Below are 110,535 nucleotides of genomic sequence, written 5' to 3' on the forward strand. Positions count from 1 at the left end.
CCCCCACCCCGGGCCGCGCCCCGGGGGGGGTGGGGCGGGGGGCCGCTACAATCTGGGGGGCGCCCCCCCCCGCAATCCCGCTTAACCCCTCTGGCGTGCCATTCCGGGCGCGGCGGGCCGCCCCCACGCCGACGGCGGAGGACTGGACGAAGCTCTCGACAGTCTGGAAGGCCGAACTCGAGCGGCGCATCGACCGGCTGACACGCCTGCGCGACCATATGAGCGACTGCATCGGCTGCGGCTGCCTCTCGGTGAAGAGCTGCCCGCTGCACAATCCCTGGGATCGGCTCTCGGAGCAGGGGCCCGGCCCGCGTCTGCTCGATCCGGATTGAGAGGGCGGCGCGTCATTCTCGGGCGAAGCGTAGCGCAGACCCGAGAATCTCATTCAGGATAGGGCGCCCTTTCGTCCTGAGATGCTCGGGACGAGCCCGAGCATGACGCTATCCGCCTCGCCTCAGTTCGCCTGGTGCAGCTCCGCCAGCGGGAACTTGGCGACATCGGCCAGCAGCTCGGCGAAGCCCTTGGCCTGGAAAGCCGCCGTCGCCTTGCCCTTCTCGGCGGTGGCGAGGCTGGCATCGCCTGCCGCGCCGGAGGGGTTCACGTCCTGCGCCATCCAGGCATGGGCATGCAGGCCGGTCGGGCGCAGCCAGGCGTATTCGCCCTGCATCTTGATGGTCGACGGCTCGAATCGCCCGGCCTTGCTCATGTCGACGAGGTCCGGCCGGAAATGCAGCATCAGCGAGGTCTCGATGTCGCCAGCATGGATGCCGTGATTGGCGTCGAGATCGGCATAAAGGCCCTGCGGCAGGCCGAAGGCGCGCCAGGCGGTCGTTACGGCCAGCATGCCGTGGCGCACGCGCAATTCGCGCGAAACGACCTTCATCGGGTCGATATTGCCGCCATGCGAGGTCACGATCACCAGCTTGCGCAGCCCGGCGCGCAGCACGCTCTCGCCGATATCGATCCAGCTCTGCGTCGCGCTCTCCCAGGACAGGGTGAGCGTGCCGGGCGAGTGCAGATGCTCGTTCGACTTGCAGATGGCGAGCGTTGGCAGCACCAGCACGTCGAGCCCGGCAGGGACCAGCGGCATCGCCTCTGCCAGCATCGCGTTCATGATCGTGGTGTCGACCGAGACCGGCAGATGCGGGCCATGCTGCTCGATTGCCGCCAGCGGCAGCACCGCGACGGTCGTGTCGGGCGAAAGCCCCTGGAAATCGGTGGTCTTCAGGTCGCCCCAGAAGCGCGCGGTCATTGTCTCAGGTCCTTGTATCGGTCGGTCGTGACAGGCGGTTGATGTCGTCGCTTTCGAGAACGCGCTTCGGTGCGCCCTGGCGGGCCACCGTCAGCATCGCCCTGGCGAGTGTCTCGCTCGACGTGAAATAGCGCGGCAGCAGACGCTCGAACACGGGCAGCACGGGCGTGATGACATCGTAGAGGATACGATAGAGCCGCGTCCGTGACCTGACGCCATGCGTCGGCCGGATCACGGCGGGGCGGATGATATAGACGCCCTTGAACGGCATGCGCAGCAGGGCGTTCTCGGTCCTGCCCTTGACGCGCGCCCACATGATCCGGCCGCTTTCGCTGCTGTCGGCGCCGGCCGCGGAAATGTGGACGAAGGTCATCGCCGGATTGAGCCGGGCGAGAACCTGCGCGGCCGCGAGCGGAATATCATGGGTGATCTGGCTGTAATCGGCCTCGCTCATGCCGGCCGAGGCGATGCCGAGGCAGAAGAAGCAGGCGTCGAAGCCGGAGAGCTCGCCTTCGATCGCCGAATAGTCGCCAAGGTCGGGATGAACGATCTCGCGCAGCTTCGCGTGCTCCTGACCGGTCGCGCTTCGCCCGATCGTGACGACCTCGCTCACCTCCGGATCGAGCAGGCATTCGCGCAGGACGCTTTGCCCGACCATGCCGGTGGCGCCGAAGATCAGCGCCCGCACAGCAGGCCGCCTTCCGAGAGGGCGCGCGCCGTCATTCCGCCGCCTGCGCCGCGTCGGCCTGCCAGTCCAGCAGCTTGCCGGGATTCATCAGGCCGAGCGGGTCGGCAAGGCGCTTGAATTCCGGCTGCGGCGCGTCGGTGCGCTTCCAGCCGGCATTGTTCAGCACCCAGGTATGCGGGTTCGAGGCCTGGATGCCGGCCTCTTCGGCCTGGCGCATGATCTCGGTCAGCCGCTCGGGCGTGGTGAAGCGCACCAGCGGCAGGCTGGAATGGTAGACACGGCCCTGGCGGCGCTGGAACTCGATATGGAACAGCACGTCGTCGCGGAAATGGGCCTCGGCCCAGTCGAGCAGATCGAGATTGCGGCCGGGCGGGAAGCGCAGCTGCAGATAGGTGATCGTCGGATCGACCTTGAGCGCATGAAGCGTGGTGTGGTTCCAGGTGTATTCGTAGAGCGGGCCGGGCGCACCCTTCTCGCGATGCTCGCCGAAAGCGGCGGCGCGCGCTTCGGCCGCGTTCCGGGAGTAGGTGACCGTGCCATCCATCCCCGCGATCAGCCGGTCGAGCTCGTCGGCCTGCGGCTCCGAGACCATCAGGATGGCGAAGGCCTTGTTCTCGCCGAGCCAAGGCGCGAGCCGGCGCAAATAGGGCGCGATGCGCGGATCGTGGATGCTGACCAGCTTCTTGGCGATGCCGTCGCATTCGGTGAAGGCCTGGCCGAAGGCGGCGGCCTGTTTCAGCGTGTCGAAGGTCGCGATGCGCTCGGCCCAGGCATGGGCGGGCGCGAGCGGCACCTCGACCTCGGTGATGATGCCGTTGACGCCATAGGCGTGCATCACCTTGAGGATCTCCTTGCCACGCAGCTCGATCAGCCGCGGCTCGGGCTCGACCGTCATCACCTCGACGGCGATCACGGCGCCGAGATTGTCGATCTGGCCCCAGGTGCAGGAGCCCGCGCCGGCCGCCCCGCCGGCGACGAAGCCGCCGAGCGTCGCCTGCGCCCGGGTCGAGGGATGCATGCGCAGTTCCTGGCCGAGCGGCGCCAGCGCCTTGTCGATGTCGAGCATGTTCGCGCCGGCCTCGAACCGGCCCGCGCCGAGCGTGGTCGCGACGACGCGGTTGAGGCGGGTCAGGTTCAGGAGCACGCCGCCCTCGAGAGGCACGGCCTGGCCGTAATTGCCGGTGCCGCCGCCGCGAACCGTCAGGGGGATCTGGTGGCGCGCGCAGGCGGCGGCGACGCGCCGGACCTCGTCCTTGTTCTTCGGCAGGATGACGAGCTCCGCTTGCTTGCCGTCGAGATCGGGCTTGAGGACCGGCGAGAACCAGAAGAAGTCGCGGCTATGCATGCGCAGCGAGGGCGCATCGTCATAGATCGTCAGGTCGGCGAGTTCGGCGCGCAGCGCGGCGAGGGCAGGGCGGGTCATGGCGTCACCAGATGCGGCGGCAGAGGGCAGGCCTCCACCTTAGCCCGGCGGGCCGGCGGCGGAAGCGTTTCCCCTGCATGCCGTGGCAGGGCTGCGAGCGCAACCTCTGCTGTGGATTGAGGCATTTGCCCAATCTCTGTGCGTAAGCGCGCTTTGGCGCATTTCCAGCGGGCCGTCGCGCATGGCATATAAGTTGCTCACCCGCGGTCGAAGCCAGTGCCCGGGTGGCGCGCCGAAATCTCGCGGAGGTTCGATTACGATGACGATGAAATACCGCGTGAGCCGCCGCGCCGCGCTCGGCCTGATCGGTGGCTCCGCCGCCTCGGCCCTGATCCCAATGCCTGGTGCCAGGGTCAACGCGCAGACGCTCGATAAGGTCAGCTACCAGACCAACTGGCGCGCCCAGGGCGAGCATGGCGGCTTCTATCTCGCGCTCGCCAACGGCATCTACAAGAAATACGGCATCGACGCCGATATCCGCATGGGCGGCCCGCAGCAGAACCCGTCCCAGCTCCTGCTCGGCGGGCGCGTCGACATGATCATGTCGAATTCCTTCGAGGCGATCCGCTATGCGCAGGAGGGCCTGCCCTTCATCTGCATCGCCTCGATCTTCCAGAAGGACCCGCAGGTCCTGATCTCGCATCCCGGCCAGGGCAACGACACGCTCGCCGCGCTCAAGGGCAAGCCGATCCTGGTCGGCGCCGGCGGGCGCACCAGCTTCTGGCCCTTCCTGAAGGCGAAGTTCGGCTTCGTCGACGAGCAGGTCAGGCCCTACACCTTCAACATGGCGCCGTTCCTGGCCGACAAGACGATCTCGCAGCAGGGCTTCCTGTCGTCGGAGCCCTTCGCGATCCAGAAGGCGGGCGTCAACCCGGTGGTGCATCTCCTCGCCGATGCCGGCTTCGCCAATTACAACACCACGATCAACATCTCGAAGAAGATGGTCGACGAGAAGAAGGACGTGGTGCAGCGCTTCGTCACCGCGACCCTTGAGGGCTGGGCCGAATACATGAAGGGCGGGCCCAGTGTCGAGGCCGCCAACAAGCTGATCCTCAAGGACAATCCCGACATGGATGCCGAGAAGATCGCCTATGCCGTCAAGGTCATGAACGAGCACGGCATCGTGCTCTCGGGCGATGCGCTGACGCTCGGCATCGGCGCGATGACCGATGCGCGCTGGGCCGAATTCTACAAGCAGATGACGGAGGCCGGCGTTTTCCCGGCTGGCATCGACATCAAGAAGGCCTATAGCCTCGAATTCATCAACAAGGGCGTCGGCAAGGCGTAAAGCTCGTCATGCTCGGGCCTGTCCCGAGCATCTCTTGCCGGAGATTCTCGGGTCTGCGCTGCGCTCCGCCCGAGAATGACGGCGTTTCAGAACGGATCATCAGGCTTTGGACACAGCCTATCTGAGCAGACCCCATGTCGAAGGCAGCGGCGCCAGGCCGCTGGTTTCGATCCGGCATGTTTCGAAGCAGTTCGCCAACGGCACGCTCGCCGTCCGCGACGTCAATCTCGACCTGGGCACGGGCGAGTTCATCAGCCTGCTCGGCCCTTCGGGCTGCGGCAAGTCGACCCTGCTGCGCATGATCGCGGGCCTCGGCGCGCCCTCGACGGGCACGATCGACTGGCCGACGACGAGCCATGACGCCTCCGGCAAGCCGGAGCGCGATCTCGGCTTCGTCTTCCAGGATCCGACGCTGATGCCCTGGGCCAATGCGCTGGCCAACGTCATGATGCCGCTGATCCTCAAGCATGTGCCGAAGCGCGAAGCCGAGGAACGCGCCGCCGAGATGCTGGCGCTGGTCGGGCTGAAGGGCTTCGAGACATCCTATCCGCGCGAGCTTTCGGGCGGCATGAAGATGCGGGTCTCGATCGCCCGCGCGCTGGTGATGCGGCCGAAGATCCTGCTGATGGACGAGCCCTTCGCGGCGCTGGACGAGATCACCCGCCACCGCCTGAACGACGATTTGCTCGAGCTCTGGTGGAAGACGAAATTCACCGCCGTCTTCGTCACCCATTCGGTCTTCGAGTCGGTCTATCTCTCGAAGCGCATCGTCGTCATGGCGGCCCGGCCCGGGCGCGTCATGGCCGATCTCGATGTCGACGCGCCCTATCCACGGGACGAGCTGTTCCGCACCTCCTCGGATTACGCCCATCTCTGCCGCGTCGTCTCCGGCAAGCTCAAGGAGGCGATCGGCTCATGAGCGCGCCATCCCTGGACACCACGCTGCCACAGGTGCCGCATGACGGCACCGATGCCGAGGCGCGGCCGGTCTTTGCGACCGAGCCGCGCATCCTCGGCCTGCCGTCGAGCGCCTGGCCGCGCATCCTGGCGCCGATTGCCGTCGGCCTGTTTGCACTGGCGCTCTGGGAAGGGCTGGTCCGCTGGTATGCGATCCCGCCCTATATCCTGCCCGGCCCCCTCCTGATCGGCCAGACGTTGGTCGCCGACTGGGGGACCTTGTCCGGTTCGCTCTGGATCACCTTGCGCATCACCTTCATGGCGCTGTTCGCCGCGGTCGTCGTCGGCGTGACCCTGGCGGTGCTCTTCACCCAGTCGAAATGGCTGGAGATGTCGCTATTGCCCTATGCAGTGGTGCTGCAGGTCACGCCGATCGTTGCGATCGCGCCGCTGATCATCATCTGGGCCGGCGACATCAATCTCTCGCTCCTGATCTGCGCCTGGATCGTCGCCTTTTTCCCGATCCTCTCGAACACGATCCTCGGGCTGAACTCGGCCGACCACAACCTGATCAATTTCTTCCAGCTCTACGGCGCGACGCGCTGGCAGACGATGCGCTATCTCAAGCTGCCGGCGGCGCTGCCCTATTTCCTGGCGGGCTTGAAGATTTCGGGCGGCCTGGCGCTGATCGGCGCGGTCGTGGCCGAGTTCGTCGCCGGCACCGGCGGCAGCGAGTCGGGCCTCGCCTACCGCATCCTCGAGGCCGGCTACCAGCTCAAGATTCCGCGCGTCTTCGCGGCGCTGATCATGATCTCCCTGTCGGGTATCGCGATCTTCCTGGCGACGAGCTGGATCTCGCATCTGCTGCTGCGGCGCTGGCATGAGAGCGCGCTGAAGCGGGAGAATTGAAAGCGTCATGCTCGGGCTTGACCCGAGCATGACGGAAACAAGCCCTTCCTTCATGAGATTCTCGGGTCAAGCCCGAGAATGACGGGTTAGTCGGAGAAACCATCATGAGCGCTGCTCCGGACCGTATGACGAAAGCCGCCCAGCCCTCGCGCTACGACATTGCGGGCTTCAAGGCCGAGATCGTCGGCATCCCGGTGATCGACGAGGCGCAGGTGGTGCGCAAGCGCTCGCGCGACTTCTTCTGGTACTCGCCGATTCTCAACGCCGAGCTCGCCAACAAATCGGCCGACATCATCGTCAGCCCGCGCGACGAGGCTGAAATCGTGCGGGTCGCTGCCGCCTGCGCCAGGCGGCGCATCCCGCTCACCGTGCGCGCGGCCGGGACCGGGAATTACGGCCAGGCCGTGCCCCTCGAAGGCGGCGTGCTCCTCGACATCACCGCGCTGACCGCGATCGAATGGCAGAAGCCGGGTGCGATCCGGGTCCAGGCCGGCGCCAGGCTCCTCGATATCGACATGGCGACGCGGCCTTCGGGCTACGAGCTGCGCATGCATCCCTCGACCAAGCGCTCGGCCACGGTCGGCGGCTTCGTCGCCGTCGGCTCGGTCACCTATGGCGGCCTGCGCGAGCCCGGCAACATCCTGGCGGCCCGCGTCGTCACGGTGGAAGAAGAGCCGCGTATCCTCGAACTGCGCGACGATGCCGCCCAGAAGGTCAACCGCGCCTATGGCACGACCGGCATCATCACGGCGCTCGAGATGCCGCTGGCGCCGGCCTGGCCCTGGATCGACGTCATCGTCGCCTTCGACGACTACATGGACGCCTTCCAGGCCGGCTACGAGGTCGCGCTGGCGGACGGCATCGTCAAGAAGCTGGTGACGCCGGTCTCATGGCCGATCCCGTCCTATTTCGGCGCGCTGAAGCAGCATTGCCCGCAAGGCAAATGCATCCTGATCTGCATGATCGCGGAAGCCTCGCTCGGACCCTTCAAGGCGATCATCGGGTCGCGTGGGCAGGTGACCTACGAGGCGCCGTCCGAGGAGGGGCCGGGCACCGTGCCGCTCTACGAATACACCTGGAACCACACGACCCTGCAATGGCTGAAGAGCGACCGCTCGATCACCTATCTGCAATGCCTATTCCCCCATGACCGGCTGGTCGAAAGTGCCCGCGAGATGATCGCGCGCTTTCCCGGCGAGGTTTTGGCGCATCACGAGTTCATCCGCTTCGGCGGCCGCGTCACCGCGAGCGCCCTGCCGATCCTGCGCTACACGACGCCGGAGCGGCTGAACGAGATCATCGCTCTGCACGAGGAGGCGGGCGTGATGATCGCGAACCCGCATGTCGTCTCGCTCGAGGCCGGCAGCCGGCACAAGCGGGCCGACGCCGACCAACTCGGCTTCAAGCACGAGGTCGATCCCCATGGCCTGATGAACCCCGGCAAGATGGCGAGCTTCTCGCCGAACCCGCGCTGATCAGGCGAAATAGGCGAGCTTCTCGCTTGCCGGCAGGGCATCGATCGCCCGCAGCTCCACTTCCGAGGTCGCCGGGGGGGCAGGGTGGCTCTGCACGGACGGCTTGGAACTGCTCTCGCCGGCTTCGGCGAAGACCAGGTCCTCCTCGATGATCTGAACCGTGCCCAGCCGCCGCTGGCTGGACGGCCTGCCTCGGACACGAGAGGACGTGTCCAGGGTCGAGTGCGGCTTGTCGTCGATCTCGACGATCTCGATATCGTCATAGTTCGACAGCGGGGCCGCCTCGGGCAGGTTGAACGCCTTGCTCGACGCCCGCGGCGCAGGGGCGCCGGCCGTCTCGCGTGCCGTCCCGGTGAAGGCGCGCAAGCTGCTGTCCAGCATCGCAATGGTGTCGGCGATCTTGCTGATCTGGTGCGCGGTGCCCTCGACCACCGCGGTCGCGGCATAGATCTCGGTCGAGCGGCGATCGAGCAGGTCGCACAATTCGTCGCCGGCCCCGCTCTCGCGCAGACTCCAGGCGGCTTCCTGGATGCTTTCCGTCGCGCTCAGAATGCCGCCGGCGGCATTTTCGATCCGGGCGGCAAGATGCGATGAGGGTTCGCTCGCCTTGCCGCTGATCCGCTCCAGATCCGTCCGCAGATCGGCGATGAGGGCAATCGCCTCGCGCAGGTCGGGGCCGCTCGCCGGCTGCGACGCCGGCTGCCCAATGGCACGCTGCAGCTTGGTGATGGCGGCGAGCACCTTCGTCGTGTCGGCCTGCCGGTTGCGCTTGGCGTGCTCGGCCATGAACCAGCGCCCGCGCGCCGTTTCCATGACGGCCGCGGCGATGGCCTCGTAGTCGCCCTCGCTCAGGGGGGTCAGCGAACGTGCGTCGCTCATGGCGAACCTGCTCTTGGGGACCGGTCGAAGTCACTTTCGCCGGTCGTGATGCTCCATCGGGAATCGTGCCGTGATATTGCTTAAGGAATTGCTGCTGACGCCGCCTGGACCTGCGTCGTCGCCGCTCGGGCAGCCGGCGGCCGTGCCGGGCCCGCGATGCTTGCCAAGCGCACGCCGTGCGGCGATACAGGTTCGGGGGTAAACTTGGCCGGACGCTGTCGCGCCGGGGCTGGTCGCTGACCTGACCAGGGCTGCTCGGGGGACATCAGGGAGACCATGGCGAGCCTCGACACCGCCGAGCCCCAGGCTGTCTTTCGCGACGATGCAGGCGTGCTCGCGATCGCGCTTGCCGGCTCGTGGAGCGCCGAATGCGCGCCGCGCATCGAGGCGCTGATCGAGGAGATCGGCGAGCGGATCAAGCAGGCCTCGCGCGCCACGCTCGACCTCTCGGCCGTCGCGCGGCTCGACACGCTCGGCGCCTATGTCCTCAACCGCCTCAAGACCGAGCGCGAGGAGGAGGGGGCGGCCGTCGAGATCGTCAGCCGGCAGCCGGAGCATGCCGTGCTCCTCGCCGAGGTCAACATACACGACACCGAGGTGGCGCCTCCGGTCCAGCATTTCGGCATCGTCAGCGTCCTGGTCAATATCGGGCGCGCGGTCGTGCGTTTCGGACGCGACATGGTCGGCGGCGCGATGTTCCTCGGCGAAGTGATCGTCGGCTCCGCCGGCGTCGTGCTCGGGCCGCGCAAGTTCCGCGGGCCTTCGCTGGTCAACCAGATCGAGCTCATCGCCTTCAATGGCGCGCCGATCATCATGCTGATCTCGTTCCTGGTCGGCTGCATCGTCGCCCAGCAGGGCATTTTCCAGCTGCAGCAGTTCGGCGCCACGCCCTTCGTCGTCAACCTGACCGGCATCCTGATCCTGCGCGAGCTCTCGGTCCTGCTGACCTCGATCATGATCGCCGGCCGCTCCGGCTCGGCCTTCACCGCCGAGATCGGCTCGATGAAGATGCGCGAGGAAATCGATGCGCTCCGGGTGATGGGGCTGGACCCGATCGAGGTCCTGGTCGTGCCGCGCATCCTGGCGCTGATCATTTCCCTGCCGATCCTGACCTTCATCTCCTCGATGTCGGGCCTGACCGGCGCGGCCCTGGTGACCTGGCTCTATGGCGGCATCGGGGTCGACACCTTTCTGGCGCGCCTGCAATCGGTGATCACCTGGCAGCATTTCGCGGTGGGCCTGATCAAGGCGCCGTTCATGGCCTTCGTCATCGGCCTGATCGCCTCGATCGAGGGGCTCGCGGTCAAGGGCTCGGCCGAATCGCTGGGCCGTCAGGTCACCGCGTCGGTAGTGAAGGCGATCTTCATGGTGATCGTGGTGGACGGGCTATTCGCCATGTTCTTTGCATCCATCCAGTTCTGAGGGCGGTAAGCTGAGCATGAGCGCAGACCGGGCCGAGGGGCCGAAGCATCCGCAGCCGGATGGCGGCGCGGGCCGGCCTGAGCGAGAGCAGGCCGAGCCGGAGGCCGTGATCCGCGTGCGCGATCTCAAGGTCGCTTTCGGTGACAAGGTGATCATGGACGGCCTCGATCTCGATGTGATGCGCGGCGAGATCCTCGGTTTCGTCGGCGGATCGGGAACGGGCAAATCGGTCCTGACCCGCACGATCCTCGGCCTGGTGCGCAAGCGTCGCGGCACGATCGAAGTGCTCGGCGAGAATGTCGACGACCTGACCGGCGCCGACAGGCGCAAGCTCGAGCGCCGCTTCGGCGTGATGTTCCAGCACGGCGCGCTGTTCTCGGCGCTCAGCGTCAAGCAGAACATCCAGGTGCCGATGCGGGAATATCTCAAGCTCTCGCCGAAGCTGCTCGACGAAATGGCGATGCTGAAGCTCGAAATGGTTGGCCTGAAGCCGGATGCGGCGAACAAGGCGCCCTCCGAATTGTCCGGCGGCATGATCAAGCGGGCGGCGCTGGCGCGCGCGCTCGCGCTCGACCCCGAGATCGTCTTCCTCGACGAGCCGACCTCGGGGCTCGATCCGATCGGCGCCGCCGAGTTCGACGAGCTGATCATGACCCTGAAGCAGACTCTGGGCCTCACCGTCTTCATGGTGACCCATGACCTGGACAGCCTATATTTCGCCTGTGACAGAATAGCCGCCCTGGCGGATAAACGGGTCATAGCGGTCGGCACGCTTGCGACGATGCTGGCCTCCGACCATCCCTGGTTGAAAGCCTATTTCGGCGGCGAGCGCGCCCGCGCCCGCCTGCCTGCCGACGGGACAGGCCATTGAAACCCGTCCGGTCCGTTCCGCCCAATCGGCGAAACCAAGCGTCACATGGCGAGTTTGGAGCGTTGATGTTGCCTGAAAGCTGCTTCGCCCCCGCCGGAATCTTGGTTTAACGTCAAGACAATGGAATCGCGCGCCAACTATGCACTGGTCGGCCTGTTCACGCTTGCGGTCCTCGCGGCGATGTTCGGCTTCGTGTACTGGTTCAACAGCGGCCTCGCCGGCCGCCGGCAGGACGTGCGCGTCGTCTTCAGTGGCACGGTCACGGGGCTCGGGCGCGGCTCGAGCGTACTGTTCAACGGTTTGCGGGTCGGCGAGGTCACGCGGATCGAATTGCAGCCGGACGACCCGCGCCGGATCTACGCCGTCATCCAGGTCGACAACACGACGCCGCTGCGGGTCGATACTAGGGCCCGCATCGAGGCGCAGGGCCTTGCCGGCGTGGTCGCGGTGCAGCTTCTCGGCGGCGATCCGGCTTCGCCGGTCCTGACCGCCCAGCCCGGCCAGTCGATGCCGACGATCATCGCCGAGCGCTCGGAGTTCCAGGACATTCTCGAGACTGTCCGGACCATCGCCAAGCGCGCCGAAGACGTGCTCGGCAGCGTCGAGGGCCTGGTCAAGGAGAATGCCGAGCCGATCAGCAATACCGTCAGGAACATCGAAAAATTCTCCGCCGCGCTCGGTAACAACTCGGACGGGGTCGACAAGTTGATGGCGAGCTTCGGCCAGATCGCCGAGACGGTCGCGCCCCTGTCCCAGAAGCTCGGCACCCTGAGCGAGGAACTGACCGAGGTCGTCAAATCGGTCGATCAGAAGAAGGTCGCCAATATCGTCGACAACGTCGACAAGTTCACCGCGGCGCTCGGCGGCTCCAGCGGCGATGTCGGCAAGGCGGTGAAGGACATCGCCTCGATCACCGAGAAGCTGAACAAGGCGGCCGACCAGGTCGAGGGCGTGCTGAAGGCCGCGCAATCCTTCCTGAACTCCGAGGACGGGCAGGGCGCTCTCGTCGAGGTCGGCAATGCGGCGAAATCGATTCGCGTCCTCGCCGACAATCTCGACAAGCGCACCGCCGAGATCACGACCGGCATCAACCGCTTCACCGGCCCGGGGCTGAGGGATATCGAGGCGCTGGCAACGGATGGCCGCAGGACCCTGACCGACCTGAACCGGACCCTGCGCAGCCTGGAGCGCAATCCGCAGCAATTCATCTTCGGCGGCAAGCCGCCGCTTCCTCAATATGGCGGATCGCGCTGACATGACGCTGCCTTTCCTCGCCGCGCGTCTGCGTCGGCCCAAACCTGGCGTCACAGCCCTGTTGCTGGCTGTTTGCCTGCCGCTCGCCGCTTGCGGGGGCGGCCCGACGCCGACGACCTATGACCTCTCGGCGCCGCGCGATTTCGGCCGCACGGGCGGCGGCCCGCCGATGGTGGTGGCCGAGCCGACGACGGTGCAGACGCTCGATTCCGACCGCGTGATCGTCAAGGATTCGGCGGGTGCCCTGTCATTCCTCGGCGGGGCGCAATGGGCCGATCGCGTGCCCAAGCTGGTCCAGACGCGCCTCGTCCAGACCTTCGAGAACGGTGGGCGGCTCGCGTCGGTCTCGCGCCCGGGCGAGCGGATCGTGCCCGACCTGCAGCTCAACACCGATATCCGCAGCTTCAACATCGATGTGGCCTCCGGCAGCGCCGTGGTCGAGATCACGGCTAAGCTCGTCGGCGACAAGACCGGCCGCATCCAGCGCGCCCGCCTCTTCTCGGCGCGCGTACCGGCTGGTGCGGTCGATGGCGGCGCGGCGGCGCAGGCGCTCGACAAGGCCCTGTCGCAGGTGCTGATCCAGATCGTGCGCTGGACCGGGCACGGCTGACATCCATCGCGCGACGCCGCCTGCGGTGAGGCGGGCAGGCGTTTTGAGCCGGGCTGCTGGACGATGGTCCGGCACCCTGCATAATGGCTCATGCGCTTCACCAAGTGGGATTATCTGGCCTTTCCGCTGCTCGCCGCGATCCTGATCGGCGTGGGCTACGGCGCCTTGCGCCTGGTCGGATTCTTCGGCCTCGGGGTCCTGGGGCTGGTGATCGCTTTCGTCACGGTGCGGATGGATCTGGAGCGTGACGGGGCAAGCTCCGAGCCGGATGTCCTTGCCCAGCAGTTCAAGGCTAGGGACCGCATGTCGCGCGCCGAGAGAGCCGGGATGCATGCCGACTACGCGGCGCGCTTGCGCCCGCTTTTCGTCGCCCAGGTCATCGCGGCCGGGTTCATCATCCTCGGCTTCGGCTTCCATTTCCTGCTTTGAAGCGCTCTTCGCGCATGGCGGAGAGGGCGTCGCAGGTCCGCCTGATTGCCCGCCCCAACGAAAAAGGCCGCCCTTCCGGGCGGCCTTTTTCTTCATTGGGGTGATCAGCGCTTACTCGAAGCGCCCGCTGGCATGGGCCAGCATGGTGTAGACCTTGCCGGTCTCGGAGGTGAGATAGGTCTTGGCGACCATCGAATCGCGGTCGTCCTTGGCCGCCTCGCCGAGCAGGCGCTCGAACTCGTCGATATAGCGGTCGACCGTCTCCTTGAACTCCGCGTCGCGGCGATATTTGCGCCGGATCTCGTCGAAGGTCTGCTGGCCCTGCAGCGTGTAGAGCCGGCGCGTGAAGACGTTGCGCTCGCCGCGCTTGTAGCGGTCCCACAATTCGACGGCGGCGTCATGGTCGATCATGCGGGCGATATCGACCGACAGCGAGTCGAGTTTCTCGATCGAATGGGCGGTCGGCTTGCTGGTCTCCGGCGCGCGCTCCTCGCGCGAGGCGCGGTTCAGCAGGTCGGAGAGCCAGCCGGCCTTGGCCGGCGGGGCCTCTGCCGGTGCCGTGCGGCGCTGCGCCTCCGGAGCGGGGGCCGGACGCACCGGCGCGGCTTTCACCTCGGCGGCGGGCTCGGGTTTAGCAGGCTCGGGAGACGCATCGATCGAGGGCCGCAGCAACGGCTCGGCGATCGTAACCGCGCGCGCCTGGGTGGCGGGCGCGGAATAGGCGGGCGCTGCAGGCGCGGCCGAAACCGCGCGGCGGGTCTCGGTGCCGCCGGCAACGTCGCTGTTGCGGCCGGAGCGCGTGACGATCTCGGTCAGCTCGTTGAGCGCCTTGATCTGGTCGGCCACGACGCGCCGCATCGCCGCCGTCGATTCCTGCGTTTCGCGCGGGAGATCGAGCACGCCGCGCTTCAATTCGGCGCGGGTCGATTCCAGCTCGCGCTGGATCTCGGAGGAGATGGTGCGCATGTCCTGCGCCGCGCCCTGGAAGCGTTCCGTGACCTTGGCGAGCTCGTTCCCGACCTCGTTGGTGACTTGCTCATAGGCCGAGCGCAGCGCGTGAGCGGTGCGCTCGCGCTCCTTGCCGGTGGTGGCGCGGATCAGCTCGAACTGCTGCGTGATCGCGCCGGTGGTGGCTTCTGCCGAATCGGTCAGCACGCCGCCGATCTGGCGCGCGCGCGCCTCGGCGCCGCTGAGCGATTCGTCGATCAGGGCCGCGAAGGAGCGGGTGATCGATTCGATGTCGTCGGTCTTGCCGGCGATCAGCCCATGCAGCTCGTCGAGCGAGTCCTTGCGCTCGGCGAGCGCCTTGCCGACGCGCGCCTCGACCTGCTCGAGCCGCGAGGCGACAGCGTGGAGCGCCGCCGTGCTGGCCTGCGTGGCTTCGCTGAGCGAAGCGCCCTGGCCATCGAGCTGGCCCACCAGCGCGGTGGTCTGGCGCAACGTCCCCTCGGAGAAGGCCTTCAGCTCCTCGACCTGCGCGGAGACCTGCTGCGAGGCGCTCTTCGTCTCGTCCATCACCGTGGCGAGCACGCTCTGGAGCTCGTGGACGCGGGTCGACAGCCCGCTCTCGATCGAGGCGAGGTTCTTGTTGGCGCCGCTGACGATCTGTTGCATCAGCTTGTTGGCCTCGCCGAGGCGTCCCAGCATACCGCCGAGCTCGCCGCGAAGCTGCTCGTTGGTGTTGACCAGCGCATCGACGGATTGGCGCGTACCGGCCTCGAGCGTCTCGCGCAGGCCGGACGAAGACGTGTCCAGTGCGGTTGTGATCTCCGAGCCACGCTCGCGCAGCCCGGCGATGATCGAGGAACCGCGATCCTCGATCGCGCTCACCACCGACTCGCCCACGCTTGCGACTTCGCTCGCGATCGCCGCTCCGCGCTGGCCCAGCGCCGCGATCATGCCGCCGCCCCGGTCGTCGAACAGGGCGCGCAGCTCCTCGGCGCGTGCGCCGAGCGAGGCGGAGATCTCTTCCGACTTGCCGTGCAGCGTGTCGGCGATCTGCTGGCCGCGTGTATCGAGCGTGCCGGAGACGGTGTCGAGCCGGTTGACCACGCGCTCCTCGAAGCGCGCGACGCTCTGGTCGAGCGTGTCTGCGATTTGCAGCGCCCGCCCGCCCAGCGTGGCGTTGATGGTGTCCGCCTTCTCGCTGAGCGTGCGCGTGAGCGACTCGCTCTTGGAGGTGACGACCTCGCCGATTTCGTCGGCCTTGGCTGCCAGCGCGCGGGTGACCTCGCGCCCGCCCTCCGCCAGCACACGGGCGATATCGACCGTGCGTTCGACCAGGGCTTCGTTGAGAGCCGTGGCGCGCGAGCCGAGATTGCCGTCGATGCGGGCGATCAGGCCGTCCAGCGAGGTGGCGATCTCGGCGCTCTTGGCGCCCGAGCGCTCCTCGAAGACCTTGATCTGGCCTTCCATTGCGGCAGCGGCTTCCTGCGTCCGCGCAGCCAGGATCTCGGCCGCCTCGGCCGCACGCTGCCCGACCTTGTCGGCCAGGGCCTGGCCGTCTTCCGTCAGCAGCTTCTCGACCTGGCCGAGGCGCATGGCGACGGCGTCGGTGAAGCTGCGCGAGTCGTCCGAGAGCTTGGTCACGAGCGAGCCGCCTTGCCGGACCACGATCTCCTCGAAGGCGTCGAGGCGGAGCCCGAGGGCGGCCTCGATATTGCGCCCCTGCGTGTCGAACAGGCTGGTGAAGGCAACGAGCCGCTCGCCGAGGCTGCTCTCGATGCCGCGCCCCTGCGTGTCGAACAGGTGCGTGAAGGCCGCGAGGCGCTCGTCGAGGCTGCCCTCGATACCGCGTCCCTGCGTATCGAACAGATGGGTGAGGGCGGCGAGGCGCTCGTTGAGGCTGATCTCGATGCCGCGACCCTGTGTGTCGAACAGGTGGGTGAGGGCGGCGAGGCGCTCATTGAGGCTGGTCTCGATGCCACGCCCTTGCGTGTCGAACAGATGGGCGAGGGCGGCGAGGCGCTCGTTGAGATTGGTCTCGATGCCGCGGCCCTGATTCTCGAACAGGTCGGCGAAGGAGGACAGGCGCGCTGCGAGCGTCCCGTCGATCTGCCGGCCCTGATTGTCGAAGAGCTGGTTCAGGGCGTCATGGCGGCTGGCCAGGGCTTCGTTCAGCGCCTGGGCACGGCTCTCGACCGAGCGCAGCATCGATTCGGCATTGGCCGACAGCGCCTCGTTGACGCGGCCGCCCTGCTGGGTCAGCGCGAGCACGATCTCCTTGCCGGTTCCGGCGAGCAGCGTGCGCGCCTCCTCGGCATGGATGGTGAAGGTGTCGTGCAGGCCTTGCGTCGCCTCGGTGACGCGCTCCGCGACATGGCGGCCATCGACATTGATGGTCTCGGTCAGCGTGCGCGTCGCCTCGGTCATCCGCCTTGCCAGGTCCTCGCTCTGCTCGCCGAGCAGGGTGTGGACCTCGCGGCCGGTGCTGACGAGATCGCGGATCATCGTCTCGCGCTGTTCGCCGAGCAGCGTGCCGACCTCCTGGCTCGCCCCGGTCAGACGCGTGATGAAGCCGCTCTGCTGCTGCTCCAGCGCCTCGCGGGCGCCGTCCACGCTCTCGTTGACCCGGGCGGCAAGGAGGTTGCCTTGTTCGCCGAGCTTGGCATGCAGGCTCTCGCCGGTGTCGGCGAGCTGTGCGATCAGCGCCCCGCCGCGCTCGGCCAGCAGCCCATGCACGGAGCGGCCGACATCGGCGACGCGCGTGACCAGGGCCTGGCTCTGGCCGCTCAGCAGATCCTGCATCTCGAGGCCCGCCTGCGAGACCTTCACTGTCATGGAGCCGGCCTGCTCCTCGAGCAGGGCGCTCACCTTGGTACCGGTCTCGGACAGGCTGCCGACGAGCGACTCGCGCTGCTCGCTGATCAGGTTCTCGACCTCCTGGCCGGCGAGCCCGAGGCGCGCGACCAGCGTGTCGCTTTGCGCGCCGATCAAGGTCTGGACCTCGCGACCGGTCTGGCCGAGGCGGGTCACCAGCGTGTCGCCCTGCTGGCCGATCACGCCCTCGACTTCCTTGCCGGCGAGCGAGACGCGCGAGACCAGCTTCTCGGACTGCTGGTCGAGCAGGCCGTGCACGATCTCGCCGGTCTCGGAGAGGCGGGTCACCAGGCTGCCGCCCTGTTCGGTGAACAGGCCGTGGATGCTGGTGCCGACTTCGGTGATCCGCGTGGTCAGCTCGTCGCCGTGGCGGTTGACCGCATCGCCGAGGGATTTCCCGGCTTCGTCGACGCGCAGCACGATCGCGTCGCCGCGCTCGCGCAGCACGTCCTCGACCGTCCGCGTCGCCTCGCTCAGGCGGTTGACCAGGCTCTCGCCCTGGGTGTCGATGAGGCCATGCACGTTGTTGCCGACCTCGAGCAGGCGCGAGGCGATGATCTCATGCTGGCGGTTGAGCAGGCCATGGACGCCGCGGCCGACCTCGGCGAGCCGGGTGGTGACGCTTTCGCCCTCGCTGGAGAGCGAGCTGCGCAGGGTCTCGCCGGTCTCGGCGAGGCGCTGGGTCAGGCTTTCGCTCTGGCCGTCGAGGAGATCGACCAGCGTGCGGCCGCTCTGCTCGAAGCGCTCGGCGACGCTGGTGCCGCGCGCGGAGATTTCCTGAGCCAGGCCTTCGCCCGTCTGCCTCAGGGTCTCGTTGACGGTCTCGACGCGGGTCGCCAGCGTGTCGACGACCTGCGAGCCGGTCTCGCTGATCGCTTTGGTGACGTCGCGCGCGCTCGTCGTCAGCCCGTCGGTCAGGGCAGCACCCGTGCGTTCGAGCGAGGAGGCGATCTCCTGGGCCCGACCGTCGAGCATCGTCGAGAGATTGTCGCTGGCGCCCGAGAGCCGTTCGCTGACCTCGCTGGAGGTGACCTGCAGGCGCTCGACCAGCTCGTTCCCGCGTCCGCTGATCTCGTCGACCATGCGCTCGCCGGCGCGGCCGAGCGCGATGGTGATCTGGTCGCCCTTCTCGCCGAGCGAGCCCGTGACACGGTCTCCCGCTTGCGACACGGCCTCGGCAATCGCACGGCTGGCGCTTTCCAGGTCCTTCGACAGGCTCTCATGGGCGCCGCTGATCGCGAATTTCACACGTTCGGCATTGCCGACCACCGATTCACGCTGCGTGACGAGTTCGTCGATGAGCGAGCGCAGCCGGATCTCGTTATCGGCATAGGCGCGTTCGAGCGTCGCGATCTCGCCGCGCACGATCGTCTCGAGTTCGCCGGCGCGCGCCACGGCGCGCTCGATGCCGTCGCCCATGGCGGCGACCTCGCGGCGGATGGTCTGGCTCAGCGAGAGCACGGAATCGGCGCCGACCACCTCGGGTTCGGCCAGCCGCAGCGCGACCTCGGTCATGGCGCGCGAAACGAGCCGCATTTCCTGGGTGCGGCGATAAAGCGCCGCGAGCACGAAGAAGAAGACGACGGGCGCGCCGATGGCGAGGGTGAGCAGGGCCCACTCGCCCGGACCGAACGCAGCCATCCCCTCGGGCAGGCCGTTATTGAACGAGCCGAAGCGGCTGACGAGCACGAAGGCGGCTCCGCCAAGCCAGGCCAGCGAGGCCAGGGCGGCGATCCAATAGGGGCGCGACGAGGGGCGCGCCGAGAAGGCATGGACGAGCGAGCTCGAGTCGCGCCGGTCGTCATTGGCGACGCGGCTGGTGTCGGGCGCGATCGCCGCACGCGGCGTAGCCGGCTGCGCCGCGGGAGCGGCTTCCTGCCTCGGCACCGCCTCGACGCGCGGCAGGTCGAGCTTGAGATCGCTCTCGGCCGCTGAAGGCAGCTTTGGTTCCGGTGCCGGATCAGAGTCGGCGGAAGGCTTGGACTGGTCGAGCCGCAGAGCCTCCTCGATGGCGGACATCGCCGCTTCCGTCGGATCCTGGAGCTTGTTCTGCCGGGTCATGATTGCCGCCTCGCCACGCTACTTCGACGGGCGCCGCCGTCGCGTTCCTCGTTCTGCGGGGCGCCGCCTCTGGCGCTCGGCATCAGGAGGGACAATGCGCCCATCATTTACCACTTGGAAGGGTAGTGGAGCGTTCCTGTGATTGAAACCCATTTGAGGCCTCGATTCACAAACGTCGTTAACGCCTCGTTCACCATGATAGCGCTTGTTAGAGCGTGCCGAGAGCTGCGTTTCGGCTCGTCTATGTTCGTGTTCCCGAGTTCTCCCATGCCCCAAACCGCCATCGATCTTGCTCATCTTGCCCGCCAGACCGGGGGAGATCACGAACTCGAACGCGAGCTGCTCGCGCTTTTCGCGCAGCAATGCGTTCGTCATCTGCGCACCATTCATGCCGGCAGCGATGCCCGGACCCGGATGGATGCGGCCCATACGCTGAAGGGCGCCGCCCAGGCCATCGGAGCCTGGACCGTGGCCGAGGCCGCCGATGCGATGGAGCGCCAGCTGGCCACGAGCGATATCGGCCGCACGGAACATGCGATGGACGCGCTGACGCTCGCCGCCGCCGAGGCGCGGGCGGCGATCTCGCGCTTCGATTGCGCGGCCTGAAGGGCCGACACGCGGCGAAGACCCTTTCCACGGGACCTGGAAATGCTCTAAGCGGTGCCGGCCCATCGGCCGACAGGCCCGCCGGAGTTCATGATGCCGAAGATCACCTATATCGATGCCCAGGGCGAAAGCCGTACCGTGGAGGCCGAGACCGGCTCGACGGTGATGGAGACGGCCGTGCGCAACGCCATTCCCGGGATCGAGGCCGAGTGCGGCGGCGCCTGCGCCTGCGCGACATGTCATGTCTATGTCGATGACGCCTGGGCCGAGAAGACCGGGCATGCCGAGTCGATGGAGGAGGACATGCTCGACTTCGCCTTCGACGTCCGTCCGACCTCGCGGCTGTCCTGCCAGATCAGGGTCCGGGACGATCTCGATGGGCTGATCGTGCGCACCCCCGCCCGGCAGGGCTGAGCGGCAGTCTCCCTGCAGCCTTATTCGGCGGCAGCCGGCAGAGCCGGCGCCATCACCGTCTCGTGGCCCGGCGCCGGATGGCGCGGCACCAGGAAGGCCAGCGTCAGCGAGACTGTGGCCACTCCCGCGCCGATATAGAAGACGATGGCGGGATCGCGGATCCAGAGCAGCCCGAAGGTCACCGGCAGGAACACCGCCGCGATGTGGTTGATCGTGAAGGCGACGGCCGAGGTCGGCGCGATATCGGCCGGATCGGCGATCTTCTGGAAATAGGTGCGCTGCGCCAGCATCAGCGTGAAGAAGACGCCGTCGACAATGAAGAGCGCACCGGCGATATAGACGCCCCAGCCTGCGAAATGGCCGTGGCTCGCCAGCGCGTAGCCGACGAAGACGGCGATCAGCGAGATGTTCTCGAGCTGGATCGTCGCGCGTTCGCCGATCCGCCCGACGAGATGGCCCAGCATCGGCCCGACGAAGGTGTTGATGCCATAGGTCGCGAGCAGCAGCGTCGCGGTCGCCGAGACGTCGTAGCCGAAGCGCTCGACCAGCAGGAAGCCGCCGAAGGCCATGAAGATCTGCCGGCGCGCACCGGACATGAAGGTCATTGCGTAGTAGAGCCAGTAGCGCTTGCGCAGCACGAAACCCTTGTTCTGCGGCACGGCGCCCTGGAAGCGCGGGAAGGCCAGCCAGGTCGCGATCGTCAGGCCGATCGTGACCAGTCCGGCGACCAGGAAGACGGCAATGTAGCCGGGCTGGAACATGCGCCAGATCAGCGCGATCGTGCCGAAGGCGAGGAGCTGCGCCGCCGCCGACGCGCCCGCGATCCTGCCGAGCAGCCGCGGGGCTTCCGCCTTGGGCAGGAGCTGGAGCTGCAGCGACTGCTGCGCCGTCTCGTAATAGTGGAAGCCGAGCGACATGATCGTCGTGGTGATCAGGAGCCCGCCCAGGCTCGGATAATAGCCGGTGATCGCGACGCCGACGCCGAGCGCGATCAGGCTGAAATAGGCCAGGATCTGCTCGCGCATGAACCAGAACAGGATGATCGCGGTGAAGGCCAGGAAGCCCGGGATCTCCCGGACCGACTGCAGGATGCCGATATCCTGACCCGTGAAGCCGGCCGCCTCCTTGGCGAAATTGTTGAGTAGCGCGCTCCAGCTCGCGAAACCGAGCCAGTTGACGAAGGCCAGCATCATCAGGAACGCGGCAGGCGAATGCAGCAGCGCCCTCGAGGAGCGTGGTGCAGGCGAGGCTTCGGTCATGGGATTACCGCACAGGAGGAACGGGCTCGAAGCCGCCACGGACTTCACAACGCTGGTTCCGTGCGGCGATACTCTTAGGCGAGGCTCCGGCTGCGTCAATTCCGACCGGTCATGGCGACCATGCAAAAGCTCGGTCCGCGGCGGGCCGTGATATGATGAGGCGGCGAAGACAGGTCTGACGACGCCGACAACCGGGAGGACGCGATGTACAAATCGATTCTGGTACCCGTCGATCTGGCCGAGGCCGATCTCGCGACCCCCGCCATCACCGCGGCGGTCTCCTTCGCGGAGGCGTCCGGCGGCACCATCCGGCTGGTCTATGTCCGCTCCCTGGTGCCGATCACCTATATGGAATTCGTGCCGGCCGATTTCGACACGGAGCAGCAGAGCGAGGCCGAGGCCAAGCTCGCCGCGATCGCCGCCGCCATCACCCTGCCGCCGGAGCGCGTCTCGGCCAAGGTCCTGGTCGGCTCGGTCCATGGCGAGGTGCTGGCGGAGGCGGATGCGAGCGGCACCGATCTGATCGTGATCGGCTCGCATGAGCCGGGCATGCTCGCCTATGTCATCGGCTCCAATGCCTCGACCATCGTGCGCCGGGCCAAGTGCTCGGTTCTGGTGGTGCGCTAACCTGGCGCGACGGCGGGGCCGCGCGGCACCAGATCGTCCGGAACCTCGCCGGTCCGCAGATCGCGTGGCCGGTTGAGCTTGATCATCGGCCCGACCTGCCAGATCGACGCCGCGGCCAGCAGGATGCCGAGCCAGCCGGCCGAACTCGCGCCTTGAGTGAAGGCCCGCAACGTGAACAGCACCAGCATCACCAGCGACAATCCGCTGACGATCGTCAGCGTCAGCCAGAGCCAGTTCGATTTCCCTGCCAGGAAGCGGGCGCGGGGATTGGCGCGCGCGATCGCCGCCGAGAGCGCCTCGACGAAGGCGCGGTAGCCGGCGTCGTTGCGCTCCATGTCGGTGAGCGAACGCCAGGACAGGTTGCCGAAGGTGACGCTCTTGCCGTTGCTCAGCCTGAGCTGCGTCTTGAAGCCCTTCGACGAGATATTGCTCGGCGCATAGAGGAAGCGCACCTGCTCGACCGCGCCGAGCTTCACCCGGTCGACCTTGCGCGTGCTGTCGATCTCGAGCTCGTCGCCGTCGATCCGGTAGGCGATCTCGAAGCCGACCGGCTTGGGGCGCTGGCGCCAGGAGGGTGGTGGGGCTTCATCTTCGGTTTGCATGGTCGTGAGCTTTAGCGGCTGGCCTTCGCGTTGTCTTCGTCGTCATGCCCGGTCGCTTCACATTGTCCCGGCGGACGCGCCGACGCGTCGTGAGTGCCGAGGGATGGAGGAGAGGTGTCCGGGCGCATCGAATTCGAGCGTCTTCTATCGTGCACGATAAGGAATACTTAGCGCGCTGGCGCTACACGTAGTGTTGTGGAACCGGCGATGCTTCGAGCCGGCGCGCGCGGAGGCCGACATGGCAAGCATCTCGGGGTTGGCGAAAGACCTGCCGGGCACGTCGCCGAAGATCGCGTCGGCCACATCCGGCGCCGCGACGGATAAGGAAGCGGGTTCGAAGCCGGTCAAAGCCGATGCCGCCGCCATGGGGTCGGCGGTGATCGTCGAACTTTCGGCACAGGCCAAGGCGTTCGCGGCCGGCACCGTCGCCCCGCAACTGTTCAAGACCCTGGACGAGGACATTCAGGAGCGGACCGACATTCTCGCGGGCAAGTTCGACGACTTCCTGAAACGGGCCGGAATCCCGGCCGACGAGGCGATATCGCTGAAGGTGGACAAGTTCGGCCGGGTCACGGCCGACGGCCTCTACAAGAAGAAGGTCGAGGAGTATTTCGCCGACAATCCGGATTCCAAGGAGCTGAGGGCGATCGTCGAATTCCACGCCATGCGGGCGACGCAGCTGGCGCTGGAGGCACTCGCCAAGGAGAAGAGGGCGGCCCGCAACGACGACGAGGCCGAACAGGCGAACACGCGCTTCCTGACGCGCGCGAACGACATTCAGCGGCTGGACGGACGGGTCACGCTGCAGGGCGGCAAGCTGACGACCGGCGCCCAGGACTACATCACCAGCCTGAAGAAGCCGGCGAACGCGGACGATGTCATGGCTCGCGAGCAGGCGCTCGATCGGCTGGCCGCGTTCTCGTAGAGGCGCTGCGATTCGCAGCTTATACGCGGCCTCGAAGTGGCGGCTCTCACCGCGCCAGCACCTTCATCGCACCGTCGAGCCCGTCCAGCGTCAGCGGGAACATCCGGCCGTTCATCAGGCCACCGATCTGGCGGATCGACTGGGTGTAGCTCCAGAGATGCTGCTGCACGGGGTTGAGCCAGACCGATTTCTGAAAGCGCTCGGTCAGCCGCCGCATCCAGACCTCGCCCGGCTCCTCGTTCCAGTGCTCGACCGAGCCGCCCGGCATCGCGACCTCGTAGGGGCTCATCGACGCGTCGCCGACGAAGACGACGCGATAATCCGCCGGATAGGTCCGCAGGATGTCCCAGGTCGGGATCACCTGATCGTGCCGGCGGAGGTTCTCGCGCCAGACCCGCTCATAGGGGCAGTTGTGGAAGTAGAAATGCTCGAAATGCTTGAACTCGGCCCGCGCCGCCGAGAACAGCTCCTCGGCCAGCTCGACATGCCAGTCCATCGAGCCGCCGACATCGAGGAACAGCAGGACCTTGACGGCGTTGCGCCGCTCCGGCCGGAGCTGCACGTCGAGATAGCCATGCTTGGCGGTTTCCGAGATCGTGTTGTCGAGATCGAGCTCTTCGGCCGCGCCGGTCCGGGCGAAGCGGCGCAGGCGGCGTAGCGCGATGCGCAGATTGCGCACGCCGAGCTCGCGCGTGTCGTCGAAATCCTTGAACTCGCGCTGGTCCCAGACTTTCACCGCGTGGAAATTGCGGTTCTTGTCCTGGCCGATGCGCACGCCTTCGGGATTGTAGCCATTGGCGCCATAGGGCGAGGTGCCGGCGGTGCCGATCCATTTCGAGCCGCCCTGGTGCCGGCCCTTCTGCTCCTCCAGGCGCTGCTTCAGCGTCTCCCAGAGCTTGTCCCAGCCCATCGCCTCGATCTGGCGCTTTTCCTCTTCGGTCAGGAATTTTTCCGCGAGCCTGCGCAGCCATTCCTCGGGAATGGCTGCCTGCTCGATGGCCTGGCCAAGCGTCTCCATGCCCTTGAAGACCTGGGCGAAGACCTGATCGAACCTGTCGAGATGGCGCTCGTCCTTCACCAGGCAGGTGCGGGCGAGATAATAGAACTCGTCGACCCGGTGGTCCGCGAGATCGGCCTCGACGCCTTCGAGCAGCGCCAGATATTCCCGCAGCGTGACGGGAACCTTGGCGGCGCGCAGGTCGGTGAAAAGGCGAAGGAACATCGCCCCACTGTGCGGAAGCCGGGAGCGGGGTCAAGCAGCACGGCCCCGAGGGGCGGTGCTGCCTGGGAATTCACCGGACATATGGCCCACACCCCGAGGAGCCGCACTACGGCGTCGCAAAGGGTGTTTCAGAGATGCTGGAGCATCCTTCGAGACGCCATCCCGGTGGAATGGCTCCTCAGGATGAGGGCGCGGATGGCCGGGGGCGTTGCCTGAGGATCAGGCCACGGCGTCGGCGAGGTCCTTGGTGACCTTGAACTTGACGACGGTCTTGGCCGGGACCTTGATCATGGCGCCGGTCGAGGGGTTGCGGGCTTCGCGGGCGTCGCGCTTGGCCGCGGCCAGCTTGCCGACGCCGCCGAGCGTGACGTCGCCGCCGGATTTCAGCGTCTTCGCCACGACGGCGGCGAGCGAGCCGAGAATGGCGGAGACGTCGGCCTTGGTCTTGCCGGTCTCTTCGGCGATGGCGGCGATCAGTTCGTTCTTGGTCATGAAAACTCTCCTGAAGAACGGTGTTGGGTAGGCGTCGCTGGGGCGGATGTAAAGCTTGGCGGCCCCCGCGAATCGGCGACGGTCGCCACTCCACCCTAAGCGAAACTGCCACTTGGCACGGCTGGCGTCCAAAAACACGGCACCGGCCCTAGATACGCACAGCATTTCGCTTCGTTCCCGCCCGTATGGCGTTAAAAACAGCATGACGATGGCTGCATTGGCGGGCGATTGACAAATCCGGCGCTATTATTTCAAGCTTAAAATAATAAGGCGGGATACGGGGGACGCGATGAAGGTCGTCATCGTCGGAGGCGGAATCGGCGGTTTGACGCTTGCGCTCATGCTGCATGCGCGCGGCATCACCGCCACCGTCTACGAGCAATCCGGCGAGATTCGCGAGGTCGGCGTCGGCATCAACACCTTGCCGCATGCGATCGGCGAACTGGCCGAGCTCGGCCTGCTGCCGGCGCTCGATGCCGTCGCCATCCGCACGCGCGAACTGATCTACATGAACCGCTTCGGCCAGACTGTCTGGCGCGAGCCGCGCGGCCTGCATGCCGGGGCGCCGGTGCCGCAATTCTCGATCCATCGCGGGCGGCTGCAGGGCGTGATCCGCGATGCCGTGGTCGCGCGGCTCGGGCAGGACGCATTGCGCACCGGCCGGCGCCTGCAAGGGTTCCTGCAGGACGAGGGCGGCGTCACCGCGCATTTCGCCGATTCCCGACGCGGCGAAGCCGGCGAGACGGCGCGCGCCGACATCCTGATCGCGGCCGACGGCATCCACTCGACGGTGCGGGGACATTACTTTCCGGACCAGGGTCCGCCACACTGGAACGGCGTCCAGATGTGGCGCGGCGCCTGCGACTGGCCCGCCTTCCTCGACGGCGAAAGCATGATCATCGCTGGCGGCATGGCCGGCAAGCTCGTGCTCTATCCGATTGCGCCGGGGAGCAAACCCGATACGCGCCTGACCAACTGGGTCGTCAACATCCGCACCGGCGATCCGGCGAAGCCGCCGCCGAAAGAGGCGTGGTCGAAGCCGGGGCGGCTCGAGGACGTGCTGCCCCATGCGCGGCGCTTCTCGGTGCCGGGCGTCGACATTCTCGCCCTGATCCAGGCCTCGCCCGGCTTCTGGGACTATCCGATGTGCGATCGCGATCCGCTGCCGCGCTGGACCCATGGCCGCGTCACCCTGCTCGGCGACGCGGCGCATCCGATGTATCCGGTCGGCTCCAACGGCGCCTCGCAGGCGATCCTGGATGCTCGCGCGCTTGCCGATGCGCTGGTGCGGGCCGAGCATCCGCGCCAGGCGCTCGCCGCCTATGAGGCGTTGCGCCTGCCGGCGACGGCGCAGATCGTGGCGCTGAACCGGGTCGGCGGGCCGGAGCGGGTCATCGACGCCATCGAGGCGCTCGCCCCCAACGGCTTCGACGATGTCGAGCGGGTGATGAGCTATGCGAGGCGCGAGGCGATCGTGAAATCCTATGCCGGCACTGCCGGTTTCGCCCCGGAACAATTGGCCAAGCGTTAGCGCGCGGTCGGCTTGGCTCGGACCAGCGGAGCGATGCGATCGATCCGGTTGGTCCAGATTCCGGGGATAGGCCGTGCCAGAGCGGCAAGGTCCTCGGCGCGGTCGATGCCGGTCGAGCCCTCGCCACCGACGAGCGGGCCAGCGACGATCACGCTGCTGCCGGCCTTGCGCATCCGTTCTGTGAAGCGCTGCGGCCAACCCCATATCCAAGCTGTGTAATTCGACGGGATCAGCAGCAGTTGTTGCTCGCAGGAGCGCGGGGCGATTCCGATCCAGCCGAGCGCCAGGTGGTGCAGAAGGCAGCGCTTCTCGGCCTCCTTGGACATCGTCAGGAGCGAGGGCACACGCGCTCGCAGCGCGGCGATCGGTTGGTCCCCTCCATAGACCATCAGGCGTGCCAGTTGCTCGGGCGCGAGCTTCAGCAAGCGCGCCGCGAGCGCCTCGCCCTCGCGCGGGTCGTTGCTCTTGATGTGGATCAGGAAGCGCCGATCCGGGAAGCGGGCCAGCACCTCGTCCAGCGTAGGCATCAGCCCGGTGCCGCGCCCGCGGAACGGGTAGGTGGCGCCGCCATCGGCGGTGTAGCCATGGCCGATGTCGAGCGCCTTGAGCTCGGCCAGGCTCCTCTCGCGCGTGACGCCCGTGCCGTTCGTCCGGCAGTCGAGCGTCCAGTCGTGGAACACCGCGAAATGGCCGTCGCTCGTGGGGTGGATGTCGAACTCGACGATGTCGGCGCCGGCGGCGAAGGCCGCCTCGATGGCTGGAAGCGTGTTCTCGAGATAGGGATGCTCGGGCGGATTGATCCGCGCCGCGGTGCAGGTCGTGTCGGTCACGCCGTCGGGCGGATAGGTCTGGGCAAGGCCGCGATGCGCAAGCAGGACGGGACGCCCGCCCTGCGGCTCGCCGAAGATGGCGCTGTTGTTTACGAAGGCGATGCCGGCCAGGGCGGCGATCAGCAGTAGAGCGTAACGGGCGAATCGCAGCATCACCAACCTCCGGCTGCGCCCATATCGGCGGCGGAAACTGGCAAATTTTCGACCTGGTCCTGCGTCCCGGCCTGCGGCCCCGAACTGGCGCCGCGTTCGCCGGGCAGAGTCTCACGCCCCGTCGGGCGGGGGCGGCAGGAAGTCGATCTCGTATTTCGCCGCGAGCGCCACGACCTCGGCCGGGTTCTGCTCGGGCATCGAATGGATCGCCCAGAACAGATCGTAGAGCCGGCCGGTGGGCGCGACCCAGAACAGGCATTTCACCGTCGCGTCGCTTTTGTTGAACAGGCCGTGCGGGACATTGCGCGGCAGGCGGATCAGGTCGCCGGCGGTCGCATGCGATTCCGCGCCGTCGAGCACGAGGTCGAGCCGGCCCTCGAGCATGTAGATGAACTCGTCCTGGGTCGGGTGGATATGCGGCGGCACGAAGGTGCCGGGCGGGAAGACCGCGTGCCAGGAGAAGCTGTCCTCGCTCAGCATCTTCGGCACATAGGTCTGGCCGAGAATGCTCCATGAGATCGCGTCGAGGCCTTCATTGGCCCTGGTCACGCCGGCGGTGAGAGGCTTCATGGCTGGTTCCTTCTAGAGATGCAGGAAGCGATCCTTGACCGCATTGTCGCTGCGCAATTCGTCGCTCGAGCCGCGCCAGACGACGCGGCCCTTTTCGAGGACGATATGACGATCGGCGATCTTCGCCAGCGCATCGACATTCTTATCGATGACGAGGATCGATTCGCCCTCGGCCTTCAACGCCGCGAGGCAGGACCAGATCTCCTGGCGGATGATCGGCGCCAGCCCTTCCGTCGCCTCGTCGAGAATGACGAGCCTGGGATTGGTCATCAATGCCCGGCCGATCGCCAGCATCTGCTGCTCGCCGCCCGAGAGCTGGTTGCCGCGATTGCCGCGCCGTTCCTTCAGGCGCGGCAGGAAGGCGTAGATCCGGTCGAGATCCCAGCGCTTCTTGCCGAAGCGGCTCGCCGCCGTCGCGATCAGGTTCTCCTCGACGCTGAGCGTCGGGAAGATCTGCCGACCCTCGGGGACGAGGCCGATGCCGGCCTGCGCGGTCTTGAAGGGCGGGGCGCCGGTCAGGTCGCGGCCGGACACGGTGATCCGCCCGGCCTTGACGGGGATCAGCCCCATGATGGCGCGGATCGTCGTGGTCTTGCCCATGCCGTTGCGGCCGAGCAAGGTCACGACCTCGCCTTCGCCGACCGAGAAATCGACGCCGAACAGGATCTGCGCCTCGCCATAGCCGGCATCGAGCTTCTCGACGACGAGCATCGTTTCAGCCCTCCTCGCCGAGATAGGCTTCGCGCACGGCCGGATCGGCTCGGACGGATGCCGGGTCGCCCGTGGCGATGACGCGGCCATAGACGAGCACGCTGACCTTGTCGGCGAGCGCGAACACCGCCTCCATGTCATGCTCGACGAGCAGCATGGCGTAGCGCCCCTTCAGGCTCCTGAGCAGGCCGATCAGGCGCTCGCCTTCCTCGCGGCCGACGCCGGCGAGCGGCTCGTCGAGCAGGATCGCCGCCGGCTCCAGCGTCAGCGCCATCGCGATCTCGAGCGCGCGCTTCTCGCCATGCGAGAGCCGGCCGGCCTGGACATGCGCGCGATCGGTCAGGCCCACCGCTTCGAGCGCGGCCCAGGCCGGGCCGTTCAGGCGCTCGTCGCGGGCGGCGTTGCGGAAGAGGGCGAGCGGGTGCGTCGCGCGCGCCTGTACGCTCAGCGCCACGTTCTCCAGCACCGAGAGCGAGGCGATGGTCGAGGTGATCTGGAAGGTCCGCGCCAGCCCGGCCCGGGCGCGCTTCTCCGGCGTCAGCGCGGTGATGTCCGTCCCGCGGAACTGGATGGCGCCGCTGTCAGGGCGCAGCATCCCGGAAATCTGATGGACCAGCGTGGTCTTGCCGGCGCCGTTCGGACCGATCAGCGCATGGAGCTCGCCGGGCGCGACGGCGAGGCTGACCCCGTCCGTCACCTTCAAGGCGCCGAAGGCCTTGCCGAGGCGGTCGAGCGCGAGAACCGGCTCAGTCATCGCGGCCCCCACGGAGCTTGCCGAGGATGCCGACGATGCCGCCACGCGTGAACAGCACGAAGAGCACGATCAACGGCCCGAAGATCGCCTTCCAGTGCTCGGTGTAGCTGGCCAGCACGTCCTCCGCGAAGAGGAAGGCGAGCGCGCCGATGATGGCGCCGTGCAGGGAACCGACGCCGCCGAGCACGACCATGAAGATCAGCTCGCCCGAACGCTGCCAGGACATGAAGGCCGGGCTGACGAATTCGGTGTGGTTGGCGAGGAAGAAGCCGGAGAGCCCGGCGATGACGCCGCTGATGACATAGGCGATCAGGCGCACGCGCCCGACATCGTAGCCAGTGACCGTCACGCGCGTCGGGTTCTCGCGCGCGGCACGCAGCACGCGGCCGAAACGCGAGGCGACGATCGTGCCGACCAGCCAGTAGCAGCCGGCGAGGGCGCCCAGCACGATGTAGTAGAAGCCCGTCCGGTTGGCGAAGAGATCGAACCCGGCGACGGTGCTGCGCTGATAGAGCGTCAGCCCGTCATCGCCGCCATAGGCCGAGAGCGCCTGCGCCAGGAAGAACCCCATCTGGCCGAAGGCCAGCGTGATCATGATGAAGGCGACGCCGCGGGTGCGCAGCGAGACCGCTCCGGTGACGGCCGCGAACAATCCGCTGGCGACGGCGATTACCGGGAGGATCAGGAGCGCCTCCGCCTGGCCCTCGGTGATCATGATGCCGGTGACATAGGCCCCGATGCCGATGAAGACGGCGTGGCCGAAGGAGACCAGGCCGCCGATCCCGAGAATGAGGTCGAGCGAGAGCGCGGCGATGGCGAAGATCAGCGCCCGCGTCACCAGCGTGAGCCAGTGCGCGGGCAGGCCGAGCGCGACGGCAAGGGGGAGCAGCGCCAGCAAGGCGAAGAGCGCGAGCGCAATGATCGGGCGACGCTTCGGCAGCGGCGTCGCGACCGCGGGCGTCTCGGCAATGGCGTCCACCGCGCTCATGTCCGGCCCTTGGCAGGCAGCAGCCCCTCGGGCCGCACGAACAGCACGATCGCCATCACCAGATAGATCAGCATCGAGGACAGCGCCGCGCCGGTGGCGCGGGCCGACGGCGCGCTCATGAACAGCCGCAGCAGGTCGTTCATGAAGGAGCGGCCGAGCGTGTCGACCAGTCCGACGATCAGCGCTCCGACGAAGGCGCCGCGGATCGAGCCGATGCCGCCGACGACGATGACGACAAAGGCGAGGATCAGCACGGTGTCGCCCATGCCCGGCTCGACCGAGAGGATCGGCGCCGCCATCGCGCCGGCAAAGCCGGCGAGCATCGTCCCGAAGGCGAAGACGACCATGAAGAGCTTGCGGATATCGACGCCGAGCGCCGAGACCATCGGCGCATTCGAGGCGCCGGCGCGCAGCAGCATGCCGGTGCGCGTCTTCTCGACGATGAACCAGAGCAGGCCGCCGACGGCCAGGCCGGCGCCGATCAGCGCGAAGCGATAGACCGGATAGAGGATGCCATCCATCAGCCTGACCGAGCCGGACAGGAACTCCGGAATCGGGACCGAGAGGGGAGCCGCGCCCCAGACGATCTTGACGCCCTGGTTCAGCAAAAGGATCAGCCCGAACGTGGCCAGGACCTGATCGAGATGGTCGCGCTCGTAGAGATGGCGGAAGACCAGGAACTCGAGCGCGAGCCCCAGCACCAGGGCGGCGATCAAGGCGAGCACCAGCCCCAGCACGAAGCTGCCGGTCAGCCCGACGAAGGTGACCGCCAGATAGGCCCCGAGCATGTACTGCACGCCATGGGCCAGGTTGATGAAGTCCATCACGCCGAAGACGAGCGTCAGCCCCGCGGCGACCAGGAACAGCAGCACGCCGAGCTGGAGCCCGTTCAGGATCTGGACGATGAGGAGGCTCGTGGTCATGAAATACCGCCCGTCATGCTCGGGCTTGACCCGAGCATCTCAGGAAAGAGATTCTCGGGTCTGCGCTACGCTTCGCCCGAGAATGACGACATTCGTCACTTCAGCGCGCAATCCTTCGCGTGCGGGTCGGCGTAGTCGGTGAACACCTTCTGCGCGATCTCGGTCTGGAACTTGCCGTCCGCACGCTTGGCGACCTTGACCAGGTAGAAATCCTGGATCGGGTAGCCATTGGTGTTGAACTTGAACTTGCCGCGCAGCGAGGTGAAATCCGCCTTCTTCAGCGCGGCGCGCAGCTTGTCCTTGTCGCCGGTGCCGCCGGCCGCTTTCACGGCCGAGTCGATCAGCAGCGCGGCGTCATAGGCCTGCTGGGCATAGGAGCCCGGCACGATCTTGTAGGCCGCCTCATAGGCCGTCACGAAGGCCTTGGTCTGCGGGTTGTCCATGTTCGGCGCCCAGGTCATGCCGCCGAACATGCCGACCGCGGCGTCCTGTTGCGCCGGCAGGGTCGATTCATCGACCGTGAAGGCGGAGAGGAAAGGGATCTTGCCGTTCAGCCCGGCCTGCGACCATTGCTTGACGAAATTCACGCCCAGGCCGCCGGGCAGGAAGGCGAACACCACATCGGGCTTGGTCGAGGCGATCTTGGCGAGCTCGGCCGAGAAATCCAGCGAGGTCAGCGGCGCATAGACCTCGTCGATGATCTCGCCCTTGAAGTAGTTCTTGAAGCCGGCGAGCGAATCCTTACCGGCCTGATAGTTCGGCGCGATGATGAAGGCCTTCTTGAAGCCCTGGTCCTGCGCGTATTTGCCGAGGACCTCGTGGACCTGGTCGTTCTGATAGGAGGTCACGAAGAAATTCTGGTTGCAGGCCTTTCCGGCCATGGTCGAGGGGCCGGCATTCGGGCTGATCAGGAACGCTCCCGAATCGAGCACCGGCTTGGCGATGGCGCCGAGGATGTTCGAGAACACCGGGCCGACCACGAAATCGACCTTGCCGCCCTCGACGAAGCTGCGGACCTTGCTCACAGCGACATCGGGCTTGAGCTCATCGTCGATCACGGTGATCTGCACCGGCACGCCGCCGAGCTTGCCGCCGTTCTTGTCGACCGCGAGCTGGAAACCGTCACGGACCTGCTGGCCGAGCGCGGCCGCCGGCCCGGTCAGGACGGCGACGACGCCGATCTTGATCGGCTCCTGCGCCTGGGCGGCACTGGCGAGCGCGAGCAGGCCGGCACTAAGCGACAATGCGAATTTCAGTTTCATGTCGGATGTCCTCCCGGACGTTCAAGAGAGCCGCCTGGCCGGCGGAGATCCCCATCTCCGGTCAGCCTTCGTCACATATTGTTTCAAGCTTAAAATATCTGCAAGAGGTGTGCGACAGGGAATTTTCCGAGCCGTGCCCTCGTCATTCTCGGGCGAAGCGCAGCGCAGACCCGAGAATCTCGATGAGGAGATGCTCGGGTCGAGCCCGAGCATGACGCCCGCGGCGGCCGGTTTACGCCTGCACGCCGTCGACATACCAGTCCATCTTGGCGAGCATCTCGTCGGGCGCTGTCTCGCCGGCCTTGAGGCGCAAGGTGCCCTTCTGGTCCTTGAGTTCGCCGGTGAAGGGATGGAGCGTGCCGGCGACGATGCCCTTCTGCACCTCGTCGGCCGCAGCGCGCGCTGCCGGCGTCACGGCGTCGTTATAGGGCGCGAGCTTGACCATGCCGTCCTTGATGCCGCCCCAGACGTCGCCGGTCTTCCAGCTGCCGTCCATGACCTCCTTGACGCGCTTGATGTAGTAGCCGGACCAGTCGTCGACGATCGCCGAGAGATGGGCCTTGGGCGCGAAAGCCTTCATGTCGGAGGCCTGGCCGAAGGCATAGACGCCGCGCTGCTCGGCCGCCTGCAGGGCCGCGGGGCTGTCGGTGTGCTGGCTGATCACGTCGCAGCCCTGGTCGATCAGCGCCTTGGCGGCATCGGCCTCCTTGGCGGGGTCGTACCAGGTCGAGGCCCAGATCACCTTGGTCTTGAAGTTCGGGTTCACCTTGCGGGCCGCGAGCGTGAAGGCGTTGATGCCCATCACCACCTCGGGGATCGGGAAGGAGGCGATATAGCCGGCCTGGCCGCTCTTCGACATGTGCCCGGCAATGGTGCCGATCACGGCCCGGCCCTCATAGAAGCGGGCATTGTAGGTCGCGAGGTTCTCGCTGCGCTGGTAGCCGGTGGCGTGCTCGAATTTCAGCTTCGGGAACTGCTTGGCGACCTGCACGGTCGGGTTCATGAAGCCGAAGGAGGTGGTGAAGATCAGCTGGTTGCCGCCCTGGGCGAGCTGGCGGATGGCGCGGACGGCATCGGGCCCCTCGGCGACGTTCTCGATGAAGCTCGTCTTGATCTTGTCGCCATATTCCTTCTCGAGCGCCTTGCGGCCCTGGTCATGCGTCCAGCTCCAGCCATGGTCGCCGACCGGCCCGACATAGATGAAGCCGACGCCGAGCGGCGCCTGGGCGGAGGCGCCGCGCCCGACGAGCGGGAGGGTCGAGGCAGCGCCTGCGCCGGCGAGCAGCGTGCGGCGGGTGATGAGCGGCGACATGGTTGGTCTCCCCATTATGGTGGCGGCGTCAGGACGCCGAGAAAGGCTTGCCGAGGCAGGCCGGCGCATCGAGCCGGCCGGTCTTTCGTCCTAGCGACATCATGGTCAGAACCGCAATCGTCGCAAGGTAGGGGGCCATCGCCAGGACCTCGGGCGCGAGCCAGGCGATGCCGGCCGCCTTGGCCTGCAGCTCGAAGGTCATCACCGCGCCGAAGAGATAGGCGCCGAGCAGGAGCCGCCCCGGTTTCCAGGCGGAGAAGACGACGAGCGCGAGCGCGATCCAGCCGCGCCCGGCGGTGAGCCGGTCGGCCCACATCGGCGTCAGGGCCAGCGAGAAATAGGCGCCCCCCAGCCCGGCGAGCGCGCCGCCGAAGGCGATCGCGCCATAGCGGATGGCGATGACGGGATAACCGATCGCGTAGGCCGAGACGTCGTTCTCGCCGACGGCGCGCAGGATCAGGCCGGCGCGGGTCCGGCGCAGGAAGACGCCGACGGCGACGACGAGCGCGAGCGAGAGATAGACGACGATGTCGTGGCCGAAGATCGCGCGCAGCCAGGGATGCTCCGAAAGCGCCGCCGGAAACACCGGTCCCAGCCGCACGATCGTGCGCCCGACGAAGCCGGCGCCGACCAGCGAGGAGGCGCCGATGCCGAAGATCGTCAGCGCCAGCCCGGTCGCGACCTGGTTCGCGGTCAGGCTGAGGGTCAGCACGGCGAAGATCATGGCCGTCGCGACGCCCGCCGCCATGGCTGCGACGAGGCCGAGACCGGTGCTGCCGGTGCTGAAGGCGACGGCGAAGCCGGCGACCGCGCCGGTCAGCATCATGCCCTCGACGCCGAGATTGAGCACGCCCGACTTCTCGACCACGAGCTCGCCGAGCGCTGCGAGCAGGATCGGCGTCGACGCCGCGACGAGGGTCATCAGGATCGAGACGAGGATCGTGTCGCTCATGGTGGGAGCCCTCCCTTCTCCCCTTGCGGGAGAAGGTGGCCGCGCAGCGGCCGGATGAGGGGTCGCGCCAGCGTTTCCGATTGGCATTCAATCTGGTTGAGTGGAAGCGTCGCGCGACCCCTCACCCCAACCCTCTCCCGCAAGGGGAGAGGGGGAGAGTCGCGCGACCCGAGCATTACTGGCATCACGCTCATGCCGGCCTCGCCCTCAGCACCAGCCGGTAGCGCACCAGCACATCGGTCGCGAGCAGGAAGAACAGCAGCATCGCCTGGAACATGCCGGTCGCCGCCTGCGGCAGCCTGACCGTCGTCTGGGCGATCTCGCCGCCGACATAGGTCGTCGCCAGAACGATGCCGCCGAGCACGATTCCGAGCGGGTTCAGCCGGCCGAGGAAAGCGACGATGATGGCGGTGAAGCCGTAGCCGACCGGGAATTGCGGCGTGAGCTGGGTGAAAGGTCCCGCCGCCTCGAACAGGCCGGCGAGCCCTGCGAGCCCGCCGCTGGTCAGGAGCGTGATCCAGGTCGTGCGGTCGGCGCTGAAGCCGCCATGGCGCGCCGCCGCCGGCGCGAGCCCGACGACCTTCACCGCATAGCCGGCAGTCGTCTTCTCCATGACGAGCCAGGCGATGACGGCAATGAGGAGCGCGAGCGGGATGCCGAGATGGACGAGCGTCTCCGGGATCACGATCGGCAAGCTCTGGTCGGCCGTGAACATCCGAGTCTGCGGAAAGTTGAAGCCGTCGGGGTCCTTCCACGGGCCGCGCACCAGGTAATACAGGACCTGGACCGCGACATAGGTCAGCATCAGGCTGGTCAGGATCTCGCTGACCTGGAGCCTGACCCGCAGCAGCGCCGGCAGCGCCGCCCAGGTCATGCCGCCCAAAATGCCGGCCAGGGCCATGGCGGGCAGGATCCACCAGCCGCTCATCTCGTAGGTCGCGAGCGCGACGCCGGTCCCGGCGATCGCTCCCATGATGTATTGCCCCTCCGCGCCGATGTTCCAGACATTGGCGCGGAAGCCGATGGCGAGGCCGAGCGCGATCATCACCAGCGGCGCCGCCTTGACGCCGAGATCGGGCCAGCGCTGCGGCTCGAGCAGCGGCACGAGGAAGAAGTCGAAGACGGCGGTGAGCCCGTCATAACCCATGGCGGTGAAGACGAGCGTGCCCGTGGCCATGGTCAGCGCGATGGCGATCAGCGGGCTCAGATAGATGAGGGCCGTGCTCGGCTCGCGGCGGCGGCGCCATTCAAGCACGGGCGTGGGCTCCGCTCGGCTCTCCGGCGCCATGGACGCCGCCCATCATCAGGCCGATCTCGTCGAGCCCGAGCTCGGCGACCGGCCTGGGTTCGGACAGCCGCCCCTCGTTGATGACGCAGAGCCGGTCGGCGAGCTCGCGCAATTCGTCGAGATCCTGCGAGATCACGACGACGGCCGAGCCCTTGGCGGCGAGATCGACCAGCGCCTGCCGGATCGCCGCCGCCGCGCCGGCATCGACCCCCCAGGTCGGTTGCGAGATGACGAGGACGCCGGGCTCCTGTCCGATCTCCCGGCCCATGATGAACTTTTGCAGATTGCCGCCCGAGAGCGAGCGGGCCGGCGCGGCCGGACCGGTCGTGCGCACGTCGAAACGGCCGATCACCGCTTGCGCGAAGCGCTTGACGGCTCCGGGGCGGATGAAGCCGCCGGGCGCCAGCGGCAGGCGATGGCGCGCCGTCAGGATCGTATTCTCGGCCAGCGAGAAATCCGGCACCGCGGCATGCCCGTTGCGCTCTTCCGGCACGCAGGCGAGCCCGGCGCCGCGGCGCTCTCCGGCCCCCTCATTGCCCATCGGCCTGTCGTCGAGCAGAATCGCGCGGGCATCATTGGTGAGACGCTCTCCCGAGAGCGCGCCGAGCAGCTCGGCCTGGCCGTTGCCCGCGACCCCGGCGATCCCGAGGATCTCGCCGGACCGTGCCGCGAAGCTGATCTCGCGCAACGACGTTCCGAACGGCGGCTCTCCGGGCAGCGAGAGGTTCGACACCACGAGCCGGGGCTTGCCGGCCTTGCTCGCATGCGCGCCCTCGATCTGGCGCAGTTCGGCGCCGATCATCAGCTCCGCCATGCGCCGTGTCGTCTCAGTGCGCGGATCGCAGGTCGCCACCACGCGCCCGCCGCGCAGGATCGTCGCCGTGTCGCACAAGGCTTTGATCTCATGGAGCTTGTGGCTGATGTAGAGGATCGAGCAGCCCTGCGCCGCGATCTGCCGCAAGGTCTCAAACAGGCGCTCGACCTCCTGTGGCGTCAGCACCGAGGTCGGCTCGTCCATGATCAGGAGTTTCGGCTTCTGCAGCAGGCAGCGGACGATCTCGATACGCTGACGCTCGCCGACCGAGAGCGTGTAGACTTCGCGTTCCGGATCGAGCGGCAGCGAGTAGCTCTCCAGCACGGCGGCGACGCGCGCCTTGAGCTCATCACGGTCGACCGCCTCGTCGAGGCCGAGCGCGATGTTCTCGATCACCGTCATCGCCTCGAACAGCGAGAAATGCTGGAACACCATGCCGATGCCGAGGCGCCGCGCCGCCTTCGGCGAGGGAATCGCGACCGCTGCGCCGTCCCAGGCGATCGTGCCGGCATCGGCCTGCTGGACGCCATAGATGATCTTGACCAGCGTCGACTTGCCGGCGCCGTTCTCGCCGAGCAGCGCGTGGATCTCGCCGGGCCTTACGTCGAGGCTGATCGCGTCATTGGCCTTCACGCCTGGAAAGCTCTTGGAGATCTGCGACAGCGCGAGGCGCGGCGGCGCATCCGTCCTGTCACGCGGCGGTGCCGTCATCCCCAGCCCTTTTCCCCTGATCGCCTTCGGCCCCGTTCGGACGCCTGCTTATGCGCAAGCAAGCAGCGCACCAGCTCTGCCGCCGTCAAGGCGGCGATGACCTCCGGGCGCTTGTCATCCACATCGTTGCCGCCGATCGGGCAGGTGAGGCGCGCCAGTGCCGTGCTGGCAGGATGGCGGCGGCGGAAGCTGGCGGCGAAGCGGGCGCGCTTGGTCGCCGAGCCGATCATGCCGACATAGGCGGCATCGCCGCGCAGCAGGGCCGCTTCCGTCAGGCGGTAGTCGAGCGCGTGGCTATGGGTGAGGATGATGAAGCCCGCGCCGGCAGGCGCAGCGGCGATGGCCACCTCTGGATCATCGAACCGCAGGGGGGCGATCTCGGCGGGCAGGTCGGGGACCGGGTCGTCTCGGTCATCGACCAGGGTGACGGCGAGAGGCAGGGGAGCCAGCGTCCGCGCCAGCGCCCGGCCGGTATGCCCGGCGCCGAAGATCAGCACGGCGGGTCGCAGTGCGCGCCTCGCAACCTCGTCCGCCTGCAGGGCCTCGGCATGCGCGGGTGTTGCGCGTTCCAGCGTCACGCTCACCCGGCCGCCGCAGCACTGGCCCATTTGCGGACCGAGCGGAATGTCCAGCTTTCGCGCGGTCTCGCCGCCGGCCAGCATCTCGCGGGCGATGTCGAGGCAGTGGAATTCGAGCTGTCCGCCGCCGATCGTGCCGGCGCTGCGGAGGGTGGTGACGATCATCGTCGCGCCGGCCTCGCGTGGCGTCGAGCCCTCGGCGGTCGCGATGCGGACGAGGATCGCGCCTTCAGAGAGATGAGCCTGGAGGAAGGCGGAGAGCGAGGTCATGGACCGGCCTCCGCCAGAGCCCGCATCCTGTCCACCGCATCGAGCACGCGCTCCGGCGTCGCCGGCGTGTCGAGCCGGGGGCAGAAGCGATGGTCGGCCACGCTCGCCACCGCGTCTGACAAAGCGTGCAGCACGCTGATCGCCAGCATCAGCGGCGGCTCGCCCACGGCCTTGGAGCGGTGGATGGTCGGCTCGCGATTGGGCGCGTTCTCCAGGAGGTCGACATTGAAGATGCGCGGCCGGTCCGAGGCGACCGGGATCTTGTAGGTCGAGGGCGCATGGGTCTTCAGTCGGCCCTTCTCGTCCCACCAGAGCTCCTCGGTGGTGAGCCAGCCCATGCCCTGGACGAAGCCGCCCTCGATCTGGCCCCTGTCGATCGCCGGGTTCAGCGAGGTGCCGCAATCATGCAGGATATCGACCCGCTCGACCTTGTATTCGCCGGTCAGCGTGTCGATCGCCACCTCCGCCGCCGCCGCGCCATAGGCGAAGTAATAGAACGGGTGGCCGCGCCCGGCCTTGCGGTCCCAATGGATTTTTGGCGTGGCATAGAAACCGGTGGCGGAGAGCTGGACGCGGGCCATGTAGGCGGCCTGCACCAACTCGCGGAAACCGATCTCGCGCGCCCCGATCCGTACGCGCCCCGGCAGGAAGGCGATGGCGTCGGGCCGCTCCTCCCAATGCCGCGCGGCGAACGCCGTCAGCCGCGCCTTGATCGTCTCGCAGGCGTCGAGCGCCGCCATGCCGTTCAGGTCCGAGCCGGAGGAGGCGGCGGTCGCCGAGGTGTTCGGCACCTTGCCGGTCGTCGTCGCGGTGATCTTGACCTCGTCGAGCCCGATGCCGAAGGCCTGCGCCACCACTTGCGCCACCTTCACATAGAGGCCCTGGCCCATCTCGGTGCCGCCATGGTTCAGCGCGACCGTGCCGTCGGTATAGACATGCACCAGGCCCCCGGCCTGATTGTACCAGGTCGCGGTGAAGGAGATGCCGAACTTGACCGGCGTCAGCGCGATGCCGCGTTTGACCACGGGGCTCGTCCGGTTGGCCTCGCGGATCGCCGCCCGCCGCGCGCGGTAGTCGCAGCGCCGTTCCAGCTCGGCGATGACCTCTCCCGCGATATTGTCCTCGACCGGCTGGTGATAGGGCGTGACGTCGCGGCCGGCCCCGCCATAGAGATTGCGCCTGCGCACCTCCAGCGGATCGAGCCCGGTCGCGAAGGCGACCTCCTCGATGAAGCGCTCGGCCCCGACCATGCCCTGTGGCCCGCCGAAGCCGCGAAAGGCGGTGTTCGAGACCGTATGCGTGCGCAGCGGTTCCGAGCGGACGCGCACCGCCGGGTAGAAATAGCAATTGTCCATGTGGAACAGCGCACGGTCGGTGACCGGGCCGGAGAGGTCGGCGTTCCAGCCGCAGCGTGCGGCATAGACGGTGTCGACTGCGAGGATATGCCCCTCGTCGTCGAAGCCGATCTCATAATCGCACACGAAATCATGGCGCTTGCCGGTGATCACCATGTCGTCGTCGCGATCGGGCCTGAGCTTCACCGGCCGTTTCAGTTTGCGGGCGGCGAGCGCGGCGACGCAGGCGAAGAGGTTGGCCTGCGTCTCCTTGCCGCCGAAGCCGCCGCCCATGCGCCGCACCTCGACGGTGACCGCATGCGAGCCGACGCCGAGCACCTGCGCCACCATGTGCTGCACTTCGCTCGGGTGCTGGGTCGAGGACAGCACCAGCATGTCCTCGTCCTCGCCGGGGGCGGCGAGCGCGATCTGGCCTTCGAGGTAGAAATGGTCCTGCCCGCCGATCTCGACCGAGCCCTTGAGCCGGCGCGGGCTCGCGGCGAGCGCGTCAGCGACATCACCGCGTTCGAGCTTGAGCGGATCGGTGACGAGATCGCCGCCGGCGGCGCGGGCCGCGGCGACATCGAGGAGCGGGGTCGCCTCGTCATAGCTTGCCTTGGCGAGCGCAGCGGCGCGCCTCGCCTGGTCCCGCGTCTCGGCGACGACGGCGAAGAGCGGCTGACCGTGATGCAGGATCGCTTGCGTTGCGAAGACCGGCTCGTCATGGCGATGCGTCGAGGAGATGTCGTTGGCGCCCGGGATATCCTCCGTCGTCAGCACGCAGAGCACGCCGGGTGCAGCGCGCACGGCCGAGAGATCGAGCGAGAGCAGCCGCCCATGCGCGATCTCCGAAAGTCCGAGATAGGCATGGGCGAGGCCGGCCGGCTCGGCGATGTCGTCGATATAAAGCGCTTCGCCCGCGACATGTTTCGCAGCGGAATCATGGCCGCTCGCCCGGCCGAGCGGCCCCGTCACCGCTTCCGCGTCCAGGCGTTTGCGCGCGTCAGCCATGGGCGGCCTCCGCGAGCAGGCCGGCGACGCGGGTCTCGACATGCGGTTGGCTCGTCTCGATCCAGAACCGGCGCAGCAGGTTGCCGGCGACCTTGAGCCGGTATCCGGCCGAGGCGCGCATGTCGGTCAGCGGCGTGAAATCCTGGGGCAGGGCGGCGATGGCTGCCGCCAGGGCGGCATCGTCCCATGTCCGTCCGAGCAGCGCGGCCTCGGCCGCCGCCGCCCGCTTCGGGATGCCGGCCATGCCGCCATAGGCGAGGCGCGCCTCGCTGATCAGGCCCGCCTCGTCCCGGCGCAGCAGGAACGCGCCGCAGACCGCGGAGATGTCCTCGTCGAAGCGCTTCGAGATTTTTGAGACGCGGAACAGGGCTTCCGCCGGCGGCTTCGGCACCAGCACGGCCTCGACGAATTCGCCGGGCTTCCGATCCTGCTTGCGATAGTCGAGGAAGAAGCTTTCGAGAGGGATTTCCCTGCGCGCGAGTTCCGTCATCGCGAGCGGAGCGAAGCGATCCAGGGGGCGTGCGTGAGACCCCTGGATTGCTTCGTCGCTGCGCTCCTCGCAATGACGGGGAGGCGCCGATGCCAGCACCAGCGTCGCCCCTAACGCGATCAGTGCCGGCGGCAGGTCGCCGATCGGCGAGCCATTGGCGATATTGCCACCGACCGTGCCGGCATTGCGGACCTGCTCGCCGCCGAAGCGGCGCATCAATTCGTCGAGCTGCGGCGAAAGCGACGCCAGAGCGTCGCGGGCATCGGCCAGGTTGACCATCGCGCCGATGCGCAGATGGTCGCCTTTGTTGGCGATGGCGCGCAGCGCGTCCATTCGGCCCAACGAGATCACCGTCGCCGGCTGCTGCATCGCCTTGGTGATCCAGAGCCCGACATCGGTGGCGCCGGCGACCAGCACGACCTGCGGATGGGCGGCGACGAGATCCGCGAGGGCATCGACGCTCGCGGGCGCGAAGTAGCGGCGTGGGCCTTCGGTGAGCGCCAGGGTTTCGCCGTCCGCAAGCGCTTCCAGTCGCTTCGCCACGGACGGCGCCGCGAGCGCGAAGCGGTCCCGGCTCCGCTCGGCACTGTCGTAAAGGCGCTGCGCCGCCTTGATGATCGGCTCGTAGCCGGTGCAGCGGCAAAGATTGCCGGCGAGCGCGTCCTCGATGCGCCCGACATCCGGTGCCGCCTCGTTCAGCCAGAGCGCGAAGAGCGACATCACGAAGCCCGGCGTGCAAAAGCCGCATTGCGAGCCGTGACAGTCGACCAGCGCCTGCTGGACGGGGTGCAGTTGCCCCTCGGCGCTCCTGAGATGCTCGACGGTCAGCAGATGGCAGCCGTCGAGCGTCGGCAGGAAGCGGATGCAGGCATTGATCGCCTCGTAGCGCAGCCGGCCGGCGTCGAGCCGCCCGATCACGACGGTGCAGGCGCCGCAATCGCCCTCGGCGCAACCCTCCTTCGTGCCGGTGCGGCGGCGTTCGAGGCGCAGCCAGTCGAGCACTGTCCGCGTCGGGTCGCAGGACGCGATCTCGACCAGGTCGTCGCCGAAGAGAAAGCGCAGCGTCTCACGCATGGCGGCACGGCCGCTCGCAAACCAGGTTCATGCCCGCAGATTAGGCACGATCGCCGCTTGGCCGAAAGCTTTGATTTGGTGCAGATATGACCTGAATTTGAGCCGGAGCGCAGCCTGTGAACGAAGACAAGTCCCTTCGCGCCTTGCGGGGCCGCCTGCTCTGGTTCGTTGATGATCCGGAGGTCGCGGGCGAGGCGGCGCATCGCTATGTCGCGGACGGCGTGGTCGTCATCACCGGGGGCCTCGTCACGGCGGTCGGCGGGGCTTCGGAGTTGCTGCCGACGCTGCCGCCCGGAACCGAAATCATCGATCACCGCCCGCATCTGATCATGCCGGGCTTCATCGACGCCCATATCCACATGCCGCAGACCCAGGTGATCGCCTCCTATGGCGCGCAGCTGATGGAATGGCTCAACAAATACACCTTCGTCGAGGAGCAGAAGCTGGCGCAGCAGGGCCACCCGGAGATGCTGACACGCTTCCTGCTCGACGAGCTTTTGGCGAGCGGCACCACCACGGCCGCCGTCTATTGCTCCGTCCATCGCCAGTCGGCGGAGGCCTTCTTCGCCGAGTCGGAGCGCAGGAACACCCGCATGATCGCCGGCAAGGTCATGATGGACCGCAACGCCCCGGCGGCGCTGACCGACACGGCCGAGAGCGGCTATGCCGACAGCAAGGCGCTGATCGAGCGCTGGCACGGCAAGGGCCGCCAGCTCTACGCGATCACGCCGCGTTTCGCCGTGACCTCGACGCCGGAGCAGCTGCGCCTCTCCGGCCAGCTCGCCGCCGAGCATCCCGACTGTTTCGTCCAGACCCATATCAACGAGAACCAGGCCGAGATCGCCTTCGCGCGCGAGCTCTACCCGGATTCCGACGACTATACCGGCATCTACCAGGATTTCGGGCTGCTCGGCCGCAAGAGCCTGATGGGCCATTGCATCCACAACACCAAGCATGAATGGCGTGCCTTTGCCGAGACGGGCGCGGTCGCGGTGTTCTGCCCGACCTCGAACCTCTTCCTCGGCTCCGGCCTGTTCGACTGGGCCCGCGCGCGGCGTGAGGGCGTGCGCGTCGCGGTCGCCACCGATATCGGCGGCGGCACCTCCTATTCGATGCTGCGGACCATGGCCGAGGCCTACAAGATCCTGCAATTGCAGGGGCAGTCGCTCTCGGCCTTCGCCGCGCTGCACGCGATCACGCTGGGCAATGCCGTCGCGCTCGGGCTCGACCATCTCATCGGCTCGCTGGAGCCGGGCAGGGAGGCGGACGTCGTGGTGCTCGATCCCGCCGCCACGCGGGGTATGGCGCATCGCCTGGAGACGGCGCGCGATCTCTCGGAAGAGCTCTTCGTGCTCGTCACGCTGGGCGACGAGCGCAATATCGTGGCGACCTATGTCGCAGGAGCGCGCGCAGGGAGGCCGGAAGGCGGCGCCTAGCTCCATCCGTCATGGTCGGGCTTGTCCCGACCATCCACGTCTTCGCTGATGCAGAACCGTGGCCAAGGCGTGGATGCTCGCCACAAGGGCGAGCATGACGCTGCAGGTCCGAAACGGCCGCGGTCTCAGCCCAGAACGCCGCCCTTCCTGGCGTGATCGAGATAGATCTCGCGCAGCCGGAGCGCCGTCGGGCCCGGTGCGCCGTTATGGATGGTGTGGCCATCGATCGCGACCACCGGCATCACGAAGCTGGTGGCAGAGGTGATGAAGGCCTCCTCGGCGTCGAGCGCCTCCTCCAGCGTGAAGGTCCTCTCCTCGAAGCCGAAGCCGGATTCCTCCAGGAAAGCCAGCACGGCCTTCCGGGTGATCCCGGGCAGCACCTTGTTCGAGAGCGGGCGCGAGATCAGCGTCTTGCCCTTGACAATCCAGGCGGTGGACGAGGCGCCCTCGGTGACGACGCCGTCCTCGACCATCCAGGCCTCCTGCGCGCCGCTCTCGGCGGCGAACTGCTTGGCCAGGACAGGGGCGAGCAGGTTGACGCTCTTGATGTCGCGCCGTGCCCAGCGCAGGTCAGGGCAGGAGACGACCTTGATGCCGGCCTTCGCGGCGGGCGCGTTGCTCATGCTGCGCGCCTGCGAGAACATCACCAGCGTCGGAGCGAGGTCCTTGGGGAAGGCGAAGTCGCGGTCGGCCGCGCCGCGCGAGACCTGGAGGTAGATGCTGCCTTCATCGATGCCGTTGCGCTTGATCAGCTCCTCGTGGATCGCGATCAGCTCGGCGCGCGACCAGGGCAAAGCGAGCCTGATCTCGCCGCAGGAACGCTCGAGCCGGGCGAGATGCGCGTCGCAATCGACCAGCTTGCCGCCTAGCACTGCCGAAACCTCGTAGATGCCGTCGCCGAAGATGAAGCCGCGGTCGAAGATCGAGACCTTCGCCTCGTCCTCGGGCAGATAGTCACCATTCACATAGACAATGCGGCTCATCGGCGTCGGTCTCTTGGTTGAGGGCAGACGGAGGGAAGCGGCATTGGTAGCCGAGGCCGGACCGTGAGGCGAGTGCCAAAGCCGGCTTGCGGATCGGCGCCGGGCGCAACACTGTCGGCGCAGACGCGCAGGGAATCGCCGTGAGCGCCAGACCGGACCGCATGCCGCCGCCGCGCTAATCCGGCAGGCGTCGGGACCGGCCTTCAGCCCTTGACCGAGGCGGCGAGCAGCCGCCGGGTATAGTCTCGCGGGGCGCGGAGAAGATCGCCTCGGTCGGCCCGCGCTCGATGACGCGCCCGTCCTTCATCACCATGAGCGTGTCGGCCATGGCGCGCACCACCGCGAGGTCGTGGCTGATGAAGAGATAGGACAGGCCGTGCCGGGCCTGCAGGTCCTTCAGCAGCGCGACGATGCTCTTTTGCACCGTGCGGTCGAGCGCCGAGGTCGGTTCGTCGAGCACGACGAGGGCGGGGTGCAGGATCATGGCGCGCGCAATCGCGATGCGCTGGCGCTGGCCGCCGGAGAACTCGTGCGGGTAGCGGTTGCGCAGGGCAGGGTCGAGCGAGACCTCCTCCAGCGCCCGGGCTGCGCGCAGATCGCGCTCGGCGCGCGTGAGCTGCGGTGCATGGACCAGCAGCCCCTCGCTGACAATCTCTCCGATGGTGAGCCGCGGCGAGAGCGAGCCGAACGGGTCCTGGAAAACGGCCTGCAGGCTCCTGCGCAGTGGGCGCATCTGCGCGCGGTCGAGCGGCGCGAGCGCCCTGTCCTCGAAGCGGATCTGCCCGCTCGCGGGCACGAGCTTCAGCACCGCCTTGCCGAGCGTCGACTTGCCGGAGCCGGATTCGCCGACGATGCCGATGGTCTGGCCGCGCCGAAGTGTCAGGTCGACGCCGTCGCAGGCATGGAGTAGCTCCGTCTTGCGCCTGAACAAGCCGCGGCCGAGCTCGTAGCTGACGCGCAGATCGCGCGCCTCGAGCAGGATCGGCGCATCCGTTGCGGGAGGCTCCTTCCGCCCGGCCGGCTCGGCTGCGAGCAGCAGGCGGGTATAGGGATGGGCCGGCGCGGCCAGGATTGTCCTTGCCTCGCCGCTCTCGACCACCTCGCCCGCCTTCATGACATAGAGGCGCTCGGCATATTTCCGCACCAGCCCGAGATCATGGCTGATCAGGATCACCGCCATGCCGAGGCGCGATCGGAGCTCGGCGATCAGCGCCAGGATCTCGGCCTCGATGGTGACGTCGAGCGCCGTCGTCGGCTCGTCGGCGATGAGGATGTCGGGATCATTGGCAAGCGCCATCGCGATCATCACGCGCTGGCGCTGTCCGCCCGAGAGCTCATGCGGATAGGCGTCGAGCCGCTCTTGCGGCCGGGTGATCCGCACCAGCCGGAGCAATTCGAGGGCGCGCGCCCTCGCGGCCTTGCGCGAAAGGCCCTGATGCCGGCGCAGCGGCGCGGCAAGTTGGGCGCCGATCCGGAACAGCGGATCGAGCGATGTCATCGGCTCCTGGAAGATCATCGCGAGCTTGCTGCCGCGATAGGCATTGAGGGCGGCGGGCGTCAGCCCGAGCAGTTCCGTGCCGCGATAGCGGACCGAGCCCGTCGCCTCGCCATTGGCGGCGAGCAGGCCCATCGCCGCCATGACGCTCTGGCTCTTGCCGGAGCCGGATTCGCCGACGATGGCCACGAACTCACCCGGCTTGACGTCGAGATCGACGCCGCGCACGGCTTCGACCGGGCCGTCATTGGTGCGGAAACGGACCGTGAGGTCGCGAATGGCAAGGATGGGTGCTGCGTCCTCCATCTCAGCGGTCCCGCGGGTCGAGCGCATCGCGCAGGCCGTCGCCGAGGAAGTTGAGCGCGAACAGCGCCGTGACCAGGAAGGCGGCGGGAAAGACCAGGAGCCAGGACGCGCTCTCGATCGAGCGCGCGCCATCCGAGATCAGCACGCCCCAGCTCGTCATCGGCTCCTGCACGCCGAGCCCGAGAAAGGATAGGAAGCTCTCCAGCAGGATGATCTTCGGCACCAGCAAAGTGACATAGACGACGACCGGCCCGAGCAGGTTGGGGATGACGTGGCGCTTCAGGATACCGCCGGTCGAGACGCCGAGCGCCTCTGCCGCCAGCACATATTCCTGCCGCTTGATCGAGAGCGTCTGGCCGCGAACGATCCGGGCCATGTCGAGCCACTCGATCGCGCCGACGGCAAGGAAGACCAGGACGAAGTTCCGGCCGAAGAAGACCACGAGCAGGATGACGAAGAAAATGAAAGGCAGCGAATAGAGCACGTCGACGATGCGCATCATCAGCATGTCGATGCGCCCGCCGAGATAGCCGGCCGCCGCGCCATAGCCGACGCCGATGACGAGCGCGACGCTGGTGGCGAGCAGGCCGATGGCGAGCGAGACACGGCCGGCGACCAGCGTGCGCGTGAGCAGGTCGCGGCCGTTGGCGTCGGTGCCGAACCAGAAATGCAGCCGCTTGATAGGGACCTCGAGGGTGAGCTTGCGGCCGTCCTGCTCGCTTGCCGCGACCCTTGCTCTGCCGAACTGGTCCGAGCGTTCGAAATAGACCAGGAGGCGCTGATCGATCGGGCGCTGCGCGGTCAGCGTCAGGCGAACGCTGTCGCGGCCGGCCGCGATCTCGCTCGCCGTGGCGCGAATGCGCGAGGCGATGCGCTGCACGGCGCCGGGGATCGCCTCGGCTTTGGGGTGGCTTTCCAGGCTCGCGGGAGTGCGGACATGGTCCTGGTAGACCCGGTCATAGGGATGGCCCGTCAGGGCGGGGCCGATCAGACAGGCGAGCGCGATCAGGATCAGCACGATCAGGCTCGCCACAGCGGCTCGGTTGCGCAGCAGGCGGATGCGCGCATCCTGCCAGAGCGAACGCCCGTCGACGGGCAGCGTTGCGAGGGCGGGTCCGCTCATCGGCTCAATCCAGCCTGACGCGCGGATCGAGCAGCGCGTAGAGCAGATCGACGATCAGGTTGAAGACCAGCACGAAGATCGCGACGACGACGACCGTGCCCATCACCAGCGTGTAGTCCCGGTTGAGTGCGCCTTCGACGAAATAGCGGCCGATGCCGGGAATGGCGAAAATGGTCTCGACCACGACCGAGCCGGTCAGCAGGGCAGCCGCGGCCGGCCCGAGATAGGAGACGACGGGCAGGGCCGCACCGCGCAGCGCATGCAGCGCGATGGTCGGCCCGGAAAGGCCTTGCGCCCGCAAGGTCCGGATATGGTTGGCGCGCAGGGTCTCGATCATCGCGGCGCGCGTCAGCCGCGCGATCACCGCGATCTGCGGCAGCGCCAGCGTCAGGATCGGCAGGATGGTGTTGCGGGCCGCCCCGCCATTCCAGCCGCCGACCGGCAGCCAGGCCAGCGTCAGCCCGAAGACGATCTGCAGCACCGGCGCGACGACGAAATTGGGAATGGTGATGCCGGCGGTGGCGAAGCCCATGACCGCATGGTCGGCGCCCTGGTTCTGGCGAAAGGCGGCGAGCGTCCCGAGCGGGCCGCCGATCAGGAGCGCGAGCGCTAGCGCCAATCCCCCCAGCCGAATCGAGACCGGCAGGCCCTGCGCGAAAAGCTCGGCGATCGAGAAATCGCGAAAATAGAAGGAGGGCCCCAAATCGCCACGGGCCAGGGCGCCGAGATAGGTGAGATATTGCTCGAGCAGCGGCCGATCGAGCTGGTAGATCCGCCGCAGGTTCTCCATCACCTTGGCTTCGAGCGGCTGCTCCAGGTCGAACGGCCCGCCCGGCGCGACGCGCATCAGGAAGAACGAAATCGTCACGATCACCAGCAGGGTCGGGATCGCGATGGCGATGCGGCGCAGGATGAAGGGGAGCATGCGATTCTCTCACCCTCGCGCGTCATCCCGGGCGACCGAAGGGCGACCCGGGATCCATCGTAGGGCGATGCACTCTACGATGGATCCCGGCACTCCGCTTCGCTCCGGCCGGGATGACGGCGCGGTGATCGTTACGACCTCAGGCTCATGAACCGGCTCGGCAGGGCGCCGCGCAGGTTCTGCTGGAAGCCGACGAGCTTGGGCGAGACCAGATTCTTCGACGAGTAGTACATCAGCGGGATCCAGGGCACCTCGGCTGCGAGGATGGCATCGGCTTCGCGCAGGATCGCGGCGCGCCTGGCGAGGTCGATCTCGTCGGCCGCCTGCCGCATCAGGGTATCGAAGGTCGGGTTGTTGTACTTGCCGGAATTGAAGCCGGTATTGTCGCTCTGGAACAGGAACAGGAAATTCTGCGGATCAGAATAGTCGCCGATCCAGCCATAGCGGGCGACATCGAAATCGCCGCCGTCGCGCAAATGGGCGAAATGCGTCTTGCCGTCGGTGTTGATGAAGCTGGTCTCGACGCCGATCGCCTTCCACTGCTCGGCGACGGCGATCACCGTGCGCCGGTTGTTGTCGGTGGTGTTGTAGCGCAGCTGCAGATTCAGCGGCGTGCCCGGCCCGAAGCCGGCCTCGGCCATCAGCTGCCTGGCCCTGTCCTCGCGGTCGAGCGGCGAGGCGTTCTTGAAATCGGCCTCGGCCGCGCTGCCGTAATTGCCGATATTGGGCGGCACGACGCCATAGGCCGGCAGCATGGTGCCGCTCCAGATCTCCTCGGCGATGAACTCGCGGTCGATCACCATCGAGAGCGCCTGGCGGACGCGGATGTCGTCGAACGGCTTCTTGGCCGAGTTGATGATCAGGAAATAGGTGCCGAGATAGGGCGCGACCTTGACCTGGTTGCCGAGCTTTTCGCGCAGCTGCTTGATCTGGTCGGCCGGGATGTCGGTCGTCATGTGCAGCTCGCCGGCCTGGAAGCGGCGGGCGGCAGCGGCGAGATCGGACGAGGGATAGTAGAGGATCGTGCCGATCTGGACATTGGCCGCGTCGTGGAAGGCCTTGTTCTTCTCCAGCTTGATATGAGAGTTCGGCACGAACTCCTTGAGCACATAGGCGCCGTTCGAGACCCAGTTCTCGGGCTTGACGAAGTCCTTGCCGAATTTCTCCACGGAGGCCGGATGGACCGGCAGGCCGGTCTGATGCGTCAGCAATTCGAGGAAATAAGGGGTCGGACGCTCGAGCTTGACCTCGAGCGTGCTGTCGTCGAGCGCCGAGACGCCCAAGTCCGAGAGCTTGGCGTTCTCGTCGCGCTTGTTGATCTTCTCGGCGTTCAGGATCGGGTAGAGGATGTTGGCATATTTCGCGCCGGTCTCGGGATTGACCATGCGGCGCAGCGAAAAGACGAAATCGGACGCCCTGACCGGATCGCCGTTCGACCATCTGGCGTTGCTGCGCAGCTTGAAGAGATAGGTTTTGCCGTCGTCGCTCGTCGCCCAGCTCTCGGCGACACCCGGCACCACGGTGCCGTTGATATGATGGATCACCAGCCCTTCGCAGAGATCGCGCAGCAGATGCGCCTCGGAGACCGTCGAGGTCTTGTGCGCGTCGAGCGTCTCGGGGTCGGAATCGTTGCCGCGGTGGAAGATGACCTCGGCCGGAGCCGCTCTTGCCGGCGAGAACGCCAGAGCCGCGGCAAGGCTGAAGGTTGCGTCGCGTCGCGTGATCCTGACCATGACGAAACTCCCCTAAGGGCAGGTAATCCTGCCTGTTCCTGACATGATCAGGGGAGTAGAGCGCGCTGCTTGCCAGATGCCAAGGTCGAAAAAAGCAGCATAGACAGGTTAGTGGAGAAATGCGGGAGCGGCCGCCGTCGGGCTTCTGTCATAAGCCGGGTTGCTAGGCCGGCAGCGCCGCAGCCCGCTCCTGCGCCTCGACGACCGCCACCGCCGTCATGTTGACCACACCGCGCGCCGTCACCGAGCCGGTCAGGATATGCGCGGGCTTGGCCGCGCCGATCAGGATCGGGCCGACCGGCAAGGCGTCGGACAGGACCTTGGCGAACTGGTAGGCGATGTTGGCGGCGTCGAGATTCGGGAAGATCAGGACATTGGCGACGCCCTTCAGATGCGAGGAGGGCAGCACCCGCTCGCGCACCATCTCGACGAGCGCGGTATCGGCTTCCATCTCGCCGTCGCATTCGAGGTCCGGCGCGCGCTCGCGGATCAGGCAGACCGCCTTGCGCATCTTGAGCGAGGAGGGCGTGTCGGCCGCGCCGAAATCCGAATGCGAGAGCAGGGCGATCTTGGGCGTGATGCCGAAGCGGGCGACATGGCTCGCCGCCAGCACCGTCATGTCGGCGATCTCCTCGGCGCTGGGATCGTGCTTCACATGGGTGTCGGCGAGGAAGAAGGCGCCCTTGTTGGTGATGATCAGCGTCATCGCCGAAAGGTCGCGCACGCCGGGCTCCAGCCCGATGATGTCCTTGATGTGCCGTAGCCGCGACAGGAACCGCCCTTCGAGCCCGGTGATCATGGCGTCGGCCTCGCCGCGCGCGAGCGCAAGCGCCGCGATCACCGTGTTGTTGGTGCGCACCAGCGAGCGCGCGGCCTCCGGTGTGATGCCGCGCCGCCCCGCGATGTCGAGATAGGTCTGGACATAGTCGCGATAGCGCGGATCGTCCTCGGGATTGATCAGCTCGCAATCGATGCCGGGCCGGATCGTCAGGCCGAAGCGCTTGACCCGGGTCTCGATCACGCTCGGCCGGCCGATCAGGATCGGGACCGCCATGCCTTCCTCGAGCGCGACCTGCGCGGCGCGCAGCACGCGCTCGTCCTCGCCCTCGGCATAGATCACGCGTTTCGGGTCGGCTTTCGCCTGCGCGAAGAGCGGCTTCATGATGAAGCCGGAGCGGAAGACGAAGCGCGACAGGTTCTCGCGATAGGCCTCGATGTCTTCCAGGGGCTTGCGCGCCACGCCGGTTTCCATCGCGGCCTGCGCGACGGCGGGTGCGATCCGCAGGATCAGCCGCGGGTCGAAGGGGTTGGGGATCAGCGAGGTCGCGCCAAAGGTCTGCGCCTCGCCGCCATAGGCGCGCGCCGCGATGTCCGAGGTCGCCTCGCGGGCCAGCGCCGCGATGGCGCGCACCGCGGCGAGTTTCATCGCCTCGTTGATCGTCGTCGCCTGCACGTCGAGCGCGCCGCGGAAGATATAGGGGAAGCACAGGACGTTGTTGACCTGGTTCGGGTAGTCCGAGCGCCCGGTGCAGATCATCGCGTCCGGCCGCGCCGCCAACGCGTCCTCGGGCGTGATCTCCGGATTGGGATTGGCGAGCGCCAGGATCAGCGGGCTCGCCGCCATGCGCTTGGCCATCTCGGGCTTCAGCACGCCGGCGGCGGAGAGGCCGAGGAAGACGTCGGCCTTGTCGATCACGTCGTTCAGGGTGCGCGCGTCGGTCTCCTGGGCATAGACCTCCTTCCAGCGGTCCATCAGGGTGTTGCGGCCCTTGTGGACGACGCCCTCGAGGTCGGTCACCCAGATGTTCTGCCGCTTGGCGCCGATCTCGACCAGCAGGTTGAGGCAGGCGAGCGCCGCGGCGCCCGCGCCGGAGACGACGATCTTGACCTCGCCGATCTGCTTTCCGGCGAGGTCGAGCCCGTTCAGGATCGCCGCGCTGACGATGATCGCGGTGCCGTGCTGGTCGTCATGGAAGACCGGGATGTTCATCCGGGCCTTGAGCTGCTCCTCGATCTCGAAGCATTCCGGACCCTTGATGTCCTCGAGATTGATGCCGCCGAAGGTCGGTTCGAGCGCGGCGACGACCTCGACGAATTTCTCGATGTTCTTCTGCTCGACCTCGATGTCGAAACAGTCGATGCCGGCGAATTTCTTGAAGAGGACGGCCTTGCCTTCCATCACCGGCTTGGAGGCGAGCGGGCCGATATCGCCGAGGCCGAGCACCGCCGTGCCGTTGGTGACGACGGCGACGAGGTTCTGGCGCGAGGTCAGCTCGGCGGCTTCCGCCGGATCGTCGACGATCGCCTCGCAGGCCGCAGCGACGCCTGGCGAATAGGCGAGCGCGAGATCGCGCTGGTTGCCGAGCGGCTTGGTCGCCTGGATCTCGAGCTTACCGGGGCGGGGCTGGCGGTGATAGACGAGCGCGCCCGAGCGAAGGTCCGTCGACAAGGTGCTCTTCATCGTCCTGCGTTCCCCAACCCGCGGCGCATCGCCAAACTCTGTCGAGGTCGCGCGGAAACGCGGAGCCGTCAAGCGCGCTTGCGGCAACAATCATTCGACGGGAACGACAAGATCGCGGCCGGTACCATGTTTACAGCCGCCGAGGAGACGAAGAGTCGCATCAACGTCGGCGGACAGCGCCATGAAAAGATTCAGGACTTCGGCCTGAATCGATACATGAAGAAGGCGGCAGGCTCGACGGAAGAGCTGACCACTCGCCGTGGCCGGCTATGCTCAGAAAGCCTTGAAGGTGATGATCGTGTGGGTGTCGGCGATCTCCGGGATCGACTGCACCTTCTGCGCGACGAAATGGCCGATATCGACATCCGCCGCGACATGGAACTTGGCCAGGATGTCGTAATTGCCCGCCGTCGAGTAGATTTCCGAGGCGATCTCGCGGTCGGCGAGTTCGCTGGCGACCTCGTAGGTCTTGCCGAGCTTGCATTTGATCTCGACGAAGAAGGTCTGCATCGCGCGCTCCGAAAATCCGGCCCCTATGGGAAATTCTGCCCTCTGGATAGAGCGTCGCGCCGGAAGATCAAGCGCCTGCGAGTTCGGCGAGCCGCGTCGTCATGGCGCTGTCGGGGTCGGCAAGGCCGGCGATCACCGTGAAATGGTTCGCGCCGGCGATCTCCTCATAGCGTGTCCGGACGCCTTCCAGGCCCCAGACATCGGTGAGGCGGCGGCTCTGCTTGAGATATTCCTCGCTCTCGCCGCCGCCGACGACGGCGTCCATGCTGAGGCGCGACGGCGCCGGCCAGAACAGCGGGCTTTCCCGCTCGGCCCCCGCCAGATCGAGCTTCAGGGCCTGGTTGAGGCTGGTTTCGGTCAAAGGCTTCAGATTGTAGAGGCCCGAGATGCCATAGGCGGCCGGGACGAGCTGGTCCGGCAGGTCGGAATCGACATTCTTCCAGTCGGTGGCGAGCAGGCAGGCCGCGAGCTGCCCGCCGGCCGAATGCCCGGCCGCGACCACCGGCAGGTTGAAGCTCCGCCAGATCTCCGCTGCGGCCTGCTGCAGTTCCCAGACGATGTGACCCACCTCGACCTGCGGGCAAAGATCATAGCCCACCACCGCGACCGGCAGGCCGCGGCCGTTCAGCCCGCGCGCCATATGCGAGAAGAAGGACGGGTCGAGCGCCTGCCAGTAACCGCCATGGATGAAGAGCACAACGGCGTTGCCCCGGATCGAATCCGGCTTGAACAGGTCGTAATATTGCCGCTCGCTCGGGCCGTAGGACAGGCCGAGCTGGTTGAGCGAAGAAGTGCGATAGGCGGCGGCGTCGGCCTGCCAGCCGGCGATGATGCCGGGATGCTCCGGCACGCGGGCGCGGTTGTTGTATTCCTTCTCGTAGTCCGGTGACATGGCTGGTTCGGTTCTCGCGCTCGGCACCTGCGGAGGCTTCCATCGCAGGCTCCGGCAGTTTGCGCCATGGCTTTTGACAGGTCGAGCGGCAAACGCCACAAGGCGTCGCGCCGTTGCGCGCTCGTCTGGAGGCCGTCATGGAAAACCCTGTTCTCGCCGAGGTCACGCGTGGCGGCACGGTTGAGTCGCGTCATCGCGGCGCGGCGATCGTGGTCGATGCCGATGGTGGCACCGTGCTGTCGCTGGGCGATGTCGAGCGCCCCGTCTTTCCGCGTTCCGCCGTCAAGGCGCTCCAGGCTCTGCCGCTGTTCGAGAGCGGCGCTGCCGACCGTTACGGGCTGAGCGAGCCCGAGATCGCGCTCGCCGTCGCGTCGCATTCCGGCGAGCCGGCCCATGCCGAGACATCGCTCGCCATGCTGAAGAAAGCCGGGCGCGACGCCGGCTGCCTCGAATGCGGCGCGCATTGGCCGATGAACGAGGCCGCCGCGCGCGCCATGGCCAAGGCCGGCCAGGAGCCCAGCGCCCTCAACAACAATTGCTCGGGCAAGCATGCCGGCTTCGTCTGCCTTGCCTGCGGGCTCGACGAGGATCCGGCGGGCTACGTCAAGGCCGCTCATGCCGTGCAGAAGGCGGTGCGGGGCGCGCTCGAGGAGGTCACGGGCGCGGCGCATTCCACCGATCTCATGGGCACCGACGGCTGCTCGATTCCGACCTATGCGGTGCCGCTCTCCGCGCTTGCGCGCGGCTTCGCCCGCTTCGGCAGCGGGCAGGGCCTCGGCCCGGCGCGTGCCGCCGCCGCCGCCCGCATTCGCAAGGCCGTCGCCGCCCATCCCTTCATGGTCGCCGGCACGGGCCGGTTCGACACGCGGGCGATGGAACTGCTGCGCGCGCGCCTCTTCATCAAGACCGGGGCGGAGGGCGTCTATTGCGGTGCGCTGCCCGAGCTTGGCCTCGGCATCGCGCTCAAATGCGACGATGGCGCTGGCCGGGCGGCGGAGGTCGTGATGGCCGCGCTGATCGCACGCTTCCTGCCGATGAGCGATGCGGAAGCGGCCGGCTTTGCGCCGATGCGCGAGAGCGTCCTGAAAAACTGGAACGGCATCGAGGTCGGCCGCGTCCAGGCGGCGCAGGCGTAGGGCTGCGCTTGACGCCGCAGCGGCTTCGGCGCGAGGCTTGCCGCCCGCCTCCGGTTCCGCGTGATGCCGCCCTCCTCAGAAGCAGCCAGCCGTCCCGCTGCAGGCCGCGCCGGCGCTTTTGGCCGGGACCTGCTCGCAGGGCTGACGCTCGCCGCGATCACGATTCCCGAGCAGATGGCGACGGCCCGCCTCGGCGGTTTCGAGCCGCAGGTCGGCTTCTACGCTTTCGTCGCGGCGACGCTGGGCTTTGCCCTGTTCGGTGCGAGCCGCGTCCTCACCGCCGGCGCCGACTCGACGATCACGCCGATCTTCGTCAGCGGCCTCGCCGCACTGGCCGCCAGCGGAACGATCCCGGCCGGCGCAGCCGCCTTGCTCGCGCTCCTGGTCGGCGTGGTGCTGCTCGTCGCCGGTCTGCTGCGGCTCGGCTGGATCGCCGACCTGCTGTCGGTGCCGGTGCTGAGTGGGTTCCTCGCCGGCATCTCGGTGCATATCGCCGTGTCGCAGCTTCCGGGTCTGCTCGGCATTCCCGGCGGCGGCCCTCACATCGCCGGGCAGATCGCCGCGCTCTGGCACGGCCTTGGCGGCGTCAACGCGATCTCGGCGACCATCGGCATCGCGACGCTCGCGACCATGCTCCTTTGCGAGCGCTTCGCCCCGCGCTTGCCGGGGGCGCTGCTCGTGCTTGTGGCAGCGACGGCCGCGGTGGCGCTGTTCGGGCTCGAGGCACGCGGCGTCGCCGTGCTCGGCGCATTGCCCTCCGGACTGCCGAGCCTGCGTCTCCCGCCATTCGACTGGTCGGATATTCGTGGCCTCGTCCCGCTTGCGCTCATCGTTGCGCTGGTCGTGATGATGCAGACGGCGACGGTGAGTCGCTCCTTCCGGGATCCCGATGGCGGCGAGCCGAGGATCGGCCGCGATTTCCTCGGTCTCGGCGCGGCGAATCTGCTTGCCGGTCTCGCCGGCTCATTCCCGGTCAATGCCAGCCCGCCGCGAACGGCCGTGGTGGCCGAGAGCGGCGGCAGTTCGCAACTCGTCGCCCTGACGGCGGCGCTGGTCGTGCTGGCGCTCGCGGTCGCGGGGGGCTCGTTGCTCGCGCAGGTCCCGGCGGCGGCATTGGCCGGCATCCTGCTCTTCGTGGCGCAGCGCATCTTCCGACTCGACGTCATGCGCCGCATCGCTGGCCAGTCTCCGACGGAATTCGCGCTGGTGGTGCTCACCGCCATCGCGATCATCTGGCTGCCGGTCGAGACCGGCGTCGGCATCGGCATCGGTTTATCGCTGCTGCACGGCGTCTGGATGACGACGCGCAGCGAGCCGCTGGAATTGCTGCGCATTCCTGGCACGACGATCTGGTGGCCGCCGGAGCCAGGCCATTCGGGTGAAAAAGTCGCGGGCGTGCTCGTGGTCTCCTTCCCGGCGCCCTTGCTCTTCGCCAACGCCGAGAGCTTCCGGCGCAGCATCGTGGCGCTGCTCGCAGCCCGCCGGCCGGCCCTGCTCGTGCTCGATGCCGGCGGCATCGCCGCCATCGACTATACCGCCGCCCAGGCGCTGCTGGCTGTGGTCGAGGCTTGCCGGGAGCGAGACAGCGCCTTCGCCATCGCCCGCGTCGAATCCGTGCGCGCCTTCGAGGCCCTGGAGCGCTTCGGCGTGACCGCCGAGATCGGCGCAAGCCATGTCTTCCACAGCGTCGAGCAGGCGGTCATGGCGTTGGCGCCACGGGCTGAAAAGGAGGCGTCATGAGCTATTCCATCGAACCTCGCTTGCATCCGGTTGCGATCGCCGATCTCAGGCCGACGCAGATCACCGTCGGCATGCGCGAGGTTGAGACCAAACGGGCCCGCTGGCGCGATGAGCGCGGCGGCAAGGGCGCCGATTTCCTCGGCCGACATGCCGTGCCGGTCGTGGCTGGTCCGAAGAACAGGCTCTATCTGATCGATCACCATCACCTCGCCCTCGCCTTGCATCTGGAGGGCGAGGAATCCGTGCTGACCACGCAGGTCGCCGATCTGTCGCGGCTCGACCGGCACGAGTTCCGGACCTTTCTCGACAATCGCGGCTGGATGCATCCTTTCGATGCCGAGGGGCGGCGCTGCGGCTATGACGAGATCCCGCGCCGGGTTACGGGGCTCGTCGACGATCCTTATCGCTCGCTCGCGGGTGCGCTCAGGCTCGCTGGCGGCTACGCCAAGAACGAAACGCCGTTCAGCGAATTCCTCTGGGCGAATTTCCTGCGCCGCCGCATCAAGCGCGCGGCGATCGAGCGCTCCTTCGGCAAGGCGCTGGAGCGGGCCCTGCTGCTGGCGCGACAGCCGGAGGCCGATCACCTGCCGGGCTGGTGCGGGCCTTGCGATTGAGGTTTCTCAATTGGCGCGAAAGGCGCGCTAGCTGACTGCGTTGTTGTCCACCCGGATGCCTGCGGCCCGCTTGTCGGCCCCTCGCGTCAGGTCGCCGGTGACGGGTTTGCCGTATTCCGTGCCGACGACCGCGCCCAGCCTCGCCTCCGAGATCACGTTGTTGGCGATCAGGGCAGTACGCTCCTTCGGCACGAGCGAGATCCCGATCCCGATCCCGGTCTTGCGCACCATGTTGCCGGTCGCGACGAGGTTGCGCATGCCCCAGGACCAGCCGAGCGAGATACCGATCTCGCTGGCGTTCTCGATGACGTTTCCGGTCACCGTCGCCTCGGCCTCGACATGCACGCCGACGCCGCCGACCGGCTCCTTGCCCTTCGGCGCAAGACCTTTCTGGGCGTTGCGGATGATGTTGTTGGCGAAGACCGACAGCCGGCCGCCATGGTCGAGATTGGTGATGTTGGCGCCCTGTGCGCAATCCTCGACCAGGTTGTTGCTGATGATCGCGCCCTCGAAGGCGAATTCCGAGTAGAGCGCGACCTCGCCGCAGCGCCGGCCCTGATTGCCGATGATCTGCACGCCGGAGCCGGAATTGTTGCGGATGAAGGTCAGCGCGCAATCGCGCAGCGTGTTGCCCTCGATGATGACGCCGCCGGCACGGTAGAGGCTGATGCCGTTGCCATTGGGCCCGTCGCCGCCGGCATCCGAGCGGATGCGGTTGATCCGGTTGCCGCGCACCAGCGATTGGTCGTCGCCGGCCTGGCTGCGCCAGATCTGGATGCCGTTATTGCCGCAATCCTCGACCTGGTTGCCCTCGATCGAGAGCCCGCGCGAATCGAGCGAGAACAGCGCGGAATCCTGCATGCTGCGGAAACGGTTGCCCTGGATGCGCCCGGCCGTGCGGTTCAGTGTCAGGCCGACCGATCCGGCATTGGCGAAGTCGCAGTCGCTCAGGCTGAGATCGGCGACCTCGTCCGCCGCCAGGAGGCCTGCGCGCTGGCCGAGGCGGATGTCGAGCCCGTCGAGGCCGAGGCCGACAAGGGCGGCGCGCTTGATCCGCCGCACAACCAGGAGCGGGCCGGCCTGCGCGGCGATGAACTGCGTCGCGCCCGGCACCCCGATCAGGCGGGCGCCTTCCGGCAGCACGACACTGGAAATGCGGTAGCGGCCGGGAGCAATGAGGAGCGGCGCGTCACGCTTCGACGCTTCGAGCAACGCGTTCTGCAGGACCCGCGACTGATCCTCGGCCGAGCCGGCGCGCAAACCGAAATGGCTTGCCTCCAGCCCCCATTGGCCAAGCGGTGTCGCCGCGTCCGCCCTCGGTCTGGATTGCGCGAGGGCAGGGCCGACGGCGAGTGCGCCTGTGCCAAAAAGGGTCGCAGCCAGCAGGGAGCGCCGGGAAAGAGCCATGAGGACCTCCGTGGCCGCGCAGAGCTACAAGCGGCATGCCGCCTGGAATGTCGCGTTCCGGGACGTCAGCGGCCGGCCCGGGCCATCATGCGGCCGATCTCGGCCAAGGCGGCGCCGAGCGATGCGGCATCCGGGCGAAAGGCCGGGACGCGGCCGGCTGGCTTGCGCCCGGCAGCTGGCCGGAGCCACGGCACATGCACGAAGAGAACCGGCACCTTCTCCCGGCTGTCGGCCGCCAGCGCCACCGCGTAGCAGGCATCGCAAAGATAGCGCCCGGCGCTGGGCGAGAGACGCGAGCGCAGCCGCCTCCGTTTCAGGATCGCGAGCGCACCTTCGGCATTTGTGGTTGTCCGGGCGGGCAGGGCTCGTGAGGCGGAGGCCCGACCTGCAGTCCCGCCCGTCGCGTCGGGATGGAGCTGGCTGGAGCGGCCGCGCGCGAAGAGCTCGACCCTGACGAAGCGCGCCCGCGCCGCCAGCCCCAGCATCAGGATCGCCCTCGGCTTCCTGTCGGCCAGGAATGCACGCAAGGCCGGCAGCCCGCCGGAATAGCTAGTCTCGAGAACGAGAGCTTGCGCGTCGAGACCGCCCCGGCGCAGGCGCCTCGCGATCTCTCGCGCCAGAATGGTGGTCGGATTGACCCTGACATGCGGGAAGGGGCCGAAGCCGGTGACGAGGATGTCCATTCGGCCGCGTTCCCCGATCACAGGCCGAGCGCCTTCGCGATCTCGTCGGCGGCCAGGGTCGGGCTGAGTTCGCCGGCGCCCACGGCCGCCTCGAGCATCGGTGTCCGCGCCTTCAGCGCCGGGTCGTGGCGGAGCCTGGCCTGGAGCCGGTCTTCCACCATCGCCCACATCCATTTCACGTCCTGCCTGCGGCGCTTCTCGGCGATCAGGCCCTTGGCGCCGAGCCGGGCGCGATGATCCTCGACCTTCGACCACATCGCGTCGAGTCCGTCGCCCGTCAGCCCCGATATGGTCACGACCGGCGTCGACCAGAGCGAGGAGCTCGGCGCAAGGATGTGCAGCGCGGACCGATATTGCGCGGCCGCGGCGCGGGCCGCGTTCGCTCCCGCGCCGTCGGCCTTGTTGACCGCGATCATGTCGGCGATCTCGACGATGCCCTTCTTGATGCCCTGCAATTCGTCGCCGGCATTGGGCAGCATCAGCACAAGGAAGAAATCGGTGAGATCGGCGACCGCGGTCTCCGACTGGCCGACGCCGACGGTCTCGACCAGGATGACGTCGAAGCCGGCCGCCTCGCAGAGCAGCATCGTCTCCCGCGTCTTGGCGGCGACGCCGCCGAGCGTCCCCGACGAGGGCGAGGGGCGGATATAGGCGTTCGGATCGACCGCGAGCCGCGCCATGCGCGTCTTGTCGCCGAGGATCGAGCCGCCGCTGCGTGTCGATGACGGGTCGACCGCCAGCACGGCGACCTTGTGGCCGAGCCCGGTGAGATACGTGCCGAGCGCGTCGATCACTGTCGACTTGCCGACGCCGGGAACGCCGGTGATGCCGACGCGGTTGGCCCCGCCGGCATGCGGCAGCAGACGCTGGATCAGTCTGTGAGCCTGCTCGCGGTGATCGGCGCGCCTTGATTCCGCGAGCGTGATGGCGCGCGCGAGCGCGGCCCGCTCGCCGGCGAGAATCGCGTCTTCAAGGGCGGCGACATCGACCATGGCTGGCAAGTAGCAAGGCTTGGGCAGGGGCGACAAGGAGACAATCTGGTCATCACTGTGTCATGGATGCATCTTGAACATCCCCCGTGGCGGTGAGACGAGTCCAATCCATGATCCGCGCGGCGTTCCGGCTTCGAATAATGGCGATCGCGTTGCTGGCTCCGCTTGCGCTCGGCGCCTGCGGTGGGCCGCCGCGAACGCTCACCCTGGCCTCGGTCAACCAGGCCGATACGGCCGGCACCGTCCGGATGTATGTGGCCACCACGCGCGAGCCCGGCGCCGAGCCGTTCTATTTCACCGGTGAGCGCGGCCCCAAGCTGGCCTTCGCCGAAGTCGATATTTCCGTGCCCCGCGCCCATAAGCCGGGAGAGCTCGAGCTGCCCGGCAGCTACGACAAGATCAATCCGGCGCAGCATTTTGCCGTCACCTCGGTCCAGCGCCTCGACTTGCCGCCGATCGTCGCCCGCGTCCGCCGTGAGATCCAGGCGCGCCCGGCGAGCGCGCGCGAGGTGCTGGTCTTCGTCCACGGCTTCAACACCAGTTTTGCCGACGCCGCCTACCGCTTTGCCCAGATCGTCCATGATTCCGGCTTCAAGGGCGTGCCGGTGCTGTTCACCTGGCCGTCACGCGGGCAGTTGCTGGCCTATCCCTATGACCGCGAAAGCGCCTTCTATTCGCGCGACTTCCTCGAAATGAACCTGCGCGCCATCGCGAGCGATCTCGGGCCGAGCCGCATCGACATCCTGGCCCATTCGATGGGAACCTTGCTGACGCTGGAGACCTTGCGGCAGGCCGCGATCCGCGGTGACGGCAGTTTCGGCGGCAAGCTGCGCGACGTGATGCTGGCGGCGCCCGATGTCGATCTCGACGTGTTCAAGACGCTGATACGGGAGATCAAGCGACCGGTGACGGTCTTCGTTTCGGCCGATGACAGGGCGCTCGATTTCTCGCGCCGCTTTGCCGGCGACAAGAAGCGGCTGGGTGCGATCTCGGCGAAGGACAAGGACATCGTCGCCGATCTCGAAAAATCCAAGGTCGACATCATCGACCTGTCCGAGGTTTCGAGCAGCGACAGCCTCAACCATGGCAAGTTCGCCGCCTCGCCCAAGGTCGTCCAGATGATCGGCCGCCGCCTGCAGGCCGACCGCGGCATTGCGACGCGCGGTCCGGGCTTCGGCGATCGCCTCGGCGATATCGCGGGCGGCGTGGTCGGCACGGTCGGCGGCACGCTCGAACTCGTGGTGACGGCGCCGGCCGCCATCGTCGCGCAATAGCGCGGCGCATCCGGCGCGGGTTGTTGCACCCGCGCCACTGTGAGCCGAAGTCGAGAATTCGATGCAGGACTGCCGCATTCTGGCCGCGTTAGCTTGGCCTTAAGGCATCGCTGGCCAATTCGGCTGCATTCTCGAACCAGCGGACTTTCGACACGCCATGCCCGATTCGCGGCGCGCTCCTTCTATTCGCTTCGCCTTGCTCGCGGCATTCCTCGCGCTCGGGCTGTCGGCCTGTGCGCAGACCGAAGCGGCGATGTCGCCCTTCACCGAGACGGCCCATGCCGATTCCTCCACCTTCGGGCGCGACCCTTCGCTCCTGGTCGTGACGACGCGCAAGTCGCTCGGCGACCGCGAGCCCTTCTTCGGGCCCGACCGCGGCTCCGGTCTCAGCTTCGCCGAAGCGCGGCTGTCCCCGCCGGGGCGTGGCGTCGTCGCGGCGAGCGTCGGCAGCGACTGGAGCGTCGTCAGCGTCGGCAACCGGACGTCCAGCGATGCGGCGCGCGCCTTCTCGGAGGCCGCGAACGGGCGCGACGTGCTGCTTTTTGTCCACGGCTATAACGAAACCTTCGCGTCGGCGGCCCGCAGTGCGGCCCAGCTCTCGCATGCCCTGAAATTCCAGGGGCGGACCGCGCTCTTCACCTGGCCGTCCGGCGGCAAGCTCTTCGATTACGGCTATGACCGGGAAAGCGCGCTCTGGTCGCGGGACGGCTTCGTGCAGGCGCTGCGCGCCCTCGTCGCCAATCCGACGGTCGGCCGGATCCATATCGTGGCGCATTCGATGGGCACCTTCCTGACCCTCGAAGGCCTGCGCGAATTGCGCGAATCGACCGATGTCTCGGCCCGTATCGGCGCCGTCGTCTTCGCCTCGCCCGATATCGACATCGACGCCTTCGAGCAGACGGTCTCCAGGCTCGGCCCGCTCGCCAGCCGGATGACGCTGATCATCGATCCGGGCGACAGGGCGCTTGCCGTCTCGGCGCGGATCGCCGGCGGCGTCGCCCGCGCCGGCACCGCCGACCGGGAGCGGCTGGAGAAGCTCGGCGTCCGCGTCGCCGACACTGCCGGGCGCGGCTGGAGCATGCTGCGGCACGACCTCTTCCTGACCGATAGCGAGGTCACGCAGGTCGTGCGCCGGGCGATGGACCGGGCCGGCGTCTGAGGCGCTTGTCGCGAGAGGCGAGCCGGGAGCAGGATAGCGCGCCAGCAGGAGGCCCCGGCTATGGACAATCTCTCGCGTCTGACGAGTGTGTTTCTTCTCGCCGGGCTCGCGCACGTGGCGCCAGCCGCCGCTCACGATCTCAAGCCGTTCCAGGAGGTCGGGCGTTCGCATGTCCTGCATGAGGATGTCTCGCCCTCGGGCACCGAGACGATCAATGTCGAGACCTATGTGCCGCAGGCCTGCGCGGCCAAGCCGTGCCCACTGGTGATCTCGATGCACGGGCTGGGGCGCAACGCGGCAGGGGCCCGAGACAACTGGGTCGATGCGGCCGACCGCTACGGGCTGCTCGTCGCCGCGCCGCATTTCGACAAGGAGCGTTTCCCGACCCGTCTCTATCAGCAGGGCGGCGTGCGGGATGAGCCGGATCGCGCGAAATGGGTCTATGCCGTCATCGAGCGCTTCTTCGACCAGGCGTTGAAGAGCGGCCGCGTCGCGGGCGACACTTACGTCCTGTTCGGCCATTCCGCCGGCGCTCAGTTCGTTCACCGCATGGTGCTGCTGATGCCGGAGGCGCGCTTCTCGACCGCGATCACCGCCAATGCGGGCTACTACACCTTGCCGATCGGCAAGGAGGCCGCGGGCGGCTTCAGCTTTCCGTTTTCACTCGATGGGACGCCAGCGACGGAGGTGAGCACGAAAGCCGCTTTTGCCCGGCCGCTCCTGATCATGCTCGGCGACCAGGACACCGACCCCAACCATCCGCAGCTCAACACGTCGAAAGGCGCCGAGGCGCAGGGCCCGAGCCGGTTCGTCCGCGGTCAGAATTTCGTTGCGGTCGCGGCAGCCGAGGCGAAGCGTCTCGGCGTCGCCAGCCCGTGGCGCGAGATCATCGTGCCCGGCGTCGCGCATGAGCAGCGGAAGATGGCGAGCGCCGCGGCTCAGGCGCTGTTCGGCAAGCCCTGAGACGGGCAATGCCAAGCGCATCCTGCGATTGCGGGGCTGTGACGCTCGAGATCGCGCGCCGGCCACGACAACTCACGGCCTGCAACTGCTCGATCTGCCGCCGCTACGGCGCGCTATGGGCCTATTACCGGCGAGGGTCGGTGGCGGTTCGTTGTTCTCCCACCGATGCGCTCGCAGGCTATAGCCGGCGCGAGACCGGGGCGCTCACCTTCAAGCATTGCCGGATCTGCGGCTGCGTCATGTTCCACGAGCGCAGGCGCGATGCCGGCGACGACACCAGGCTCGGCGTCAACACCCGGATGATGGAGCCGGACGATATCGCGGGGCTCCGGATCAGGACGCTCGATGGCGCGTCGAGCTGGCGCTATCTCGACTAGGCGCCCCGCGGTCACGATAGCGGCGGCAGGCCGATCCGCTTCTTGATCGTCGCCATGGCGAAGTTCGATTCCACCGACTGGATGCATTTCAGCCGCGTGATCTTCTGCTTCAGGAAACGCTCGTAGCCCTCGATCCCGTCGGTGACGACGCGCAGCAGATAGTCCTGCGAGCCGGTCATCAGATAGCACTCGGCGACCTCGTTCCAGCTTTCGACCGCCTTCTCGAATTCGGCGATATGCTCCTGCGTCTGCTGGGAGAGTCGGATCGAGACGAAGACGCTGAAGGGCAGGCCATAGGCCTTGGGGTCGAGGATCGCGGAATAGCCGCGGATCACGCCGCTCTCCTCCAGCCGCTTCAGCCGCCGCAGGCACGGCGTCGGCGAGAGGCCGATCTTCTCGGACAGGTCCTGATTGGTGATGCGGCCGTCCTCCTGCAACAGCGCGAGCATCCGGCGGTCCGTCGCGTCGAGCATAAGATGCTACCTCATCATTGTTTGGGAGCAGGAACCTGCACGATGTGCCTGTAGAACAATCGCTATCGTTCATGCAATGCCGCGCGGAACGGCCTAACCTGTCGGGCACGCGGCTAGGCCCGATGCCGGCACAGGAGAGCGCGATGAGCGACAACAACTATCACAAGGACCGCATCGCCAACCGTCGGCTCCATCCCGAGACCCTGATGATGGGTTATGGCTACTCGCCGGCCATGTCGGAAGGCTCGCTCAAGCCGCCGGTCTTCCTGACTTCGACCTTCGTTTTCGAGAACGCCCAGCAGGGCAAGGACTTCTTCGACCTGACCTCGGGACGGCGTCAGCTGAAGCCCGGCGAGAAGTCGGGCCTGGTCTATTCGCGCTTCAACCATCCCAATATGGAGATCCTCGAGGATCGCTTGGCGATCTGGGACGAGGCCGAGAAATGCGCCGTCTTCGCCAGCGGCATGGCGGCGATCGCGACGACCTGCTTCGCCTTCATCCGGCCCGGCGACACCATCATCCATAGCCGCCCGCTCTATGGCGGCACCGAGACCTTGCTGAAGAACCAGATGGGCGCCTTCGGTGTCACCGCCTTCGGCTTCACCGACGGCGTCGACGTCACGCAGATGCGCGAGACCGCCAAGGCCGCGGCGGCCAAGGGGCGCGTCGCCATGATCCTGGTCGAGACGCCGGCGAACCCGACCAACGGGCTGGTCGATCTCGCTGCCTGCGCCGCCATCGCCGACGAGCTCGAGCAATCGCAGGGCCATCGCCCGCCGATCGTGGTCGACAACACCATGCTCGGTCCGAAATTCCAGAAGCCCCTGAAGCACGGCGCCGATCTCTCGCTGCTCTCGCTGACCAAATATGTCGGCGGCCACAGCGATCTGGTCGGTGGCTCGATCAGCGGCTCCGAGGCACTGGTGCGGCAGGTCAAGAGCTGGCGCGGTTCGCTCGGCACGCAAGCCGACCCGAATTCCTGCTGGATGCTGATGCGCTCGCTCGAGACGCTCGACATCCGCATGAGCCGGGCCAACGAGAACGCAGCTCTCGTGGCCGAGTATCTCGCCAGCCACCCCAAGGTCGCGAAGCTGCATTATCTCGGCGATCTGCAGGAAGGCGATCCGCGCAAGCCGGTCTTCGACAGGCAGTGCACGGCGCCCGGCTCGACCTTCGCCTTCGACGTCAAGGGTGGCGAGAGGGAGGCCTTCGCGGTCCTCGACAATCTGCAGATCATGAAGCTTGCCGTCAGCCTGGGCGGCACGGAGACGCTGGTGTCCCATCCGGCCGCGATGACCCATTCGGGCGTCGCCCGCGAACTGCGCGAGGAGATCGGCCTCACCGACGCGCTGATCCGCATCTCGGTCGGCATCGAGAATATCGAGGACCTGATCTCGGATCTGGCGCAGGCTTTCGAAGCGGTGTGAGGCGTCTACTGGGGCGGTCGCCTGACGCGGCCGTCTCCGCTTCCGGTGCTCACGGACATCAGTCCGCTGCGCTCCGGTTCTCGACAGCCGCGCCAGCAGACTCTCCCCAGCGACGTCTCAGTCGACTTCGCGTGCTTGCGCCGCGCCAGCTCTCGCCTAAGCTGGAGGCCATCTGGCAGATCGCTGGCGGAGCCGCCCATGCTCGCAGGACAACTGGCCTTGGTCGTCGCTGCCGTTTTCACCGGCGCCGCGCTTTACGTGAATGTCGCCGAGCAGCCGTCGCGTCTCCTGCTCGACGACCGGGCGCTGCTGACCGAGTGGCAGCCCTCCTACAAACGTGGCTTCGCGATGCAGGCGCCGCTTGCGGCTATCGGCTGTGTTCTCGGCCTGATCGCCTGGTGGCAGACGGGAGCCGGCGCGTTTCTGCTCGGCGCGATCCTGATCGTCGCGAACTGGCCCTGGACCCTGTTCGGCATCATGCCGACCAACAACGCGCTGATGGCGATGGATCCGGCCGCGCCTGCTCCCGAGACCCGCGCGCTCATCGTCAAATGGGGAGGGCTGCACGCAGTCCGGACGGTGTTGGGCGCGTTGGCGACGCTGGCGTTCCTGTGGGCGACGCTCGCGATCTGAGGCGCTCTCAGATCCCCACCCGCCCCCAGCCCGGCAGCTTCAGCGCCGGCTCGCGGATATCGAGCCCGGCGACGAGGCCGAGCAGGTTGATCTCGATGCCTTCGACCCAGCCGAGCGTCACGCCGGCGATGCCGAACAGCGAGGCCTGGATGCCGGTGCGGCTCGGCGTCATTCCGGCGAAGAGCCCGTCGGCGCGCCAGTCCTTGCCGATCGCCGTCGGGGGCAGGGCGTGGGCGAGCTCCGGCACCTCGGCCAGGACATGCTGGACGAAGCTGTTCGAGTTCGGCCCGGGCCAGGCCGAGTAACTGCCATAGGTGCTGTAGCTGTAGCTCTTCACCGCCTCGCGGATGCGCGGGATCAGCGCCTCGGCGCGCGGACCCCTGATCTCCGTGACCAGCTCCGGAACATTGCCGAACCAGCGTCCGTCGGCCTCGCGATGGTTGACCCGCACAGGGTTGCCCCAGCCGACGACGTCGAAGCGGGTATAGGCACTGGCGCCCTTCTCCTTCACCACGACCCAGGAGTGATGCGCGAAGATGCCGCGCCAGCGCCCGACGCGGGCGGCGAAGACATGGATCGTGGCGTCGGGCTCGATCGCGGCCGCCGGCAGGAGCTGCGCGCTCGACCAGTCGGCACGGCGCCAGTCCGGCGCGAGCGGCTGCCATTGCCACCAGGCCGCATGGGTGGCGACCGGCAGCAGGAACAGGAGCGTGAAAAGGATCAGGAACCGGCGGGCGAGGCGCATCGGCGCAGAATATGTGGGTAGATTGTTGCGCTGCAAGACGGGCGTGCGGAGTAGCCCATCACGAAAAGGTGGTTGAGGCTTGCCGGCAAGCTGATAGCGTGCCGCCCGCTGAGTAGCGGTTCACTCGCAGAGGAGGGGCAGATTGGGTGCATCGGGACGGGGGCTGAAAGGCCTCGCGACAGCCATGGCGCTTGGCTGGGCGCTGATCGCGGGAACGCCGGCGGACGCGCAGGACAAGCAGCTGCGCATCTTCAACTGGTCGGACTATGTCGACCCGGAGGTGCTCGACGCCTTCAAGAAGGAGACCGGCATCACGGTCGTCTACGACACCTTCGACCAGATGGAGACGGTCGAGACCAAGCTGCTCGCCGGCAAGACCGGCTATGACCTGATCGTCGTCACGGCCTCGTTCCTGCCGCGCCATATCCCGCTCGGCCTCTATGCGCCGATCGACACGGCTAAGGTCCCGAACCTGAAGAACGCCTGGCCGGAAATCCGGCAGCGCCTGGCCAAATACGACCCCGACAACAAGTTCGCCGTGAACTACATGTGGGGCACGACCGGGATCGGCTACAACATTGCCAAGATCAAGGAGCGGCTCGGTTCCGACACGGTCGTCGATTCCTGGAGCATTCTGTTCGATCCCGAGAAGCTGAAGAAGCTTTCCAATTGCGGCGTCCATGTCCTTGACGCCGTGGAGGAAATGTTCCCAGCGGCGCTGCGCTATCTCGGCCTCGATCCGGATTCCAAGAAGGAGGCCGACCTGAACAAGGCCGGCGAATTGCTGCGCAAGATGCGCCCGCATATCCAGAAGTTCCACTCGTCAGAATACATCAACGCGCTCGCCAATGGCGATATCTGCTTGGCGGTCGGCTATTCGGGCGACATCCTCCAGGCGAAGAAGCGGGCGGAAGAGGCCAAGAACAAGGTCGAGATCGCCTATTCCATCCCGAAGGAGGGCGCGCTGATGTGGTTCGATTCCTTCGTGATTCCGAAGGACGCGGGCAATCCCGACGCGGCGCTGAAATTCATCGATTTCGTCAACCGCCCGGAGATGGCGGCGAAGAACTCCGATTTCATCCAGTACGCCAATGGCAACATCGCCTCTAAGCCGCTGCTCTCGGCCGCCGTCCGCGACAATCCCGGCATCTACCCGCCGGACGAGGTTATGGCGCGGCTCTATACGATCACGCCCTATGACCAGAAGAGCCAGAGGCTGGTCAACCGGCTCTGGACCCGCGTCAAGACCGGCAAATGACCGCGCCCGGCGCCGCGTCGGCCGCGCCGGCCCGGGTGAAGCGCAGGGCTTCGCCCGGTAGCGTGCGCCGCGCCTTCCAGCCCTGGAACGATCCGGCGGCCGAGCCGCTGGTCGTCTTCAGGAATGTCAGCAAGCGCTTCGGCATGGTGACGGCGGTCGACGATCTCTCGCTCGCGCTCTATCCGCGCGAGTTCTTCGCGCTGCTCGGCGCCTCGGGCTGCGGCAAGACCACGCTGATGCGCATGCTCGCCGGGTTCGAGCAGCCCGATGCCGGCGAGATCCTTCTGGACGGCGTCGACATCACGGCCGTGCCGCCGCATCGCCGGCCGGTCAACATGATGTTCCAGTCCTATGCGCTGTTCCCGCATCTGAGTGTCGACGACAACATTGCCTATGGCCTCAGACGGGAAGGGCTGCCGCGCGCCGAGATCGCCAGCCGGGTCCGGGAGATGCTGGCGCTCGTCAAGCTCGACGGGCTTGAGAAGCGCCGGCCCGACCAGCTCTCGGGTGGTCAGCGCCAGCGCGTCGCGCTCGCCCGCTCGCTCGCCAAGCGCCCGAAGCTGCTTCTGCTCGACGAGCCGATGGCGGCGCTCGACCGCAAGCTGCGCGAGGCGACCCAGTTCGAGCTGATGGACCTGCAGAGCGAGCTCGGCCTGACCTTCATGGTCGTCACCCATGATCAGGACGAGGCGATGACCATGGCCGACCGCATGGCGGTGATGAACCATGGCCGGCTCGTCCAGATCGGCCCGCCGGACGAGATCTACGAGGCGCCAAGCAGCCGCTACGTCGCCGAGTTCGTCGGGGACATCAACATCCTGGAGGGGCATGTCGCCTCCGTTGCCGGCGAGACCGTCCGGGTCGAGACCGCCATGACCGGCGTCGTCGAGCTCGACGAGGAGGCGGCTTCGCTCGCCACCGGGGAGGCGATCTGCGTCGGCCTGAGGCCGGAAAAGATCAGCCTGAGCCATGACGAGCCGGCCCAGGCGCTCAACAAGGTCGCCGGGGAGATCTGGGATATCGGCTATCTCGGCGATTTCACCATGGTTCAGGTCATGGTCGGCGGCGATGACGGGCAATTGCTGAAGGTGGCGCTCGCCAATCGCACGCGCCGGATCGAGCGCCCCTTCGCCTGGGAGGACAAGGTCTGGCTCTCCTGGGATGTCGAGGCCGGCATCGTCCTGCCACCATGACGACGGCGGCGGCTCCTCTGCGCCGGCTCGGACGGCTCGTCGTGGCAGTGCCCTATCTCTGGCTGCTGCTGTTCTTCCTCGCGCCATTCGCGATCGTGCTGCGCATGGCGTTCTCCGATGCGGCCATGGACCTGCCGCCCTATGCGCCGCATTTCGAGGGCTTTTCGCAGCTCGGAGAGTTCATCGCGGCACTCGATCTCGAGAACTTCAAGCTGCTCGGCGACGACCCACTCTATTGGCAAAGCTACCTTTATTCGCTGCGCATCGCCGGGCTGACGACCCTGGTCGCGCTCGCCATCGGCTATCCGCTGGCCTATGCGATGGCGGCGGCGCCGAAGCGCTGGCAGGGCCTGCTGCTGGTCCTCGTCATCCTGCCGTTCTGGACCTCCTTCCTGATCCGGGTCTACGCCTGGATCGGCATCCTGCGTCCCGAAGGCCTGCTCGACATGGTCCTGGCCGGTCTGGGAGTGACGAGCGAGCCGCTGCGGCTGCTCAACACCGAGGCGGCCGTGCTGATCGGCATGGTCTATTCCTATTTGCCCTTCATGGTGCTGCCGCTCTTCGCGACCTTGCAGAAGCTCGACCGCTCGCTGCTCGAAGCCGCTGCCGATTTGGGCGCGTCATCGCTGACCGCCTTCGCCACGGTGACGCTGCCGCTGTCCCTGCCGGGCATCCTGGCCGGCTCGGCCCTGGTCTTCATTCCGGCCGTGGGCGAGTTCGTCATCCCCGATCTGCTCGGCGGGCCGGACACCGTGATGATCGGCAAGGTGCTCTGGAACGAGTTCTTCTCAAACCGCGACTGGCCGCTGGCCTCGGCTGTCGCGGTTGTCCTGCTCGTCGTGCTGGTGGCGCCGCTGGCGCTGCTGCAGCGGGCGCGGCTCGCGCGGGGAGGGGCAGCATGAAGCGGCTCGGCCCCGGCCTGATTCTCGCGCTGATCGTCGGCTTCACCTTCCTCTACCTGCCGATCCTCGCGCTCATCGCCTATTCCTTCAACGCCTCCCGGCTGGTGACGGTCTGGGGCGGGTTCTCGACGCATTGGTACGGCGCTCTCATGGGAAACGAGCCGCTGCTCAGTGCGGCCTGGCTCAGCATCCGCCTCGCCTTCGTCTCGGCGACGGTCGCGACCGCGCTCGGCACGCTGGCCGCGCTGGCGCTCGCGCGTCACGGCACCTTTCGCGGGCGCACGCTGTTCTCGGGCATGGTGCTGGCGCCGCTGGTCATGCCGGAGGTGATCACCGGCCTGTCGCTGCTGCTGCTCTTCGTCGCGGCCGATATCGAGCGCGGCTTCTGGACCGTGACGATCGCGCACGCGACCTTCGGCCTCGGCTTCGCCTGCATCGTCGTGCAGGCGCGGCTGACAGGCTTCGACCGCTCGCTGGAGGAGGCCGCGCGCGATCTCGGCGCGACGCCGGTCGCCACGTTCTGGACCGTCACCTTGCCGCTGATCTGGCCGGCGGTGGCCGCAGCCTGGATGCTGTCCTTCACGCTCTCCCTCGACGATCTCGTCATCGCGAGCTTCACCACCGGGCCGGGCGCGACCACCTTGCCGATGCGGCTCTATTCGGCGGTCAGGCTCGGGGTCTCGCCGGAGATCAACGCAGCCTGCACGATCATGGTCGGAGCGGTCGCCGTTGTCGTGATCGCGGCCTCGCTGCTGCTCAAGCGCGATCAGCTCTCCGGCAATTGAACGGTTGGTGAACCGGCCCCTCAAGGGCCGTTCAGCCGGAACCTGCAAATCTCCGTGTCAGGCAAGGCGATCGCCCTGCCGCCACACTGGATCAGGATCATGCTCCGCAAATTCGCTTCCGCCGGCATCGCCGCCCTTGTTATCGGCGCCGCGGCTCTGGCTGCTGCAAGCCTCGCCGGAACCGGCCCGGCTGCTGCCTATGAGGGGCGCTGGGATCGGCAGCAGGAGCGCCCCGCCTATGGCTGGCGGCCGTCTCCTCCGGCTGTCTACGGCTATTGGGGCGCGCGATACTGGCGCCGTTACGGCGATGCCGAGCGGCGCCAGGTCCGGCCGGATCAGCATCAGGGCTACGGTTACGGCTGGCGCTGATGTCGCGCGGCGCCATCCCGTAATCGTGGCGACAGGCGCGGCTCGACGAGGGCCGCGCCTGCCCGCTATTCGGCTGCGCTGCGCTGGCTGTAGCCGAGCCGCTGGTTGAGTTCTTCCAGCAGCTTCTCGGCAGCGTCGGCGATCACCGTGCCGGGCGGGAAGATCGCGCTCGCGCCGGCTTCCATCAAAGCCGGGAAATCCTGCGGCGGGATGACGCCGCCGACGACGATCATGATGTCGGGCCGGCCCGCCTTGGCGAGCGCGCCCTTCAGCTCCGGCACCAGCGTCAGATGGCCCGCCGCCAGCGAGGAGACGCCGACGATATGGACATCGTTCTCGACCGCCTGGCGCGCCGCCTCGTCCGGGGTCGCGAAAAGCGGCCCGATATCGACGTCGAAGCCGAGATCGGCGAAGGCGGAAGCGATGACCTTCTGGCCGCGGTCGTGCCCGTCCTGGCCCATCTTGGCGACGAGGATGCGCGGGCGGCGCCCGTCCGCTTCCTCGAAGGCCTGCGTCATCATCTGGACGCGTGTGACTGCCGGGTTCATCGTGCCGACCTCCCGCTTGTAGACACCCGAGATCGACTTGATCTCGGCGCGGTGGCGCCCGAACACCTGCTCCATCGCCATCGAGATCTCGCCGACCGTCGCCTTGGCGCGCGCCGCCTTGACCGCGAGATCGAGCAGGTTGGCGTCGCCTTTCGCGCCATTGGTCAGCGCGGCCAGGGCGGCCTGCGTCTCGGCCTCATTGCGCTCGGCCTTGAGGCGGCGAAGCTTGTCGAGTTGCTGCGCCCGCACCGAGGCGTTGTCGACCTTGAGCACATCGATCGAAGCTTCGTTCTCGGGCTTGTAGAGGTTGACGCCGATGATCGCCTGCTGGTTGCCGTCGATGCGGGCCTGCGTCTTGGCGGCAGCCTCCTCGATACGCAGCTTCGGAATACCGGCCTCGATCGCCTTGGCCATGCCGCCCAGCGCTTCCACCTCCTGGATATGGGCCCAGGCCTTTTTCGCGAGTTCGGCGGTGAGGCGCTCGACGTAATAGGAGCCGCCCCACGGATCGATGATCCGGCTGGTGCCGCTCTCCTGCTGCAGCAGGATCTGGGTGTTGCGGGCGATGCGCGCCGAAAAATCGGTCGGCAGCGCCAGCGCCTCGTCGAGCGCGTTGGTATGGAGCGACTGGGTGTGGCCCTGCGTCGCCGCCATCGCCTCGATCATCGTGCGCGGCACGTTGTTGAACACGTCCTGCGCCGTCAGCGACCAGCCGCTCGTCTGGCAATGGGTGCGTAACGGCAGCGACTTCTCGTTCTGCGCCCCGAAATCCTTGACGAGCTTGGCCCAGATCAGCCGGGCGGCCCTGAGCTTGGCCACCTCCATGAAGAAGTTCATGCCGATGGCCCAGAAGAAGGAGAGCCGCGGCGCGAAGACATCGACGCCAAGGCCCGCCCCAAGGCCGGCGCGGATGTACTCGACCCCGTCGGCGAGCGTGTAGCCGAGCTCCAGGTCCTGCGTCGCGCCCGCCTCCTGCATGTGGTAGCCGGAGATCGAGATCGAGTTGAATTTCGGCATGTTCGCCGAGGTGAAGGCGAAGATGTCGCCGATGATCCGCATCGAGGGGCCGGGCGGATAGATATAGGTGTTGCGGACCATGAACTCCTTGAGGATGTCGTTCTGGATCGTCCCCGAGAGTTTTGCCTGCGGCACGCCCTGTTCCTCGGCCGCGACGATATAGAGCGCCAGAACCGGCAGCACCGCGCCGTTCATCGTCATCGACACGCTCATCTGGTCGAGCGGGATGCCGGAGAACAGCGTGCGCATGTCGTAGATCGAGTCGATCGCGACGCCGGCCATGCCGACATCGCCGCCGACGCGCGGATGATCGCTGTCATAGCCGCGATGGGTCGCGAGGTCGAAGGCGACCGAGAGCCCCTTCTGGCCGGCGGCGAGGTTGCGCCGGTAGAAGGCGTTGGAATCCTCGGCCGTGGAGAAGCCGGCATATTGCCGGATCGTCCAGGGCTGGTTGACATACATGGTCGGGTAGGGGCCGCGCAGATAAGGCGCGATGCCGGGCAGCGTATCGACGAAGGGCAGGCCTTCGCGATCCTGCGCCGTATAGACCGGCTTGACCGGGATGCCCTCGGGCGTCAGCCAAGGCTCTCCAGAGGTCTGCGAGGCTGCTGCGCTGGACGCCGCCGCAAAGGACAGGGTCGTAAAATCGGGGATGGCGGTCATGGTTGCGCCTCCAGTTTCATGAGACGGGCTCGCCTCTTCGCCAGTGCGGCGGCAACTTTCGCGCGCCGGTCCGGCTTTTCCTTACTGTCGCTCCACCCTTCGCCGGGGAGGTCCACTCCCTCGAAGACGATCGCGAGCGCGACGACGACCAGCACGGCCGGTATCCAGAGCGTGTAGCGTCCGAGCCACCAGGCGGCAGCGGCTATCGCAAGGCAGGCCAGAGAGATCGCGGTCGGATTATAGCTGAACCAGTGCAGCTTGATCGCGACGAGCGTCAACAATGCGGCTGTCAGGGCGACCGCGAAGGCGGAGCACACCAGCGCCTTCCGCCACAGGCGTCCGTCCATGTGCTCGAGCAGGGCGATCTCGCGCCTCAGGCGCTCTTCACGGCGCGCATGCAGCGCCTGGCGCTTCGGATACGATTTGGCCGCCTGATCGCTCATGCCTTGTCCCACCAATGGTGGAAATGATGCACCGGTCCGTGGCCATGGCCAACCGGAACCTGGTCGGCGGCCGCGATGGCGGCGGTGATATAGCTCTTGGCATGCCCGACCGCCTCGGGCAGGTCGAGCCCCTTGGCGAGGCCTGCCGCGATCGCCGAGGACAGCGTGCAGCCGGTGCCATGGGTGTTGCGGGTCTCGTAGCGCGGTGCGCTGAAGCGCTGGCGCGCCCCGCCAGAGAGCAGCAGCAGGTCGGTGCTCGTTTCGCCGCCACCATGGCCGCCCTTGATCAGGACATTGGCCACGCCGAGCGCGGCGAGCTTGCCGGCCTGCTCGTCGACGGCCTCGTCGGTTTCGGCCATGCTGCTGCCGAGCAGCGCGGCGGCTTCCGGCAGGTTCGGCGTGATCAGCGTCACGAGCGGGAAGAGGTGCCTGCGTATGGCCGCGACCGCGTTGTCCTCGAGCAGGCGCGAGCCTGAAGCCGCGACCATGACCGGGTCGAGCACGATATTGCGGGCCTCGTGCCGGATGAGGCCCGCTGCCACCGTCTCGATCAACTCGGCCGTGGCGAGCATCCCGATCTTCACGGCCGCGACGTCGAGGTCCGAGAAGACGGCGTCGATCTGCTGGGCGACGAAATCGGCCGGCACGGCATGTATGCCGGTGACGCCGGTGGTGTTCTGGGCCGTCAGCGCGACGATCACGCTGGCGCCATAGACCTGGTGCGCCGCAAAGGTCTTGAGATCGGCCTGGATGCCGGCGCCGCCGCTCGAATCCGAGCCGGCGATGGTGAGGGCGATGGGCGTCACTATTCAGGTCCTCGCGTCAGGGCGCTGCGGTCTCTGCCGAGGCGATCTCCTGCGCATTTTCCAGCGCGGCGATCACATCGCATCCTGCAAAGATGAACGATGCCACTCCCGCATTGTTCAATGGACCTTCCAGGTCGCCCGGCCTGCCTGCGAGCCAGACGGTCGCTCCGGCCTTGCGCAGGGCTTGCGCGGCGGCGGCGCCCTCGGCCGCATAGCCGGCATCGGAGCCGCACAGGCAGGCGAGACGCGCGCCCGACGCTTCATAGGCTGCGACGAGGGCTGCGATATCCGTCGCGGCGCCAGTCGAAAAGCCGTCATGCCCCGGAGCCGCCAGGCCTCCGGCCTCGAACAGGTTGCGGGCGAACCCGGCCCGGGCGCTGAAATCGGCGATCGGGCCCAGCGTCGCGAGAAAGACGAGCGGTCGCTGGCCACGATCCTTCGTCAGCGCATCGGCCTTGTCGCGCAGTGCCTCGAAAGGTTCGGCGAGCCGGACCGAGGGAAGAGGCTCGGCGTTCAGGCCCTGCGCGGGGGGCGTGACGGCATCCGCACGCACCGCGCCTCTGGCGAGGCGGTCGATCAATGCGCCCTGATCCTGCTCCGCGGCCTTCGTCGTCGGCATTGCCGGTTTCACGCGCTTCACCGGCGCGATGTCGAGCACGCCGACCGGCGCTTCGGCGAGATGCGGAAACTCGCTCGTGCCCGTGATCGGTTCGCGGCGCGTCGAGATGGCCTTGATGCGGGTCTGCCGTTGCCGCGCCAGGCCCTGCTGCACATGTCCATTGGCGAGAGCCGCCACGATGCCGCCGAGGCCTTCATGCTGCTCGCGCTCGAGATCCTGCAGCTTGCTCCAGGCCTGCTCGCAAAGCGCCCGGGTCAGCGCCTCGAAGCCGCCCGAGCCCGCGGCGGGATCAGCGACGCGCCAGAGATTGGCCTCCTCGAGCAGCACGAGCTGGGTGTTGCGGGCGGTGCGGCGGGCGAAGGCATCGGGCAGGCCGAGCGCGGCGGTGAAGGGCAGCACCGTGAGCGAGTCCGCGCCGCCGACGCCGGCCGAGAAGGTCGCGACCGTCGCGCGCAGCAGATTGACCCAGGGGTCGCGCCTGGTCAGCGAGCGCCAGGCGGTCTCGGCATTCAGCACCATCGGCTTCGGATCGAGCCCGCAGGCCTGTTGCACCCGCTGCCAGAGCAGGCGCGCGGCGCGGAACTTGGCGATCGTCATGAACTCGTCGGTATCGGCGACGAGGACGAAGGAGACCGCGTCGCGGGCCTCGCCTAGCGCCATGCCGCCGGCCTCGAGCGCCCTAAGATAGGCGATCGCGGTTGCCATGGTCGCGCCGAGTTCCTGCGCCTCGGTTGCCCCGGCTTCGTGATAAAGCCGGGCATCCGCGGTGACGAAGGGGCCTTTGAACCCCCGCGTCCGCAAGGCGTCGATGGTCCCGGCAAGGCGGCGGCCGATCTCCGGCCAGGAGGCCGCGAAGCGCCCCTCGCTGGCCAGCAGGCCGATCGGATCCATCCCGAAATCGATTGCCACGGCATCCGGCGCGAGGCCGCGCCGCTCGACGAGCGCGGCGACCAGCAGGGCATTGATCCGCCCGCCGCCGGCAGGGTCGAGGCGGAGCCGGATCAGGTCCAGCATCACGCCGTCGAGGGCGGTGTCGAGCGCCGCGACGTCATCGGCGACGAGGCCATAGCCGCGCGCGGCGCGTGCTCCGGCGAAGCTCAGCACGAGCGAGTCGGCTCCGCCTTCCAGATCGGCAAGGGCGAGCGTGTGCGCCTCGGCAGGATCGGGATGATCCATGCGCGCGCCGACATGCCACCGGCCGGCCTCAGCGCGCGCGGGCCGCGCGGACGGGCTGGCGGCGGCATAGAGGGGCTCGATCCGGATGCCGTCGGCGGTCTGGGCGACCAGGCGCTTCTCGAAATCGGCGCCCTTGAGCACCTTCTCGACGGCGCTGCGCCATTGCTCTAGCGACGGGCTCGCAAAAGCCTCCATAAAGGGCAGGTCTGTTGCCGAAGCCGGATTGGTCACGCGGCGATGCTCCTCTTTGCGCCATTGTGCAATCGCGAAACGCTGATTGCCATGGGCGCGGCCGCACCGCCATCCCTAGTTCGTCGTAAGCGGCGTGCGCAAACACGCGCGAAAAGCGAACGCCGCCCGTGAGGGCGGCGTCTGGTCTCGTCGAGGCGGTATCAGCTCAGACGAACTGGCCGAGACCGGGAATTGCGCCGACGATCGCGCCCATCGTGTCCTCGCCGGCCCTCTCGCGGCCAACAGCGAACATTTCCTTCGAGACGCTCTGGATCTGGCCCATCGAGAGTCCGGCGCCCATCAGCTGGCCGCCGAGCGCCATCACGCCGCCGCCTCCGCCCATCAGGCCGCCGACGGCGCCCATCAGCCCGCCCTTGGCGCCGCTCTCGCTGTTGGCGAGCTCCTGGCCGCCGGGCAGCGCTGCCATCAATTGGCCGATCTCGGCAGCGGGGCCTTCCTTTTGCAGGAAGGCGAGGATGATGCCGATCGCCTTGCGGGCGAGGCCTTCATCGAGGCCCGAAGCCGCCACGATGCGGGAGATCAGTTCATCCATGGATAAGTCCTCAGTCAGAGATTGGCTCGCGCCGTCCGGAGATAGTTTACATATTTACGATCTGAATCAAACCGGGATGAGGCTTCCGCCCGCGCCGCGCTTTGGCTACACCCTTCAACCTGACAGTCGGATTACAGCAGAGGCGACCTCATGGCGGATGATGGCACGATCCTGATCGGCAAGAGCGCAAAGCCGGAAGAACTCCTGCTCAAATTCGCCAACCGGCATGGCCTGATCACCGGCGCGACCGGCACCGGCAAGACCGTGACCCTGCAGGTGTTGGCGGAAGGTTTCGCCCGCCACGGCGTCCCGGTCTTCGCGGCCGACATTAAGGGCGACCTTTCGGGCGTCGCCGCACTGGGCGATTCGAAGCCGCCCTTCGTCAAGCGCGCCAAGGAGCTCGATATCCCCTACGAACCTGACCAGTTCACCACCGTGTTCTGGGACGTGTTCGGCGAGCAGGGCCACCCGGTGCGCGCCACCATCTCGGAGATGGGCCCGCTGCTGCTCTCGCGCCTGCTCGATCTCAACGACACCCAGGAGGGCGTGCTCAACATCGCCTTCCGCATCGCCGACGAACAGAAGCTGCTGCTGCTCGATCTCAAGGACCTGCGCGCGATCCTCGCCTTCATCGCGGAGAACGCGTCGACGCTGACGACGCAATACGGCAACGTCTCGGCCCAGTCGGTCGGCGCAATCCAGCGGCAATTGCTGGTGCTGGAGAACCAGAAGGGCGAGCTGTTCTTTGGCGAGCCGGCGCTCGATATCAACGACCTGATGCGGGCCGACCGCGACGGGCGCGGCATCATCAACATGCTGGCCGCCGATAAGCTGATGGCCAATCCGCGGCTCTACGCGACCTTCCTGCTCTGGCTGCTCTCCGAGCTGTTCGAGCAGCTTCCCGAAGTCGGCGATCTCGACAAGCCCAAGCTCGTGTTCTTCTTCGACGAGGCGCATCTGCTCTTCAACGGCGCGCCCAAGGTGCTGCTCACCGCGGTCGAGCAGGTCGTCAGGCTGATCCGCTCGAAGGGCGTCGGCGTCTATTTCGTGACGCAGAACCCGCTCGACATCCCCGACACCGTGCTGGCCCAGCTCGGCAACCGCGTCCAGCATGCGCTGCGCGCCTTCACGCCGCGCGACCAGAAGGCGGTGAAGGCCGCCGCCGAGACCTTCCGCCAGAACCCAAAATTCAAGACCGACGAGGCGATCACCCAGCTCGCGGTCGGCGAGGCCCTGACCTCGACGCTCGAAGGCAAGGGCACGCCGACCATGGTCGAGCGCACCCTGATCGCGCCGCCGATGGCGCAGGTCGGCCCGGTCTCGCAGGAGGTGCGCCAGGCGGCGATGGCGAGTTCCGGCTTCAAGGGCAAATACGACACGATGATCGATCGTGAGTCGGCCTACGAGGAGCTGATGAAGCGCAAGGGCCTGAACGGCGACGGCTCGCCGATCGAGGCTTCGGCCGAGGGTGGCGGCGGCATCATGGATACGATCGGTGGCTGGTTCGGCAACGCGAGCGGCGGCGAGCGGCCGAAGACCGGCCCCGGCAGCCGCGGCGGGCGCATGCCGCAAAGCATGACGGAGAAGATCATCACCTCGGCGGCGCGCTCGGCCGCATCCTCGGTCGGCCGCCAGATCGGTTCGGCGATCCTGCGCGGCGTGCTCGGCTCGATCACGGGCGGGCGCCGCTAGCCGGCGACGCGGGGCGGCCATGCCGCCGCCCCTCTGACGCGTGCCGCCGGGCGCGTCATGATGAGGCCATTCAAATCCGCTCCTGTCCGAACCTGCCGCCGAGATCGCGCCATGTCCAAGCTGCCCGCCATCCTCTCCCGCCTCGACTCCGACCTCGACGCCTCGCTGGCGCGTCTGTCGTCCTGGCTGGAGATTCCGTCGATCGGAACCGACCCGGCTTACAGCGACGAGACGCGCCGCGCCGCGGACTGGCTGCGGGCGGATCTCGAATCGCTCGGCTTCAAGGCCTCCCTGCGCGAGACGCCCGGCCATCCGGTCGTCGTCGGGCACCGGCCCAAGCCCGGCGCCCCGCATGTGCTGTTCTACGGTCATTATGACGTGCAGCCGGTCGACCCGCTGAACCTCTGGGAAACCGACCCGTTCAAGCCGTCGGTCAAGGAGATCGAGCCCGGCCGCAAGGTCATCACCGGGCGCGGCGCCTGCGACGACAAGGGCCAGGTGATGACCTTCGTCGAGGCGCTGCGTGCGACGCTTGCCGAGACCGGCGACCTGCCGCTCGGCATCACGATCCTGGTCGAGGGCGAGGAGGAATCCGGCTCGGCCAACCTGCCGGCCTTCGTCAAGGCCAATGCGGAGGAGCTGAAGGCTGATTTCGCGCTGATCTGCGACACGGGCATGTGGGATCGGCAGACGCCGGCGATCACGGCCTCGCTGCGCGGCATGGTCTATCAGGAACTCACCATCGCCTGCGCCGACCGCGACCTGCATTCCGGCCTGTTCGGCGGCGCGGCGGCCAACCCCATCCACATCCTGTCCGGCATCGTCGCGGCCCTGCATGACGAGACCGGACGGGTGACGATCCCCGGCTTCTACGAGGGCGTCTCGGAGCCGACCGCCGGGCAGAAGGCCGACTGGAAGGCGCTGAATCTCACCGAAGCGGAGTTTCTCGGCCAGATCGGCTTGAAGCATTCGATCGGCGAAAAGGGGCGGATGCTGATCGAGCAGATCCAGTCGCGCCCGACCTGCGACGTCAACGGGATCTGGGGCGGCTATATCGGCGAGGGCACCAAGACCGTGATCGCCTCCAAGGCCTCGGCCAAGGTCTCCTTCCGCCTCGTCGGCGAGCAGGATCCGCAGAAGATCGCGGCGGCCTTCCAGGCCTTCGTGCGCGAGCGGCTGCCGGCGGATGCGACGGTGGAGTTCATCGCGCATGGCGCCTCTCCCGCGATCGCCGTGCCCGTCGATTCGCCGGCGCTGCTGAAAGCCCAGGCGGCGCTGACCGAGGAGTGGGGCCGCAAGGCCGTGACCATCGGCTCGGGCGGCTCGATCCCCGTCGCCGGGGATTTCAAGCGCAGCCTCGGCATGGATACGCTGCTCGTCGGCTTCGGGCTTGACGATGACAGGGTGCATTCGCCGAACGAGAAATACGATCTCTCCTCCTTCCATAAGGGCCAGCGTTCCTGGGCCCGCATCCTGCAGGCGCTCGGCACATGAAATCGGTTTGCGTCTTCTGCGGCTCCAACCCCGGCAATGACGAGGTCTATGCTGCCGGCGCGCGCGCCATGGGCGCCGAGATCGCCCGCCGCGGGCTCGTCTTGGTCTATGGCGGCGGCGCGGTCGGGCTGATGGGCATCGTCGCCAACGCGGCGCTCGAAGCCGGCGGCGAGGTGCACGGCATCATCCCGCGTGCGTTGCGCGAGAAGGAGATCGGCCATAACGGGCTGACCCGGCTCGAGGTCGTCGACACCATGCACACCCGCAAGGCCCGCATGGCCGAGCTGTCGGACGGTTTCGTCGCCATGCCGGGCGGCATCGGCACCTTCGAGGAGATCTTCGAGATCTGGACCTGGGGCCAGCTCGGCATTCACACCAAGCCGCTCGGCTTCCTCAACATCGCCGGTTTCTACGATCCGCTGGCAGCCTTCCTCGACAACACGGTCGAGGCCGGCTTCCTGAAGCAGAGCCATCGCGCCATGGCGATGACCGACACCGAGCCGGCGACGCTGCTCGACCGGATGGAGCAATACGTGCCCTCGGCGACGTTCAAATGGGTGGAGAAGGAGGAGGTCTAGCCTATCCCCGCCATGCGCCTCCAGGTTGTAGGAATATTATCTTGACGTCGGAACGCTGATCGGGTAGAGATCAGGAACGCTCACGAATTGTGACCTGAACCGAAGCCGCCGCGCTCCCCAGCCGACGGCTTTCGCGTTTCCGATCGAGCCGAAGGCCAGCAATGACAGATATGACCGATGACGACGGACCGGCTGTGCCGGCGCCGAAGGCGAAACGCGCGCCGGTGGGCCGCAAGTTGATGATCACCAAGCTCTGGCGGGCCGCGAAGCTTCAGCTCGAGACGCACGAGGCACATCTCACCGAGCTGCCGACCGGCCAGGCGGCGAGCGAGGCGGATGCCAAGACGCTCGCCACGCTGGCCCGCACCATTCGCGAGCTGCTAGCGCTCGATGCCGCTGCGGCGGGGCAGGGAGGCAAGTCCGACGATGACCTTTCTCCCGCCGACGGATTGCGCCGCCTCGACGAATTGCGGCGCGAGCTGGCACGACGCATGGAACGCCTTATCGCCGAAGAGACGGGAGAAGCTGTTCCTGAAGCTGCTGCCAACCCTGACGCTGGAGCTGCTTGAGGTCACGAGCCTCGATTGGACCTTTTGGGGACGCCGGGATCAGAAATCGCGCCGCCTGCCACCCTGGTGGACATGGCTCGTTTTGGGCGGGCGCGGCGCGGGCAAGACGCGCACCGGCGCCGAATGGGTCCGGGGGATGGCTCTCGGGCTGGAGCCGTTCGCTGATGCCCCGGTTGGCCGGATCGCGCTTGTCGGCGAGACGCAGGCGCAGGTGCGCGACGTGATGATCGAAGGCGTCTCCGGCCTGATGGCGATCCATCATCGCTGGGAGAAGCCGATCTGGTCGCCCTCACTCCGTCGGCTCGAATGGGGCAACGGCGCGATCGCGCAGGTCTTCACGGCCGAAGATCCGGAAGGGCTGCGCGGGCCGCAATTCGGCGCCGCCTGGCTGGACGAACTGGCGAAATGGCCGAACGTTCAGGAGACCTGGGACATGCTGCAACTCGGACTGCGCCTCGGCGACCGGCCGCGCCAGGTCGTGACGACGACGCCGCGCCCGCTGCCTCTGATCAAGCGGTTGCTGGGCGATCCCCGCGTCGCCGTCAGCCGCGCCGCGACGAGCGCCAACCGCTTCAACCTCGCGAAGGACTTCGTCGACAGCATCACCAGGGCTTATGGCGGCACTCGCCTTGGCCGGCAGGAGCTGGAAGGCGAGATCGTCGAGGAGAGCGCCGACGCGCTCTGGACGCGGGACCTGATCGAGGCGAGCCGCGAACCGTCTGCGCCAGGATTGGCGCGGATCGTCGTGGCTGTCGATCCGCCTGCCTCGTCTTCCAGGCGCGCGGATTCCTGCGGGCTGATCGTGGCGGGGATCGATCGTGACGGCGTCGGCCATGTGCTGGACGATGGAACGATCGCGGGAGCCCGGCCGCATGAATGGGCGGCCAGGGCGGTCGCGCTCTACCAGCGCCACGAGGCCGATGTGCTCGTGGTCGAGATCAACCAGGGCGGCGAGATGGCGACGAGCGTGATCCGCGAGGTCGATGGTTCGGTGCCGGTCACGGCGGTTCGGGCGACGCGCGGCAAATACCTGCGGGCCGAACCGGTCGCCGCGCTCTATGCGCAGGGCCGCGTTCGCCATGCCGGTCGCTTTCCGGCCCTCGAAGATGAGATGTGCGACTTCGGCCCCGGTGGGTTGAGCTCCGGCCGCTCTCCCGACCGGCTCGACGCACTGGTCTGGGCGCTGACGCATCTGATGCTCGCGCCGCGCGGGAGGCCGCGGATCAGGGGAATGTAGGCTCGTCGCTCGTCATTCTCGGTCGAAGCGCAGCGAAGACCCGAGAACCTCTTTCAGAATGTGGCGCCGATCCGCGCCTTCTTGTCCGCAGATGCTCGGGTCAGGCCCGAGCATGACGCTCGTCCATAACAGCGAGACATCCATGCTCAATTTCCTTCGCAACCTGCGCGGCCTGGCCGCGCCGGACCAGAAGCGCTCGCGCGTCGGGCCGTTGATCGCATTGCATGAAACCGGGCGGCCGGTCTGGACGCCGCGCGATTACACGGCTTTGGCGCGCGAAGGTTACGAGCGCAATCCGGTCGTGCATCGCTGCGTTCGGCTGATCGCCGAAGCGGCGGCGCAGACACCGCTCGTCGCCAAGGTCGGTGAGCGGGAAATGCCTGATCACCCGGTCCTTGGGCTGATCGAACGCCCCAACCCGCGCCAGGGCGGCATCGCCTTTCGCGAGACGCTGTACGGCCATCTGCTCGTCGCCGGAAACGCCTATGTCGAAGCGGCCAGCGTCGGCAGCGAACCGCGCGAGCTTTATGCGCTGCGGCCCGACCGGATGCGGGTCGTGCCTGGTCGCGACGGCTGGCCGGAGGCCTATGATTATACGGTCGGCGGCGACACCATGCGCTTTCGCCAGGACGAGGCGGCCTTGCCGCCGATCCTGCACCTGACGCTGTTCCATCCGGCCGACGATCACTACGGACTCTCGCCGATCGAGGCCGGCGCCTGCTCGCTCGACATCCACAACGCTGCCAGCGCCTGGCACAAGGCGCTGCTCGACAACGCAGCTCGCCCGTCTGGCGCCCTGGTCTATGACGGGCCCGACGGCGCGACGCTGACCGAAGCCCAGTTCGAGCGCCTGAAACAGGAGCTGGAAGACAGTTTCCAGGGCGCCCGCAATGCCGGCCGGCCGCTGCTGCTCGAAGGCGGGCTGGACTGGAAGCCGCTGTCGCTGACGCCGGCGGAGCTCGATTTCGTCGCCGCCAAGGGCGTCGCGGCGCGCGAGATCGCGCTCGCCTTCGGCGTGCCGCCTCTGCTGCTCGGACTGCCGGGCGACAACACCCACGCGAATTTCGCCGAGGCGAACCGCGCCTTCTGGCGCCAGACCGCGATCCCACTCGTCCGGCGCACGGCGCAGTCGCTGGCGCAATGGCTCGGGCCGGCCTTTGGCGGTGACCTGACACTGGAGCCCGATCTCGATGCGATCGAGGCGCTCGCAGAGGAGCGCGAATCGCTCTGGCGGCGGCTCAGCGCCGCGCCCTTCCTCAGCACGGACGAGAAGCGCGAAGCGGTCGGTTACGGCCGCGGCGAGGCTTCAACCACGGAGGCGGAGTCATGAATGCATTCGAACAGGTCGTCGCGGCCATCGTCGGCCGGGGCGATGTCGGCCATCTCGGGCTCCTGCTCTGGGCAGGCTGCGCCTCGGCCTTCGCCTTCTTCGCGCTGCGCGAACTCACCGCAGCCAACAAGCGCTTCGACGATTTCGTCCGCGAGCTCAATCGCTTCAACAGCCGCAATGAGGGAGACGGCGCATGACCCGGTCGGGTGAAAAGCAGCCTTCGCAATCCGCCTCGCCAGGGGCCGGGCCGGCCCCGCCGCCCAATTCTGGCCGCACCGGCTTCGCCACGACCGACACGTTCGGGCGCTTCATCCGCAATCTTGCCCGGCTCGAGGGGCTCCCGCGCGGCCAGCGCCAGAAAGGTGGGGAGGGCGGCCGATGAGAACGGCGCCTTGGGTGGGCTCGATGGCGCGCGACGCGCCCTTCGCCAGCGAATCCAAGTTCCTGGCGCTGCCGCCGACGCGCATTCGCGCCGACGGCACCTTCGAAGGCTATGCGAGCCTGTTCCACATAGCCGATCTCGGCAAGGACGTGGTCGAGCCGGGCGCCTTCCGGGAAAGCCTCGTTCGGCGCGGTGCCGCGGGCATCAAGCTGCTCTGGCAGCACGATCCGGCGGAACCGATCGGGCGCTGGCTCACGCTCTACGAGGATTCGCGCGGGCTCTTCGTGCGCGGCCAGCTCTCGCTCGCCGTGACCCGCGCCCGCGAGATCCATGCCCTGATGCGCGAAGGCGCGGTCGACGGCCTGTCAATCGGCTTCAGGCCGGAGAAGGCGCGCACCGAACCGCGTTCCGGCCTGCGTCGGCTCGAAAGGGTCGATCTCTGGGAGATCTCGATCGTCACCTTCCCGATGCTGCCGCAGGCGCGCGTCTCGGCCGTCAAGGCCGTGTCGCGCGCAGCCTTCGCCGCCCGCCCCTGAAACTGCTTCACCCCGAGGAGAAACCATGACTGCTTCGAACCAAGCTCCTGAAACCAAGGCTGCGGGCGTCGATCTGGCGCTGGCCCTGGACGACGTTCGCTACGCCTTCGAGAGCTATCGCGCGACCAACGACCAGCGCCTGGCCGAGGTCGAATCCCGCGGCGGCGTCGACCCGCTCACCGAGGAGAAGCTGGCGCGCATCGATGCCGCGCTGGACGAGTCCCGGCGCCGGATGGATCGGGTCGTGCTCGACCGGAGCCGGCCCGCCATCGGGCAGGATACGGCGCGCGATCCGCTGGTCCACGAGCACAAGGCCGCCTTCGCCTCCTATATCCGCAGCGGCGAGGCCGGCGGCCTGAAGCGGCTCGAAGGCAAGGCGCTCTCGGCCGGCTCGGGCCCCGACGGCGGCTACCTTGCTCCGTCGACGGTCGAGGGCGAGATCCTGCGCCGTCTTGCCGCCGTCTCGCCGGTCCGCGCCATCGCCACGGTGCGGACGATCTCGTCGGGCACCTACAAGAAGGCGTTCTCGACCACCGGGCCGGCATCGGGCTGGGTCGCGGAAGCTGCCGCGCGGCCGCAGACCGGCTCGCCGACGCTCGCCGAGCTCAGCTTCCCGGCGATGGAACTCTACGCCATGCCGGCGGCGACGCAGACCCTGCTCGACGACGCGATCGTCAATATCGACCAGTGGATCGCCGAGGAGGTGGAGAGCGCCTTCGCCGAGCAGGAGGGCGCTGCTTTCGTCAATGGCGATGGCGTCGACAAGCCCAAGGGCTTCCTCGCCTACCCGGCGGTTGCCGACGCGAGCTGGAGCTGGGGCAATATCGGCGTGCTCAACACGGGCGTCGCCGGCGCCTTCGCCGCCTCGAACCCGAGCGACGTCCTGGTCGATCTCGTCTACGCGCTGAAGGCTGGCTATCGCCAGAACGCCAGCTTCGTGATGAATCGCAAGACCCAGGGCGTCATCCGCAAGTTCAAGGACGCGAACGGCAACTATCTCTGGCAGCCCCCGGCCTCGGCCGGTGCGCCGGCGACGCTGCTCGGCTTCCCGCTGGTCGAGGCAGAGGACATGCCGAACCTCGCCAACAATGCGATCTCGATCGCGTTCGGCGATTTCCGCCGCGGCTATCTCGTCGTCGATCGCGCCGGGGTCCGCATCCTGCGCGATCCCTATTCGGCCAAGCCCTATGTGCTGTTCTATACGACCAAGCGCGTGGGTGGCGGCGTGCAGGACTTCGCCGCCATCAAGGGCCTGAAGTTCGCGGTCTGAGACCTTCGGCAGGGCCTATCGGCTGAACCACCAGCTGTAACTGGCGCGCGGCGGGACAGGAGCCTCCTGCCGCGCGTCGCCGCCGAGCGCGAGCAAACGGCCGCTCGCCTCGGTGATCCAGGCGCGGTGGTCGCTGATCGGCGTGATCGCGGTGAAGCCGCCGCAGATGCGCCGAACCCGCGAGTTCAACGGCCCACTCGACCAGCTCACGATCCCGACAAGGTCACGCGACGAGGCCGTGCCGCGCAGGACGGGGCCACCGGAATCGCCGCGGCAGGCGCCGGCACCGGGCGCCTCGCCCATGGCCTGCGTGTCGACCGCGACCTTGACCGTGTTCGACGTCGTATAATTGCCGGCATTGACCAGCCGGGCTTCGCGCAGACGCCGCGCGGTGCCCTTGTTGTTCTCGACTGAGAGGCCGAAGCCCGCCATCGTCACGGTCTCGCCCTGCGAGAGTCCGCTTCCGAGCGACAGCGGCTCGATATCCGCGGGCAACGGCCTGGAGAGGCGAAGGACGGCGAGATCGGTCCCGGGCTGGGTGCGCGGGGTCGTTCCCGGCACGAAGCTCGGATGCGGCAGGACCGAGATCACGGGGTGGGTGCGGCTGCGGAAGCGCGCGTCGAGGCTGACGACCCTGACCGCGCCGCCGCCCATCAGGCAATGCGCGGCGGTGAGCACGAGTTCCGGCGCGATCGCGGCTCCGGAGCAGAGTTCGCCGCGGCTGGTCTCGACCCGCAGGGTCCAGGCCCGGGGGCCGTCGACGCCGCGCGAGACCGTGCCGCCCACCACCGCCACGGCGGGTGAGGCGGCACTGAGCGTGGCGGTCAAAGCAAGGATGAGAGCGCGAGATGTCATTGAGCGACCGCCGTTTCGACTGCGCCACACTCTATGGTCTGCGTCGCGGCAGTCCAGTCTTTCGATCAGCGACCTGTTGTCCATGAGGCGCTTTCACCCCATTGCGACAAGGTCCGGTCGATCCATCCGCGCTGGGGCGCGACGAGGACGCCCTGGCTGAGCCGGCCGCAGCGCATCCCCTTCGGCCCGGTCGACCAGCTCGTCACCGCGACCACGCCGTCGCCGCCATGCAGGATCGGGCCGCCCGAATCGCCCTGGCAGGCGCCGGCGCCGGGCCGGTTTGACGCGGCTGCCGGGTCGGACGCCCAGATCAGGATCTTTCCCGGGCCGTAAGGCTCGACCGCCGTCAGCGTGACCGAGCGATAGGTGCCGGTCGTGCGCGCCTCGCCTTCGCGCGAGACGCCGTAGCCGGCAAGGGTGATCTGGGCGCCGGCGCGCGGCAACGCCCCGTCGACGAGCGCGGCCGGAGAAAACCGGGCGGGCAGTGGCGAGGAGAGCCGCAGCAGCGCCAGGTCGACCGACCGGCGCCGCGTGCTGATCGCCTTGGCGTCGAATTCGGGATGGAAGGAGACCGTGGCCGGCGGAAGAAGGATCGGCTCGCCGCTGTCATCCTTCCAGTGGATCCGCAAATCGACGCCGCCCTCGGTGCAATGCGCCGCGGTCAGGATCGCTTTCGAGGACAGCACGATCCCGGTGCAGACGCCGCCGCGTGCGTTCAGGACCATCAGTGTCGAGGCGGCGGAGGGCCCGCCCTCGCGCCCGCCCAGCACGGCCGAAGCCGGCGTCGCCGCCAGAATCCCGGCGAGCGCCAATCCACCGAAGCCAAACGCCTGACCGACCTTCATCGAGCTTCCTCTCCTCGCGAGACGGGTTCGATAGCGCGTCGGCCTGGACAAATGAACCCGCAATCGGAGCGACCATGACGCCACTCGCCCTGACGCCCCCCGCCTCTGAGCCGGTTTCGCTGGCCGAGGCCAAGCTCTTCCTGCGGCTCGATACGGCCGACGAGGACGAGTTGCTCGGTACGCTGATCACCGCCTCGCGGCTGATGATCGAAGCTGCCGCCGGCCGCATGCTGATCGATCAGACCTGGCGGATCGTGCTCGACCGCTGGCCTGAGAGCGGCGAGATCCGCCTGCCCCTTTCGCCTGTCAGCACGATTGTCGCCGCCCGTGTTTTCGACGCGCTCGGCACGCCCCATCCGGTCGAGGCCGGGCGCCTCGTGCTCGACGCCCGCTGCGATCCGCCAGCGGTCCGGATCGCGGGAGAGGCGCCCGAAATCGGTCGGGCGCGTAGCGCGATCGAGATCGATGTCGTCGCCGGTTACGGGCCGACCGCGGCAGCGGTGCCGGCGCCGCTGCGGCAGGCGGTGTTGCGGCTCACCACGCGCTGGTTCGAGCAGCGCGGCGACGTCGTCGGGCGCGATGCGGCGGCCTTGCCCGCGGAGATCGCGGCTCTGGTCGCGCCCTATCGCCGCGCGAGGCTGTGACCATGTCGCCGATGCAGCAAGACAAGGCTCCGGTCGGCGCCCTGCGCCGCCGGCTCGTTCTCGAGGCGCCGGTGGCGACGCCGGATGGGGTGGGCGGCTCCGTCCGGGCCTTCTCGGCCGTCGCCGCGCTCTGGGGCGCCGTCGAGTGGTTGTCCGGTGACGAGCGCTGGCGCGCCGGCCGACCCGAGCAGGTCGCGACGCATCGCATCACGCTGCGCTGGCGCGCCGGCCTCGACGCCAGCCAACGATTTCGCGACGGCGACCGCATCTTCGAGATCCGCGCGGTCGCGGACCCCGATGGAGATCGCCGCCGCCTGGTTTGCCTGGTTGAGGAGACGGGACCATGAGCGGCGCCATTCTCGCTCTCCGGGCGGCGATCCAGGCGCGCCTGGTCGCCGATGACGCTTTGACCGGGCTAATCGGGCCCGGCCGCGTGCATGACGAGGCGCCCCGCGCGGCCAAGGGCGTCTATGTCACCCATGGCGAGGTCGACGCCCGCGACTGGTCGACCGGCAGCGACAGTGGCTGCGAGCAGGAGGTGGCGCTCGTGGTCTGGGCCGGCGAAAGCGGCTCCTCGAAGCTCGCCCTCGAAGCCGCTGCCGCCATCGTCCGCTCGCTTGATCACGCGCCGCTCGCCTTGAGCGGGCACAACCTGGTCAACCTGACCTGGCAGTCCAGCCGATTGGCGCGGGACGCCAGAACGGGGCTCGCCTTCGTCACCATCCGCTTTCGCGCCGTGACCGAAACCCACTGAGATATCGAACAGGAGAGGCCGATGTCGGCACAGAAAGGCAAGGATCTGCTGCTCAAGGCGGCGGATGCAGGCGGAGCTTTCGTCACCGTGGCGGGCCTACGCGCCCGCCAGATCGCGTTCAATGCCGAAAGCGTCGACGTGACCCATTCGGAATCGGCCGGACGCTGGCGCGAGCTCCTGGCCGGCGCCGGCATGAGGCGCGCCAGCATCAGCGGTGCCGGCATCTTCAAGGACGAAGCCTCCGACGCGCTGGTGCGCCAGATCTTCTTCGACGGCGCGATCCGCAATTGGCAGGTGGTCGTTCCGGATTTCGGCACGATCACGGGCGCCTTCCAGCTTTCGAGCCTGGAATATCGCGGCGACCACGCCGGCGAGGTCACCTTCGATCTCTCGCTTGAATCGGCGGGCCAGCTCACCTTCGTCCAGCTGTGAGGGCACGCGCATGATCAATCGACACAGGGGCGAGACGGCTCTGATGGTCGCAGGCGAGGCCTTGCCGATGCGGCTGACGCTGGGCGCGCTTGCCGAACTCGAGGACGCCTTCGCCGTCGACAGCCTGCCCGCGCTCGGCGAGCGCTTCACGGGCGGCAAGCTCTCGGCCCGCGACGTGACGCGAATCCTGACCGCAGGCCTGCGCGGAGCCGGCGGTGGCTTCACCGAGCAGCAGGTCGCGGCGTTCGCCTTCGACGGCGGGCTGAACGGCGCGATCGCTGCGGCGATCCGGCTGCTCGACGCGACCTTCGGTACGCCTCCGGAGGAGGAGATGCGATCGCCGCACCCTCAGGTGCCGCCGGCGACCTGAAAGCGCCGGCGGCCGTTCCATTCCCGTGGCGCGAGGTCATGGCCTTCGGCCTCGGCCGGCTCGGCTGGGCGCCGGAGCAGTTCTGGGCGGCGACACCGCGCGAGGTCGCGGCTGCCCTGAGCTTTCATGCTGGCGCCGTGCCCGCGGGCGCGCCCGACCGCAATGCGCTGACAAGCCTGATGACGGCGCATCCGGACCTGCGGGCCGATGCATCGGCGACGCTGCACGATATTGAGGAGACGACATGCTCGATGATGATCAGAACCTGACTGGAAGGCTGTCGGATCTGCGCTCGCTTTCAAACCTGACGCGCGACCTCAGTCGCTCGTCGGATGCTTTCGGGCGGTCGATCACCAATGCCTTCGCCAAGGGCATCGTCGAGGGCAAGCGTTTCGAGGACGTGTTGCGCAGCGTCGGCAAGTCGATGACCGAGAGCCTGCTCAAGAGCGCGCTGAAGCCGCTGCAGGGCGGGCTTTCCAGCCTGCTCGGCACCGGCCTCAAGAGCCTGACCGGATTGTTCACCGGAACCGGCTTCGGCTCGATCGGCACGGGCCTGCCCGTCTTGCCCTTCGCCGATGGCGGTGTGATCGCCGCCCCGGCCTATTTCCCGCTCGGGCGCGGCCTCGGGCTGATGGGCGAGCAAGGCGCCGAGGCGATCCTGCCGCTCTCGCGCGGCCCGGACGGCAAGCTCGGCGTGCGCGCAGGAGGCGAAGGACGCAGGCCGCTCAGCGTCACCGTCCAGGTGACGACGCCCGATGCCGACAGCTTCCGCCGCTCGGAGGCTCAGGTCTCCGCGGCGATCGCCCGCGCGGTGGCGCGGGGGAGCAGGGCGCTGTGAGGGAGCCGCCCGCAGCCATCCGAATTCGCAGAGGACGCAACGCATGAGCGATTTCCATGAGGAGCGGTTTCCGCTCGATATCGCCCGTGGCGCGCGCGGTGGGCCGGAGCGGCTGACGCAGATCGTCGCGCTCGCCTCGGGCCGGGAGGTGCGCAACAGCCGCTGGGCCCATTCCCGACGCCGCTACGATGCCGGCGTCGGCGTGCGCAGCCTCGATGCGCTCGCAGCGATCATCACGTTCTTCGAGGAGCGTCGCGGCCGGCTCTACGGTTTTCGCTGGCGCGACCAGCTCGACTGGAAGAGCTGCCCGCCTTCGCTGGCGCCCTCGGCGACGGACCAGGTCATTGGGATCGGCGACGGCGCCACCACCGTGTTCCAGCTTTGCAAGGACTATGGCACGGGCCTCACGGCTTATCGTCGTCCTGTCGTGAAGCCCTGGCCAGGTTCTGTGCTCGTTGCCGTCAACGGCGCGCTTCAGGCACAGCCGCAGGACGTTTCTTGCAACATCGCGACGGGTCTCGTGACCTTCGCGCCCGGTAAAACCCCACCGCCCGGCAGCAGCATCACCGCCGGCTTCGCCTTCGACGTCCCCGTCCGTTTCGACATCGACATGATCGAGGTCGATCTCTCGGCCTTCGAGGCCGGTGAGATCCCCAGGATTCCGATTGTCGAGATCAAGCTCTGAGGCTTCGCTCATGCGTGACGTTCCTGCCGGCCTCGCCGCCCATTTCGCCAGCGGCGCGACGACGCTTTGCCGCTGCTGGAGCCTGACCCGGAACGACGGGCTGGTGCTCGGTTTCACCGACCACGATCGCGATCTCGCCTTTGACGGGGTCAGTTTCGCCTCGACCATCGCGCTCGACACGGCCGAGACCGCGGCGGAGCTCGGTTTCGCGATCGGCGGCGGCGAGGTGTCAGGCGCCTTCGCGGCAATCGGATTGAACGAGGCCGACCTGACCCGGGGCCTGTACGACGATGCGCGCGTTTCGATCTGGCTGGTGAACTGGGCGGATCCGAGCCAGCGCCTGCTGCTGGAAACGGGCTTCGTCGGCGAGATCCGGCGCAGCGACCTCGCCTTCACGGCCGAGGTGAGGGGCCTCGCCAAGGCCTTCGACGAGGAGCGCGGCCGGCTTTATACGCGCGCCTGCTCGGCCGATCTCGGCGATGCCCGCTGCGGCGTGGCGGTCGCCACGGTCAACGGCGCGGTCTCGACCACGGATGGGCGGATCGGGCTGACGGCCGCCTCGCTTGGCGCGCATGCGGACGGCTATTTCACCGGCGGCCGGATCACCTTCACCAGCGGCGCGAATATCGGCTTCGCGACCGAAGTGAAGCGGCATGCCGCTGCGAGCGGCCTGGTCGCAATCCAGCTCTGGCAGGCGCCGCTTGGCCCGATCGTGCCCGGCGACGCTTTCAGCATCACGCCCGGCTGCGACAAGAGCTTCGCGACCTGCCGGGCCAAGTTCGGAAATGGAGTCAACTTTCGCGGCTTTCCGCATATCCCGGGCAACGATTTCGTCATTGGCGGCGTGCGCCCGGGCGATGGCGCGCTGGATGGCGGGAGCCTGTTCCGATGAACGCGCCGATTTCTCGGGAGCTGATCGTCGCTCAGGCCCGCCTCTGGCTCGGCACGCCCTATCATCATCAAGCCTCGCTGCGTGGTGTCGGTTGCGATTGCCTCGGGCTGATCCGCGGCGTCTGGCGCGACCTTTACGGCGAGGAGCCCGAGGCTCCGCCGCCTTATTCGCCGAACTGGGCCGAAAGCGCGCGCGAGGAGAGCCTTGCGGCTGCGGCTTTCCGGCATTTGCGTCCCTGCGAGGTGGGCGCCGCACGCCCCGGCGACGTCCTGCTGTTCCGCTGGCGCGAGCATCTCCCGGCCAAGCATTGCGCGATCCTGACCGAGCCCGGGCTCATCCTCCATGCCCATGACGGAGCGGAGGTCAGCGAGGTCGCGTTCACCGGCTGGTGGCGGCGCCATCTGAGCCACGCCTTTTCGTTCCCGGAGGTCTCGATCTGATGGCCACGCTTCTTCTTTCCGTCGCTGGCGCCGCACTGGGTTCCGCGCTTGGCGCCGGCTCGATGGGTGTGGCGATCGGCGGCGTCGCCGGCAGCATGATCGACCAGTCGCTGCTTGGCGGCGGTGGGAAAACCCGCCTGATCGAGGGCCCGCGGCTCAAGGAGATCGACGGACTCGCCTCGACCGAGGGCGCCCCCATTCCGCGCCTCTACGGCCGCTCGCGCCTGGGCGGGCAATTGATCTGGGCGACGCGCTTCGACGAGGAGATCACGACCACCGTCACGCGTACCAAGGGAGGCGGAAAGGCTGGCCAGAAGGCGCAGAAGACCTATGAGGCGACCTATAACTACTACGCCAATCTCGCCGTCGGGCTTTGCGAAGGGCCGATCGCCTTCGTGCGCCGGGTCTGGGCCGATGGTCGCGAACTCGACCTCGGCTCGATCGTCATGCGCGTCCATGCTGGACATGAAAACCAGCAGCCCGATCCGCTGATCGCGGTCAAGGAGGCGGGCGCGGCGCCGGCCTATCGCGGCATGGCCTATGTCGTCTTCGAGCGCCTGCCGCTCGCCGATTACGGCAACCGGGTTCCGCAGTTCTCGTTCGAGGTCGTGCGCCGGGTCGAAGGGCTCAGCGGGATGATCCGCGCCGTGACGCTGATCCCAGGCGCGAGCGAGTTCATCTATCACACCGTGCCGGTCAGCCATGAGCCCGAACCGGGCGTGACCGCGAGCGAGACGCGCCATCAGCTCCAGGCCGGCACCGATGTCGATGCCGCGATCACGCACTTGCTGTCGCTGTGCCCGAGCCTGCGCCGGGTCTCGCTGGTGGTGAGCTGGTTCGGCAACGACCTGCGTGCCGGCTCCTGCACGATCGCGCCGCGCGTCGAGATCGCGGTCAAGCCGACCGTTGGGGCCGAATGGTCGTCCGCCGGGCTCGACCGCGCCTCGGCGCAGGTTGTCAGCCTGTCGGGCGGCCATCCCGCCTATGGCGGCACGCCATCGGACGAAAGCGTCGTCGCGCTGATCCGGCGGCTGCGCGAGGTCTATGGCCTCGAGGTCGTGCTCTACCCGTTCGTGATGATGGATGTCCCGGCCGGGAACGATCTGGTCGATCCGCGAACGGGACTGGCCGGCCAGCCTCCCTATCCCTGGCGTGGCCGCATCACCTGCTCGCCCGCGCCAGAGAGGCCCGGCACGGTCGACGGCAGCGCGACGGCTGCGAGCCAGGTCGCCGATTTCCTCGGCACCGCTACCTCGGCCGACTTCGCGCTCGATGGCGACGAGGTGGTCTGTGCTCTGCCTGAGGAATGGAGCTTCCGCCGGCTGATCCTGCACTATGCCATGCTGGCTTCGACCGCCGGCGGGGTCGAGGGCTTCGTGATCGGCTCGGAGCTCGTCGGGCTGACCCGCGTGCGCGGCGCCTCGGGTTATCCGATGGTGGATGGCTTGGTCGCGCTTGCCGCCGATGTCCGCTCGATTCTGCCGGCCTGGACGAAACTGACCTATGCCGCCGACTGGACGGAATACGGCGCCCATGTCCGCGAGGGCGGCCAGGAGATCCGCTTCCCGCTCGATCCGCTCTGGGCCTCGCCGGCCATCGACGCGATCGGCGTTGATTTCTATCCGCCCTTGTCGGACTGGCGCGACTCGAGCGACCACCTCGATGCCGCGATCGCGCGCGGCGCGTCCGATGTCAGCTACCTGCGCTCGCGCCTGACCTCGGGCGAGGCCTATGACTGGTATTATGTCGACGCCAGCGGCCGCACCGCCCAGCAACGCCTGCCGATCAGCGACGGCGCCTATCAGAAGCCGTGGATCCACCGCCCCAAGGACCTGGTGAACTGGTGGAGCAATCCGCATGTCGAGCGGGCGGGCGGGGTCGAGACCGCAACCACGGCTTGGGCGCCGGGCTCAAAGCCGATCTGGCTGACCGAGATCGGCCTGCCGGCTGTCGACAAGGGCGGCAACTCGCCCAATGTCTTCCCCGATCCGAAATCCTCGGATGGCGGCTATCCGCATTTCTCCAGCGGCGCGCGCGACGATCTCGTGCAGGCGAGGGGGCTGGAAGCGATCATCTCCGGTTTCGATCCGGCCCGCGCCGGCTTCGATCCCGCGCGCAATCCGATCCATCTCCAGAGCGGCCTTCGCATGGTCGACCCGGCCAATATCTTCGTCTGGACCTGGGATGCGCGGCCATTTCCAGCCTTCCCGGATCTGCAGACGGTCTGGGCGGACGGCCTCAACTGGGAGACCGGGCACTGGATCAACGGGCGCCTCGAAGGCACGCCGCTGGACCGCCTCATCGCTGCGCTCCTGGCCGATTTCGGCCTGCCGGCTCCCGCCGAGTTGGTGGTGGACGGCTTCCTCGACGGCTATGTGCTCGATCGCCCGCTCTCGGCGCGCCAGGCGCTCGAACCGCTCGCCGAGGCCTTCGGCTTCGACGCGACGATGGTGTCCGGCAAGCTCACGATGCGTGGTCGTGGCGGCAAGGTCGCTCGCGCCCTGGGCCTGGACGACCTGCTGCTGGATCGCGACGGACGGCCCTATGAATTGCGCCGTGCGCAAGAAACCGAGCTGCCGCGCGAGTTGCGCCTTTCGTTCAGTGACGGCGACAGCGATTATCGTCGGGCCACGGCGCGTTCGCGTCGCCTGGCCGGCGCGGCGCGGCGGGAGAACAGCGTCGAGACCGCGATCGTGACGCGGCCGGCGGAAGGGCAGCGCCTCGCCGACCAGCGTCTGCAGGAAGTCTGGGCGGGGCGGGAAACCATCGAACTGGACCTGTCGCCGCGCTGCATCGACCTCGAGCCGGGCGATGTCGTCTCGCTCGCCGTCGACGGCAACGAGCGGCTGTTCCGCCTGACGCGGATCAGCGACGGCCCCAGCCGCCAGGCGAGTGGGCGCGCCGTGGAGCCGGCGATCTATGCGCCGGCCGGCATCACGGGCCCGCGCCGGCCGCCGCGCTTGCCGCCGTCCCTGCCGGGGCGTCCGCTGGTGGTTCCCTTCGACCTGCCGATCGTGACCGCTCAACCCCCGCCCTTGCTTCATCTCGCCGCCTATGCGGCCCCCTGGCCGGGCGGGCTCGCGGTCTGGCGGGCGGAGGAGGGCGGCGCGTTTGCATTGCTGCGGCTGGTGGAAGCGCCGTCGATCGTCGGCGAGACAACGACGGTCCTGCCTCCGGGGCCGCTCTGGCGCACGGATTCTCGCTCCGTGCTCGAGCTGCGGCTGCGCGGTGGCGCCTTGTCCTCCGTATCGCCGGAGGCGGCGTTGGCCGGCGCCAATGCGCTTGCGCTCCTGGATTCGAGCGGCACGGTCGAGATCGTGACCGCATCGCGCGTCGAGTTGATCGGCCCGCAGCGTTTCCGACTGTCCGGGATGGTGCGCGGCATCGGCGGCTCGGAAGCGGCTGCATCCCGCATCCTGCCAGCCGGATCGCGGGTCGTTGTGCTCGACGGTGCGGCAGTGCCGCTGGTCACGGAGCTCGCCGATCTCGGGCGGCCGTGGCGCTATCGCATCGGACCTGTCCAGGCCGATATCGGCGAGCCGTCGATGGCCGAAATTTCGGCCGGCGCGAGAGGCGGGGCGCTCTCGCCGCTCTCTCCGGTGCGGCCACGCGCGGGAAGGTCCGCGGCGGGGATCGAGTTGTCATGGGTCAGGCGCACGCGGGTCGACGGCGATTCCTGGGACCTCGCCGAGGTTCCGCTCGGCGAGGAGAGCGAGCGATACGAGGTATCCATCCATGGCGAGGCGGGCTCGGTGCGGGCCGTGTCCACGACCTCGCCGGCCTGGCTTTATCCGGCAGCGCTGGAACTCGCCGATTTCGGTGCAGCACAAGCCGAGATTGAGATCGCGGTCGCGCAGATCAGCGCAGCTGTGGGCAAGGGTCAGGAATGGCGTGGACGGGTGGCCGTGCGCTGACCTATCCTCGGGGAAGCCGACCGGATATTCATTGGGATATTCATGGGGTGTTCAGTTGCTCGGGATTAGCGCATGTCGATGCCCGTCGAAACGATCATTGCCCTGACCCTGCTCACCCAGCCGCTCCCGATCGTCCAGATCGACAGTCAGGAGCCGATCTCCTGCCTGTCCGCTGACGAGATGCGCGAGGCGGTGGCGGATGGCCGGGTCATGCAGCCTGCGCAGGCGTCGCGATATGCCCGCAACGCCGCGCCGGGCGAGGTGGTTCGCATCCGGCTTTGTCGCCAGGGCGACGAGTACGTCTATGTCGTGACGACGCTGAAGCGCGATGGACGGGTCGCCCGCGTCACGCTCGAAGGCCAGTCCGGCAAGGTCTCCACCATACGCTGAACGGCGCGGCCGCGTGTCGCGATGCCGCCCGGACGATCAACACAGGAGTGAGCCGACCGTGAGACTGCTCGTCGTCGAGGACGACAAGGACCTCAACCGCCAGATCGTCACCGCGCTCGAGAACGCCGGTTACGCCGTCGACAAGGCTTTCGACGGCGAGGAGGGGCTCTATCTCGGCGAGACCGAGCCCTATGACGCTGTGATCCTCGATCTCGGCCTGCCCAAGGTCGATGGCGTGGCAGTGCTTCAGGGCTGGCGTCGCGCCGAGAAGACCATGCCCGTGCTGATCCTGACTGCCCGCGATCGCTGGAGCGACAAGGTCTCCGGCTTCGATGCCGGGGCCGACGATTACGTCGTCAAGCCGTTCCATATCGAGGAATTGCTGGCGCGCGTGCGGGCGCTGCTGCGCCGCGCCGCCGGCCACGCCACCTCCGAGCTGACCTGCGGTCCCGTACGGCTCGACACGCGCGCGAGCCGCGTCGTCGTCGACGGCAATCCGGTCAAGCTGACCTCGCATGAATATCGGCTGCTGGCCTACCTGATGCACCATCAGGGCCGCGTTGTTTCGCGGACCGAACTGGTCGAGCATCTCTACGACCAGGATTTCGACAGGGACTCCAACACGATCGAGGTCTTCGTCGGCCGGCTTCGCAAGAAGCTGGGCGTCGAGGTGATCGAAACCGTCCGGGGTCTCGGCTATATCGCCGCCGCGCCCGCCAAGGTCTGATCGCGGACCATGATCGTTACGCCGCACCGCTATTCGCTCGGAGCGCGGCTGTTCCTCTCGGCCGCGGTCTGCTGCGCGCTGGTGCTGGTGCTTGCCGGCTTCGGCCTCACCACCTTCTATCGGCGCTCGGCCGAGCGCGGCTTCGATGAGCGGCTCAGCGTCTATATCAAGGAGCTGGTCGCCGACCTCGCCGCGCCGCCTGAAACCGAACGCCAGGCCATCGGCGACCTCGGCGAACCGCGCTTCGATCTGCCGCTCTCGGGCTGGTACTGGCAGATCGTCAGGCTCGATGGCGAGCGGCCGGTGGTGCGCACCTCGCGTTCTCTCGTCGGCGGGCAACTGCCGAAGCTGCTGGATCAGCAACTGGTTCCGAACCCGCGCGGCCTGCGCGAGAGCTATGTCTCCGGCCCGGACGAACGCTCCCTGCGCATCATCGAGCGCGAGATCGATGTCGGCGAGGACGGACGCTTCACCGTGGGCGTCGCGGCCCCGGCCGACGAGATCGATGGCGACATTCGCGATTTCCGCCTGACGCTGACGCTGACCTTCCTGCTGCTCGGGCTCGCGCTGGTGGCCTCCACTCTCATTCAGGTGCGTTTCGGCCTGCGGCCCCTGGTGAGATTGAGCACCGCGGTGGGTACGGTGCGGACGGGCGAGGCGGCCCGCATCGCCGGGAAATATCCCCCCGACCTGGCGCCGCTCGCAGGCGAGCTCAATCAGCTGATCGATGCCAATCGCGAGATCCTGGAGCGTGCCCGGACCCAGGTCGGCAACCTTGCCCATGCGCTCAAGACCCCGCTCAGCGTGATGATCAACGAGGCGGAAGCCGGCGATCCGCAATTGCCCCAGACGGTCCGTGCCCAGACGGCCGTCATGCGCGATCAGGTCCAGTACTATCTCGACCGGGCCCGGGCGGCGGCTCTCTCGGGCGCGCTCGGCAGCGTCACCGAGGTCGCCCCCTCGCTCGACGCGCTGATCCGGACCTTCGCCAAGATCTCCCAGGGGCGCGACATAACCGGGAGCCACAGTATTCCCGCCCATGTCCGGTTCCGCGGCGAAAAGCAGGATCTCGAGGAGATGCTGGGCAATCTGCTCGACAACGCCTTCAAATGGGCGCAGTCGCGCGTCGAGGTCAGCCTGGCCTCTGGCGTCGAGGACGGGCGTATAGCCCTGCTGATCGATGACGACGGCCCGGGATTGCCGCCCGACGCCCTCGTCGACGTGCTGAAGCGCGGGCGCCGGCTCGACGAGACCACGCCGGGTTCGGGGCTCGGGCTCTCCATCGTGGTCGACCTCGCCAAGCTCTATGGCGGCAATCTGAGCCTGGAGCGCGCGCCGCTGGGCGGCCTGCGCGCCCGCCTGCTGCTTCCCTCCTTGTGACGTGGTTGCCGACGTGACCCTTTGTCGCCATCGTCGGACATGATGCGGAAGCTGTGATTGGCTATTAACGCGACATGCTGATCTGGATCATCTTCGCAGCCATGACGGGGGCAGCGGTTTTCGCTCTGCTCTGGCCGCTCGGGCGCGGGGATCCGAACGCCTTTGCCGAGACCGCCGATGCCAGGAGCCTCTATCGGGCCCAGCTCGGAGAGATCGAGCGTGACCTTGGCCGCGAGCTGATCGGCGCGCCGGAAGCCGAGGCGGCGCGCGCCGAGGCGGCACGCCGCCTCCTGCGGGCGGCCGATCGTCATCCGGACCCCGTCGGGGAAAGCGAGCCGGCCTTGCGCCGTCGCCGCGCCGCTTCGGCGCTGGCTCTGTCCTGCGTGCCGCTCCTGGCGCTGCTGCTCTACGGAGCGCAGGGCTCGCCGATGCAGCCGGACCGCCCCTTGTCGGCGCGGCTGAAGGCTGACCCGGCTCAGGATTTCGACCTGGCGCTCACCCGTATCGAGGCTCATCTTGCGGCCAATCCGAGCGACGGGCGTGGCTGGGCTGTGGTTGCCCCGGTCTATCTGCGGCAGGGGCGCTATGACGATGCCGTGCGCGCCTTCACGGCGGCGATCGAGCATGGCGGCGCCGATGCCGAGCGCCTGGCGGGCCTCGGCGAAGCGCGTGCGCTCGCGGCCGGAGGCGTGGTGACGGCCAGTGCGCGCCAGCCCCTGACCGAAGCGGTCAAGCGCGAACCGGGCAATGCCCGCGCCCGCTTCTTCCTCGCCATCGCCAAGGAGCAGGATGGGGACAGCCGCGGCGCGGCCGATGCGCTGCGCGCCTTGCTGGCCGATGCGCCGGCGGATGCCACCTGGACCGAGATGGTGCGCCAGAGGCTCGCTGGGCTCGAGGCGCCGCCAACCATGGCCGGTTCGATCGCGGCGCTGCCGCCGGCCGACCAGCAGGAGGCCATCAGGGGCATGGTCGCCGGGCTGGCCGAGCGCCTGAAGCAAGGTGGCGGAACGGTGCCCGAATGGTCGCGGCTGATCCGCTCCCAGATGGTTCTGGGCGACAGACCTGCCGCCCTGAGCGCGGTCGCCACCGCGCGCCAGCGGCTGGCCCAGGACGCCACGGCTATGGCCCAGATCGACAGCCTCGCCGGCGAACTCGGGTTGCGGGAGACGGCGCCGTGACCGCTGCCCAGCACGCCCGCGCCCTCCCGCTGCGTCGAAAGTGGAGCCGCAAGCAGCGCCGCCTCGCCTTGATCGCGGCCGCCGGCGCGGTGCTCTGCCTTGCCGCGGGCCTCGTCCTGTTCGCCATGCGCGACACCATCGTCTTTTTCTACGGACCGACGGAGATCGTCGAGAAGGGCCTTCAACCTGGAACGCGGATGCGGCTCGGCGGCCTCGTCGAGACCGGGTCGGTCACGCGCGGCCCCGGCCAGCGCGTGACTTTCGCGGTCACCGACAGCAAGACCACCATGACGGTGAGCTATGACGGGCTGCTGCCGGACCTTTTTCGCGAAGGGCAGGGCGTCGTCACCGAGGGCGTCTTCGAGGGGACGGGCCGGTTCAAGGCCGATTCCGTCCTGGCCAAGCATGACGAGACCTATATGCCGCGCGAAGTCGCGGATGCGCTGAAGAAGCAGGGCCATTGGCAGCCCGGCGATAGCGGCACGCAGAAGCCGCAGCGATGAGGGTGGAATGATCGTCGAGATCGGACATTTCGCGCTCGCGCTTGCGCTGGGTGTCGCCGTGGTGCAGGCGCTCGTGCCGCTCTGGGGCGTCTCGCGCCGGGACCCGGCCCTGGCCTCCGTCGGGCCGGCGGCTGCCGTCACCTGCTTCCTGCTCGTCGCCCTGTCCTTCGCGGCGCTCGTCACCTCCTATGTGCGCTCCGACTTCTCGGTCGAGAATGTCGCCTCGAATTCGCATTCGGCGCAGCCGCTCATCTACAAGCTGACCTCGACCTGGGGGAATCATGAAGGGTCGATGCTGCTCTGGGTCCTGATCCTGACGCTGTTTGGCGCGCTGGTGGCCTTTTCGCGGCGTTCACTGCCGGCGCGGCTGCGGGCCGGCACATTGGCGACGCAGGGCGTGGTCACGGTCGCATTCCTCGCCTTCACGCTGCTGACCTCGAACCCGTTCCGGCGCCTGGTCCCGGTTCCGGCCGAGGGCCAGGATCTCAACCCGATCCTCCAGGATCTCGGCCTCGCGATCCACCCGCCGCTGCTCTATGTCGGCTATGTCGGCTTCTCGATCACCTATGCCTTCGCGGTCGCCGCCCTGATCGACGGGCGCATCGACGCGGTCTGGGCCCGCGCCGTCCGGCCCTGGACCCTGCTCGCCTGGGTCTTCCTCACGCTCGGCATCGCGATGGGCTCCTACTGGGCCTATTACGAGCTCGGCTGGGGTGGCTGGTGGTTCTGGGATCCGGTCGAAAACGCCTCGCTGATGCCCTGGCTCGCCGGCACCGCGCTGATCCACTCGACCGTGGTGATGGAGAAGCGCGACGCGCTCAAGGTCTGGACGATCCTGCTCGCGATCCTGACCTTCTCGCTCTCGCTGCTCGGCACCTTCATCGTGCGCTCGGGCGTGCTGACCTCGGTCCATTCCTTCGCCACTGATCCGCAGCGCGGCCTCTTCATCCTCGCCATCCTGATCTTCTTCGTCGGCGGCTCGCTGGCGCTCTTCGCCTGGCGCGCGCCGCTGCTCAGGCAGGGCGGCCTCTTCGCGCCGATCTCGCGGGAAGGCGCGCTCGTCGTCAACAACCTCTTCATTGCGACGGCCTGCGCCACCGTCTTCATCGGCACGCTCTATCCGCTCGTGCTCGAGATGCTGACCGGCGACAAGATCTCCGTCGGCCCGCCCTTCTTCAACGCGACCTTCGTCCCCGTGCTCGTCCCGCTATTGCTGCTCCTGCCGATCGGCCAGACGCTGGCCTGGAAGCGCGGCGATCTTCTTGGCGCCGCGCAGCGCATGTCGGTCGCGCTGGCGCTTGCCGTTCTTGCCGGCCTGGCGGTCGTGGCGCTGGTGCGTGGTGGGCCGGTGCTCGCTCCGCTCGGCATCGGGCTCGGCGTCTTCCTGGTCGCCGGCGCGGCCTGGGATGTCGGCGAGCGCGTGGTGAAGCGGGCGAGCGGCGTCTCCGCCATGCTGTCGCGGGCGCGCGGCCTGCCGCGCTCGGCCTGGGGCACGGCCTTCGCCCATGCCGGCGTCGGCCTCAGCGTGATCGGCATCGCCGCCGCGGCCTGGAGCACGGAGGCGATCGGCGTGCTGAAGCCGGGCGAGCGCCTGACCAGCGGCCGCTACACGGTGGTGCTCGAGTCGATCACGCCGCGCGACGGACCCAATTTCCACGAGGACGCGGTGCGCTTCCAGCTCTTCGCCGGCGACCGGCAGCTCAAGCCGGTCGAGGCGATGAAACGGGTCTATACCGCCCGCGCCATGCCGACGACCGAGGCCGGAATCCGCAGTGACGGCCTGAGCCAAGCCTATGTCAGCCTCGGCGAGCCACAGGATGGCGGCATCGCGGTCAGGCTCTACGACAAGCCGCTGATCCTGCTGATCTGGATCGGCGCCATCGTGATGGCGTTCGGCGGCGCGCTGTCGCTGACCGACCGGCGCTTCCGTCTCGCCGCGCCGCGGCCGGCGCTGACGCGCGCCAGCGTCCAGCCGGCGGAGTGAGCCGGATGCGGCGCGTCTCCGTCCTGCTGCTGCTCGGCATCCTTCTTGCCGGCCCGGTCGGTGCCGTGCAGCCGGACGAGATCCTGCAGAACCCGGCGCTCGAACAGCGCGCGCGCCAGATTTCCGGCGGCTTGCGCTGCCTGGTCTGCCAGAACCAGTCGATCGACGATTCCGACGCGCCGCTCGCTCGTGACCTGCGGGTGCTGGTGCGCGAACGCCTGACGGCGGGAGACAGCGATCAGGCGGTGACGGATTTCGTCGTGGCGCGCTACGGCGATTTCGTCCTGCTGCGTCCGCCCTTCAACCTTCGCACCCTGGCCCTGTGGGCCGCGCCATTCCTCATCCTCATGTTCGGCCTGGCCTATCTCGGACGGCGGAGCCGGCAGATGGCGGCCCCGGTCGCCAATGCCGAGCCGCTTTCCGCCGACGAACGCGAGCGCATCGAGCACTTGCTGCGCGATCAGCGCGACTGAGGCGCCGCCCAACCTTACGAAAACGTCATCTGCGCGCCAAAGCGAGGTAAGGCGCAGGCCGTCATGGTCGCTGGCAGGAAGCAGGGAAGGCCCTGCGCTCCGCTGCAAAGGTTAGTGACAATGACCAACCAGAACACGTCCAAATCCATTCTGAAGCGCGGCGTCATGATCGCCGGCGCCGCTACCCTCGGCATCGGCCTCGTGGCCGGCATCGCCGATGGCGCGCTGCGGCTCGACCACAACGCCTTCGCGCAGCCGATCCAGCTTTCCGGTGTCCAGACGCAGCTGCCTTCCTTCGCCGACATGGTCGAGAAGGTGAAGCCGGCTGTCGTCTCCGTCCGGGTCAAGGCGCAGGTCGCCTCCGCCGAGGATGGCGACCAGGGCAACCTCGACGACCTGCCTCCGAACCTCCGGCGCTTCTTCGGCGAGCCCGGCAGGGGCCAGGCCCGGCCGCAGCCTCATATCCAGCAGGCGCAGGGCTCCGGCTTCTTCATCAGCCAGGACGGCTATGTCGTCACCAACAACCACGTCGTGCAGAATGCCGTCGAGGTCCAGCTCGTCACCGACGACGGCAAGACGCTGTCGGCCAAGGTGATCGGCACGGACCCGCGCACCGATCTCGCCCTGCTCAAGGTCAATGACAGCGGCAGCTATCCCTTCGTGCAGCTCGCCCCGGGCAAGCCGCGCATCGGCGACTGGGTGCTCGCGGTCGGCAATCCGTTCGGCCTTGGCGGCACCGTGACCGCCGGCATCGTTTCGGCCCAGGGCCGCGATATCGGCTCGGGCCCCTATGACGACTTCATCCAGATCGACGCGGCGGTGAACCGCGGCAATTCGGGCGGGCCGACCTTCAACCAGAAGGGCGAGGTCGTCGGCGTCAACACCGCGATCTTCTCGCCGTCCGGCGGCAATGTCGGCATCGCCTTCGCCATCCCGGCCTCGACCGTCCAGACCGTGGTCGACGCGCTCAAGAAGGACGGCTCTGTCGCCCGCGGCTTCATCGGCGTCCAGATCCAGCCCGTGACCGGCGAGGTCGCCGACGCGATCGGCCTCAAGGACGCTCATGGTGCGCTCGTCGCCGCTGCCGAAGCGAACGGCCCCGCCGCCAAGGCCGGCGTCCGGCGTGGCGACACCATCGTCGCCGTCAATGGCGAGCAGGTGAAGGACGCCCGTGATCTGTCCCTCAAGATCGCCAAGTTCGCGCCCGGCACCAAGACCAGCCTGACCGTCTGGCGCGACGGCAAGCAGCGCGAGATCAGCTTCGAGGTCGGCCGCCAGCCGGCGGCCTGACGGAAGGGAGGCGGGTTTCCCGGTATCCTGTCGCCCCCGCCAGGGAAACCAGCCTTCACCGCGGCAGGCCGGATGTCTTCATCCGGTCTGCCGTTTTTGCGTTTCGTGAGGTAACGTCGGACCATGCGACTCCTGATTGTCGAAGACGATGCCGAGGCGGCTGCCTATCTGGTCAAGGCCTTTCGCGAGGTCGGCCATGTCGCCGACCATGCCGCGGACGGCCTGCAGGGCTATGCGATGGCCGAAGGCGGCGGCTATGACGTGCTGGTCGTCGACCGCATGCTGCCCCGGCTCGATGGTCTGTCTTTGATCCGCTCGCTCAGGGAGCAGAACGACGTGACGCCGGCGCTGATCCTGTCCGCGCTCGGCCAGGTCGATGATCGCGTCAAGGGGCTGCGCGCCGGCGGCGACGATTACCTGCCCAAGCCCTATGCCTTCTCCGAGCTGCTCGCCCGCGTCGAGGTGCTGGCGCGCCGGCGCGCCGCGCCGGCCTCGGAGCCGACGACCTATCGCGTCGGCGATCTCGTGCTCGACCGGCTGGCCCACCGGGTCACACGCGGCGAGGGCGAGATCCTGCTCCAGCCGCGGGAGTTCCGCCTGCTCGAATACCTGATGAAGCATGCCGGCCAGGTCGTGACGCGGACCATGCTCCTCGAGAATGTCTGGGACTACCATTTCGACCCGCAGACCAATGTCATCGACGTGCATGTCTCGCGGCTGCGCTCGAAAGTCGACAAGGGCTTCGAGCATCCGATGATCCACACCATCCGCGGCGCTGGATATATGGTTCGCGATGCGGCCCGTTGAAACCGGCGTCACCGGCTCCGGCACGGCTGCGCCGCAGCCCAGGAAGCAGCGCTTCCTGCCGAACCTGTTCCGCACCACCGCCTTCAAGCTGACGGCGATCTACCTCGTCATCTTCGCGCTCTTCGCCGGGTTCGTGCTCGGCTATGTCGCCTGGAACGCCAAGCGCCTGCTCGACGACCAGATCCGATCGACGATCGATGCCGAGATCCGCGGACTGGCCGAGCAGCAGCGCCTCGGCGGCATCAGGCGGCTCGTCAACATCATCGAGCGGCGCTCGCGGGGGCCCGGCGCCTCGCTCTATCTCGTGACGACGCCGGTCGGCGAACGGCTCGCCGGCAATGTCGAGGCCCTGCAGCCCGGCGCCCTCGACCAGCCGGGCGAGAACGAGATCGAATACGCCCGCAGCAGCGATGCGGTGGATACGCCGAGCCGCGCGCTCGTCCGGGTCTTCATGCTTCCGGCCGGTTTCAGGCTGCTGGTCGGCCGTGACCTCGAGGAGCGCGAGCGGCTCGGCGTGGTGATCCGGCGGGCCGCCGGCTGGTCGCTGCTGCTCGTCTTCGTGCTCGGTTGCTTCGCGAGCTGGTTCGTGGCGCGTCGCGTGCTCAAGCGCGTCGACGACATGACCGAGACGGCGCAGTCGATCATGGCGGGCGATCTCAAGGGGCGGCTCGCGATCTCGGGAACCGGCGACGAGCTCGACCGGCTGGCGCTCAACCTCAACGCGATGCTGGACCGGATCGGCGAATTGATGACCGGCATGCAGGAGGTCTCGGACAATATCGCCCATGACCTCAAGACGCCGCTCACCCGCCTGCGCAACCGGGCCGAGGAGGCCCTGCGCTCGGCCAGGACGCCGGACGAGCTCCGCGCGGCGCTGGACGCGTCCATCGACGAGGCCGACAACCTGATCCGCGTCTTCAATGCGCTGCTGATGATCGCCCGGCTCGAGACCGGCCGGATCAACGACAGCATGGCCGAGCTCGACCTGTCCGAGATCGTCTCCGGCCTGGCGGAGCTCTACGAGCCGCTCGCCGAGGAGGCCGGGCTCTCGATCGTCGCCGAGGTCGCGCCTGACCTGCAGGTCTCGGGCAATCGCGAGCTGATCGGCCAGGCGCTGGCGAACCTCATCGACAATGCGTTGAAATACGGCCAGCCGGTGGGCGAGGCCGCGCCGGTCGTGCGAGTGGCGGCAGGGCCGGCCGATTCGCAGATCGAGCTGTCTGTCTCCGATCACGGGCCGGGCATTCCCGAAGCCGATCGCGGCAGGGTGCTGGAGCGCTTCGTCAGGCTCGACCAGAGCCGCAGCAAGCCCGGCTTCGGCCTCGGATTGTCCCTTGCCGCCGGCGTCGTCCGCCTGCATGGCGGCCAGCTCCGGCTCGAGGACAACGCGCCGGGCCTGCGCGTCGTGATGCTCCTGCCGAAGGCGCCGCCCAAGCCTGTGGACATGGTCGAAGAAAATCCGCTTCCTGCCTCGACAGCGCCGGTGAAGCCTGCTGGCCTCCTGTCGGCGTGAGGGGTGAGGATTTGGAATGGCTGCGCAGCTCTGCGAACGGCTCTCGGCGGCGCCGGTCCTGCCGGCGCGCGCCAAGGCCGATGCACTCGTCACGCGCGAGCTGATCGAGCGGCTGCGGGACGAGGCGGCGGCCGAAGCGCTCTCGGCCCATTTCGCTGCCCATCCCCGCTCGGCCGAACTCGTCGCCGGCCTCCTGGCGCATTCGCCCTTCCTCGCCCAGATCATGCGTTTCGATCCAGACGGCCTGCTCGCCTCGCTGACATCGGAGCCTGGCGCGCGCCGCGACGCATTGCTCGCCGATGTCGCGGCCCAGGGCGGCGCCGGCTGCGAGACCGCCGAGCTGATGCGGGTGCTGCGGCGCTTCCGGCAGGCGATGGCCCTGCTCGTCGCGCTCGCCGATATCGGCGGCGTCTGGGATGTCGAGACTGTGACGGCGGCCCTGACCGCGACGGCCGACACCGCCGTGCGCCTGGCGACGGCGCATGCGCTGCGCCAGGCAGCCGATCTCGGCCGCATCAGGCTCGCCGACGCAGACGATCCCGGGCCGGGCTCCGGCCTCGTCGTGCTCGCGCTCGGCAAGCACGGCGCCGGCGAGCTGAACTATTCCTCCGATATCGACATCGTCGTCTTCTTCGACCCGGAAGCGGCTGAGGCCGCCGGCGTCGCCGAGCCGTCGAGCTTCTTCGTCAAGCTGACGCAGCAGGTCGCCCGGATCATCCAGGAGCGCACGCCGGACGGTTACGTCTTCCGCGTCGACCTCCGCTTGAGGCCGGACCCCGGCTCGACCCATGTCGCGGTCGCGCTGCCCACCGCCTATTCCTACTACGAGACGGTCGGCCAGAACTGGGAACGCGCCGCCATGATCAAGGCGCGCCCCGTCGCCGGCGATCTCGATCTCGGGCGCCGCTTCATCGCCGATCTCGCCCCCTTCATCTGGCGCAAATATTTCGACTTCGCCGCGATCGCCGACATCCACGCGATGAAGCGCCAGATCCAGACCGTGAAGGGGCATGAGACGGTCGCGGTCGCCGGCCACAACGTCAAGCTCGGGCGCGGCGGCATCCGCGAGATCGAGTTCTTCGTGCAGACGCAGCAACTCGTCTTCGGCGGCAGGCGGCCGGCCCTGCGCGGCCCTCGCACGCTCGACATGCTGGCCGAGCTCACCAATGAGGGCTGGATCACCCCCAAGGCGCGCGACGAGCTGGCTGAGTCCTATCGCTTCCTGCGCACGATCGAGCACCGGCTGCAGATGCGCAATGACGAGCAGACGCAGACGCTGCCGACGCAGAAGGCCGATCTCGAGGCCTTCGCCCGCTTCTGCGGCTACCCTTCGACGGCCGCCTTCGGCAAGGCGTTGACCGCCCATGCCAGGCGCGTCGAGGGCCATTACGCACTGCTCTTCGAGGAGGGGCCGAGCCTCGCCAGCGAAGCCGGCACCTTGAGCTTCACCGGCACCGAGCTCGACCCCGACACGCTCCAGACCCTCGCCAAGCTCGGCTTCCG

103 protein-coding genes and 3 pseudogenes (1 of these 106 running past the window's edge) are annotated in these 110,535 nt (G+C 67.9%); 62 read left to right on the forward strand and 44 right to left on the reverse strand.

The genetic code is table 11. The features are described 5' to 3' along the window. Positions 1 to 332 (forward strand): annotated as a pseudogene (locus ACTIF2_RS12040) (MerR family DNA-binding protein); the annotation flags it as partial. A 122-nt stretch (positions 333 to 454) separates the two neighbouring features. On the opposite strand, the gene ACTIF2_RS12045 reads toward ACTIF2_RS12040, so the two are convergent. Genes ACTIF2_RS12045 through ACTIF2_RS12055 form a run of 3 tightly spaced genes read right to left on the reverse strand, consistent with a single transcriptional unit; the run spans position 455 to position 3,363 of the window. Beyond that, the gene (locus ACTIF2_RS12045) at positions 455 to 1,252 is read right to left on the reverse strand and encodes a creatininase family protein (RefSeq protein ID WP_439497315.1); all 798 of its coding nucleotides are present in this window, start codon (positions 1,250 to 1,252) and stop codon (positions 455 to 457) included. Between the two features lie 4 nt (positions 1,253 to 1,256). Then, a complete protein-coding gene (locus ACTIF2_RS12050) occupies positions 1,257 to 1,940 on the reverse strand; it encodes an NAD-dependent epimerase/dehydratase family protein (protein WP_439497316.1) in 684 nt (227 codons plus the stop codon). A 31-nt stretch (positions 1,941 to 1,971) separates the two neighbouring features. Beyond that, positions 1,972 to 3,363 (reverse strand): FAD-binding oxidoreductase, encoded by a 1,392-nt coding sequence (locus tag ACTIF2_RS12055; RefSeq protein WP_439497317.1) that lies wholly within the window; start codon positions 3,361 to 3,363, stop codon positions 1,972 to 1,974. Between the two features lie 277 nt (positions 3,364 to 3,640). On the opposite strand from ACTIF2_RS12055, the gene ACTIF2_RS12060 reads away from it, so the two are divergent. The 4 genes from ACTIF2_RS12060 to ACTIF2_RS12075 all read left to right on the forward strand — a co-directional run bounded on the left by ACTIF2_RS12060 (position 3,641) and on the right by ACTIF2_RS12075 (position 7,932). After that, positions 3,641 to 4,651 (forward strand): ABC transporter substrate-binding protein, encoded by a 1,011-nt coding sequence (locus ACTIF2_RS12060; protein ID WP_439497318.1) that lies wholly within the window; start codon positions 3,641 to 3,643, stop codon positions 4,649 to 4,651. Between the two features lie 106 nt (positions 4,652 to 4,757). After that, positions 4,758 to 5,570 (forward strand): ABC transporter ATP-binding protein, encoded by an 813-nt coding sequence (locus ACTIF2_RS12065; RefSeq protein ID WP_439497319.1) that lies wholly within the window; start codon positions 4,758 to 4,760, stop codon positions 5,568 to 5,570. Beyond that, positions 5,567 to 6,457: an ABC transporter permease gene (locus tag ACTIF2_RS12070; RefSeq protein ID WP_439497320.1), complete on the forward strand. Its 891-nt coding sequence runs from the start codon at positions 5,567 to 5,569 to the stop codon at positions 6,455 to 6,457. The genes ACTIF2_RS12065 and ACTIF2_RS12070 overlap by 4 nt, the downstream gene beginning before the upstream one ends. Positions 6,458 to 6,561: 104 nt before the next feature. Continuing rightward, complete coding sequence (locus ACTIF2_RS12075) at positions 6,562 to 7,932, forward strand: FAD-binding oxidoreductase (protein WP_439497321.1); 1,371 nt, start codon at positions 6,562 to 6,564, stop codon at positions 7,930 to 7,932. On the opposite strand, the gene ACTIF2_RS12080 is transcribed toward ACTIF2_RS12075, so the two are convergent. Further along, the gene (locus ACTIF2_RS12080) at positions 7,933 to 8,811 is read right to left on the reverse strand and encodes a hypothetical protein (RefSeq protein ID WP_439497322.1); all 879 of its coding nucleotides are present in this window, start codon (positions 8,809 to 8,811) and stop codon (positions 7,933 to 7,935) included. A gap of 276 nt (positions 8,812 to 9,087) precedes the next feature. On the opposite strand from ACTIF2_RS12080, the gene ACTIF2_RS12085 reads away from it, so the two are divergent. The 5 genes from ACTIF2_RS12085 to ACTIF2_RS12105 all read left to right on the forward strand — a co-directional run bounded on the left by ACTIF2_RS12085 (position 9,088) and on the right by ACTIF2_RS12105 (position 13,397). Then, positions 9,088 to 10,233: an MlaE family lipid ABC transporter permease subunit gene (locus ACTIF2_RS12085; protein WP_439497323.1), complete on the forward strand. Its 1,146-nt coding sequence runs from the start codon at positions 9,088 to 9,090 to the stop codon at positions 10,231 to 10,233. A 154-nt stretch (positions 10,234 to 10,387) separates the two neighbouring features. Beyond that, complete coding sequence (locus ACTIF2_RS12090) at positions 10,388 to 11,104, forward strand: ABC transporter ATP-binding protein (RefSeq protein WP_439497593.1); 717 nt, start codon at positions 10,388 to 10,390, stop codon at positions 11,102 to 11,104. Positions 11,105 to 11,224: 120 nt separating this feature from the next. After that, positions 11,225 to 12,358, forward strand: coding sequence for an MlaD family protein (locus ACTIF2_RS12095; protein WP_439497324.1), 1,134 nt, complete (start codon positions 11,225 to 11,227; stop codon positions 12,356 to 12,358). Position 12,359: 1 nt separating this feature from the next. Further along, positions 12,360 to 12,968: an ABC-type transport auxiliary lipoprotein family protein gene (locus tag ACTIF2_RS12100; protein WP_439497325.1), complete on the forward strand. Its 609-nt coding sequence runs from the start codon at positions 12,360 to 12,362 to the stop codon at positions 12,966 to 12,968. A 90-nt stretch (positions 12,969 to 13,058) separates the two neighbouring features. Continuing rightward, positions 13,059 to 13,397, forward strand: coding sequence for a hypothetical protein (locus tag ACTIF2_RS12105; protein WP_439497326.1), 339 nt, complete (start codon positions 13,059 to 13,061; stop codon positions 13,395 to 13,397). 111 nt (positions 13,398 to 13,508) lie between these two features. Here ACTIF2_RS12105 and ACTIF2_RS12110 read toward each other — a convergent pair whose 3' ends face one another. Next, a complete protein-coding gene (locus tag ACTIF2_RS12110; RefSeq protein ID WP_439497327.1) occupies positions 13,509 to 19,277 on the reverse strand; it encodes an apolipoprotein A-IV repeat region-like domain-containing protein in 5,769 nt (1,922 codons plus the stop codon). 267 nt (positions 19,278 to 19,544) lie between these two features. Here ACTIF2_RS12110 and ACTIF2_RS12115 point away from each other — a divergent pair, with 267 nt between their 5' ends. Together ACTIF2_RS12115 and ACTIF2_RS12120 are read left to right on the forward strand one after the other, a co-directional pair. After that, the gene (locus ACTIF2_RS12115; protein ID WP_439497328.1) at positions 19,545 to 19,883 is read left to right on the forward strand and encodes an Hpt domain-containing protein; all 339 of its coding nucleotides are present in this window, start codon (positions 19,545 to 19,547) and stop codon (positions 19,881 to 19,883) included. A gap of 93 nt (positions 19,884 to 19,976) precedes the next feature. Then, complete coding sequence (locus ACTIF2_RS12120; protein ID WP_439497329.1) at positions 19,977 to 20,297, forward strand: 2Fe-2S iron-sulfur cluster-binding protein; 321 nt, start codon at positions 19,977 to 19,979, stop codon at positions 20,295 to 20,297. Positions 20,298 to 20,317: 20 nt separating this feature from the next. Here ACTIF2_RS12120 and ACTIF2_RS12125 read toward each other — a convergent pair whose 3' ends face one another. Next, positions 20,318 to 21,556, reverse strand: a complete 1,239-nt coding sequence (locus ACTIF2_RS12125) for an MFS transporter (RefSeq protein ID WP_439497330.1) — start codon at positions 21,554 to 21,556, stop codon at positions 20,318 to 20,320. 204 nt (positions 21,557 to 21,760) lie between these two features. On the opposite strand from ACTIF2_RS12125, the gene ACTIF2_RS12130 reads away from it, so the two are divergent. Next, positions 21,761 to 22,183, forward strand: coding sequence for a universal stress protein (locus ACTIF2_RS12130; protein WP_439497331.1), 423 nt, complete (start codon positions 21,761 to 21,763; stop codon positions 22,181 to 22,183). Here the strand turns inward: ACTIF2_RS12130 and ACTIF2_RS12135 are convergent. Beyond that, on the reverse strand, positions 22,180 to 22,785 hold the full coding sequence (locus tag ACTIF2_RS12135; RefSeq protein WP_439497332.1) for a hypothetical protein: 606 nt from the start codon (positions 22,783 to 22,785) through the stop codon (positions 22,180 to 22,182). The genes ACTIF2_RS12130 and ACTIF2_RS12135 overlap by 4 nt on opposite strands. Before the next feature lie 256 nt (positions 22,786 to 23,041). Here ACTIF2_RS12135 and ACTIF2_RS12140 point away from each other — a divergent pair, with 256 nt between their 5' ends. Then, positions 23,042 to 23,710 carry a hypothetical protein gene (locus tag ACTIF2_RS12140; RefSeq protein WP_439497333.1) on the forward strand — a complete coding sequence of 223 codons (669 nt, stop codon included), beginning with the start codon at positions 23,042 to 23,044 and terminating at the stop codon, positions 23,708 to 23,710. A 46-nt stretch (positions 23,711 to 23,756) separates the two neighbouring features. Here the strand turns inward: ACTIF2_RS12140 and ACTIF2_RS12145 are convergent, their stop codons facing one another. Beyond that, positions 23,757 to 24,932 (reverse strand): vWA domain-containing protein, encoded by a 1,176-nt coding sequence (locus tag ACTIF2_RS12145; RefSeq protein ID WP_439497334.1) that lies wholly within the window; start codon positions 24,930 to 24,932, stop codon positions 23,757 to 23,759. Between the two features lie 219 nt (positions 24,933 to 25,151). Continuing rightward, on the reverse strand, positions 25,152 to 25,424 hold the full coding sequence (locus ACTIF2_RS12150; RefSeq protein WP_439497335.1) for an HU family DNA-binding protein: 273 nt from the start codon (positions 25,422 to 25,424) through the stop codon (positions 25,152 to 25,154). A 289-nt stretch (positions 25,425 to 25,713) separates the two neighbouring features. On the opposite strand from ACTIF2_RS12150, the gene ACTIF2_RS12155 reads away from it, so the two are divergent. Continuing rightward, positions 25,714 to 26,955, forward strand: coding sequence for a flavin-dependent oxidoreductase (locus tag ACTIF2_RS12155; protein WP_439497336.1), 1,242 nt, complete (start codon positions 25,714 to 25,716; stop codon positions 26,953 to 26,955). Here the strand turns inward: ACTIF2_RS12155 and ACTIF2_RS12160 are convergent. The 14 genes from ACTIF2_RS12160 to ACTIF2_RS12225 all read right to left on the reverse strand — a co-directional run bounded on the left by ACTIF2_RS12160 (position 26,952) and on the right by ACTIF2_RS12225 (position 42,980). After that, positions 26,952 to 27,938, reverse strand: a complete 987-nt coding sequence (locus ACTIF2_RS12160; RefSeq protein WP_439497337.1) for a glycerophosphodiester phosphodiesterase family protein — start codon at positions 27,936 to 27,938, stop codon at positions 26,952 to 26,954. The two genes, ACTIF2_RS12155 and ACTIF2_RS12160, sit on opposite strands and share 4 nt — an antisense overlap. A gap of 111 nt (positions 27,939 to 28,049) precedes the next feature. Next, on the reverse strand, positions 28,050 to 28,508 hold the full coding sequence (locus ACTIF2_RS12165; RefSeq protein ID WP_439497338.1) for a cupin domain-containing protein: 459 nt from the start codon (positions 28,506 to 28,508) through the stop codon (positions 28,050 to 28,052). A 12-nt stretch (positions 28,509 to 28,520) separates the two neighbouring features. Next, positions 28,521 to 29,219, reverse strand: coding sequence for an ABC transporter ATP-binding protein (locus ACTIF2_RS12170; protein ID WP_439497339.1), 699 nt, complete (start codon positions 29,217 to 29,219; stop codon positions 28,521 to 28,523). 4 nt (positions 29,220 to 29,223) lie between these two features. Then, positions 29,224 to 29,973, reverse strand: a complete 750-nt coding sequence (locus tag ACTIF2_RS12175; RefSeq protein WP_439497340.1) for an ABC transporter ATP-binding protein — start codon at positions 29,971 to 29,973, stop codon at positions 29,224 to 29,226. Continuing rightward, on the reverse strand, positions 29,966 to 30,961 hold the full coding sequence (locus ACTIF2_RS12180; protein ID WP_439497341.1) for a branched-chain amino acid ABC transporter permease: 996 nt from the start codon (positions 30,959 to 30,961) through the stop codon (positions 29,966 to 29,968). The genes ACTIF2_RS12175 and ACTIF2_RS12180 overlap by 8 nt, the downstream gene beginning before the upstream one ends. Then, positions 30,958 to 31,884 carry a branched-chain amino acid ABC transporter permease gene (locus ACTIF2_RS12185; protein ID WP_439497342.1) on the reverse strand — a complete coding sequence of 309 codons (927 nt, stop codon included), beginning with the start codon at positions 31,882 to 31,884 and terminating at the stop codon, positions 30,958 to 30,960. Before ACTIF2_RS12185 ends, ACTIF2_RS12180 begins: the two co-directional genes overlap by 4 nt. A gap of 95 nt (positions 31,885 to 31,979) precedes the next feature. Further along, positions 31,980 to 33,146, reverse strand: a complete 1,167-nt coding sequence (locus ACTIF2_RS12190; RefSeq protein ID WP_439497343.1) for an ABC transporter substrate-binding protein — start codon at positions 33,144 to 33,146, stop codon at positions 31,980 to 31,982. A 232-nt stretch (positions 33,147 to 33,378) separates the two neighbouring features. Continuing rightward, positions 33,379 to 34,458: a BMP family ABC transporter substrate-binding protein gene (locus ACTIF2_RS12195; protein WP_439497344.1), complete on the reverse strand. Its 1,080-nt coding sequence runs from the start codon at positions 34,456 to 34,458 to the stop codon at positions 33,379 to 33,381. 28 nt (positions 34,459 to 34,486) lie between these two features. Continuing rightward, a complete protein-coding gene (locus ACTIF2_RS12200; protein ID WP_439497345.1) occupies positions 34,487 to 35,410 on the reverse strand; it encodes an ABC transporter permease in 924 nt (307 codons plus the stop codon). A gap of 190 nt (positions 35,411 to 35,600) precedes the next feature. Beyond that, positions 35,601 to 36,665: an ABC transporter permease gene (locus tag ACTIF2_RS12205; protein WP_439497346.1), complete on the reverse strand. Its 1,065-nt coding sequence runs from the start codon at positions 36,663 to 36,665 to the stop codon at positions 35,601 to 35,603. Further along, the gene (locus tag ACTIF2_RS12210) at positions 36,658 to 38,223 is read right to left on the reverse strand and encodes an ABC transporter ATP-binding protein (protein ID WP_439497347.1); all 1,566 of its coding nucleotides are present in this window, start codon (positions 38,221 to 38,223) and stop codon (positions 36,658 to 36,660) included. The genes ACTIF2_RS12205 and ACTIF2_RS12210 overlap by 8 nt, the downstream gene beginning before the upstream one ends. Continuing rightward, positions 38,220 to 39,071 carry a xanthine dehydrogenase accessory protein XdhC gene (gene xdhC, locus ACTIF2_RS12215; RefSeq protein WP_439497348.1) on the reverse strand — a complete coding sequence of 284 codons (852 nt, stop codon included), beginning with the start codon at positions 39,069 to 39,071 and terminating at the stop codon, positions 38,220 to 38,222. Before xdhC ends, ACTIF2_RS12210 begins: the two co-directional genes overlap by 4 nt. Continuing rightward, the gene (gene xdhB / locus ACTIF2_RS12220; RefSeq protein WP_439497349.1) at positions 39,068 to 41,416 is read right to left on the reverse strand and encodes a xanthine dehydrogenase molybdopterin binding subunit; all 2,349 of its coding nucleotides are present in this window, start codon (positions 41,414 to 41,416) and stop codon (positions 39,068 to 39,070) included. Before xdhB ends, xdhC begins: the two co-directional genes overlap by 4 nt. Then, entirely contained in the window at positions 41,409 to 42,980 is a 1,572-nt protein-coding gene (locus tag ACTIF2_RS12225; RefSeq protein ID WP_439497350.1) for a xanthine dehydrogenase small subunit, read from the reverse strand. Before ACTIF2_RS12225 ends, xdhB begins: the two co-directional genes overlap by 8 nt. 116 nt (positions 42,981 to 43,096) lie before the next feature. Here ACTIF2_RS12225 and guaD point away from each other — a divergent pair, with 116 nt between their 5' ends. Beyond that, entirely contained in the window at positions 43,097 to 44,416 is a 1,320-nt protein-coding gene (gene guaD / locus ACTIF2_RS12230; protein ID WP_439497351.1) for a guanine deaminase, read from the forward strand. 125 nt (positions 44,417 to 44,541) lie between these two features. Here the strand turns inward: guaD and ACTIF2_RS12235 are convergent, their stop codons facing one another. The 8 genes and pseudogenes from ACTIF2_RS12235 to ACTIF2_RS12270 all read right to left on the reverse strand — a co-directional run bounded on the left by ACTIF2_RS12235 (position 44,542) and on the right by ACTIF2_RS12270 (position 54,844). Beyond that, positions 44,542 to 45,399, reverse strand: a complete 858-nt coding sequence (locus ACTIF2_RS12235; RefSeq protein WP_439497352.1) for a D-amino-acid transaminase — start codon at positions 45,397 to 45,399, stop codon at positions 44,542 to 44,544. A 203-nt stretch (positions 45,400 to 45,602) separates the two neighbouring features. Next, positions 45,603 to 47,200: pseudogene (locus ACTIF2_RS12240) on the reverse strand (ABC transporter ATP-binding protein). 1 nt (position 47,201) lies between these two features. Then, positions 47,202 to 48,323 (reverse strand): ABC transporter permease subunit, encoded by a 1,122-nt coding sequence (locus ACTIF2_RS12245; protein WP_439497353.1) that lies wholly within the window; start codon positions 48,321 to 48,323, stop codon positions 47,202 to 47,204. A 4-nt stretch (positions 48,324 to 48,327) separates the two neighbouring features. Beyond that, the gene (locus ACTIF2_RS12250) at positions 48,328 to 49,248 is read right to left on the reverse strand and encodes an ABC transporter permease subunit (RefSeq protein ID WP_439497354.1); all 921 of its coding nucleotides are present in this window, start codon (positions 49,246 to 49,248) and stop codon (positions 48,328 to 48,330) included. A gap of 131 nt (positions 49,249 to 49,379) precedes the next feature. After that, the gene (locus tag ACTIF2_RS12255) at positions 49,380 to 50,981 is read right to left on the reverse strand and encodes a peptide ABC transporter substrate-binding protein (RefSeq protein ID WP_439497355.1); all 1,602 of its coding nucleotides are present in this window, start codon (positions 50,979 to 50,981) and stop codon (positions 49,380 to 49,382) included. Between the two features lie 163 nt (positions 50,982 to 51,144). Further along, positions 51,145 to 53,442, reverse strand: coding sequence for an NADP-dependent malic enzyme (locus ACTIF2_RS12260; protein WP_439497356.1), 2,298 nt, complete (start codon positions 53,440 to 53,442; stop codon positions 51,145 to 51,147). Between the two features lie 273 nt (positions 53,443 to 53,715). Continuing rightward, complete coding sequence (locus tag ACTIF2_RS12265; RefSeq protein ID WP_038361355.1) at positions 53,716 to 53,952, reverse strand: Lrp/AsnC ligand binding domain-containing protein; 237 nt, start codon at positions 53,950 to 53,952, stop codon at positions 53,716 to 53,718. 67 nt (positions 53,953 to 54,019) lie between these two features. Continuing rightward, positions 54,020 to 54,844, reverse strand: coding sequence for an alpha/beta hydrolase (locus ACTIF2_RS12270; protein WP_439497357.1), 825 nt, complete (start codon positions 54,842 to 54,844; stop codon positions 54,020 to 54,022). Positions 54,845 to 54,981: 137 nt separating this feature from the next. Here ACTIF2_RS12270 and ACTIF2_RS12275 point away from each other — a divergent pair, with 137 nt between their 5' ends. The 3 genes from ACTIF2_RS12275 (at position 54,982) to ACTIF2_RS12285 (ending at position 58,334) form a co-directional block, all read left to right on the forward strand. Continuing rightward, complete coding sequence (locus ACTIF2_RS12275) at positions 54,982 to 55,980, forward strand: asparaginase (RefSeq protein ID WP_439497358.1); 999 nt, start codon at positions 54,982 to 54,984, stop codon at positions 55,978 to 55,980. Between the two features lie 63 nt (positions 55,981 to 56,043). Next, positions 56,044 to 57,720, forward strand: a complete 1,677-nt coding sequence (locus tag ACTIF2_RS12280; RefSeq protein WP_439497359.1) for a SulP family inorganic anion transporter — start codon at positions 56,044 to 56,046, stop codon at positions 57,718 to 57,720. Beyond that, positions 57,717 to 58,334, forward strand: coding sequence for a ParB-like protein (locus ACTIF2_RS12285; protein ID WP_439497360.1), 618 nt, complete (start codon positions 57,717 to 57,719; stop codon positions 58,332 to 58,334). Before ACTIF2_RS12280 ends, ACTIF2_RS12285 begins: the two co-directional genes overlap by 4 nt. A 27-nt stretch (positions 58,335 to 58,361) precedes the next feature. Here the strand turns inward: ACTIF2_RS12285 and ACTIF2_RS12290 are convergent, their stop codons facing one another. The 3 genes from ACTIF2_RS12290 to meaB all read right to left on the reverse strand — a co-directional run bounded on the left by ACTIF2_RS12290 (position 58,362) and on the right by meaB (position 61,416). After that, positions 58,362 to 59,741 carry a TIGR03808 family TAT-translocated repetitive protein gene (locus ACTIF2_RS12290; RefSeq protein WP_439497361.1) on the reverse strand — a complete coding sequence of 460 codons (1,380 nt, stop codon included), beginning with the start codon at positions 59,739 to 59,741 and terminating at the stop codon, positions 58,362 to 58,364. 65 nt (positions 59,742 to 59,806) lie between these two features. Then, the gene (locus tag ACTIF2_RS12295; protein WP_439497362.1) at positions 59,807 to 60,424 is read right to left on the reverse strand and encodes a pyroglutamyl-peptidase I family protein; all 618 of its coding nucleotides are present in this window, start codon (positions 60,422 to 60,424) and stop codon (positions 59,807 to 59,809) included. A gap of 17 nt (positions 60,425 to 60,441) precedes the next feature. Continuing rightward, positions 60,442 to 61,416 (reverse strand): methylmalonyl Co-A mutase-associated GTPase MeaB, encoded by a 975-nt coding sequence (gene meaB / locus ACTIF2_RS12300; protein ID WP_439497594.1) that lies wholly within the window; start codon positions 61,414 to 61,416, stop codon positions 60,442 to 60,444. Between the two features lie 140 nt (positions 61,417 to 61,556). Here meaB and ACTIF2_RS12305 point away from each other — a divergent pair, with 140 nt between their 5' ends. The 4 genes from ACTIF2_RS12305 (at position 61,557) to ACTIF2_RS12320 (ending at position 65,189) form a co-directional block, all read left to right on the forward strand. Next, on the forward strand, positions 61,557 to 62,690 hold the full coding sequence (locus tag ACTIF2_RS12305; RefSeq protein ID WP_439497363.1) for an alpha/beta hydrolase: 1,134 nt from the start codon (positions 61,557 to 61,559) through the stop codon (positions 62,688 to 62,690). Between the two features lie 157 nt (positions 62,691 to 62,847). Then, the gene (locus ACTIF2_RS12310) at positions 62,848 to 63,849 is read left to right on the forward strand and encodes an alpha/beta hydrolase (protein ID WP_439497364.1); all 1,002 of its coding nucleotides are present in this window, start codon (positions 62,848 to 62,850) and stop codon (positions 63,847 to 63,849) included. A 60-nt stretch (positions 63,850 to 63,909) separates the two neighbouring features. Beyond that, positions 63,910 to 64,812: an alpha/beta hydrolase family protein gene (locus ACTIF2_RS12315; protein WP_439497365.1), complete on the forward strand. Its 903-nt coding sequence runs from the start codon at positions 63,910 to 63,912 to the stop codon at positions 64,810 to 64,812. An 8-nt stretch (positions 64,813 to 64,820) separates the two neighbouring features. Further along, positions 64,821 to 65,189 (forward strand): GFA family protein, encoded by a 369-nt coding sequence (locus ACTIF2_RS12320; protein WP_439497366.1) that lies wholly within the window; start codon positions 64,821 to 64,823, stop codon positions 65,187 to 65,189. A gap of 11 nt (positions 65,190 to 65,200) precedes the next feature. Here ACTIF2_RS12320 and ACTIF2_RS12325 read toward each other — a convergent pair whose 3' ends face one another. Further along, positions 65,201 to 65,662, reverse strand: coding sequence for an Lrp/AsnC family transcriptional regulator (locus ACTIF2_RS12325; RefSeq protein WP_439497367.1), 462 nt, complete (start codon positions 65,660 to 65,662; stop codon positions 65,201 to 65,203). Between the two features lie 143 nt (positions 65,663 to 65,805). On the opposite strand from ACTIF2_RS12325, the gene ACTIF2_RS12330 reads away from it, so the two are divergent. Both ACTIF2_RS12330 and ACTIF2_RS12335 read left to right on the forward strand, forming a co-directional pair. Beyond that, positions 65,806 to 67,089: a cystathionine gamma-synthase family protein gene (locus ACTIF2_RS12330; RefSeq protein ID WP_439497368.1), complete on the forward strand. Its 1,284-nt coding sequence runs from the start codon at positions 65,806 to 65,808 to the stop codon at positions 67,087 to 67,089. Positions 67,090 to 67,287: 198 nt separating this feature from the next. After that, positions 67,288 to 67,722, forward strand: a complete 435-nt coding sequence (locus ACTIF2_RS12335) for an anthrone oxygenase family protein (RefSeq protein WP_439497369.1) — start codon at positions 67,288 to 67,290, stop codon at positions 67,720 to 67,722. 7 nt (positions 67,723 to 67,729) lie between these two features. Here the strand turns inward: ACTIF2_RS12335 and ACTIF2_RS12340 are convergent, their stop codons facing one another. Beyond that, complete coding sequence (locus tag ACTIF2_RS12340; RefSeq protein WP_439497370.1) at positions 67,730 to 68,467, reverse strand: DUF3750 domain-containing protein; 738 nt, start codon at positions 68,465 to 68,467, stop codon at positions 67,730 to 67,732. 184 nt (positions 68,468 to 68,651) lie between these two features. Here ACTIF2_RS12340 and ACTIF2_RS12345 point away from each other — a divergent pair, with 184 nt between their 5' ends. The 5 genes from ACTIF2_RS12345 to ACTIF2_RS12365 all read left to right on the forward strand — a co-directional run bounded on the left by ACTIF2_RS12345 (position 68,652) and on the right by ACTIF2_RS12365 (position 72,974). Further along, positions 68,652 to 69,725, forward strand: coding sequence for a polyamine ABC transporter substrate-binding protein (locus ACTIF2_RS12345; protein WP_439497595.1), 1,074 nt, complete (start codon positions 68,652 to 68,654; stop codon positions 69,723 to 69,725). After that, a complete protein-coding gene (locus ACTIF2_RS12350; RefSeq protein ID WP_439497371.1) occupies positions 69,722 to 70,918 on the forward strand; it encodes an ABC transporter ATP-binding protein in 1,197 nt (398 codons plus the stop codon). Before ACTIF2_RS12345 ends, ACTIF2_RS12350 begins: the two co-directional genes overlap by 4 nt. Continuing rightward, positions 70,915 to 71,820, forward strand: a complete 906-nt coding sequence (locus tag ACTIF2_RS12355) for an ABC transporter permease (protein ID WP_439497372.1) — start codon at positions 70,915 to 70,917, stop codon at positions 71,818 to 71,820. Before ACTIF2_RS12350 ends, ACTIF2_RS12355 begins: the two co-directional genes overlap by 4 nt. Then, positions 71,817 to 72,605 (forward strand): ABC transporter permease, encoded by a 789-nt coding sequence (locus ACTIF2_RS12360; RefSeq protein ID WP_439497373.1) that lies wholly within the window; start codon positions 71,817 to 71,819, stop codon positions 72,603 to 72,605. Before ACTIF2_RS12355 ends, ACTIF2_RS12360 begins: the two co-directional genes overlap by 4 nt. Positions 72,606 to 72,704: 99 nt before the next feature. Further along, complete coding sequence (locus ACTIF2_RS12365) at positions 72,705 to 72,974, forward strand: hypothetical protein (RefSeq protein ID WP_439497374.1); 270 nt, start codon at positions 72,705 to 72,707, stop codon at positions 72,972 to 72,974. Between the two features lie 65 nt (positions 72,975 to 73,039). Here ACTIF2_RS12365 and scpA read toward each other — a convergent pair whose 3' ends face one another. The 5 genes from scpA to ACTIF2_RS12390 form a co-directional block, all read right to left on the reverse strand. Then, complete coding sequence (scpA, locus tag ACTIF2_RS12370; protein WP_439497375.1) at positions 73,040 to 75,202, reverse strand: methylmalonyl-CoA mutase; 2,163 nt, start codon at positions 75,200 to 75,202, stop codon at positions 73,040 to 73,042. Continuing rightward, positions 75,199 to 75,645, reverse strand: a complete 447-nt coding sequence (locus tag ACTIF2_RS12375) for a hypothetical protein (protein ID WP_439497376.1) — start codon at positions 75,643 to 75,645, stop codon at positions 75,199 to 75,201. Before ACTIF2_RS12375 ends, scpA begins: the two co-directional genes overlap by 4 nt. After that, positions 75,642 to 76,454 (reverse strand): bifunctional hydroxymethylpyrimidine kinase/phosphomethylpyrimidine kinase, encoded by an 813-nt coding sequence (gene thiD, locus ACTIF2_RS12380; protein ID WP_439497596.1) that lies wholly within the window; start codon positions 76,452 to 76,454, stop codon positions 75,642 to 75,644. Before thiD ends, ACTIF2_RS12375 begins: the two co-directional genes overlap by 4 nt. Positions 76,455 to 76,467: 13 nt before the next feature. Next, positions 76,468 to 78,477 carry a methylmalonyl-CoA mutase subunit beta gene (locus ACTIF2_RS12385; protein WP_439497377.1) on the reverse strand — a complete coding sequence of 670 codons (2,010 nt, stop codon included), beginning with the start codon at positions 78,475 to 78,477 and terminating at the stop codon, positions 76,468 to 76,470. 166 nt (positions 78,478 to 78,643) lie between these two features. Then, positions 78,644 to 79,030, reverse strand: coding sequence for a DUF2267 domain-containing protein (locus ACTIF2_RS12390; protein WP_439497378.1), 387 nt, complete (start codon positions 79,028 to 79,030; stop codon positions 78,644 to 78,646). A gap of 150 nt (positions 79,031 to 79,180) precedes the next feature. Here ACTIF2_RS12390 and ACTIF2_RS12395 point away from each other — a divergent pair, with 150 nt between their 5' ends. From ACTIF2_RS12395 to ACTIF2_RS12415, 5 genes are all read left to right on the forward strand, one after another. Continuing rightward, a complete protein-coding gene (locus tag ACTIF2_RS12395; RefSeq protein WP_439497379.1) occupies positions 79,181 to 80,722 on the forward strand; it encodes a helicase HerA-like domain-containing protein in 1,542 nt (513 codons plus the stop codon). Positions 80,723 to 80,833: 111 nt separating this feature from the next. Beyond that, the gene (locus ACTIF2_RS12400) at positions 80,834 to 82,216 is read left to right on the forward strand and encodes a dipeptidase (protein ID WP_439497380.1); all 1,383 of its coding nucleotides are present in this window, start codon (positions 80,834 to 80,836) and stop codon (positions 82,214 to 82,216) included. After that, the gene (locus ACTIF2_RS12405; protein WP_439497381.1) at positions 82,213 to 82,794 is read left to right on the forward strand and encodes an LOG family protein; all 582 of its coding nucleotides are present in this window, start codon (positions 82,213 to 82,215) and stop codon (positions 82,792 to 82,794) included. The genes ACTIF2_RS12400 and ACTIF2_RS12405 overlap by 4 nt, the downstream gene beginning before the upstream one ends. Positions 82,795 to 82,964: 170 nt before the next feature. After that, positions 82,965 to 83,363 (forward strand): hypothetical protein, encoded by a 399-nt coding sequence (locus ACTIF2_RS12410; RefSeq protein WP_439497382.1) that lies wholly within the window; start codon positions 82,965 to 82,967, stop codon positions 83,361 to 83,363. Further along, entirely contained in the window at positions 83,344 to 84,600 is a 1,257-nt protein-coding gene (locus ACTIF2_RS12415) for a DNA-packaging protein (protein ID WP_439497597.1), read from the forward strand. The genes ACTIF2_RS12410 and ACTIF2_RS12415 overlap by 20 nt, the downstream gene beginning before the upstream one ends. 12 nt (positions 84,601 to 84,612) lie before the next feature. Here the strand turns inward: ACTIF2_RS12415 and ACTIF2_RS12420 are convergent, their stop codons facing one another. Next, entirely contained in the window at positions 84,613 to 84,744 is a 132-nt protein-coding gene (locus tag ACTIF2_RS12420; protein ID WP_439497383.1) for a hypothetical protein, read from the reverse strand. Here ACTIF2_RS12420 and ACTIF2_RS12425 point away from each other — a divergent pair. The 5 genes from ACTIF2_RS12425 to ACTIF2_RS12445 are packed head-to-tail and all read left to right on the forward strand — an operon-like array spanning position 84,743 to position 88,118. Beyond that, entirely contained in the window at positions 84,743 to 85,930 is a 1,188-nt protein-coding gene (locus ACTIF2_RS12425) for a phage portal protein (protein ID WP_439497384.1), read from the forward strand. The two genes, ACTIF2_RS12420 and ACTIF2_RS12425, sit on opposite strands and share 2 nt — an antisense overlap. Then, complete coding sequence (locus ACTIF2_RS12430; RefSeq protein WP_439497385.1) at positions 85,927 to 86,127, forward strand: hypothetical protein; 201 nt, start codon at positions 85,927 to 85,929, stop codon at positions 86,125 to 86,127. The genes ACTIF2_RS12425 and ACTIF2_RS12430 overlap by 4 nt, the downstream gene beginning before the upstream one ends. Continuing rightward, on the forward strand, positions 86,124 to 86,312 hold the full coding sequence (locus ACTIF2_RS12435) for a hypothetical protein (protein WP_439497386.1): 189 nt from the start codon (positions 86,124 to 86,126) through the stop codon (positions 86,310 to 86,312). The genes ACTIF2_RS12430 and ACTIF2_RS12435 overlap by 4 nt, the downstream gene beginning before the upstream one ends. Beyond that, positions 86,309 to 86,848, forward strand: coding sequence for an HK97 family phage prohead protease (locus ACTIF2_RS12440; protein ID WP_439497387.1), 540 nt, complete (start codon positions 86,309 to 86,311; stop codon positions 86,846 to 86,848). The genes ACTIF2_RS12435 and ACTIF2_RS12440 overlap by 4 nt, the downstream gene beginning before the upstream one ends. 25 nt (positions 86,849 to 86,873) lie before the next feature. Next, entirely contained in the window at positions 86,874 to 88,118 is a 1,245-nt protein-coding gene (locus ACTIF2_RS12445; RefSeq protein ID WP_439497388.1) for a phage major capsid protein, read from the forward strand. 15 nt (positions 88,119 to 88,133) lie between these two features. Here the strand turns inward: ACTIF2_RS12445 and ACTIF2_RS12450 are convergent, their stop codons facing one another. Both ACTIF2_RS12450 and ACTIF2_RS12455 read right to left on the reverse strand, forming a co-directional pair. Then, the gene (locus ACTIF2_RS12450) at positions 88,134 to 88,973 is read right to left on the reverse strand and encodes a S1 family peptidase (RefSeq protein WP_439497389.1); all 840 of its coding nucleotides are present in this window, start codon (positions 88,971 to 88,973) and stop codon (positions 88,134 to 88,136) included. Between the two features lie 65 nt (positions 88,974 to 89,038). Beyond that, the gene (locus tag ACTIF2_RS12455; protein ID WP_439497390.1) at positions 89,039 to 89,818 is read right to left on the reverse strand and encodes a S1 family peptidase; all 780 of its coding nucleotides are present in this window, start codon (positions 89,816 to 89,818) and stop codon (positions 89,039 to 89,041) included. Positions 89,819 to 89,892: 74 nt separating this feature from the next. Here ACTIF2_RS12455 and ACTIF2_RS12460 point away from each other — a divergent pair, with 74 nt between their 5' ends. The 22 genes and pseudogenes from ACTIF2_RS12460 to ACTIF2_RS12565 form a co-directional block, all read left to right on the forward strand. Continuing rightward, positions 89,893 to 90,462: a head-tail connector protein gene (locus ACTIF2_RS12460; protein ID WP_439497391.1), complete on the forward strand. Its 570-nt coding sequence runs from the start codon at positions 89,893 to 89,895 to the stop codon at positions 90,460 to 90,462. Positions 90,463 to 90,464: 2 nt separating this feature from the next. After that, complete coding sequence (locus ACTIF2_RS12465) at positions 90,465 to 90,809, forward strand: phage head closure protein (protein ID WP_439497392.1); 345 nt, start codon at positions 90,465 to 90,467, stop codon at positions 90,807 to 90,809. Continuing rightward, the gene (locus ACTIF2_RS12470) at positions 90,806 to 91,216 is read left to right on the forward strand and encodes a DUF3168 domain-containing protein (RefSeq protein WP_439497393.1); all 411 of its coding nucleotides are present in this window, start codon (positions 90,806 to 90,808) and stop codon (positions 91,214 to 91,216) included. The genes ACTIF2_RS12465 and ACTIF2_RS12470 overlap by 4 nt, the downstream gene beginning before the upstream one ends. 21 nt (positions 91,217 to 91,237) lie before the next feature. Beyond that, positions 91,238 to 91,648 (forward strand): phage major tail protein, TP901-1 family, encoded by a 411-nt coding sequence (locus ACTIF2_RS12475; protein ID WP_439497394.1) that lies wholly within the window; start codon positions 91,238 to 91,240, stop codon positions 91,646 to 91,648. A gap of 10 nt (positions 91,649 to 91,658) precedes the next feature. Beyond that, positions 91,659 to 92,018: a gene transfer agent family protein gene (locus ACTIF2_RS12480; RefSeq protein ID WP_439497395.1), complete on the forward strand. Its 360-nt coding sequence runs from the start codon at positions 91,659 to 91,661 to the stop codon at positions 92,016 to 92,018. Further along, positions 92,015 to 92,287: a phage tail assembly chaperone gene (locus ACTIF2_RS12485; protein WP_439497598.1), complete on the forward strand. Its 273-nt coding sequence runs from the start codon at positions 92,015 to 92,017 to the stop codon at positions 92,285 to 92,287. Before ACTIF2_RS12480 ends, ACTIF2_RS12485 begins: the two co-directional genes overlap by 4 nt. Beyond that, positions 92,263 to 92,856: a phage tail tape measure protein gene (locus tag ACTIF2_RS12490; RefSeq protein WP_439497396.1), complete on the forward strand. Its 594-nt coding sequence runs from the start codon at positions 92,263 to 92,265 to the stop codon at positions 92,854 to 92,856. Before ACTIF2_RS12485 ends, ACTIF2_RS12490 begins: the two co-directional genes overlap by 25 nt. Positions 92,857 to 92,899: 43 nt before the next feature. Then, positions 92,900 to 93,541 (forward strand): phage distal tail protein, Rcc01695 family, encoded by a 642-nt coding sequence (locus tag ACTIF2_RS12495; protein ID WP_439497397.1) that lies wholly within the window; start codon positions 92,900 to 92,902, stop codon positions 93,539 to 93,541. Positions 93,542 to 93,551: 10 nt separating this feature from the next. After that, positions 93,552 to 94,433: a DUF2163 domain-containing protein gene (locus ACTIF2_RS12500; protein ID WP_439497398.1), complete on the forward strand. Its 882-nt coding sequence runs from the start codon at positions 93,552 to 93,554 to the stop codon at positions 94,431 to 94,433. Next, on the forward strand, positions 94,430 to 94,873 hold the full coding sequence (locus ACTIF2_RS12505) for an NlpC/P60 family protein (RefSeq protein ID WP_439497399.1): 444 nt from the start codon (positions 94,430 to 94,432) through the stop codon (positions 94,871 to 94,873). The genes ACTIF2_RS12500 and ACTIF2_RS12505 overlap by 4 nt, the downstream gene beginning before the upstream one ends. Then, a complete protein-coding gene (locus ACTIF2_RS12510; protein ID WP_439497400.1) occupies positions 94,873 to 98,787 on the forward strand; it encodes a baseplate multidomain protein megatron in 3,915 nt (1,304 codons plus the stop codon). The genes ACTIF2_RS12505 and ACTIF2_RS12510 overlap by 1 nt, the downstream gene beginning before the upstream one ends. A gap of 72 nt (positions 98,788 to 98,859) precedes the next feature. After that, complete coding sequence (locus ACTIF2_RS12515) at positions 98,860 to 99,177, forward strand: PepSY domain-containing protein (RefSeq protein WP_439497401.1); 318 nt, start codon at positions 98,860 to 98,862, stop codon at positions 99,175 to 99,177. Positions 99,178 to 99,235: 58 nt separating this feature from the next. After that, entirely contained in the window at positions 99,236 to 99,904 is a 669-nt protein-coding gene (locus tag ACTIF2_RS12520; RefSeq protein ID WP_439497402.1) for a response regulator transcription factor, read from the forward strand. A 9-nt stretch (positions 99,905 to 99,913) separates the two neighbouring features. Beyond that, the gene (locus ACTIF2_RS12525) at positions 99,914 to 101,284 is read left to right on the forward strand and encodes a sensor histidine kinase (RefSeq protein WP_439497403.1); all 1,371 of its coding nucleotides are present in this window, start codon (positions 99,914 to 99,916) and stop codon (positions 101,282 to 101,284) included. Positions 101,285 to 101,358: 74 nt separating this feature from the next. Further along, positions 101,359 to 102,462, forward strand: coding sequence for a c-type cytochrome biogenesis protein CcmI (gene ccmI, locus ACTIF2_RS12530; protein ID WP_439497404.1), 1,104 nt, complete (start codon positions 101,359 to 101,361; stop codon positions 102,460 to 102,462). Between the two features lie 29 nt (positions 102,463 to 102,491). Continuing rightward, the gene (ccmE, locus tag ACTIF2_RS12535) at positions 102,492 to 102,965 is read left to right on the forward strand and encodes a cytochrome c maturation protein CcmE (protein ID WP_439497599.1); all 474 of its coding nucleotides are present in this window, start codon (positions 102,492 to 102,494) and stop codon (positions 102,963 to 102,965) included. Positions 102,966 to 102,972: 7 nt separating this feature from the next. Next, entirely contained in the window at positions 102,973 to 104,949 is a 1,977-nt protein-coding gene (locus tag ACTIF2_RS12540; RefSeq protein ID WP_439497405.1) for a heme lyase CcmF/NrfE family subunit, read from the forward strand. Between the two features lie 5 nt (positions 104,950 to 104,954). Beyond that, positions 104,955 to 105,422 (forward strand): cytochrome c-type biogenesis protein, encoded by a 468-nt coding sequence (locus ACTIF2_RS12545; RefSeq protein WP_439497406.1) that lies wholly within the window; start codon positions 104,955 to 104,957, stop codon positions 105,420 to 105,422. A 120-nt stretch (positions 105,423 to 105,542) separates the two neighbouring features. After that, positions 105,543 to 106,703 (forward strand): annotated as a pseudogene (locus tag ACTIF2_RS12550) (trypsin-like peptidase domain-containing protein); the annotation flags it as partial. Between the two features lie 132 nt (positions 106,704 to 106,835). Continuing rightward, positions 106,836 to 107,519, forward strand: a complete 684-nt coding sequence (locus ACTIF2_RS12555) for a winged helix-turn-helix domain-containing protein (protein WP_439497407.1) — start codon at positions 106,836 to 106,838, stop codon at positions 107,517 to 107,519. Further along, positions 107,506 to 109,032, forward strand: coding sequence for a HAMP domain-containing sensor histidine kinase (locus tag ACTIF2_RS12560; RefSeq protein ID WP_439497408.1), 1,527 nt, complete (start codon positions 107,506 to 107,508; stop codon positions 109,030 to 109,032). Before ACTIF2_RS12555 ends, ACTIF2_RS12560 begins: the two co-directional genes overlap by 14 nt. Before the next feature lie 16 nt (positions 109,033 to 109,048). Further along, on the forward strand, positions 109,049 to 110,535 hold the 5' portion of the coding sequence (locus tag ACTIF2_RS12565; protein WP_439497409.1) for a bifunctional [glutamine synthetase] adenylyltransferase/[glutamine synthetase]-adenylyl-L-tyrosine phosphorylase. 1,465 nt of this gene lie beyond the right edge of the window; 1,487 of the gene's 2,952 nt are visible here — the first part of the coding sequence; its start codon is at positions 109,049 to 109,051; the stop codon falls past the right edge of the window.

The organism is Allobosea sp., assembly GCF_051860145.1.
Classification (GTDB): Bacteria; Pseudomonadota; Alphaproteobacteria; order Rhizobiales; family Beijerinckiaceae; genus Allobosea.

What these genes read in the sequence shown, in the direction of transcription:
- ACTIF2_RS12320 (WP_439497366.1), top strand. Translation starts at nt 64,821, where the DNA reads ATGCCAAGCGCATCCTGCGATTGCGGGGCTGTGACGCTCGAGATCGCG.
- ACTIF2_RS12545 (WP_439497406.1), top strand. Translation starts at nt 104,955, where the DNA reads ATGCGGCGCGTCTCCGTCCTGCTGCTGCTCGGCATCCTTCTTGCCGGC.
- ACTIF2_RS12440 (WP_439497387.1), top strand. Translation starts at nt 86,309, where the DNA reads ATGAGAACGGCGCCTTGGGTGGGCTCGATGGCGCGCGACGCGCCCTTC.
- ACTIF2_RS12400 (WP_439497380.1), top strand. Translation starts at nt 80,834, where the DNA reads ATGTCCAAGCTGCCCGCCATCCTCTCCCGCCTCGACTCCGACCTCGAC.
- ACTIF2_RS12525 (WP_439497403.1), top strand. Translation starts at nt 99,914, where the DNA reads ATGATCGTTACGCCGCACCGCTATTCGCTCGGAGCGCGGCTGTTCCTC.
- xdhC (WP_439497348.1), bottom strand. Translation starts at nt 39,071, where the DNA reads ATGACCTCGCTCTCCGCCTTCCTCCAGGCTCATCTCTCTGAAGGCGCG.
- ACTIF2_RS12445 (WP_439497388.1), top strand. Translation starts at nt 86,874, where the DNA reads ATGACTGCTTCGAACCAAGCTCCTGAAACCAAGGCTGCGGGCGTCGAT.
- ACTIF2_RS12465 (WP_439497392.1), top strand. Translation starts at nt 90,465, where the DNA reads ATGTCGCCGATGCAGCAAGACAAGGCTCCGGTCGGCGCCCTGCGCCGC.
- ACTIF2_RS12165 (WP_439497338.1), bottom strand. Translation starts at nt 28,508, where the DNA reads ATGAAGCCTCTCACCGCCGGCGTGACCAGGGCCAATGAAGGCCTCGAC.
- ACTIF2_RS12335 (WP_439497369.1), top strand. Translation starts at nt 67,288, where the DNA reads ATGCTCGCAGGACAACTGGCCTTGGTCGTCGCTGCCGTTTTCACCGGC.
- ACTIF2_RS12435 (WP_439497386.1), top strand. Translation starts at nt 86,124, where the DNA reads ATGACCCGGTCGGGTGAAAAGCAGCCTTCGCAATCCGCCTCGCCAGGG.
- ACTIF2_RS12430 (WP_439497385.1), top strand. Translation starts at nt 85,927, where the DNA reads ATGAATGCATTCGAACAGGTCGTCGCGGCCATCGTCGGCCGGGGCGAT.
- ACTIF2_RS12170 (WP_439497339.1), bottom strand. Translation starts at nt 29,219, where the DNA reads ATGCTCGTCGTCGAGAAGCTCGATGCCGGCTATGGCGAGGCGCAGATC.
- ACTIF2_RS12175 (WP_439497340.1), bottom strand. Translation starts at nt 29,973, where the DNA reads ATGACTGAGCCGGTTCTCGCGCTCGACCGCCTCGGCAAGGCCTTCGGC.
- ACTIF2_RS12395 (WP_439497379.1), top strand. Translation starts at nt 79,181, where the DNA reads ATGGCGGATGATGGCACGATCCTGATCGGCAAGAGCGCAAAGCCGGAA.
- ACTIF2_RS12245 (WP_439497353.1), bottom strand. Translation starts at nt 48,323, where the DNA reads ATGAGCGGACCCGCCCTCGCAACGCTGCCCGTCGACGGGCGTTCGCTC.
- ACTIF2_RS12390 (WP_439497378.1), bottom strand. Translation starts at nt 79,030, where the DNA reads ATGGATGAACTGATCTCCCGCATCGTGGCGGCTTCGGGCCTCGATGAA.
- ACTIF2_RS12210 (WP_439497347.1), bottom strand. Translation starts at nt 38,223, where the DNA reads ATGACGGCACCGCCGCGTGACAGGACGGATGCGCCGCCGCGCCTCGCG.
- ACTIF2_RS12315 (WP_439497365.1), top strand. Translation starts at nt 63,910, where the DNA reads ATGGACAATCTCTCGCGTCTGACGAGTGTGTTTCTTCTCGCCGGGCTC.
- ACTIF2_RS12475 (WP_439497394.1), top strand. Translation starts at nt 91,238, where the DNA reads ATGTCGGCACAGAAAGGCAAGGATCTGCTGCTCAAGGCGGCGGATGCA.
- ACTIF2_RS12090 (WP_439497593.1), top strand. Translation starts at nt 10,388, where the DNA reads ATGGACGGCCTCGATCTCGATGTGATGCGCGGCGAGATCCTCGGTTTC.
- ACTIF2_RS12330 (WP_439497368.1), top strand. Translation starts at nt 65,806, where the DNA reads ATGAGCGACAACAACTATCACAAGGACCGCATCGCCAACCGTCGGCTC.
- ACTIF2_RS12155 (WP_439497336.1), top strand. Translation starts at nt 25,714, where the DNA reads ATGAAGGTCGTCATCGTCGGAGGCGGAATCGGCGGTTTGACGCTTGCG.
- ACTIF2_RS12500 (WP_439497398.1), top strand. Translation starts at nt 93,552, where the DNA reads ATGCGTGACGTTCCTGCCGGCCTCGCCGCCCATTTCGCCAGCGGCGCG.
- ACTIF2_RS12305 (WP_439497363.1), top strand. Translation starts at nt 61,557, where the DNA reads ATGGCGATCGCGTTGCTGGCTCCGCTTGCGCTCGGCGCCTGCGGTGGG.
- ACTIF2_RS12290 (WP_439497361.1), bottom strand. Translation starts at nt 59,741, where the DNA reads ATGGCTCTTTCCCGGCGCTCCCTGCTGGCTGCGACCCTTTTTGGCACA.
- ACTIF2_RS12180 (WP_439497341.1), bottom strand. Translation starts at nt 30,961, where the DNA reads ATGAGCGCGGTGGACGCCATTGCCGAGACGCCCGCGGTCGCGACGCCG.
- ACTIF2_RS12115 (WP_439497328.1), top strand. Translation starts at nt 19,545, where the DNA reads ATGCCCCAAACCGCCATCGATCTTGCTCATCTTGCCCGCCAGACCGGG.
- ACTIF2_RS12135 (WP_439497332.1), bottom strand. Translation starts at nt 22,785, where the DNA reads ATGCAAACCGAAGATGAAGCCCCACCACCCTCCTGGCGCCAGCGCCCC.
- ACTIF2_RS12265 (WP_038361355.1), bottom strand. Translation starts at nt 53,952, where the DNA reads ATGCAGACCTTCTTCGTCGAGATCAAATGCAAGCTCGGCAAGACCTAC.
- ACTIF2_RS12120 (WP_439497329.1), top strand. Translation starts at nt 19,977, where the DNA reads ATGCCGAAGATCACCTATATCGATGCCCAGGGCGAAAGCCGTACCGTG.
- ACTIF2_RS12100 (WP_439497325.1), top strand. Translation starts at nt 12,360, where the DNA reads ATGACGCTGCCTTTCCTCGCCGCGCGTCTGCGTCGGCCCAAACCTGGC.
- ACTIF2_RS12425 (WP_439497384.1), top strand. Translation starts at nt 84,743, where the DNA reads ATGCTCAATTTCCTTCGCAACCTGCGCGGCCTGGCCGCGCCGGACCAG.
- ACTIF2_RS12510 (WP_439497400.1), top strand. Translation starts at nt 94,873, where the DNA reads ATGGCCACGCTTCTTCTTTCCGTCGCTGGCGCCGCACTGGGTTCCGCG.
- ACTIF2_RS12110 (WP_439497327.1), bottom strand. Translation starts at nt 19,277, where the DNA reads ATGACCCGGCAGAACAAGCTCCAGGATCCGACGGAAGCGGCGATGTCC.
- ACTIF2_RS12075 (WP_439497321.1), top strand. Translation starts at nt 6,562, where the DNA reads ATGAGCGCTGCTCCGGACCGTATGACGAAAGCCGCCCAGCCCTCGCGC.
- ACTIF2_RS12515 (WP_439497401.1), top strand. Translation starts at nt 98,860, where the DNA reads ATGTCGATGCCCGTCGAAACGATCATTGCCCTGACCCTGCTCACCCAG.
- ACTIF2_RS12495 (WP_439497397.1), top strand. Translation starts at nt 92,900, where the DNA reads ATGAGCGATTTCCATGAGGAGCGGTTTCCGCTCGATATCGCCCGTGGC.
- ACTIF2_RS12540 (WP_439497405.1), top strand. Translation starts at nt 102,973, where the DNA reads ATGATCGTCGAGATCGGACATTTCGCGCTCGCGCTTGCGCTGGGTGTC.
- ACTIF2_RS12455 (WP_439497390.1), bottom strand. Translation starts at nt 89,818, where the DNA reads ATGAAGGTCGGTCAGGCGTTTGGCTTCGGTGGATTGGCGCTCGCCGGG.
- ACTIF2_RS12070 (WP_439497320.1), top strand. Translation starts at nt 5,567, where the DNA reads ATGAGCGCGCCATCCCTGGACACCACGCTGCCACAGGTGCCGCATGAC.
- ACTIF2_RS12460 (WP_439497391.1), top strand. Translation starts at nt 89,893, where the DNA reads ATGACGCCACTCGCCCTGACGCCCCCCGCCTCTGAGCCGGTTTCGCTG.
- ACTIF2_RS12325 (WP_439497367.1), bottom strand. Translation starts at nt 65,662, where the DNA reads ATGCTCGACGCGACGGACCGCCGGATGCTCGCGCTGTTGCAGGAGGAC.
- ACTIF2_RS12150 (WP_439497335.1), bottom strand. Translation starts at nt 25,424, where the DNA reads ATGACCAAGAACGAACTGATCGCCGCCATCGCCGAAGAGACCGGCAAG.
- ACTIF2_RS12270 (WP_439497357.1), bottom strand. Translation starts at nt 54,844, where the DNA reads ATGTCACCGGACTACGAGAAGGAATACAACAACCGCGCCCGCGTGCCG.
- ACTIF2_RS12045 (WP_439497315.1), bottom strand. Translation starts at nt 1,252, where the DNA reads ATGACCGCGCGCTTCTGGGGCGACCTGAAGACCACCGATTTCCAGGGG.
- ACTIF2_RS12280 (WP_439497359.1), top strand. Translation starts at nt 56,044, where the DNA reads ATGCCGCCCTCCTCAGAAGCAGCCAGCCGTCCCGCTGCAGGCCGCGCC.
- ACTIF2_RS12350 (WP_439497371.1), top strand. Translation starts at nt 69,722, where the DNA reads ATGACCGCGCCCGGCGCCGCGTCGGCCGCGCCGGCCCGGGTGAAGCGC.
- ACTIF2_RS12185 (WP_439497342.1), bottom strand. Translation starts at nt 31,884, where the DNA reads ATGACCACGAGCCTCCTCATCGTCCAGATCCTGAACGGGCTCCAGCTC.
- ACTIF2_RS12450 (WP_439497389.1), bottom strand. Translation starts at nt 88,973, where the DNA reads ATGACATCTCGCGCTCTCATCCTTGCTTTGACCGCCACGCTCAGTGCC.
- ACTIF2_RS12145 (WP_439497334.1), bottom strand. Translation starts at nt 24,932, where the DNA reads ATGTTCCTTCGCCTTTTCACCGACCTGCGCGCCGCCAAGGTTCCCGTC.
- ACTIF2_RS12255 (WP_439497355.1), bottom strand. Translation starts at nt 50,981, where the DNA reads ATGGTCAGGATCACGCGACGCGACGCAACCTTCAGCCTTGCCGCGGCT.
- ACTIF2_RS12235 (WP_439497352.1), bottom strand. Translation starts at nt 45,399, where the DNA reads ATGAGCCGCATTGTCTATGTGAATGGTGACTATCTGCCCGAGGACGAG.
- ACTIF2_RS12375 (WP_439497376.1), bottom strand. Translation starts at nt 75,645, where the DNA reads ATGAGCGATCAGGCGGCCAAATCGTATCCGAAGCGCCAGGCGCTGCAT.
- scpA (WP_439497375.1), bottom strand. Translation starts at nt 75,202, where the DNA reads ATGACCGCCATCCCCGATTTTACGACCCTGTCCTTTGCGGCGGCGTCC.
- ACTIF2_RS12480 (WP_439497395.1), top strand. Translation starts at nt 91,659, where the DNA reads ATGATCAATCGACACAGGGGCGAGACGGCTCTGATGGTCGCAGGCGAG.
- ACTIF2_RS12160 (WP_439497337.1), bottom strand. Translation starts at nt 27,938, where the DNA reads ATGCTGCGATTCGCCCGTTACGCTCTACTGCTGATCGCCGCCCTGGCC.
- ACTIF2_RS12260 (WP_439497356.1), bottom strand. Translation starts at nt 53,442, where the DNA reads ATGAAGAGCACCTTGTCGACGGACCTTCGCTCGGGCGCGCTCGTCTAT.
- ACTIF2_RS12490 (WP_439497396.1), top strand. Translation starts at nt 92,263, where the DNA reads ATGCTCGATGATGATCAGAACCTGACTGGAAGGCTGTCGGATCTGCGC.
- ACTIF2_RS12275 (WP_439497358.1), top strand. Translation starts at nt 54,982, where the DNA reads ATGGAAAACCCTGTTCTCGCCGAGGTCACGCGTGGCGGCACGGTTGAG.
- meaB (WP_439497594.1), bottom strand. Translation starts at nt 61,416, where the DNA reads ATGGTCGATGTCGCCGCCCTTGAAGACGCGATTCTCGCCGGCGAGCGG.
- ACTIF2_RS12355 (WP_439497372.1), top strand. Translation starts at nt 70,915, where the DNA reads ATGACGACGGCGGCGGCTCCTCTGCGCCGGCTCGGACGGCTCGTCGTG.
- ACTIF2_RS12345 (WP_439497595.1), top strand. Translation starts at nt 68,652, where the DNA reads ATGGCGCTTGGCTGGGCGCTGATCGCGGGAACGCCGGCGGACGCGCAG.
- ACTIF2_RS12190 (WP_439497343.1), bottom strand. Translation starts at nt 33,146, where the DNA reads ATGAAACTGAAATTCGCATTGTCGCTTAGTGCCGGCCTGCTCGCGCTC.
- ACTIF2_RS12360 (WP_439497373.1), top strand. Translation starts at nt 71,817, where the DNA reads ATGAAGCGGCTCGGCCCCGGCCTGATTCTCGCGCTGATCGTCGGCTTC.
- ACTIF2_RS12285 (WP_439497360.1), top strand. Translation starts at nt 57,717, where the DNA reads ATGAGCTATTCCATCGAACCTCGCTTGCATCCGGTTGCGATCGCCGAT.
- ACTIF2_RS12560 (WP_439497408.1), top strand. Translation starts at nt 107,506, where the DNA reads ATGCGGCCCGTTGAAACCGGCGTCACCGGCTCCGGCACGGCTGCGCCG.
- ACTIF2_RS12365 (WP_439497374.1), top strand. Translation starts at nt 72,705, where the DNA reads ATGCTCCGCAAATTCGCTTCCGCCGGCATCGCCGCCCTTGTTATCGGC.
- ACTIF2_RS12055 (WP_439497317.1), bottom strand. Translation starts at nt 3,363, where the DNA reads ATGACCCGCCCTGCCCTCGCCGCGCTGCGCGCCGAACTCGCCGACCTG.
- ACTIF2_RS12420 (WP_439497383.1), bottom strand. Translation starts at nt 84,744, where the DNA reads ATGGATGTCTCGCTGTTATGGACGAGCGTCATGCTCGGGCCTGACCCG.
- ACTIF2_RS12105 (WP_439497326.1), top strand. Translation starts at nt 13,059, where the DNA reads ATGCGCTTCACCAAGTGGGATTATCTGGCCTTTCCGCTGCTCGCCGCG.
- ccmI (WP_439497404.1), top strand. Translation starts at nt 101,359, where the DNA reads ATGCTGATCTGGATCATCTTCGCAGCCATGACGGGGGCAGCGGTTTTC.
- ACTIF2_RS12555 (WP_439497407.1), top strand. Translation starts at nt 106,836, where the DNA reads ATGCGACTCCTGATTGTCGAAGACGATGCCGAGGCGGCTGCCTATCTG.
- ACTIF2_RS12080 (WP_439497322.1), bottom strand. Translation starts at nt 8,811, where the DNA reads ATGAGCGACGCACGTTCGCTGACCCCCCTGAGCGAGGGCGACTACGAG.
- ACTIF2_RS12340 (WP_439497370.1), bottom strand. Translation starts at nt 68,467, where the DNA reads ATGCGCCTCGCCCGCCGGTTCCTGATCCTTTTCACGCTCCTGTTCCTG.
- ACTIF2_RS12505 (WP_439497399.1), top strand. Translation starts at nt 94,430, where the DNA reads ATGAACGCGCCGATTTCTCGGGAGCTGATCGTCGCTCAGGCCCGCCTC.
- ACTIF2_RS12125 (WP_439497330.1), bottom strand. Translation starts at nt 21,556, where the DNA reads ATGACCGAAGCCTCGCCTGCACCACGCTCCTCGAGGGCGCTGCTGCAT.
- ACTIF2_RS12250 (WP_439497354.1), bottom strand. Translation starts at nt 49,248, where the DNA reads ATGCTCCCCTTCATCCTGCGCCGCATCGCCATCGCGATCCCGACCCTG.
- ACTIF2_RS12470 (WP_439497393.1), top strand. Translation starts at nt 90,806, where the DNA reads ATGAGCGGCGCCATTCTCGCTCTCCGGGCGGCGATCCAGGCGCGCCTG.
- ACTIF2_RS12095 (WP_439497324.1), top strand. Translation starts at nt 11,225, where the DNA reads ATGGAATCGCGCGCCAACTATGCACTGGTCGGCCTGTTCACGCTTGCG.
- ACTIF2_RS12085 (WP_439497323.1), top strand. Translation starts at nt 9,088, where the DNA reads ATGGCGAGCCTCGACACCGCCGAGCCCCAGGCTGTCTTTCGCGACGAT.
- ACTIF2_RS12225 (WP_439497350.1), bottom strand. Translation starts at nt 42,980, where the DNA reads ATGCGTGAGACGCTGCGCTTTCTCTTCGGCGACGACCTGGTCGAGATC.
- ACTIF2_RS12405 (WP_439497381.1), top strand. Translation starts at nt 82,213, where the DNA reads ATGAAATCGGTTTGCGTCTTCTGCGGCTCCAACCCCGGCAATGACGAG.
- ACTIF2_RS12295 (WP_439497362.1), bottom strand. Translation starts at nt 60,424, where the DNA reads ATGGACATCCTCGTCACCGGCTTCGGCCCCTTCCCGCATGTCAGGGTC.
- ACTIF2_RS12410 (WP_439497382.1), top strand. Translation starts at nt 82,965, where the DNA reads ATGACCGATGACGACGGACCGGCTGTGCCGGCGCCGAAGGCGAAACGC.
- ACTIF2_RS12195 (WP_439497344.1), bottom strand. Translation starts at nt 34,458, where the DNA reads ATGTCGCCGCTCATCACCCGCCGCACGCTGCTCGCCGGCGCAGGCGCT.
- ACTIF2_RS12200 (WP_439497345.1), bottom strand. Translation starts at nt 35,410, where the DNA reads ATGAGCGACACGATCCTCGTCTCGATCCTGATGACCCTCGTCGCGGCG.
- xdhB (WP_439497349.1), bottom strand. Translation starts at nt 41,416, where the DNA reads ATGGCTGACGCGCGCAAACGCCTGGACGCGGAAGCGGTGACGGGGCCG.
- ACTIF2_RS12310 (WP_439497364.1), top strand. Translation starts at nt 62,848, where the DNA reads ATGCCCGATTCGCGGCGCGCTCCTTCTATTCGCTTCGCCTTGCTCGCG.
- ACTIF2_RS12130 (WP_439497331.1), top strand. Translation starts at nt 21,761, where the DNA reads ATGTACAAATCGATTCTGGTACCCGTCGATCTGGCCGAGGCCGATCTC.